This window comes from Saccharopolyspora phatthalungensis (assembly GCF_014203395.1).
Lineage (GTDB): Bacteria > Actinomycetota > Actinomycetes > Mycobacteriales > Pseudonocardiaceae > Saccharopolyspora > Saccharopolyspora phatthalungensis.
This window is the reverse complement of record NZ_JACHIW010000004.1, coordinates 1-115,343: the sequence shown is the minus strand read 5'-3', so window position 1 is coordinate 115,343 and position 115,343 is coordinate 1. Positions and strand designations below refer to the sequence as shown.

Genomic DNA, 115,343 nt, shown 5'->3' with positions numbered 1-115,343 from the left:
CCGTGGCACCGAGCGGACCGCACATCTTCGGTCGGCTGATGGCCGAACTACCCAGAATGCGCGGCGGCATCGGCTTCACGGTCGACCTGGATCCGCGTTGGGTCCGAAAGTGCCTGAGCGAGGGCCGCGCCCAGGAAGCGGAGCGCTATGCCGAGCACGTTGTGGACCAGGTGGCGTCCATTTTGATTCAGCAGGACATCGGCGTGCTCGTGGCGACGCCGCCGTTGCTGGAGCGCATGACCGCTCGCGATGAGCTCATCGACGCGATCAACACAAAGGTGAAGGTGATCATGTGGGGCGGCGCGCACATGGACCCGGATACCAGGTACATCCTGCAGCACGAGATCTTCCCGAACGTCGCACTTCGCGGCCAGTACGGCAGCACCATGATCCTGGGCGGCAGCATGGAACGGGCCACGAGTGAGCCGGGCGACCGGTCGTGCGTGTTCGATTCCTTCTCGCCGTACACGACGTTCTCGGTCGTAGACCCGGTTTCACACCTCGACGTGGCCGAAGGCGCGCGCGGTCAGGTCGTGATGCATCACCTGAGCAAGTCCCTGCTGTTGCCCAACAACCTGGAACGCGACATGGCTACGCGGGTGGCCGCACCGCCCGGAGCGCTCGGAGTGTCCGTCGCGGACGTGGCCCCGGTGTCGATGTTCGAGGACTCCACTGTGATCGAGGGAGTCTACTGATGACGAGTCTGCTGTGGACGGATACCCGTCAGCTCGATGCACTCGGCGCTTCGGGCCCGTTCCGGGCCTCGCGATCCGTTCCCGTGGTCGGCGTGGACGGTACCACGCTGGCGCACTTGAGCCTGGTCCCCAAGCTGTACATCAAGCGGAACCTCGACGCGCTGCGCCGAGCGCACCCCATGCCGGCCCAGGAGCGCGCACAATGCCTGGCCGCCGCCGGTGAGCTGTTCTTAGGCGAAGTGGACGGCGTATCGCTGCGCGAGCACGAACTCGCGGTGTGCCGCGCATCGGGTGTCGCCATGCCGGTCGTCCGCAGGGCATCGCTGTCGATAGCCGAAAGCGCGCGGGTGGCGGAAGAATCCGTGCAACAGGCGCGACCGGCCGGCGCTGTCAACGACTGGCGCTCCGGAGCGGCGGCCGGGACGGTGTGGGTGCGCAAGGGAGAGGTCTTCGCCGTCCTCGCCCCCGGTAACCACCCGGCAACGCACACGATATGGCTCGAAGCGCTGGCGATGGGATATCGCGTGGCGGTGCGACCGTCGAGGCGTGAGCCATTCACGCCGCACCGCCTGGTCAGCGCGTTGCGGCAGAGCGGGTTCGGCACCGACCAGGTCGTCCTGCTGCCCACCGATCACGACGTGGCCGACGTCTTCGTCCGGGAGGCGGACCTGGCGATGGTCTACGGCGGTGACGAGGTCGCGGCCAGATACGGGGCGCGAGCGGACACCCTCGTGCAGGGGCCTGGCCGGTCCAAAGTGCTCCTCGCCGACGGCAACCACGAGCAACACATCGGGACGGTGGTCGACTCCGTCATCGGCCATGGCGCAACGGCCTGCGTCAACGCCTCGGCGGTGTTCGTCAACGGCGACGCCGCGGGTGTCGCGGCCGAGATCGCCCGCTCGTTGTCGAAGATCCCCGTTCGCCCACCCGAAGCCGACGACGCCGTCCTGCCCGCATTCGGCATCGACCAGGCGAGGGCGCTCGAAAAGCACCTCCGGAGCAGGCTCGGCGATGCCAAACTGGTCTCGGGCCCGGACCTCGTCGCGGAACTACCCGGTGGCGGCGCCGTGCTTCGGCCGGCGGTCGTGCTGCTGGATCGGGCCGACGCGCCTCAGGTCAACATCGAACTGCCGTTTCCGTGCGTGTGGGTCGCTCCTTGGTCACTTGATGTCGGAGTCGATCCGTTGCGCAACACCCTGACGCTCACCGCGATCACACCCGACGAAGCACTTCTGTCCCGGCTGATCGAGGAGCCCTCGATCAGAAACCTGCACATCGGTGACCAGCCCACGTATCTGATGCGTCCAGGACTCCCGCATGACGGCCACTTGGCGGAGTTCCTGATGCGCAGCAAGACCGTCATGCGTGATCTCCCTGTCGTTCCCGAGCAGCTTCGACCGAAGGACATGCCTTGCTTGATAGCCAAGACGAACAACGGCTGAAGACCGCCATCGACCAGACGACCAAACTCGCTGGGCAAGACTCGTTCGCAAGCGTGGCCGGCGCGTTCGCCAACGAGGAGGACATCCGGGACCTCCCGGCGGAAATGGTCTTCGACCATGTCGCGGCGCTGATTTTCCCGGACACCGTCGAGGATGTCCAGGACTTCCTCGCCGAGCGGGGATTCGACGTCTGTGCGCCGGTTTCCAGCGCGGTCGTGCGTGGCCGCCTGGCGCGCCGCTACGGCGTTGCCGAAGAGGACCTTGAAGTTTCGATCATTCGCGCGTTCTCGCGGCACGAGGGGCAGGGGGGACTTGAGGTGTTCGCCGTGCCCCGCTCCTGCGCGGATCGGGTCGCGCCCGGCATGGTGGCCTACGAACGCACGAACAACCCGGAGTCGCACCTGGCATGGGTGGTGACCGGGGATCTCGACAAAATGCGGCGAATCTGCAAGGAACGGCTGCTGATGCGTCCGGACGGAGGCGGCCACAACCCGTACCAGGACATCGAGTCCGGCGGGCGTTCGGTGCTGTATTTCCGCTTACCGGCACCTCTGGCGCAGTCGGACCTCCCCGTCCGCTTGGAGCTGACTTGCACCGGGCACTACCCCGACGTCCTCGCCGCGCACATCGGCAGCAGCGCGGAAACCTCCGACGAGCATACGAAGTTGTTGTCGATCCTCTCCGGTCACTGGGCTGCCCGAGCGGTCCACGTGGCGGCGGAGATCGGACTCGCCGACGTGCTGCGGCGGGAACCGCTGACCGCGCGGGAAGTGGCGCAGCAGACCAGTTGCGACCCCGGCGCGGTCGACCGGCTGCTCCGCTACCTCACGCATCTCGGCGTGGTCCGGCAGGTTGGCCAGAGCGCATATTCGAACACGGCCCTCGGTGAACTGCTGCGAGCCGACAATCCGTTCAGCGATCTGACCCGCATGTACGGTGGCGAGTTCTACGGCGCTTGGGACGAGTTCGCATCGGCCGTGCGGACGGGGCGTACCGCGTTCAGCCACCGGTACGGAGCCGAGCACTTCGACTACTTCGCGGACCACCCGACGGCGGCACGCACGTTCGACCGCTCGATGCAGGCGGTCGCGAATCTGGTTGCCGACGGGCTCTGCCGGGCGTTCACCTTCCCGGCCGAGACAACCGTGATCGACATCGGCGGGGGAAACGGAACGCTGCTAGGCGCGATCCTGCGCGACAACCCCGACGTGTCCGGAATCGTGTTCGATCGCGACCACGTTTCCCAGCATGCCGCGATCGAACACGGTCGTTTAGGCTCGGCGTCCGGCGACTTTTTCACCGAGGTTCCGGGCGGCGGCGACATCTACCTGCTGTCGCGGGTTCTGCACGACTGGAACGACGAGGACTGCGTCCGAGTCCTGGAAACTTGCCGGCGCGCGTGCCATCCCAACGCCACGCTGCTGGTGCTCGAACGGCTCTTGTCGGACAAGGTGGGGGACGCGCCGGAGGATTCGCTGGCCGCACCCTGGGACATGCAAATGCTCGCTATCACCGGGGGCCGGGAACGGAGCAAGTCGGAGTACGAAACGCTGCTGATGCGTGGGGGATTCGTGCTCGACGAGGTCAGGCCGCTTCCCGTGGACCTGAACCTGCTGGTGGCCAAGCCGGTGTGAACTCATCGGCGATTTCAATGGAAATCGGCGCGCCGATTTCCATTGAAATCGGCTCACTCCCCCGGCCGGACCTGGATCTTGCGGCCCGAGCCGTCCCGGAACGCCTGTAATGCCTGGGTGAACTCGTCGAGGCCGAAGCTGTGCGTGATCATCGTCTCGGCGTCGATGACTCCCTTGGCCATCAGGTCGACGGCGCGACCGAAGCTGTGCAGGACGGCCATCGAGCCGAGAATGGTGATCTCGTCGTTGTAGACGCGGAACGGCGAGAAACTCGCCTTGGCCTCGCTGGGTGCGACCCCGAACTGCAGGAACACCCCGCCGCGGCGGACCCGGGTCAGCCCGTCCTCGATTACGGGGATGACACCGGTGCAATCGATGACCGTTTCCCACCCCTGGGGACGATCGAGGCCGTCGGCGTGGGTGGCGACGGCATCGGCGCCAAGGCGCTCGGCGATCTTCAGACGGTCGTCGTTGATGTCCACAACGGACAGTGAAGCCGCCCCGGCGGTCTTGGCGAGCTGGAGCATCAGCAGGCCCATGGTGCCCGCCCCGTAGATCAGGTAATGGTCGCCCAGGCGGCGCGGCAGCACGTCGAACCCGCGCACCGCGCAGGACAGCGGCTCGATCAAGGTCCCCTGCGCGATGTCGACACCGGCCGGCAGCCGGTGGCAGTTGCCGACCGGCACCTTGACGTACTCGGCCATCGCACCGTCCACAGTGTCCCCGATCGCGCCCCACCGTTCGCACAGGTTGCCGCGTCCGATGGCGCAGTAGTGGCAGGACCCGCAGAACAGCGACGGATCGACGGCCACCTGGTCACCGGCCGAGATGCCGGTGACCCCGGGGCCGAGTGCGACCACCTCGCCGGTGAACTCGTGGCCGGGGATGATCGGGTACGGAGTCGGGGCGAACTCGCCCTCCACGATGTGCACATCGGTGCCGCAGATACCGACCGCGGCAGGCGCGACGACGACTTCGCCGGGGGCCGGGGTGGGGTCGGCGACCGTGGTGACGGAGTAGCGTCCGGGAGTTTCGATGACGACGGCTCGCATGGGTGGATCTCTTCCTCGGGCGGTCAGGCTTGGATATCGACGGCTCGGACCTCAACGCCGAGGTCCCGGGCGGTCTGCAACTCGTCTTCGGGCGCTGCGGCGTCGGTGACCAGCAGCCCGTAGCCGCTCAGATCGCCGTACGCGTAGCTGGCGGTACGGCCGAACTTGGTGTGGTTCAACGGTAAGTGTGGCACGGTCGGCGATGCGCGGGTAAGCCTCTTTGTTGTTCGCGTACTGGCATCTCCTTCCCCCGCGCACTACTCCGACTTCCCCAGCGCTCTACTGCGACGGGGAACTTATCACATATTATCTGTGAACCTATTGAAATTCTCTGAGATCTGTTTCAGGCTGTGCGCCGACGCCCGCCCGGACAACGTCCCGGATCCGGGCGTCGCCGCTGCGGCATCCTCGCCGCGATAAGCGGCTTTCCCAGATCGGACAATTCCCGGTCGCATCCGGTGCGGCTGGCACCGAGCATCGTGGCCCGGCCTGTCAGGAGGTCCTTAACCATCGTGTCCACTACGCACGCGCCGCCCACCCCAGCACCACTACTCGACCGCATTGGCATCCCCCACACCCTGGTCTGGGGCTACCTGGGGCTATTGCTGTTCATGGTCGGCGACGGTGTGGAAACCAGCTATCTGTCGACCTACTTCAAAGCCGATCTCGGCTTCAGCGAAACCAGTGTCGGTGTCGTGTTCACCGCCTACGGCATCACCGCCGCGATCGGCGCGTTCCTCTCCGGTGGTCTGTCCGACCTATGGGGCCCGCGCCGCGTGATGATGATCGGCGCCACCTGCTGGGCCACCTGTCACGCCGTCATGCTCGCGGTCGCCGTCCCCACCGGCAGCTATCTGCTGATCCTGCTCAGCTACGGGGCCCGGGGCTTCGGCTACCCCCTGTTCGCCTACGGCTTCCTGGTCTGGATCATGGCCGGCGCACCGGAAAAGCAACTGGGCAAGGCCCTGGGCTGGTTCTGGTTCAGCTTCACCATGGGTTACCCGGTGCTCGGCGCCGCGCTGGTTTCCGGCCTGAAGCCGGCGATCGGGTTCTACCCGACCCTGTGGGTCTCGCTGGTACTGATCGTCGCGGGCGCCGGGATCGCCTTCACCCTGCTCCGGGAACGCTCCGGCTACCAGGGCCTGGCCGCCGAAACCGAGCGGACGAGCCTGGTAAGCACGCTCGTGGGCTGCCTCACGATCATGCTCAACCAGCCCAAGGTCGGCATGGGTGCGTTGGTCCGGCTCATCAACACCACCTCCCAGTTCGGTGTGTGGGTCTTCACCCCGCTGTACCTCATTGAGCAGGTGGGCTTCACCGCCGAGGAATGGGCCTCGATTCTGGTCGTCATGATGGTCAGCAACCTGGCCTGCGTGGTGCTTTTCGGCGCGCTCGGCGACCGCTGGAGCCGCCGCAAGACGGTCGCCTGGCTCGGCGGCGTCGTCTCGGCATTCGCGTGTCTCGCGCTCTATTACGTACCGGCGTTGGCCGGCCACGATTACCTTCTCGTCGCCATCGCCGCGGGAGCGCTGGGAGTGGGGATGGCCGGGTACGTGCCGCTGCCGCCCCTGATGACAATGCTGGCGCCCGAACGCAAGGGTCAGGTGATGTCGTCTTACACGCTCGGCGCGGGGGCCAGCATGGCCTTCGGACCGCTGATCGGGACGGTGTTCATCGGGTCACTCGGTATCCAGGGCGTCATGTGGATCTACGCGGCGCTGCACCTGCTGAGCACCGTACTGGTCCTTGCCATGAAGCCGTCGGATGGATAAGCCGTGCGGCGCCGCTGAACTGGCCGGATCTCGCGCACCGCACTGCTCTGCGGATTGTGCTGTTCGTATCGCCCAGGCCAGCGGAGAACCTTGTGCCGACGGGCATATCCGCCGGTGACAAAATGCATTTTCTCCGCGTTCCCCGTTGTCCGCGGGAAGCAGCGGCGGTGTGCTTAGGAGCGGCGCTTTTCGACAGGTCATCACGGCCGACTTGGCGAAATAGCGCCGCTCGACTCCGCAATGGTGATGACAACAGAACTGGCGCGCGGGTGAGGCGACGCGCGCCCCGTTGCCCTGGAGGACCGCACTCATGGAACAGGCCAAGGTCGAATTGCGATCAGTGCACGGTCTGCGCCGGAAGCTGGTGGCCGATTTCTGCATGGCCGCGGCGAAATGCCGCTTCCCGATCACGATCGGCAAGCGCAACGGCCAGCGGGTGGATGCCACCAGCATCCTGGATGTGCTGGCGCTCGATGTGGACCAGGGCACCGAGGTGGTGCTCTACGCTCACGGTTCTCGCGCGAAGTCCGCGTTGCAGGACCTGGTCAACCTGCTCGGGCGAGACGTCGGCGCGTTCGACTGACGGGAAACACCGCGATGGCGTCAGGCCAGTTTGCGCAGACCTTCGTGGACTTGGCGCAGCAGCTCCAGCGACGGCTGGCTGCCGCGGGTCAGCCGGCCTTCGTGGACAACGACCAGCCCGGCGTTGATCGCGTCGCTGATGAGGATGCGCGCGACCGTCAGCGGGACCCCCAGGTGTGCGGAGATCTCGGCAACCGACTGCGGTGCCGCGCAAAGCGCGTGGATTCGTTGCAGGTCCACGTTCATCGGCGAGTGCGGGCGGTCGGGCGCCTCGGGCAACTGGGCCGACGACAGCAAGGTCTCCACTAAAAGCTCGTATTCGGGCCTGGCGCGTCCGCCGGTCCGGACGTAGGGGCGCAGCAACTCAACGGAGTCCGGTTCCGCTGCATCGTTCTCACCGTCTGCGGAGTCGGTGTCCCCGGGCTGACCGGGCTCGGCCGGGTCTTCCGCTTCCTGGGTCGGGTCGGCGGCCCGGTCATCGGTGAGCCGTGCTTCCTCGTCAGGTTCCTCGGCGGTTTCATCGGAGCTAGGCGGAGCGGGCCGCGGCCGGAACTCGTTATCCGCCCACTCCTGGTAGTCGCGCCAGCCGCCGAAGGAAAGCGGGTGGAATTCGGCCCGGCTGTCTCTCCTATGCGAGCTCATGACGGCTCCGGATCACGAGGCTCGAAGATCGAATCGAGCTGAGCGGATGTTGACGCACCGGTCGAATGTGCGGCGACAAGAGACCAATCCGCAGCGGCGCAATCCTTCGACTTTGTCGGCCCCCACAAACGTCTGATGCCGCGCACAACGGTAGGTGCGTGGTCGGTCCACCACAAGGCGATCGCTCAACACCGTGGCCGAATTGTTCCTTTTTCGCAGAGCGTTCGGGCATCGGCAAAGATGACCCCATCGCCGATCTTTCCCGGCGAGTGGGAACTGCCTGAAATTCCCGCGTAGCGTGCCGGAAAAGGCACATTCATCGGGCGCTTCCGCGACCCGTCAGATGACTGAACTGCGTGGTGTCGGTGAGGATGTTGGTGATGATCGGGCCCGCCCAGCGGGTGAGGTCTTCATGTCCCATTTCGGCGATACCGGGTGTGCGCAGGATGTAGCGGGACGTGGCCAGCCCGACCATGAAGGCGCCCATGAGCGCCGCGCGCTGGCCGGGGTGGTCGGGCGTGGCTGCGGCGAGCGCGGGTGCTACCTGGGTGGCGAACACCTCCCGCATCCTCTCCGCGGCGGTGGGACTACTGGCGGCCGCGCGCAGAAGCGCGACGAAGGTACTGTCGCGCTCCCAGACGGCCAGGAAGCGGTTCAAAAGCACCGCGGCCAGGTCCGGTGGCGCGATGTCGGCCAGGTCGGGGAAATCCAGGGTGAAATCCGCGGCGGCGGCGAACAGGTCTTCCTTGCTGCCGAAGTAGCGGATCACCAGCGCCGGGTTAACACCCACATCGGCGGCGATCGCACGCAACGTCGTCCGCTCATAGCCGTCGGCGCCGAAGCGGACACGCGCGGCCGAAAGAATGTCCGCGCGTGTCGCTTCGGCGTTGCGAGGTCGTGAGATGGCCACGCCCCCAAACCTATGTCACCGGTTGTTGACTTGTCCAGCGCCCTCGCGGTCTTTCATCAGCGGTCGTCGGGGGTGGGGAACCAGCGCCGGATGTCGTCGGGGCTGGTCTCGGCGCGCTGGTTGAACACGAACCGGGCGTTGGGCAGGTGGACGTGGACGAGATTGACCAGTGCCTCGAATAAGAGCGTGTTGCTCGCGACCAGGCGCACGCCGGCACCGATGAGGACCGCGTCGTAGGTCTTCTCGGTGATCTTCTGCTTGACGACATCCAGCGCGGTCTCACCGAAATCGATGGGGCAGCCATCGACCGCGTAGCCCGCTTCGCGCAGCTGCTCGATGTTCTTGTCATGGGCTTCCCGCAAGGTTTCGGCGTTCAGGCCGGGGAAACGCGCGAAGTCGGGTGAGTCGTAGTCGATGACGTCGGGGTCGAGTCCGATCTGAATTGCCCGAACGGTCACAGTAGTTCCTTTCGTTAGATGCATGCCACGCGGTGGTCGCATGATTGTTGCCGGATGATCTGTCGAAGTCGCTGAGGCAGCGACAGTTTGCGGTCGCGGGAAGGTCGCGACTCAGGAAGCAGTCGTGGCCGTCCCGACTTCGCCGCCGGTCCAGCCGGCGAGCGCGTCCCGCCAACCGTGTTCGCGGGCATCGGTCGCTCCTGCCCACGCGACGTACCCGTCGGGACGCACGAGCAGCGCGGGTCCGCCGTCGGTGCGTTCGGCTTGGATCAGGTCCGTGTCGAGCCGGGGAGTCCCTTTCTCGCGGATCAGGACGAAGCCGGGGTGGCGTTGCAGTTCGGTCAGCCTGCCCTCGACCAAGGGCACCTCGGTGGCCCGCGTTCCGACGAGTTTGTCTTGGTGTCTACCGGATTTGTAGCGCAGGCCCACCCCGGAGAAGCTGCCGGCGATCGCGTTCGACAGCGGGCGGGCCCGCATCAGCCGTGGAAAGAACTGGTCGCGCAGCCACCGTAGCGCCGCCGATTCGGAGGTGACCATGCGCATCATGACGCCGCTCTGCATCACCACTCGGCGTCCGATCGGGTGCCGTTCGGCCTGGTAGGTGTCCAGGATGGCGTCGTCGGCTCCGTCGAGGGCCAGTGCGAGCTTCCACGCGAGGTTGGCGGCGTCCTGGATGCCGGTGTTCATCCCCTGCCCGCCCATCGGCGAGTGCACGTGCGCCGCGTCGCCGGCGAGGAACACCCGGCCATCGCGATAGTTGGCGACTTGGCGCTCGTCGGCATGGAAGCGCGACTTCCAACTGATCTCGGCGAGCCCGACGTCGTGTTTCATGGCGCGGTTGAGCACGTCACGAATCTCGTTCTCGGTCACCGGGGCGTCGTCGGGGAGTTGACGATGGCGATCCCAGGTCATCGAGCGGTACCAGCCGCCATGTCCGTAGGACACAAGGAAACCGATCACCTCGGGCGTACTGCCCAGCGTCAGACCGCCACCTGCCGGACCGTTGGTGAGACGGACGTCGGCGAGGACCATCGAGTGCAACACCGACTTACCCGGGAATTCCTTGCCGATCAGGTCACGCACCGTGCTGTGCGCACCGTCGGCCCCCACCACGTAGGACGCTCGCCACGAAGTCGGCGCACCGCCGCCCTTGGGGCGAGCGGTCACGGTGACCCCGTCGGCATCCTGATCAAGTCCGACGACCTCGACGCCCCGCAGGACCTGCGCGCCCTGCGCCACGGCGTACTCACCGAGCGCCTGATCAACGTTGGTCTGCGGGGTGACCAGCACGCATTGGTAGCGCGAGGGAAGGCGGGTGAGATCCATCTTGGCGCCCTTGAACAGCGACACCGCCGGAGTCGCGTTCCCCTTCGCCAGCAAATCCTCGGCCAGCCCCCGGCTGTCAAGCACCTCCAGGGTCCGGGCCATCGTCGCGAACGCCCGGCTCGACGGATTGATCTGCGGCCACCGCTCCAACACCGTCACCGAATGGCCCATCCGAGCAAGATCGCCAGCGACCGTCATGCCCGTCGGTCCACCCCCTACAACAACCACCTCCACCTGCCCCATCGCTCCTCCTCGTCGCCTTGTAACCAACCGTTGACTTGCACGCTACGTCGCCCATTCGGCGTAAGTCAACACTCGGTTACCCCAAACTTGGTCACCGCGTCCGAAAAGGATCGGACCATTTCGGACAGCCGCAACGAGGTCCGACCGGCCCGCGTGCCCACTGTCGGCAGTTCGCCCAGCACCGGCGGCAAGACTCGGCCGCGCGCCGAAATCTCCACAACGGAAGCCATTCCACAACACTGCCCGCCTCCCCCGGAAAAAGTGCCCTAAAAGGCAGGCGCTCACCCGTCGGCGCCCCCCGTTCCCGGCGCCGACGGGCCGGGAAAACATTTCCCGCCCCGACTTGATGGCCAGAAGTACATAGATTCTTGCCTCTTTAACTCCCCCTCTGTGCCGTTGCCCACTCGCGACTCATAAGGTGACAACCGTGCCGAAGTCGGCGTTGTCCCAGCGCAACCGAACGGCTTGCTTGGGGGATTCACTCGGACTCGACCGGCTCGCGCACCGAACTGGGCTTCACTCCAACCGACGGAGACATAAATGACCTCGGCGCCGGTCCGCACAATTGCGGTGACTCCCGAATCTCCACTGACCATTGGCGACCTCGAACGCGCGCGCGGACACATCGATGTCACCGTGGACGCCGCGGCACGGGAGCGAATCGAGACCTGCCGGGCATTCGTCCTCCAGACCCTCGACAGCGGTCGATCGGTTTATGGGGCTACCACCGGCTTCGGTCCGCTGGTGGTCTTCGACGGGCGTGAAACCACCAGCGAGCAGTGCGACAACGCGCTGCTGCATCTGGGCGCCGGCCAGGGGCCCGATCTGGCACAGCCCGTGGTGCGGGCCGCGATGCTGATCCGGATGTGGTCGCTCGCACAGGGGCGTTCCGGGGTGTCGCTCGGCGTCGTCGACAGTCTCGCGAACGCCTTGCGCACGGATTTCACCCCGGCGGTACCGCGCTTGGGGTCGCTGGGAGCCAGTGGCGACCTGGTTCCGCTGTCCTACGTCGCCCGAGCGCTTCGAGGTGAGGGACATGCCTACGTCGGCCAAGAGCGGCTGCCGGCCGCCGAGGCGCTGCGGCGTGCCCACCTGGAACCGGTCGACCTCGACGGACGCGATGCCCTGGCGCTGGTGAACGGGACCTCCCTGACGGCTGCCGCGGCCGGACTCGCGGTGGCGTCCCTGTCTCGCTCCCGCCTCGCCGCGGTGTCATTGTCGGCGCTGCTCATCGATGTCCTCGGCTGCTCCCCCGCCTTCCTGGATTCGCGCTTGCTCGCGGCTTTCGGCCACCCGCATGCCGGCCAGGTTGGCAGCGAGCTGCGCGGACTGCTCGAAGGCCTGGTGCCCTCCGGAACCAGGGCGCTGCAAGAGCCCTACAGCATCCGCTGCACCCCGCAGCTCATCGGCGCCGCCACCTCCGCGCTCGACTACGCCGACGGCGTGGTGCGCGACGACATCAACAGCATCAGTGACAACCCGCTGTTCTTCCCCGAGGACGATTTCGTGGCGCACGGCGGGAACTTCTTCGGCCAGCCGGCGGCATTCTCCACCGACTTGCTGACGCTCGTCGCCACGCAACTGGGCAACCTCGCCGAACGGCAACTGGACCTGCTGATCGACCCGCATCGCAATGGCGGGATGCCACCGATGCTCGCCGCCAATCCCGGCGCCCAACACGCCGTGCAGGGTGTGCAACTCGCGGCCACCGCGATGGTGGCGTCAATGCGGCGGTCCGCGACTCCCGCATCGATCCAAAGCCTGCCCACGAACTGGCACAACCAGGACGTCATCCCCTTCGGAACCCAGGCCGCCCTGAACGCTTTGGACCAAGCGCAAACCCTGCGCCTGCTGCACGGCTCGCTTGCCGTCGCCCTGCGGCAGGCCGTTCACGTCGGCGGACGCCGCCCGACCGCACCCGGGTGTGTCGCTTTGTTCGACCGGCTCGCCGAGGTCGTCGCACCGGTCAATCCTGACCGTCCATTGGACGAGGACGTCCGCAAGGCGGCTGACGTTCTCGATGAGAGCTGCGCCGGCCAGCACTCGTTATGAGGGGAGCCTCTGATGAAACCTTCCGCGCCGGGCGATGTGTGTTTACGGGTTTCCGACCCGTCAACGTATGGTGAAGTCAGTCCACTTGTACTGGCCAATCCGGACGAAAGCCTATCGCCGTGCTCCCATCCGGCCGAGGACGCGCCGGGGTGCCCCCAACCGATCGAAGACGATGTGCGGACACTTACCCAGGCTGCCCACGGCGGACCCGCCGCCCAGCTGCGGGCGCCGCTGGACCTGGTGCAGCGGATCCGCTACCGCTGGATGGTCGGTCACCACGCCGCTTTCGGCGTCTGGCAGCTGAAGCAACGATGGCTGCGCGCGATCGCCGCCGATCCCGAACCCTCTGCCGATGCGATCGGCATGGCGGCGCGCCTGTATGAGGCGTACTCCCTGCTGTTCCTTTACACCGGAAGCTGCTCGGCCGAGCACTACGCGGCCACCGTGCGCGTTGACATGATGTCCTGCGACCCGGCTTTCAGCGGTCTGTGGGCCCGCGACTACGAGATGATTCCGGGACTCCTGCGGCACATCCGAAACACCCACCCCGCCGCGGCCATCGCACCGCTCAGAGAGGCCGCCAAGGCCAATCACCGGGTGCACATGGCCGTCGCCAAGAAACTCGTGCCGGACGGCGGCTCCCTCCTCCGGGATGCCGGGCGCCGCCCGCAGGGACCGACCGAGGCCGAACGTGTCGCCTACGACGCCTTCTTCCAGGTCGAGCGACGCCCGCTGTGCCGGCGAGCGTTCACCGCGCAGCTCGTCCGGCGCTTCGCCCAGGTCATGTCCGACATCGCCGTCCACGGCTTGAGCGGGCCCGATTCTCCGCCGGCGCTGCTGGACGCCACGCTCCGCGACGCATTCGCGGAATTCGAGGAAAAGGCCGGGGACCTTCTGCTGGGGATCGCCGAGGCCGTCGCGTCCCAAGACTCAGTCGCCGAAAAGATCGTGGCGCAGCGTGCCGGCGGCGCCCCATCGTTTGCCCTACCTATGAAGGGACGTCCATGAACACCACCGCGGGCGACATCAAGACGCTGCAGATCACTCCCGCCCTGTACGAGTACCTGCTGGACCAGGCCAAGCCGCCCACCCCGGTGCAGCGGGACCTGATCAACCGGACGCACACTCTCGGTGGGTGTGCCGAGATGCAGGTCCCGCACGAACAGGCGGCGTTCCTGACCCTGCTCACTCGCCTGGTCAATGCCAGGTGGATCGTCGAAGTGGGGACCTTCACCGGGTATTCCACCCTCGCGTTCGCGCTGGGCCTGCCGCCGGATGGCCGGGTGACCACCTGCGACCTGTCCGAGGAATGGATGAGCATCGCGCGGGACGCCTGGAAGCGAGCCGGCGTCGACGACCGCATCGAACCGCGCATCGGGCCCGCGGCGGACACCCTCCGGTCGTTGCCCGAAGAGCCGCTGATCGACCTGGTGTTCCTCGATGCCGACAAGCCCGGATACGAGACCTACTGGGAAGAGCTCGTGCCCCGGGTACGCCCCGGCGGACTGCTGCTCGCCGACAACGTCCTGTACGGAGGCGAGGCGGCCGATCCGGACGCCACCGGCAATGCCAGCGCCATTCGGGCCTTCAACGACCGGGTCCGAGCCGACGAGCGCGTCGAATCGGTCATGCTCCCGATCGCCGACGGGCTAACCATGGCACGCAAGCGCTAGACCGCCGAGAAACCGAGCGATGTTTGACAGGGGAGCGGAATGCTTAATCAGGGATTGGGTTCCTGGCCTGCTCGCCGCGCACGCAGGACACCCGAGTCCGTGGCCGTGATCTACGGCGACGACTCCTACACCTACGCACAGTTGGCGGCGCACAGCCACGGGGTTGCGCGTTTCCTTGTCGAACAAGGAATTCACCACGGGGACCGGGTGGCGTTCCTGGGCCCCAACCAGCCGGGTTTCCTGACGACCCTGTTCGGCGCCGGACAGGTGGGCGCGGTATTCGTGCCGCTGAACACCCGCCTGGCCGACGCCGAACTGGGCTTCCTGCTCGATGACTCGGGCGCGACGCTGCTGGTGTACGACTCGCGGTACGGCGAGAACGCCCACGCACTCGCCGCCGATCGCCCGGGTCTGCGCACGGTCGACGTCGCCGACTTCGACGCACTCACAGCTAGCGAACCGGTGCGCAAGCCCGTTGTGCTCGATGACGTGGCCCTGATTCTCTACACCTCGGGCACCACCGGTCGTCCCAAAGGCGCTCTGCTCACCCACGGGAACCTCACCTGGAACTCGGTCAATGTCGTCATTGACATAGACCTGTGCGGAACCGACGTCGCGTTGCTGTCCGCGCCCCTGTTCCACACCGCCGCGCTCGGGATGGCTTGCCTGCCAACGCTGCTCAAGGGCGGCACTGTCGTGCTGGAGAATAAGTTCGACGTCGAGCGCAGCTTCGACCTGATCGAACGGCACCGAATCACGTTCTTAGCCGGCGTTCCCACGATGTTCGAGGCGCTGGCCCGCTCGCCGCGCTGGCCCGGGGCCAACCTGTCCAGCCTGCGGTTCCTGCTTTGCGGCGGCGCACCGCTGACGGCCGAGCTCATCGAGCGCTACCAGGCACGAAACCTGCCGCTGATGCAGGGTTATGGCTTGACCGAGGCCGCGCCCAGTGTGCTGATGCAATCCCCCGGCGACGGAGTCGAGCACGCCGGGGCGGCGGGCGCGCCCGCCTTCTTCACCGATGTCCGGCTGCGAACCCCGGACGGGCGCCCTGCGGCGGTCGACGAACCCGGCGAGCTGGAGGTGTTCGGTCCCAACGTCGTCTCGGAATACTGGCGGCGCCCCGATGTCAGTCCCCTCAACGAGGACGGCTGGCTGTGCACGGGCGATGTCGCCGTCGTCGATGAGATCGGCGACTACCGCATCATCGACCGGCTCAAGGACATGTTCATCTCCGGCGGGGAGAACGTCTACCCCGCCGAGGTCGAAGCGGCCCTGCGCGACCACCCCGGTGTGGTCGACGTCGCCGTCATCGGCATGCCGGATCCGGTGTGGGGCGAGGTCGGCAAGGCCCTGGTCGTTGCCGAACCGGGCCTGACCGCCGACGAACTCCGGAACTTCGCGCGAGCACATCTCGGCAAGTACAAGATCCCGAAGGTCGTCGTGTTCGTGGACGGCCTGCCACGAAACCCGACGGGCAAAGTCGACAAACAAGCGCTACGGCGCCGCGAAGGTGCACCAGATCGCACTCCGGAAGTACCGGCGGCACGGACGTAAGTCCCTCCAACGTGCGGTGGTGAGCCAGAGCGAACGGACGTTCACACCGATCGACCGCAACGAACAGTCCGTTCCACCACTGAACCACTCCCCGACCAGCGCGGGGCGAACAGCACAACACGGAGGGCAGCAGAATGCGCGCCATAGTTCGTGAATCCGGGAATGTCCGCGTTTCCGATCTCCCAGACCCCGAGATCAAGGAGCCGACCGACGCAGTCGTGCGCGTCGTGCTCGCCGCCGTGTGCGGGACCGATTTGTGGGGATATCGCAGCGGCGAGGCGATCCTGCCCGGGCCGCGAGCCGGGCATGAATTCCTCGGCGTGATCGAAGATATCGGCAAGGACGTCGCGGGATTGCGCCGCGGCGACGTGGTCTTGGCGCCGTTTTGGTATTCCGACGGCACGTGCGACGCATGTCAGGACGGGCTTTCGACTTCCTGCCGCAGCGGCGGCATGTGGGGAGGCGAAAACGACGGTGGGCAGGGCGAGGCCGTCCGGGTGCCGTTCGCCGACGCCAACCTGACGCGGTTGCCGCTCACCGTCGGGGACGAACGCCTGCCCGCCTTGCTGACCTTGACGGATGTGATGGCGACCGGAACGCACGGCGTGCGGGCAGCGGCGGTGCGGCAGGGGTCCACAGTGGCCGTTGTCGGGGACGGCGCGGTTGGGCTATGCGCTGTGCTCGCTGCTCGTCGTGCGGGCGCAGAGCAGATCATTCTGCTCGGTTCGCACCAATCGCGCCTTTCGGTCGGTGCGGGATTCGGAGCCACGTCCATCGTTTCGGAGCGCGGCGCCGAGGCCGGCGCTCGCGTCCGCGAACTGACCAATGGGCGAGGAGCGCACTGCGTCGTGGAATGCGTCGGCGTCCAGTCCTCCATCGACACCGCGCTGGACGTGGTGCGCGATGGCGGATCGATCGCGATGATCGGCGCTCCCCACTTCACGATCAACGACGTATCGCCCATCTTCCTTCGCAACCTCACCCTGAGCGGCGGACTGACACCGGTCCGCGAGGTGGCCCCGACGCTCCTCGCCGACGTGCTGTCCGGTGACCTGGACCCGTCGCCGGTGTTCGACATGACCGTCGACCTCGACGGCATCCCGGACGCCTACCAAGCCATGGCCGACCGCACCGCGATCAAGGCCCTGGCCCGCCTCTGAGCAACGTCCATAGTGGGCGATAAGCGATACAGCCGATAATCAGGAGATCACCACAATGGTCGTTCCGGAACCGAGAGATCGCACAAGCAACGCGAAACCGTTGTCGGGTCGAACCGTGTTGCTCACCGGCGGGGCACGAGGGCTCGGCCGTCTCTTCGCCGACGCCCTCGCCAGTGCGGGTGCCAATCTGGTGATCACCGCTCGGGACCGGGAGAGTCTTAGCGTGGTGGCCAAGGAGTTAGCCGACCGCACCGATCAAGTGCTGGCCTGCCAGGCCGACCTGACCGACCCGGACGCGATGACCCGGGTCGTCAGCGACGCCACGGCCGCCTTCGGCGCGGTCGACATCCTGGTCAACAACGCGGGCGTGCCCGGCCCGCACGGGCCGCTGTGGGAAACGGATACCGACCAGTGGTGGCACACCCTCGAAGTCAATCTGCGCGGAACCACGCGCGCCTGCCGAGCGGTGCTCCCGGCAATGACCGAACGGGGTTTCGGACGCATCATCAACATCGTCAGCGCCGCCGGCAAGTACCGCTGGCCGCATGCCTCCGCGTATTCGGTCTCCAAGGCGGCCGTCATCAAGCTCACCGAGAACCTAGCGCCGGAAACCCGGGACTACGGGGTGGTGGTCCTCAGCTACCACCCCGGTCTGCTCGACATCGGCCTGACCGGCGACCACCTGCGTCAGGGACCGACCGGAGACGTCTGGACCGATCGCATCGGCGACTGGCTTCAAGAACAACGGGACAGCGGTAACTTCACGACGCCGGAACGTGCCAACGAGGTGCTGATCCAACTTGCCGCGGGCCAGGCCGACGCGCTCTCCGGAAGATACCTGACCGTGGAGGACGATCTCGCCGCGTTGTCGAAGCATGCCGCCACCAAGAGCAGCCGCGAACAGGTCCTCAGCTGACCGTCGGACCATGGCGCTGGAGTTCAAAGTCGGTTTTTCGGGGTGTGCTCAGTCCATAATGAGCTCCGCGGGACCCTCGGCCGGTACGGTGTTGTTTTCCACGACGCTGGAGTAGAAGCGGGCGCTGTCCTTGATGGTGCGTTGCTGGGTGTCGAAGTCGACGTGGATCAGGCCGAAACGCTGGGTATAACCCATCGCCCACTCGAAGTTGTCCAGCAAGGACCACGCCAAATAACCACGGACATCGGCACCACGCTCGATAGCGGCATGCACGGCCCGCAGATGGTCCGCGATATAACGGACCCGCTGGGAATCACGAACCCGGCCATTGTCCAGCGTGTCCGGGAAAGCAGCCCCGTTCTCCGCCACCACGATCGGCAACTCCGGACAGTGCTCGTGCAGCCAGACCAGCAAATCGGTCAGCGAACCCGGAGTCTGCTCCCACCCGAACGACGTCAACGGACCCCGAGGCGGCAACACATCGAAACCGCGCATACCGGGCAACCCGCAATTGCTGGGCGCGGACACATCAGGCAACGGCGCCACCCGTGTCGGCGCGTAATAGTTGACCCCAAGCCAGTCCAGCGGCGTGGTGATCAACTCCATATCACCCTCCCGGATCGCCGGCTCCAGAGCGTTCAGGTGCTCAAGATCAGCCAGCACGTCCTGCGGATAACCACGCCCCAGCACCGGGTCAAGAAACATCCTGTTATGCATGCCATCGAACTTGCGCGCCGCCTCACGATGAGCCGCATCATCGGCATCGGTGAGCACCGGCGAAAAGTTCAGCACCAGCGAAAACCGCTGATCCGGACGAGCGAGGGCCCGCAACGCGGCCATCCCCTGCCCATGAGCCAGCAGATGATGATGCGCGGCCACCAACGCGGTCCCAGGCTCGGCGATACCCGGCGCGTGCACCCCGTTGCCATAACCCAGAAACGCCGAACAGAACGGCTCGTTCAACGTCGTCCAGTCCCGCACCCGGTCACCCAGCACACCGTGCACCGCCACGGCATAATCGGCGAACCGCGCGGCGGTATCCCGCACCCGCCAGCCACCCTGGTCCTCCAGCGCCTGCGGCAAATCCCAGTGGTACAGCGTGACCATCGGCGAGATACCCCGAGCCAGCAACTCATCCACCAGCCGGTCATAGAACGCGACCCCGGAAGGATTGAGCGTCCGACCATCAGGCATCACCCTGGGCCAGGACACCGAGAACCGGTACGACGGCAGGCCCAGCTCGGCCATCAACGCCACGTCCTCGGCATAACGATGGAAATGATCACACGCCACCTCACCGGTATCACCGCCCAGGACCTTGCCTTCCTGGGCGGCGAAGGTGTCCCAGATCGACGGGCCGCGGCCATCTTCCTTAGCCCCGCCTTCGATCTGGTAAGAGGCCGTCGCCGCCCCCCATATGAAACCCTGCGGGAAACCGAGTACCTGTTCGTTGGTCATAACCACCTCATCCGTTAACCGACACGCGTGCGATTCCGTTGACGATCTGCCTCGCCAACACGATGAAAACGATGATCACATCCAGGAAATACCCACTGGCCAACCGCGATAACGCCACATAAGCCCGATCACTATTGATCAAATGCCAGTCATGCAACGACACCCACGCGGTACACAGCGAGAACACCACCGACGACACAAAAAGGGGAGCGATGAACAACAACGGCGTCACCCGCCCATCGATCGGTGCCAGCGCCCGCCCCCGACACGCCCCGTCAGCCCGCCCACGACCAACGCGGGCCGGCTGGCGGAAAGGCGCCATCAGCACCCGAAGCGGCACGTACTGCTCCTTCACCGCAACGACATCAGCGGCCGCATGCCAACCCGCTTGATCACGGTCTCGCCGTCCGCGCCGACGCTTCCCACGCACCCCGTAATGGCGACCGACAAGACCGTGGCCACCGCGGGAGCGGCTCACAACGAACGGCTTCCTGTCATTGCATTGCCTCGTCTTCGAATTGCGGCCACCGTTGCACGAAGCGCCCGTTGATGTACAGGCAATTCGGCGGGCGCTTCCGCCGTAGGCACTCAAACTTGCCTTTTCGGGCACCGCGCAGGTAACCCGATCGGGTGGTCGGCGATCTCCGCAGGTCCCGACCTTGACACCACCGCGATTTCCTAAGTGGACCGCCCGCGGCTCGCGTTGGCGGCGGCTGGCGGCGGATGTCCGGTCACCGGCGGTAGCGGGATCAGCGGCCGTGGCCAGCGGAACAGAAAGTGCGCGCGAGCCGCGCTCGACTCCAGACCGCCCGACTCGATCCGGCGCCATTCACACCCTCCCGTGGGGGCGGGCCGTGGATCGGTCCTGGGCGTTCGCGGCAGCGACGAATCGCTCGGTCATCTCTAGCCCCGGCATTCCGTCGAGCCGCCGAGCCCGGCGTAAGAGCGACCACCGATTCGGCCGGCTTTTTGTAGCCGAGCCAACTGAGTCGGGGCGTGCGTGCCGGGTCACCACCGGAAATGGTTTTCATGATTTCCTGGTTCTGCTTCGACGAATTCCCGGACATTCCCAGGGCCTCGGCGTCGCCAACGATGTCCGGATCGAGCGGACAGATTGGCCGATATGCGGTTCTCGTCAACACCTGCCCAAGACCTGGAGCGGCGCATCACCATTTACCGTGACCCTCACTTTGCGGACGTGCACAAGGGCACCACACGTCGTCGCTGATCCGATGGGTACGCGACGTTGCCACCCGCATTGTGGTCGTGGTCAGCGACTTCTAGGTACATCCCGCGCCGGTAGCAGGTCAACGCGCGTTGCTTGATTTTTATCGCCTTGCCCCCGGCATAAACAAGTCCAGCGTACAGGTTTGCCTGGTCGAACACGCAGGAGTGTGCGAAAGACCCGAAACGCCACCCGCACGGCTACGGCCGGACGCCTCGCTCCGGGACACCATCGAGCAAGGCGAGGTGACGCAACCGGCTTCGCAAACCCCGCCGCATGGCCCAGCAACGCCAGCCGCGGTATTCCTTCGTCGTCTCCAGGTCAGGTCCACTTGCCGGGCTGCCACTGCACGCACGTAGGCCGCACCCCGGTCCGGCAGTACTCGGCAATGGCCTCGCGCACCTGGTCGAGCGGCAGCGCGGCGGATGCCGGGAAGTCGGCCCCGTCGGTGTCCAACGGCAGGACGGGCGCCTGCTCGTCGCCGTCGGGGTTGAACGAATCGACTACACGGCCGTCCGGTGTGCCGTGGTCCCAGTAGTTGATTGCGCCCCAACCGGTGGCGGGCGACGTGGAGACCCGCAGCCGACCGGTCGGGTACGCCGGACCACCCGCCTCCCGGAACGAAAGGCATGGGCGGTCCCACGCATATACCGTGCAGACCCGCCCCGGTGGCTCCTCGACGATCATCCGCACGAGGCCAGCGACGTCGGCTGCGCTGCGTGCGTAGTAGAAATCGGCGTTGAACACGACCGTGATCACGGTCGTGGTATCCGTAGCGGTCATGGTCTCGCTGCACCTTTCAAGATGTGCGGCTGCGCCGCGCCCGGTTCCCACACTGCCAGTACCGACCCTTGCGGCAGGATCTCGGGCACTGCGTCGCGGCACCCGTCGCACATCAGTTTGTTGATGATCACGACGCCGTAAGTCTGTCCGGCCCGTCGCATCATCTGGGCGTATTTAACCTCAACGTGCAACGTCACCGTAGGCGCTCCGCGATCGTCGGTCGGAAACGTCTCGGAATTGTGCAAGGCGAGCCGCGCTGGTTCAGACAGGGACAGGTCATATCCGCTGGTGATGCGATGTTCGGTTCCGTCGCAGTCATAGCCGAATCCGGTGGTCTGGTGTCCGTCCATCCATTTGGGTAACCGCTTTCGCACCTGGTTGGCCCAGTCGCGATCGTGGGCGGCGTCGGTGGGTATCCGGCCCGCGGTTGAGGGGTGCGCCGCGCTGGGCGGGGTGGAGTCGACGGCCGACTGCACTTCCAGACCTCGGCGGTAGGTCGTGATCAGCTCGATCACACGGCTTCCCGACTGGTAGGCGTGGATCAACTCGTCGCTAGTCGGCTCCACTATGGCGAGGACTTCCAACGCTTCCGGGGAGGCGGTGCCTTCCAGTGCAAACCCCAGGACTTCACCGGCTTCGTCGCAGGCGTCCTGTGCGGTGGTCAGAAGGCCGAGGGCGGCAGTGATTCGATCAACCACCTGTGCCAATGTCTGATCGAGATCACCGACCGCCGACACGCCACCCCCTCTTAAAGTTCGCCGCGCCGGATAGCGTGGCAGGTCCCCCGGCGCGGTGGGGCCGGTTGCAGCGAATTCCGCTCGGCCCCACGACGTTCATCGAGTCGAGCCGTGTCACGCCCCGGCGCAATGGGGCTTCGACTCCGACTGACCAACGCAGGGTCCCGGCCGAGTCGTAGACGGGCTGCTCACCCTCGCCGCCTGCCGGTTCCGGCTTTGGCTCTGGCTCGGTTTCAGGGTTGTTGGACATGTGCACCTCCTTTCCATTGCTGTGCTGGTCGGTTGACGTGCTGGTCGGCGTGCAAGGGGCGCACGCCGACCAGCACCCGACGCGGTGGGCCGGTTGCGGCGAATGCCGCTCGTCGACCCCATGCCGCGCCGGAGATCAAGGGATGACCGGACCTTTCCTGATCCGGTCCGGTCATCCCGTGCCCGCGCGCCGCTGGGGACGGCAGCACGGGCACATATTGGTGAGAGCACGCGCCAGGGAGAGTGAGGGAGTCGGCAGCAGCGCTCCCACCAGGTCTATTTCTCATCGGGCAGCAACCCGGCCAGAATTTTCCGCAGCATCCCCAATTCCGGGCCAGCGCGTCACGGTCCCGGGCCGGGGTCCTACGTGGACACTGGTCGAGGGTTCATGCCCCGTCGGAAGGCCAAATTGGGGTGCCGGAGGTAAAGGGAATACGGGCTGATTCTCGTCAGCCGCGTTCGGCTCCCTGCGGCTCATCCTCAGGGGCTATCTGTCATATTCGTCTCCTTTCGAATCGTGTGGGGTATTAGGGGGCGGCCGGGCCGTCTGCCCCAGCCCGGCCGCACCGTGCCCTGCGCGCTGCGCTCGTCTCGCGCGCTGCAAGGGCGTAGATGGTGCAGGCCCTACGCCGGACGGACGGGGGAAGCATCCGGCGTAGGGCCTGCACCGGGCCTATTTGCCGTTCGTCATAATGATCACGGTCGGCCCTTCCGCCATCCACGCAGGGCCGTGCGCTTGATATTCGTGCTGCCCCACGACATCAGGGTCTTCGTCAGTAAAAAGACACTTATCCGCGTCGCACTTCCACAATACGGGTTCGTCGGAGTTAAACGTTTCTGTAGGCAACTGGGGCCTCCATTCATCGTCACACGGGTACGTGCGGTAGAGTCTTTGGCGGTCCCCGGTAGGTAGCTGCTACCGGGGACCTTTCGACTCTCGGGATTGCTTCATGCTTATCGTCGTGGCGAGACAGCCACGGCAGATCATCCTGCCGTCTTGGTAGTTAGGCAAGTTCTCGGTAATCCGCCTATGGACTTCGCCCTTAATCCTATGGCCACAGTAGGCTAGGGGCCGAGGCCCCGCCTTCTCGATCTGATGCCACCTCGCCTCGTTCTCACCAGCCATCCAGTTAGCAAATTCAGGGACCGGCATCACCGGTCTCTCTTTGTAGCCCAGAGGATAGACAAAAGGGGTAGTCCTATAATCAGCACCTGAGCCCACGTCTGTGAGTACATCAGCGTAAGTTCTCCTTTCCGCAGTCCTCCTTTCCTCGAACGGTGCCGATGCAACCGGCAAGAGGATTATCAGGGCTATCGCAAGGCACAGAAGTAATCGCCTAAACCCAGTCAACAAAGGTCCTCCTTTCGGAGGAGTTCCACTAGCTCAGTGAGAGTGTCAGCGAGCTGATCCAAGTCGGATTTAGATACGTCACGACGAGGCAGCTTAAACGCCATCTGATCTAGATTCCAAGAGACTTTACGCAGGACTACATCTAGCGTCGGTGCCGGGCTAGAGAAGCTGTCGACGAGCTCCGGCTCGGATGGCTCGGTCACAGGTACACCCGCACTCGCCTGCGGATCATGTCTCGCCGAGCTCGGTTCCTGCGCCTACGTTCTAGGCAGGCTTTGAACGGATTTCTCAATGGGTCACCCTCCATCCGTTGGAAGGACGGCCCCCGCCGACCGGTCGGGGATCGGATAACGATCGACGGGGGCTGTCCAAGGAGTAGTCTCCCGATCACATACGGCGACTGGAAGCGTGTGGGGGTCTACATGGCGTCTACAAACGATCTAGACATAGGTCTGCTGCTCCGGGAGGTGCGGAGGTCTGTCGGCCTGAGCCTCGACGCGATGTCGAGAGAGACTCACTACAGCAAGTCAACGCTTGGGCACGTTGAGACTGGACGGCGGAGGGCTACGCCGGAGATCATCGAGGCATACGAACGAGTGATCGGGTCGGTTGAGATCGAGGTAGGAGACACCGTGTTTTGGCGACGAGACATAACGCACCCTGCACTAGCCAAGGTTCGCGGCGCGGCGAAGCTCGCCCAGCTGACGAAGGGGATAGCGGAGGGCAACCCCGGCGTTCTAGCGGAGGCACCCACGGCCCACGCCACGGACCTCGCGATCATCCACCGGGTGACTCCGGACGGAATCGGGGAAATCCGGCGGTGGATGGTCGAGGGGAAAACCTCGACCCTCCGCACCAACGCGCTAGCCGTTATCGCCAAGACTCCGGGTGTAGAAAACGCCCAGCTTGTGGCCGATGTTCTTGAGAACGATCCAGCTGTCAGAAGGCTCTGCATTACGTCGGAGATCTCGCGCATTCTCCAGCTGGATTGGGAGACGTGCAAGGTGATCGCGCGGGACATCCCCAGCTGCCCGAACCCGAAGCGGTTCGCACGCAAGCTAGTCAAGGAAGTGACGGACCCGAACGACACCGAGAGCCGTTGGTGCGGGGCCTACATGCTCAAGAAGCTCGCGCCAGTCCTCGGCAGATGACGGTGAGCTGGTCGGCGTGCAAGGGGCGCACGCCGACCAGCGCCCGACGCGTGGGCCGGTTGCGGCGAATGCCGCTTGTCGACCCCGTGCCGCGCGCCGCGCAGCTGGATTGTGCAGGACAATGCGCGCATGAACGCGGATGCGGGAGCAGGAGCCCGGATTGCCAGGCTCCGCAAGCTGGCCGGGTGGACGCAGCCGCAGTTGGCGGCGCGCATCTTCGTGTCGACCAGCTTGGTCAAGAAAGTTGAGCAGGGAAGGACACCGCCGAGCCCTGCATTCGTCACCTCGTGCGCGGCGGCGCTCGGCGTCGAGGTCCGCGAGCTCTATGGCGTGCGAGTTGCCGACAACATCTCCGAGTTCCACAGCGAAAGCGCAGGAATCTCCGAGCTACGTGAAGCACTTCAGTGCTTCGATGATCCGCAACCCGCGGAGCCCGCCCTGCGCCCCGACCACATCCGGGCTCACCTCAACCGAGCTGAGTCCTTCCGGAGGGGCCAGAAATACGCGGATCTGGCGCTAATTCTCCCCCAGGTGCTGCACCACCTCTTCGTGCAAGTCGCGGAGACGTCCCCGACGACCTGGCAAGGCGAACAGAACCGCGGCATGCTGCACGACGCCTACCGACTCGCCGCGACCGTAGGAGGCCGGTTCGGACATCCTGACATCGCCGCAACCGCCTCCGAGCGACACGTGACGCTCGCCCCCGCGACCGGCGATCCGCTACGCAGCGCAGTATCCGACTGGCACAGGTCAACGCACTTCCTGCAGAACGGCCATTACGCAGGCGGGCTACGGCTTCTCAACCGCGCTCTGCAACACGTCGAGGACCAACCCGGGAGCCATGCCGCTCATGGCGTGGCCGCGCAACTGCAACTCCGAGCGGCGGTCTTGGCCGCGCGCAACGACGACGCCGAACGCGCCGACGACCACATCCGGGAAGCACGCACGCGGGTTTCACTCGGCGCCTCGCCATCCCCCTACTACAACACCGACGCCAGCGAGCTCAACGTCTTGATCCACTGGTGCGCGGTGCCCGTCGAGCGCTACGACGGAACCGAAGCCGTCGCCCGTGCCAGCCGCATCACCGTCGCGGACCCGACACGGCCGGAGCGCGTCGGGCACCACCACATCGACCAAGCACGCGCCTGGATGCTGCACGGCGACAGAGAACGAGCACTGGCAGAACTCAACCTGGCACGAAGGTTCTCGCCCCATCACACCCGCACTCACCCCTCCGTACGCGAGACCGTCCGCGCACTCGCGACCGCCGACCGCCGCGCCACCACTTCCCTGGCAGGATTTGCACGCTGGGCCGGGATCCAAATGTGAGTAGCCAAACTCGACGCTTCTTACACCACCACGCTGCCGAGCCGCAACGACACTTCAGACCTCCCACGACGGATGCCCCTGCATGATCGGGTGATCATGCAGGGGCATCCCGCCTTGATCAATTCGCCAACAGCGTCCCGGCGCAGGGTGTGGGGCGCTTCATCACTCAATCGGAAGACGCGGCACCAAGATCATCTGCGGAGACTGCTTGCCGGAGGTGATCACATGGCGGGCGTTCAGGATGTGCGGCGGGGCAGCCGACCGCGACGGAGACTTGTGCGAAGGTTGCCAGTCGGCGGTGGACCCAGGCGACTAGATACCGGCCCGGCGGCGCAGATGGGCGTTTAGCGTAGCTACTGCATCCCACGCGCGGCGGAGAAGCCAGTTGCGCCATGCTTCGCCCTGCCCAATGGTGTCCCGCTCGATCGAGGCGTCCGGCCAGAATCCGTGCGGGTAGTTCAGGTACCCGCGCCACTCTTGTTTGAGGATGTCGCGGCGCCGGATGGTGTCCTTGACGTCCTCATCGGACAGATCGAGCAGATGCTCGGGCGGGTCTTCGGGCAAGGTGTCCCACATGCCGAACTCAGCAGGGGATGGCATTGGCCGCAGCATCGTTATCCTTCCCGTCGTAGTGCTGGACCACAGTACGACGAGAGCGCCCCGCACCCGGGACCACTTCCACTTCAGGGTTGAAGTGGTGCCGGGGGCGCTTCTGTTGCCGGCGATTTCAACGGAAATCAGCGCGCCCGATCTCCATTGAAATCGGCGCGATCACGTGCCGACGATCTCATCCGGTCCTGGGATGTCTTCCGGCAGCTGGTCCGTGTGCGTCACGAGAACGGGCCGTGCTGGGCCGAAGGTCGGGGATGACCGGGCCGCGTCGAGAGGTTTCCGCGGCCCGGCCATCCCGGTGCCCCGCGCGCCGCTGGGGATCGGCAGTACAGGGCACTGTCGGTGAGAGCACTTGCCGAGGGGGGAGGAGTGTCGGCAGCGAAGCTTTCACCGGGTCTACTCCTCGGCGGTCGGCAATCCGGCTAGTACCCCGACTGCTAGCGCGTCGGCTTCTGCCTTATGTCGCAGGAGATCCCGTCCAATGTCACTGCCCACTTCGAGGTGCGCCAGCAGGGAATGTCCTGCCACACTGTTCGCAGTGGGCTCGTCGCGCATCACGAGTTTGCTCGTACGCCGGTGCAGTTGTTCGGCGTGCTCCAAAGGCTCCCTCAAGGTCAACGCCACCGACCCGATCTGCTCCCCCGGTGTCTTGCCCCTGGGCTTGCTCATCGATTCACGTCTATCCGGTCAAGTCTGGCCAGAATTCGCCGCAGCATCCCCCGATGCCGTGCGAACGCGTCACGGTTGTTGACTGGTCGGCCGGTGTCGACGAGCGGCAGGATTCGGGTTTCCTCGTCGGCAAGGGCATCGGCGAGATCGCCGCGCAGCTGCACGATGCGGGGCTCCCGCAGCCGATGTCGGCCGCCGGTGGTCTCGGCCTCCACCCGCGCGATCAGGTAGGAGACCGTCAACGCGCCTTCACCACCTCCGGCGTGCCGGGCCGGGGCGTAGTAGAACGTCGCCCACATTGCGAGCGCGCTGACAACCAGCAGGCCAGTGGAGACGAACGCGGTCGTCACTGCTCGACCTGCTTCGGGCCAACCGCGCGCGGCGGCACGTAGCCCGTACATCGATCTCTTAGTAGCGCAGCCAGTTCGGACAACAGCCGTGACATGTCGAGGTAATCGCCATTAGTCGTCCGTCCACTACGGACGGATTCGGCGAGGTCTTCGAGCTTGACGGCTGTTTTGACCGACAGCGCGGCGAGAACGGCCGACCGCCCGGCATCGGCAGCGCTCATCAAGCACCCCCCACGGGTGGCGTCGGGGTCTTAGCGAGGTCGCGGGCCTTGACGTCGCAGGCGGCGCACATTTCCCAAAACCACGCCGGTTCGGAGTTGTCGGCGGCCAACTGGTGACCGCACAGGGTGGCCACCACGAAACCGGTCGGGTAGCCCTTGAAAGGTTTGGGGTCGGTGCTGGCGTGCCGCTTGCCTTCGGCAGGCACCCAATGGAACGGATGTGGCCTGAACATTAGGACACCATCCGGTGTGAGGGGCTGGACTTAGAACCGGCGAAGTAACGCATACAGCCTCCGGTCTCTCGGTCTCGAAACTTTCGAGACCAATATTGATGGTCTCGACACCAGTTGATCAATCACCTAAACGACTGATCCACGGCGGCTGCGGTGTGCATTAGGGTTCGGTGCATGAGCGAGACCACGCCAGCGCCACTTGCCTACGTTCTCGGTGCGGAGCTACGCGACGCACGAGAGAAAACTGGTCGTTCGCTGCGGCAGCTAGCGACCAATTTGGACGTCTCGCACTCGGTTCTCGTGCGCTGGGAACGCGGCGAACGAGTACCTTCAACCGAATCCGTCGCCACGGTGTGCGCCGTGCTCAGGCTAAGCACGGCTGCCCGCGAGCGGTTGATGCGGCTGGCGCGTGACGCGGTCTCGGAACCACCGAACACCGTGTCGGTCGGCCCAGGCGGTGAGGCGGACCAGCTTGCCGCACTGCTGAAGTTCGAACGCATCGCAACATCCATCACTGACGTTTCGCCAATCGTCGTACCAGGGCTGTTGCAGACCTCCGACTACGCGCGGGCGATCATGAGTGCCGGGATTCCTTGCGATGAGACGGATAAACGGGTGATGATGCGGCTTGGTCGCCGCGACCTGATTACCCGTCGGCGATCGCCAGTGCGGTTCGCGGCGTTCTTGTTGGAGGCCGCGTTGCACCAGTCGATCGGTGGCCCCGTGGTGATGACGGACCAACTACATTTCCTGCTGGAGATGACCGACCGCGACAACGTCGAGATTCGAGTCATCCCGCAGTCCGCAGGATGGACACCGGCGCACGCAGGTCCGTTCGTGCTGCTGGAGTTCCTGAAAGCCGCGCCCGTGGTGCATCTGGAGCACCACAGGTCAAGCGCGTTTCTTCGTGATGAGGGCGATGTGCGGGCGTTCGTCTCCGCGCGAGAAGATATCGATCGGGTGGCGATGAGCCCGGACGAGTCGCGCGAGCTCATCGCCGGTGCCATCAACGGTGAGGAGACGACGACATGACGTTATCGAAGCACCCTGCCAACTGGCGGAAGTCCAGCCGATCCAACCAGGAAACCAACTGCGTAGAGGTTGGCCGGATCGACAACGGCGCCGCTGTCCGCGACACGAAGGACAGGGCCGCCGGGTACTTCACTACAACCGCCGCGCAGTGGTCGGCGTTCATCGACGCCGTGAAGTCCGGCCGGTTCTGACCGTGCACAGCGAAGCGCCCCCGGCATCCCAACCACGTGCCGGGGGCGCTTCTGTTGCCGGCGATTTCAATGAGGTGATCTCAGTGGATTTTGCCGTGTTCGTGGCGGGTGAGGGTGAGCGCGGCTTGGACGATGGTGGTGATCTTGCGGGGGCTGGCGGTGATGTGTTGGAGGGTGCGCCAGCGTTGGGTGAGCAGGGCGAAGCCGCGTTCGCAGAGTGCGCGTAGGCCTCTGAGCAGGGCGTTGTAGGTTTTGTTGTCGATATCCAGTGGGCAGCCCTTGGGGGCGCTTTTGCTGTGTTTGATCGGGGTGAACACCCCGATGCCGGAGCCCTGGAATCCGCCGTCGCCCAGGGTCGGTAGGTCGAGTTCGGAATAGGCCCAGTACAGGGCGCCCAGGACGTGCTCTTGGGCGCTGGTGCTGTCGTGGACGCTGCCGGGTTCCACCGGTGAGGTCCACAGTGGGAATCCGGTGGGGTCGGTGATCATCAGGACGTTGCCGCCCTGGGTGTGGTGTTTGCCGGAAAACCACCGGTCGATGAGGGTGCCGTTTTTGTTCTCGGTGGTTTCGCCGAGGCGGTCGGTGCTGAACAGTTTGCCGTCCACCATGACGTAGGCCGCCCCCTGTGCGGCGGCGTCTTCGAGTGCTTCGTGCAGATCAGGGGCCTGATCGGCGAGGACGTCGATGACCTCGTCGATATAGCGGTACCCGGTGGCGCGGCCGATGTTGTTGTCCCTGGCCAGTTTCGGGATCGGGGTGCGGTCGAGGAACCACCGCAGCCCCAGAACCGCTTGTTTGAACGGGGTCAACGCCCGTCGCCCGCGCGGGGTGAGGCGCCGGCGGCGTTCGGCGGCCAGCAGCCGCGACAGGTAGTGGGTGAGTTCGTCGTCGACATCGAGCGTGGCAGTATAGGTAATCACGTGGGGTCCTTGGTAACGAAGACGATCTTGTAGCGAGACCTTCTTCTACCAGGACCCCACGTCCTGTCTCCACAACCCCCTGCTCACAAGCCTCCCGCACCCCGCCCCCATTTCTCTGAGATCACCTCAATGGAAATCAGCGCGCCGATCTCCATTGAAATCGGCGCGATCACGTGCCGACGATCTCATCCGGTCCTGGGATGTCTTCCGGCAGCAGCACGCACAAATCCTCCAGCGTCGGCGAAGCCGTGAGCCGTAGGCGTTTGGCGTGGCGGGTCACCGCCGCGTCCATGACCTGACGGGCGTACCGGCCGTTGCCGAACGACACCCCGCGCGGCACGGCCACGAAGTGCGCGCGCAGCGCCGCGACCGTCGGGCCGGTGCATTCGTAACCGGCCGACGCGGCGTGCTGGGTGACGATGGTGACCAGCTCGTCGTTGCTGTAGTTGGCGAACCGGACCCGGTGGGAGAACCGCGACGACAACCCGGGGTTGGCCGCCAGGAAGTCCTCCATCTGCTCCTCGTACCCGGCCGCCACCACCACGACCTCGTCGCGGTGGTCCTCCATCAACTTCACCAGCGTGTCGATGGCTTCCCGACCGAAATCGGTCCCGGACCCCCGCTGCGACGACAGCGTGTACGCCTCGTCGATGAACAGTAGGCCGCCGCGGGCGCGGTCGAACGCCTCGGTCGTGCGCTGCGCGGTGTGGCCGACGTACTCCCCGACCAGGTTGGCGCGGCCGACCTCGATCACCTGCCCGCGGGCGAGCACCCCGAGCGCGGTGAGGATCTCGCCGTAGAGCCTGGCCACGGTCGTTTTACCGGTACCGGGCGGGCCACCGAAGATCAGGTGTCGGCTCAGCGACGGCACCGGGAGCCCGGCGGCCTGCCGCTGCCGAGCCGAGGCCAGCAGGTCCACCATGTTGCTGACCTCGTGCTTCACCTCGGCCAGCCCCACCATCTGCTGCAGCTTGTTCAGCAGCGACTCCACCTTGTCGGTGTCCACGTTCGCCGCGCCCGCACCGATCCCGCTGCCGGGCAGCGCGCCGATGTCCTCGGGCAGCAGGCGAGTCATCTCGACCGCATTGGCCTCCGGGGAATCGGCGAGCCGGTACGCCTGGCGTCCGATCATTTCCTCGAACACCTTCCGCGCGGTACGACCGTTGCCGAAGGACTCGTCGCGCGGCAGCTTCTCGAAGTAGCTCAGGACCGCTTCGCGGGTCTCGAACTCCAGCCGGTAGTCGTTGGACCGGCACAGTCCCTCGATGATCGTGACCAGGTCGGACGACGAGTAATCGGCGAATTCGATCGTGCGGGAGAACCGGGAGCCGAGACCGGGGTTGGAGGCCAGGAACTTGCGCATCTCCAGGGTGTACCCGGCCACGATCACCACGACGTCCTCGCGGTGGTCCTCCATCAGCTTCACCAGGGTGTCGATCGCCTCGCGACCGAAGTCCGCGCCGCCGCCGCTGGTGGCCGACAGCGTGTATGCCTCGTCGATGAACAGCACGCCGCCCAGTGCGCGCTCGAAGCACTCGGTGGTCTTCATGGCCGTCCCACCGACGATGCTGGCGACCAGATCGGCCCGGCCCACCTCGACGAGTTGCCCGCTGCGCAGCACTCCCAGTTCCGCGAGGATCTTGCCGTAAAGCCGCGCCACGGTCGTCTTACCGGTACCGGGCGAGCCGGTGAAGACGAGGTGCCTGCTCATCGGGGGCATCGGAAGGCCAGCCGCCGCGCGCCGTTCGGCCATCTGCTCCAACCGGGTCAGGATCTCCACTTCCCGCTTGACATCGGCCAAGCCCACGAGCGAATTGAGCTCGTCGAGCAGCTCGCCCAGCGGTCCTTCGCGCTTCGGTGAAGTGGTCTGCTTGGGGGCCTCGTCCTCGGAGTCTTTGGCGAACCGGCGGGTGTTACCGGTGCTCCCGGTCCGCTTCAGTTGCTGGGACACCTGCGGGTTGCTGCCGGAGTTGTCGCTTTCCGGGTCCTTGTTGCGCTTGCTCTCGATTCCGCTGAGCTGCAGGTTGTCCCGCCGCACCGTGATGCGCATCCCGGCGCCGCCGTTGGCTTCGAGCAGGCAGTCCCGGATCGTGAGCGGCGCGGTGGAAGCGACCACGAGGCCGTCACCACCGTTGTTGGATGCCTCGCACTGCGACATGGTTCCCGTGGTACCGGCGGCCCATTCGATGCCGGAGCCTTCCGAAGTGCTGGCCCGGATCTGGGTCAGCTCCACCGACGACCCGCCGGAGACGAGCATGCCTTGCTGGCCGGCGCCGGACAGGTCGCATCCGTGCAGCGCCGCCTCGCTGTCCGCGACGAGCACGTTGATTTCGCCGCTGTCGGACACCGTGACGCCGTTCAGATCGAGATAGCCGCCATCGACGGCCCGCACACCCGCGGCCTCCGAGCCCGTGACGGACAGGTCCTCGACGCTCAGGCGACCCTGCTCGGTCACCAGGACACCGTCCGAGGCAGCCGCGTTGATCAGCGCGCCCGCCAGCTTGGGCGAGCCGCCCGCGCGGACCTCCAGGCCGTAGCCGCCGGCGCGCTGCACCTGAACGTCCGAAAAGGACGGAGTGGCCGAGTCGCGGACCAGGATCCCCGTTCCCGCGCTGTCTTCGATCCGAAGACCGTTGAACACCGTGCTGGACTCGGAGATCCACACGCCGACGTCGCCGGCACCGCTGATCTCGCAGTCGGTGACGGTCCCGGCCGCCCCTTCCAGCACGTGGATGCCGTATCCGGCCGGACGGCGGACCCGGATTCGACGCATCTCCGCCGCGGCCTGCTGCATCAGCACGATGCCCTGCGCGGCGGAGTCATCGATCTGGCAGTCTTCCAGCACCGGCGCCGCGGTGGCCGCCACGAGCACACCCGCGCCGTTGCCTTCCGAAATGGTCGTGCCGGACACGTGCAAGGTGCTGCCGCTCTCGATGACCAACGCGGGGTTTCCGGCACGCGCGATGCGGCAGTTGCGCACCGTCCCCCGCGACCGCTGGGCAGCCAGCACCGCACTGCCCGAGACGTCGGTGATCGTGCAGCCCACGAATTGCGGGTCGGCGCCGGTGCGGACCACCACGGCCGAGTTCTTCATCTCGCGCAGCGTGCACTGGTCGAAATTGCCGCCGCCGCGGTCCACGACGATTATCCCGGCACCCGCGGGGTTGATGAAGGTGCAGGCATGCGCCAGCAGCTCGGCCTGGCCGCGCACGAACAACGCGGCGGCCGACTGAGCCTCTACAGTGCACTCGTCCAACCGAAGACGACCGATGGGCACGTCGATCGCCGACGTTTCCGACCCCTCGTGCACCACGACGATGCCGGACAGTGCGGCCGATTCAGTGGTCATGCGGATCGTCGGGTCGCCGCCGGATTCGATGCGCACGGCCCCCGGTGGCCCGGCCGCCGACAACGTCACGTCGCGGTGCAGTACCACCGATTCCCGGTATGTGCCGGGCTGAATGGAAATGACGTCGCCGGCACTGGCCGCCGCCACTGCATCGCCGATGGTGCGGTAGCAATCGGCCTCGGTAGCGGAAACGGTCAGCATCGACCTGGAATTGCCTGTAGTGATCAGCTTGCCTGCCACATCGGCTCCTGCGGTGCGGGCGCGAACAATTCGGCGAGGACCTGGTGGAAAGCGATCCGGCTCAGCGGGGGCGTTGGTCCGGTCGCGGCCAACGCGTGTTCGACCAGGTCGGGTTCCGGGGAAAGGTGATATCGATCGAGGTAGTAGGTTATCGAGTCGGTCCAGATCCACGTGCCGTCGGAACGGAAGTTGACCGGCACGGTGCCAACCTGATCGGATCGCACCACGTCGTCCATCATTCCGTCGTTGCTGAGCACGACCTCTCCGGACCGCAGAAATGCCAGGACTCTTTCGGAATCAGCACCGCGCAGTCGCGGATGATCCGGCTCGAAATACGGGCCCTGCGCCGGATCCGCACCGTCGAAGACGCGAGCCAGGTGGATGCGTGGCGGCGGCTCGGCCGTCCACACGAGCTCGGCCGTCTCCAGCGCGGCTTCGTGGTAGGGCGCCAACTCCGTGCCTTCGGCGAACATCTCGATGCGGGGCTCGGTACCCGCCTCGGCCAGACTGTGCTGCACCTCGGCGACCAGCTCGACCACGTCCGCGGTCTGCTCGGTCTCCCCGAGATAGACCCGCACATCCCGGGCCGCGGAGCTGCGAATGACCCGCCACAGACCACGGAGCCCGCCGACCCGGCTTGCCGCTTCGACCACGGTCGCGTCCTGGTGGTCCATCGCTTCCTGGTCGAGCGCGGTGAACTCGAAAGCCGACGGCGGCAGTTCGGCGAGGCGTGGCGCCTTGTCCAGCCCGCTGATGTTCTCGCCCTGCTCGACGGCCACCGCTTCGATCAGGTCCGCTTCGTCCTGGGTCAACGCGAGCCGCCCGGTCCCGACGGCGGCGGCGAGAAAACCGGCCACCTGGTCCTGCTCACCGTCGGCCAGACAGGTACGCACGGCCGCCAAGCCGTCGTCCGGTACCCGACCGGCGAGGTGCAGCAAGAGCTGGTGGAGGTCGTCGCGCTCCACGACCGACGTTTCAGGACTCAAGACGTGCCCCCGGTGCTCACCGCTACGGGACTCGCGGGCATACCGGGCAGCGCGGCGAACCTCTCCTCATCGTCGGCGGCCGATTCGTCGGTTCGCAGGTCTTCGCGTGCGGCGGCGGCATCCTCCAGCTTCTTCCGGATGCGCGCGGCCCGACGCTCGGCGTTGTCGCCGGTTCCGTTCCAGCCGGGTGGCACCTCGGTCAGCAGCACCCGGCTGCGGGTGGAGCCGCGGTCGACGGCCACCACCTCGAAGGTCGTGCTCGGCGCGAACGCGACGTCGGCCTGGCGCTCCCCTTCGACCAGTCCCGCCAGCCGACGGGCCGTGATCGACCAGATGAGCACCTCGACCGCGCCCGGGACGACCGTTTCCGCATCGGCTTTTGCCACGACCGGGGCCGGTTCGAGCAGCTTGGCACCCACCACGTAGTCGTCCACCTCGGCGGGGTCGGACGGACCGCCGCGGACGACGACGCCCTGCAACGATGGCAACCACCGCAGACCGCTGGCGATGCAGGACAGGTAGGCCCGGTCCGCCAGGTCATTGCCGGTGCGGAACGCTTCCACCACGTCGACCTGCCCGGACGAGGCGAACACCTGGACGGCCGCCAACTCCGTCATCAGCACGTCGCCCTTCGGCGCCGCCGATCGCATGCCGGGACGCTCGGCCAGCATCCGGGACACCATCTGCGTCGCCGCGTCGTACCGCCAGCCGAGCGAGGAGCGGAAACTCCTGCGGTCCTCGTCCGTGCTGGAGTGGTCGGCCAGCAGCAGCGGAGTGGCCTTCGGCTCGGGTTCCTGCTGCTCGTGCTCCGCCTCCGGTGGGGCCGATGGCTCCGGCTCGGCCGCCACCGGATCCGTCTGGTCGGCCGCCGGGCCGCTACCGATGGCGTCGCTTTCGGCATCCTCGGGTCGCATCGGTTGCTGCGGCGTGGACGGCACGGCCCATGCCTCGGTCGCGGTCGACACCGGCGGAATCGGCGATTCGGCGGCACCCGGCGTCGTTTGCATCATGGGCACGATCGGCAGGACCAAGGTTGGCCCGTCATCGAAATCATGGACGGGGGCCGGCTTGGGCTCGGGCGCTCCAGCAGGAGCCGGCTTGGCGTCGGCCGCTCCGGCAGGACCGGGCTTGGGCTCGGGCGCTCCGGCAGGACCGGGCTTGGGCTCGGGCGCTCCGGCGGGACCCGGCTTGTGCTCGGGCATTCCCGCAGGAGCCGGCATGGGCTCGTGACCCATTCCGGCAGGACCCGGCTTGGCCTCGGGCATTCCCGCAGGACCCGGCTTGGGCTCATGACCCGCGTCCGGCCGCGGCAAGCGTTCCGGCGGCTCCGGCGGACCGGCCGGAGCTGACGATTCCCCTGCTGCGCTGGCCGAAACCGATGCTCTCGGCGCCTGATGCGAGTGCGGTCGCACGGCCGGTGCGCTCGGGACGGTCCGGTCCGAAAGCGCCAGGCTCGACACCAACGACGTGGTCGGAGGGAGTGACGTGGTCGGAGGGAGTTCGGTCGACGGCGCGGGCGGATTTTCGGTCGGCTGCTCGGATGGTGGTGGGGTCACGGGACCCGGCGTGCTTGGGCCGGGTTGACTTTTCCGCCTCCACGTCGTCCCGATCGGTCGCACCCGGCCGTCCTGGTCCACCGCGGTCGGTGCGACTGGCGTGGCACGACGCGTCCGGATCGGTCGAATCCGGCCGTCCTGGTCCACCGCGGTCGGTGCGACCGGCGCGGCACGACGCGCGGGCGGATGCGCCGCGGACGGGGTCACGGTGTTCGAGGAAACCGTTGGCCGGGTGGCCGTTACGTCCACCCGGCCGGCCGCCTCGGACGGCACCGGTTCGTTGGCCTGAGGACGCTCGGCCGGAACCCGCTCGACTTCACCCGGCCGCACGGGCGGAGCGCTGACGTTTCGCTCCGCGTTGCCGAGCGGCTGACCGGGCACCGATTCCGGCGCCTGCGGCCCGTTGGCCACACCGGCAAGGCCAACGGCGGCCTCGGCCGACGCGGATCGGCTCCATTCGGGCTCGCGCTCAACTGCGGGCGCGGGCGCGGCCTCTATCGCGTTGTCGGTCCCGAAGACCTGCTCCGGGCTGGACCGGTCGATTCGAGCGGGAGCCTCCTGCGGCGCGGGCCCGGCGGGGACGATGCCGGTCGGGGTCAGGACGGTGACGGGCGCCTGCAGGGCCGCGCCCACACCCGCGAGTGCCGCGGGATCAACCCAAGGACCGGCCACCAAACGCAGCCGAGCCCGGGCATCCGGCGACAGCGAGCGGCAGAGCTTGTCGATTGCGGCGAGGACCGATGCGGGCACCGCGTCGGAGGTCCGCGTGACCGCGGTGACCACGAGGCTGACGTGCTCCGGGTCGATGGGCAGCCGAGTGGCGACCGACTCCGGCGGGGTGGCGGCCGGGCGCACCTGCAATCCGCACGGAATCGTGTCGACCAGCCAGCCGTCGGTGAGCCAGTAACGACCCGGGCCAGCGCTGTGCAGACCGGGCGCCGGAGCCACTCCGCTGCACGGTGTCGGTGCACCGTGGGGAAGGTAGATGCTCTCGTGCAGGAACGGCCGCCAGGTCGGGTGGCCGGTCCGGTTGATCACGATCATGCTGCGCGCACCGGTCTCGGCGTAATGCGGCACGGCATGGCTCGCCCGCACCGGAACGCCAAGGCAGTCGGCGAGACGCTGCGCGAACGGCACCGGCCCGACAGGCTCGGGCCCGTACACGGTAAGCACGAAGTTGTGCCGGATCGGCTCCGGAAGAGACTGAGCGATTCTGGCGATCTCAGTCACGTCGGGCAGGCCCTCGCCAGGGGCGCCCGCCACGATGCGAAGCCGGTCCTCCGGTGGAATGCCGAAACCGCTGTCGAACAGCGGCGCCGGGCGAGCGTTCGCGGTCCGCACCCACAGGCCGGCCGGGATCGCGACCACGCTGGCCCGGCCCGCGACCTGCGCCGCGAAGTCCCCCGGCAAGTCCGATTCCCAGGGCGGTGCGGGGAACCGGGGCCCGTCGCGCTTGGTCTTGCGGCCGCGCCGGAAGCGCAGCCAGCCCGCGCCCGGGCCCACCGAGAAAAGCTCGCCGCCACTGAGGATGACCAGTTCACCGTCGGGGGCGATCACTTCGACACCCAACTGGTGTGCCAAGCGCGCCGCGAGCGGTGGCGTGCCGTCCGGGTTCGTTCGACCGGAGCCGCTGGCCACCAGCCGCACGTTGTCCGGCCGACGGCCAAGACCGCGCGACAGCACACCGCCGAGGTCGGTCAGCACACGGGAGTCAAGTCCGTGCAAGGCCGTATATCCCGCCTGGTCCACCACAACTGCCCTGCGGTGATCCTCGGCGGCAACCTTTTCCGCGAACGCGAGGCCAGGATTCCGGGCCCCGCCGGCGCGAACCAGCACCGACGCGCCCGCCCGCTCTACCACGATCGCAGTCATCCGCAACACACCTCCGCGCCAACACCGTCACTTGTTCCACGGCTGCCAAGCCCGGGGAGTTCACCCATTCGGCAAGGCCTGCCCCTTCGGGAAAGACGACCAGTCGGGTTCCGTGACCGCCCTCCGGTGCACCCTAATCGCAGCGGTGCACCCGCAAGTTCGGCACCACCGGAGCGAGGTCGCGGAGCTTTTCCGCCCGGGCGCTGCGGTAGCGAGACGGGCCGCGCGAAAGCGACCATCCGGTCCGGATTTCGAATGCGGATCTGCCGCTCCCACTAAGGCCCGAGCAAGTGCGGCAGGGGCGCCCTTTACCCGGGGCGACACCGACTCCGCCGAGAACCACACCGCGCACCGTCACACCTAGTGGTCGGGATTCGCAAAGATTTCGGTAATTCGCGGTAGCAGACGAAGATGTATCCGGGCCAGCGCAGTGATGTATCCGGGCCAGCGAGTGCAAGGCAGCCTTCGGCGCGAGTGTCGCCCATCACGTGTCCGGAGGTCTTTGCTGGTCCAGCAGCCGCCACCCACCCCGGAGACCCCCGGCCACTTCCAAGCGGACCTGCCTCAGTGATCCATTCATTGCGCACGAACCGATTTCGGCCGGCGATCCAATCACCGGCCACGAGGGTACGACGACAACACTTCCGCCGCATTCTGCGACTGCTCGGGCACGAGCGCCTCGATCACACCGCAATCGTCACGGTTTATTTGGAGACCGTTCATCTGAACGAGTTTTCCCGACCGGCGCCGACCTCGCGAACGATCTCGGCCAACCTGGTGCGGATACCAGCGATTCCGGGCGCTATTCCGCGGAATCTGAATCCTTCCCGCACCACCTCAGACCACGCATCTTGCCCTTTCGTACTTCGGCAACTCGCGTAAAAGGGCAGCAAAAGGCGTTCACCTGGCGCTCGTCGACTAGCTTGCGACGGGGACATCCGACCCAGGAGGTTGAAATGACCACGCTGCGGGTGGCATTGGCGCAGATCAACCCGGTTCTAGGGGATATACAGGGAAATTCGGCCGAAGTTCTTCGCTGGTCTCGGAAGGCGGCGGAGCTGGGCGCCGACCTGGTCGCATTCCCGGAACTCGCGCTGACCGGCTGCCCGGTGCAGGACCTGGGGGCCCGCCCGGAGTTCGTGGCCGCGTCCGTGGCCGGCTTATCGCAGGTGGCGGCCGACCTTAAGGCGGATGGGTTTGGCGAGCTGACGGTGGCCGTCGGCTACCTCGATGACGGTGCGGCGGCAGGCGGGGACGGCGGCCCTTGCCGCGAGCCGCGCAACGCAGTGGCCTTGCTCCGCAATGGCGAGGTGGTGGCCCGCTCCTTCAAACACAGGCTGCCCAACCACGGCGTTTTCGACGAGAAACGAGTGTTCGCGTCGGGGCAGGAACTCGTGGTCGCCCAGGTCAACGGCGTGGACGTTGCCTTGGTCATCGGCGATGACATGAATGAGGACGCGGCGCCGTTCGCCACGGCGGCGCAGGCGCAGGTGGGTCTGGTCTTACATTTATGCGCCGCACCGTACTGGCGCGGGCACCGGCGGGCTCGCATGGACCGGTTGACGCGGCTGACCGGCGCAGTCGGGGCCCCGATCGCCTCGGTGAACGTGGTAGGCGGGCAAGACGAGCTGGTCTTCGATGGCGGTTCGGCGATCATCGAGCCCAGCGGTCAGGTGCTCGCCGAGGGCGCCAGTTTTGCCGAGGACCTGCTGGTCACCGAGTTGGAGCTCGCCAAGGCGAGCAACCCGCAGGGGCAGCATTTGCGAGAAGTGCCGCTGGGCGTGGCGGATCGCGTCGAACCGACGTGGCCGCAACTGTCGCTCGCCGACCTGGTACCGGAACAGCAAGCCTCGCGGCCGGACGACCTGCGCGAGGTGTGGCAGGCACTCGTCACCGGCACCCGTGACTATGCGCGCAAAAACGGGTTCGAATCGGCCGTGGTGGCGTTGTCCGGGGGCATCGACTCAGCGGTGGTCACCGTGCTCGCCGCCGACGCGCTCGGCGCGGGCAACGTCACCGCGATCTCGATGCCCAGCTTGTTCTCCAGCGACCACTCCAAATCCGACGCCGCCGAACTGACTCGACGGACCGGGGTGGACTTCCGGATTGTGCCGATCCAGCCCATCGTGGACGCGGTGCTGTCGCTGCTGCCCGTGGACAACGTGGCGCTGGAAAACGTACAGGCCCGCGCGCGCGGCCTGCTCTTGATGGGGGTGGCGAACCAGGAAGACCGGCTGCCGTTGAACACCGGCAACAAAACCGAGTACGGCTGCGGTCACAACACCCTTTATGGCGACCAAGTGGGGGGCTACGCGCCGCTGATCGACGTGCCCAAGACGTTGGTGTGGGCCTTGGCGCGCTGGCGCAACGACCAGGCCCGCAGGCAAGAGCAGCCGGAGCCGGTGCCGGTCAACATCATCACCAAGGAGCCCAGCCCGGAACTGCAGCCCGGTCAGGTCGACTCGCAGCTCCTGCCCGCCTCGTACGAGGTGATGGACCAGATCATCACCGGCTACATCGAGAACGACCTCGGTCGCGACGACCTGATCCGCACCGGGATCGAGGCCATCGTGGTAGACAGGGTGATCGAGATGATCGAACGGAGCGAGTTCAAACGGCGTCAGGCCCCGCCCGGGCCGAAGATCTCGATCAAGGCGTTCGGCCGGGACCGCCGGATGCCGATCACCAACCAGTTCGTCCCGCACGGACGCTCCGCGGTCTATTTCCCCCAGCACGACCTGGCGTTGGGATAAGCGGCCATGACCACTGCACCGCTGATCATCGACACCGACATCGGCGGCGAGCCGGACGACGCGATGACGCTGGCCATCGCCGCGCGGAGCTGCCCGGAGCTCGCATTGGTGCTCACCACCGACGAGGCCGGCGGGCAACGTGCCCGCTTCGCCCGCGCGTTCCTGGACCTGCTGGGCAGGCCCGACGTTCCGGTGGTGGCCGGGGCCCGGCTGTCCGACTCGCCTTACTTCTGGATCGCTGATCTGATACCGACCGACATCCCGGCGCAGCCGACGGACCCGGTGGCCGCCGTGGCCGCGCTGTGCGATCGGGAGCCGGGTCCGGTGCGGTGGCTGGGGCTGGGCCCGATGTCCAACCTCGCCGCCGTGCTCGCGAGCCGACCGGGGCTGGCCAACCGACTGGAACTGACCCAGATGGGCGGGGCCCTGGCCTACCGCGACCCGACCACGGCCCAGTACAACTTCCGGCTCGACCCGGCCGCCGCCCGTGCCGCCCTGACCGCCCTGACCCACCCGAGGCTGGTGACCTACGACGTCACCTTCGCCCCGGACATCGCCATCTCCGCGGAATCCCAGCTGTACCAAGTACTCGCGGATTCCCCGGCGGAATGGGCCACGGCACTGGTCGCCCAATGCGACCTGTACTACGCCGGCTACTACCCCAGCACCATCCCGCACACGCCACTGACCCTGTCCGCGGCGTTGGGCGAGCCGTTCGTCCAGTTCGAGTCCGACCGCGTCGCGGTCGACGAGATCGGACGCACCCGACTGGCCGACAACGGCGAACAGATCACGATCAGCACCGCTGCCGACCACGCGGGTTTCGCCACCTGGCTGAGCCAACAACTCGACCCCGCGGGCGCACATCCGGCCGCACAACCAGGCTGACCATACGCCAATCAGAGACACCAGGCGCTGATGCATCTCACGCACGTTCTCCCACATTCCGGCCACAGCCTGATCCCACTCCTCCTGCGCGGCCTGGTAGCACGCAGTGTGGGCCTGCGAGTCGCTTCGGTCATAGCACGTGGTGCATGAAGCGCCGTTAAACGCGCAGTGAAGCATTCGACGCGGGCGCTATCGATTTCTCATGGTTGACGGGCGCCATCGCAGTTCGGGCAGTAGGACGGCGGGCGTTGCTGGGGCAGGTTGACCGTTCAGACGGTCTAGCAGTAGGTCGACTGCCAGGAGGGCGAGTTCTTCCTGCGCGGGGCTCGCATAATCGTGTGCGCCTCGGCCTTCCTCAGCCCTCGACTGGACCACTGGGAGTTCTTCATCCGGGCTCGGGCAGCCGAGAACCAGGTCTTCGTCGTCGCCTCCGGACAAGTGGGCACCGAACCTGTCAGCGGGATCGGTTTCGTCGGACGCTCCATGATCGCCGACCCTGGGGCACCGTCGTCGCCACAGCCTCGGACGTCGAGGGAGTCGTCACCACACACCTCGACCTAGGGTTCATCGACGTGATTCGCGCCCGGTATCCCCTGCTCGAGCAACGACGACCTGAGCTCTACACGGACATCGCGACGCACATCGACTGAGGGCACGTTCCTCGGCGGCTGCCCGTTCTGATCGCGACTGCCGGTGTCCACATGGGACAGTTGCCGTATCCGTGGGTGGCGCATACCCGGCCGGGCGGGGTGATCCTCGCGCCGATGCGGGCTGCTCTCGCATCCGGTCCGCTGGTGCGGTTCGTCGTCGGCGAGGACGGAACCGCGACGGGGCACGCGGCGGCCATGCAGGTGGGATTCATGGAGCTGCGTTCGCATCGGGTGGCGTCCGATCCTGTTGGGGCGCAACGGTTTGACGATCCGGGGGCCGAGATTAGCTATACCGATCTTGCCCCGTGGGTGCCGTTGCTGGCCGATATGGTCGGCCGACGACCTGCGGCCGTGCCGCGAGAAGTTCCTGCCCGCCACCCTGTCCGCTCTGCTCGACGACCTGCTCGCGGATCGATTGAGCCACACACCCCTGACGCTCACCGATTGATCAGCTCCGCCGGTGCAGGAGCCGAACAGCACGTGGCGACACATTCCGAAGATGATGGGAGGTCCGAACCGTTTTCGTCCCAAGGGCCCCGTCGCCGGGAGTGGCGCGGCCGAATCCGGACCGTGATCCACCCGATACGCTGGCCGCATGACTGACTACGTGCAGGTTGTGACGACCACGGATTCGGAGGAGGCAGCAGCGACGCTGGCGCGGAGCATCGTTGCGGCTCGTCGCGGTGCCTGCGTGCAGGTGGTACCGATCCGTAGTTTCTACCGCTGGGAAAGCGCTGTTCAGGACGACCCCGAATGGCAGCTACAGATCAAGACTTCGGTGGGTGCCCTCGACGGGCTCATTGAGCACATCAAGGCGAACCACACCTACGACGTTCCCGAGATCATCGCCACGCCGATCGTCGGCGGCCACGATGCCTACCTGTCGTGGGTTGACGACGAGACTCGGGCCTGACGCTAGGACTTCGGTGCTCGGTGTGGCGATTTCAATGGAAATCACAACCGGTTTCCATTGAAATCGCACCGCACGACCGCCTCAGCCGTTTCTGGTGTTCCAGACCGGCTCGCTTTCCGGTGGCCGGCGCAGCACCTCCATCGCGCGGTGCAGCGCCACCGCGTCGAGCTCCGGCGGGCGCGGGCCGGAGTCACGAATGTGCGCCAGCAGTTCCGGATCCGGCTCCAGGTGGTGGTGTTCCAGGTAGTACGTGACCGTATCCGGCCAGATCCAGGTGCCGTCGGTGCGGAAGCTCATCGGCACGACGCCCTTGCGGGCCGGGTCGACGACGTCGTCCAGCGTGGCGGTCGTGATCATCAGCGCGGTGCCGGCCCGCAGGTAGTCAAGCACCTGATCGCGCTCGGCCTCGCTGGTCATCCGGGGGTGGTCCGGGGCAAAGCTCGGACCGGAAGCCGGGTCGACCGCGTCGAAAACCCGCGCCACCTTGATGTCCGGGGCCTCGGTCGCGGCCCAGCGGAGCGCGCCGTAAGCGCGGGCCGCGCGCTGGTACAGGGGCACGTAGCCATTGACCGAGGTGACCTCCACCTGCGGCGCGGCTTCACCGGCGGCGGTCAGCGCCTGCTGAAGCCGGGCGGTGAGCGCCGGCAGATCACCGTCGTCAGCCTCGACGACGTAGACCGGCCGCGGCGGCGGGTACGGCGCGCCGTCCGCGGGCATCCGCCACGCACGCCACAGCCCATGCGCGGTCGGCTCACCATTGACGATATCGATCACTGCCGCCAACGCGGGATCGTCCTCGGCGACCGGAGCATCCGGCCGGTCGACGCTGAACTGCCACGCCAGCGGCGGATCGTCGACGGCCGGGTCAATGCCTTCCAGCGCGTCGAGCGGTGCACCTTCCGCCTGAAGAACGGCCGCGAGCACGCTTAAGTCCGCCTCGGTGAGCGGCAGGCCGTATCGCGCGGCGGCGGACGCCATCGCGCGGGCGACCTCGCCCAACCGGTCTTCGGCGAGCCAGCCACGAGCCTCCGCCACCAACTCGTCGGGCGCGAGACCGGCCTGCCGCAGAAGCACGCCGTGCATCGCCGCCTTGACGGCCGCTTGCTGCTCAGGGGAAGTCATGTTCAGCTCCTCAACGGTTTGTGATCGTCAAAGCTCGTGGGCCCGCCTGCTGGGTTCGCGGCGGGTGCCGGCCCGGGCTCGTCTCTCATGGATCTCACTTGCACACAGGTGCGGAATCGGGGCTCCGCGGGGCCGGTTCGGGGCCCATTCTCCCAGCCTGCCGGCCCCTCCCCGTGGTGGGGTTGGGAAAATCGCTCGCCCACCTGATCACCGGCTCCGGGTGCGCGTTCGGCGCGTACTGCGGCGCGGCCGAGCCGGTCACTGCGGCCCGCAACTCCGAACCGCGCGGCGAACCCACCTCCCACCCGTTTCGATCGAGCAGCGACCACTGGCCGGTTCCCCTGCCGTCGGCGAACACCGGCAGCATCCGTCCCTCGCCGGTGACCAATGTGTCCGTGGCATGAACCGCACCGTCCTGCGTCTGCCACACACCGCTGGCATCCGTCGCCCACACATACTGCCGCAGCGCCCTCGCAAACCGCTGCGCGAAGGGCGCTTCGTCCGACTCCGACCGCTGTCCCGCACCGCATCCGAACAACGCCACCGGCAGCCCCGGAACGTAATCCTTGTTCCGCCAAATTCGTTCGGCGGACTCCGCCGGTCCCACCAGTCCATCCGGCCACTGCGCCTGCCCGTCCGGCGTCACGTGCAAACCGACCACCTGCACACCGTCCAGGCCCGTCGCCAACGCCGCCGCCGCGACAGCCGTCGCACCGTCATCAGGACCGAAGAACATCAACGGCTTCGCACGCGGCGCACGGGCTACCTCGATCGGCGGCTCCACCCGCCGCGGCTCGCTCCCATCCGACGGGCACAAAATCCACTGTGGCGCATTGTCGATACTGGTTCGCGCCAGCACATTCACACCGGCCTGCCGCGTATTGCGGATCAGTTCCCCGTGCGTGAGCACGCTGTCATGGCCCAGGACGAACAACAGCCGGCCTCGATCCGGCGCGACCTCCGCGAACCCCCACGACCTCGTCCACTCCGGATAGCTGATCGTTTCGCCCGACCCCAGTACCGTCAATACGACCGGCGGAGGCATGACGGCTGCCACCATCGCAGAGGCCGTCGCCCACGCGTCCGTCTCCGACCGGGCATCGCCGTGCAGCCGGAAAGCAACTCGCTGCGCCATCCGGTCCCACAGGCTCTGCAACTCCATCTGCGCGGGAGCGTGCCCCTGCTCGGGACGTTCCCACAAACTGCCGAGGATCATCCTGGCCCGTGCCTGCAGGTCCGCCAGCCAGTCAGCGGGCAGCGCGCCCAGTGTGCGTTCGGCTTCCCAGAAGTCCTCGTTCCATCGTTGGTAGGCCTCGCCGATCTCGACCTCAGTGATCGCGGCGGGCCGGGTCCCGCCCGCCGCGACCGACTCGCGCTGCCCGTCAACCGCCGCGATCCCGGCCGCAACCGCTCCGGCGTCGTCATATTTCGGCACCGGGTCGTGTTCGTAGCGCGGCACGGTTTCGCCGGGATCGTCCACGTCGCGGATCGCCCCGTCCAGCCGCCAGTTCAGCTCGGGTGTCACGTTTCGCAGGCGGTCCAACGCTATGTCGGTCCGGCTGGCCTCGATGTGGTAACCGTCGTAGACGAACACACTTCGCGGCGGCCCACCGAGCCCGCGCAAGCCTTCGGCGAGTGCCGCGGCGTACCAGTCCTGGAGTGGCGTGTGGTCCTTCGACACCGCCACGATCACCACCGTTCGTCCAGGGGCCGCGCCATCCACCGCTTGGAAGGCCGGGGAACGCGAGATCTCGATGCCCAGCGCAACGGGATCCGAGGGCATCGGCCGATCGTGCAGGTTCAACGCTTCCATCACTCCTGCCCGCACCGACGCGAAAATGAACACCGGGTCCGGATCGAACTCGGCCACCGTGCGCCGCAGCATCGGCCCGCACCAGTCGTAGTCCGCCGAGCTCCATTGCTCCCAGTCTGCCTCGTCGTACTCGTCCACCGGGAAACCCACGGCGTTGTCGGTCGACGCCTCACCAATCCGCAAGGTATGCGCCGATAAGGGCTGGTGCGGAAAGTGACTTTGCATCCGGTTGGGCGTCAACGCCCGCAGCCCGCCGGAGAAAACGAGGCGGCCGCCGATCGAACTCGACACGTTGCGGCGCGAGATGTAAAGGGGCCGAACGGCATCGGGCCCGCCGAGCAAGTTCACGGTGAGCGCGTTCAGGTTTCTCGTCAGATCGGCGTCGTTCGGCGACCCCGTGGTGAGGATCACGACCGGCCTGCGCCAGTCCCCTCGGGTCGCCTCCAGGTAATTCGGGTCTCGCGCCAGCTTCCGGCCCAGGGCTTCGGAACGCAATTCGTTGCCCCGCTCCGGGTCGATGAGGACGTCGCCCACTCTGCTTGCCAGAACGACGATCGGCTGTTGCCGGTCGCGATACCCCAACTCCGACAACAGCCGGGAAACCCCGAAGGAACGAAGCCGTCCGACAACGTGCGCGTCCCCCGGCATCAGATAGGAGATGAGCTGCGGCTGCCGCGCATCGGCGGCGCCGGCAGGCTGCGCGAGGACCCCAGACTGTACCGACGGCGCCTCGACCAGGGCGTATGACCGCCAGCCCGCGGAGTGCGCGGTGAAATGGCCGATGGACAGGAAGACAGGCCGCCGGTTCCCATCGCTGCGCAAACCCTGCGCCAGCGACCTCGCATCCTGCTCGGTCAGGCCGTACGGCCACTTGTCGAACAACACCACAACCGGCCGGTCCGGATCAGCGTCGAGGAACTGCCGTACGTCCGGGTCGCTGACCGCGCTCGTACCGAAATCCGAAGCACCGAGCACTCGCGTCTCGCCGGTCGACGGATCAACCGCGCGGATGCGTCCGCGCACTGCATGCACCACGAGCACGACGGGGGCCGGATGGCCGGCCTCCGAGGCAATCCAGTCCCTATCCAGGGTGATGCGTGGCAGCCATCCGACTAAAGATGGATATCGCAGCACTGGCCCGCTGTGGGCGTCGACGTTCGAGGCCGACCCCACCCACGGGGCCCAGTCCTGCGGCGGCACGAACCTCGGGGGATCTACGTCGAAGTCCAGAACGCCGACGCCCCTGGTATCCGACCGCAACCTGAAATCCCGGTCCGTGACGAAGACCGCACGGTCCGGGGCATCGCTGCGCAAGCCGCGGGCGAACTCGCGCGCGGCTTGCTCGCTGAGTCCGGTCTCCGCTCCCACGGTCGCCAACAGGACAGGATCGGCCGGATTCAGCATGATCGGCTCTTGGAATGACTCGCTGAACGCCAACTGGCGGCCGAATTCGAACGCCGGCATGGTGCCTGAAGGCGTGACGAACTCGTCTCCCCAAAGGCGAGCGAGCACCACGGTAGCCGACTTCAGCCCGGTCGAGCGCTCGACGTTGAGGCGGAAACCGCCCGACGACCACTCGCTCCACCATTCCAGTTCCGCGTTGGATCCAGCTACGCCGAGCAGGCGGTGTGGCACGTTGGTGGATGTCAGCTGCTGCACCGGCAGTCCGGCGGCGTGCGGAGCACCGCCGGCATGGGTTAAATCCCGAACTTCCATCCGGGACTGGTTTCCTTCGACGTTTTCCATGACGGACGCAACGTAAACCGGCCCCTCGTGGCCGGATCGGACTACTCCCCTGGCGAATTCCTGGCGCGCTACGTCGTCCATGACACTATGCTCGTCCGGCACCGCGGCAAGCAGCACGACGGCATTGCCGGGATTCGTCATCTCGCGGAACGCCGCGCTTCCCGCCATTCTCCGACCGAACAGGCCGGGAGTCAGGCGACCGAGGCGCAAGGTCGCCGGGTTGACGTATCCGAAGGTTCCATCGTTGTTCCAGAACGCCAACACAAGAGTCGGTGACTGATCGTGCACCGCCGCGCGTAGCCAGCCCAGGTCGACTCCCGACTCCGCCCATTCGCGGCACGCGGTTTCCTCTCCGCTGTTCTGCGGGTATGCGACCAGGTTCTCGACGGCCGAATCCACCGCAAGCCGCATCAGCGGCGATCTCGGGACCACACGGTGGAATTGCTGAACCATGATCGGACCGTCCGCGGAAAAGAGGTTGGGTCCGTGCGTCCGGCTGTCCGCCACGGTCACGAAAATCGGTCCGTGATGTCCTGCCTCATGGAAGGCCGCGGCCAGCTCCTGCCGACCTACCTCTGCCATCGCCCCCGCGTCCTGCCGGAAGTATGTGAAGACGACGATCGGGCGGTCGTCTGTGCGAGACAACCGGTGGTTTCTCGCGTCCTCGATCACCTGACGAGCGAACTCACGCGGTGCCAGGTCTTCTCGCACCCAGGTGTCTCCGCCGGCGACGGTGAACCTGCCATTCGGTGCCAGCCACGCCAACACGTAGAGGGGCGAATTACTGCCAACAACCCGTCGCACGCTCTGCATCCGAATGCTCGACGCGGCAATGTTCTGGAATTCGCGCGCGTTGGCCGCATCAATGGGGTAGGCGAGCGTGTTCGCACGGGTGGAATCCAACCGGAGCGACGCCATGTTCGGCCGCGCACCGGACCTCAGCACGACTCCACTGTCCCGCGGGTCAGCTGGTTCTCGCGCGGCCACCAGCCCGAGGCCGGAAGGATTCCGTGCTATGTAGCCGTACGCCAGCAGGGCATCCCGCGTTCGGGTACCTTCCCCGCCCTCGGTCAATCCCGTGACGAATCCGCGAATGAGCTGCTCGCGCCTGAGGTCCTGCCCGAGTCCCGCATTCCCGCCCAGGGTCACCAGGACGACCGGGCCTGCGTCGTTGGTGCCGGTTATCCGTTGGTACTGCGCGGTCCCGGCCACCCACCGCCCGAGCTCTTGCGGCGTTTCGAGCTGAAAGGTCGTCCCGCGAACCGCATCGCTGATCAGGAAGAGCCGATCGGTGCCATTCGGGGAACGCCGCCGCGTCTGCACCACCACGATGATCGGATCCTGGTCCGCGGCGATGCCCATCTCGCGCCGCACCTGGTCCAGATCGACCCGGCTACCTGGAAAACCTTGCCACCACCGCGCTGATTCCTCGTCCGCCGCATAGGCCACGGCGTTCTCCCGCCGTCCGCCCATGCTCAGCGTGACGGCCTGGGTGGCTCCACGCCGCCACTCCGCCCGCAGGGCCGCCAAGGTCGCCGGTTGTTCTCCGAACCGCCGAAGCACGTCGGCCAGGTATCGCACTTCGTGCAGGCGAACGCCCGTAGCATCGTCGGACACGTCCTGGACGGCTCGATGCACGTCCCCGGCGGTCACCGTCGTGCCGTCCATCCGGTCGGCATCCCGGATCCAGTCCGCCAGCAGCCGGGTTGCCTTCGCGTCCTCGACCGTGGGTCGTTCACCGAGCGCCGCGGTCAATTCGAGGACGTTGAAAACCCGGTGCCGCAACAGGTTCCAGGAGCGCGTGCCGGGTCCACCAATGCGATCCGCGTAAGGTAAGCCCAATTCTTCTACCAGCCGCCACAATTCCCGATCGGTGGGCGTGGTTCCCCAGCTGGCCAACAGGTCTTGGACAGCTCGCGGGGCCGGTTCGGCGTCGGTGTTCGCCTGCCCGGACCACCGCATGCCGGCCTCCGGCTGCGCACCGAGCGGATACCGCTGCGGGGCGGAATTGGTCGCCGCCGCCCGCAATTCCGGACCGGATGAATCCAGCAATTCGCCCCGGGTACCCAGCAACGACCAGCGTCCGGTACCCAGCCCGTCGACGAACTTCGGCAACAGCCTGCCGTCCGCGGTGGCCGAGACCTCCGTCGCATGGACGAAGCCGTCCTCGGTTTGGCACACATCTTTATCCGCCGCCCAAATTTGCGTCCGGAGGGACAGGGCGAGACGCTGTGCGAACGACAACTTGTTCGGCGCCGATCGCCGGTGTGCGGCGCAGCCCAGCAACGCGACTTTCAGCCCCGGGACGAAACGCCGGTTCTGCCGCAGCTCCGCGGCGAATTCCTCCGGCCCGACCTTCCGGCCGCCCTTGAGCCTGGCAAGTCCGTCCGCGGTGACATGCACACCGACGATCAGGGTGTCCGGCAGTTCTGGCGCCAGCTTCGCGGCATGTTCGATCATCTCGCCGGAATCACCGGGTCCGCCGAACAGCAGCGGTTCCGGTCGCGGCGGCTGGGTCAGCTCGGCGGGCGGCGCCACCGGCCGCGGTCGGCTCCCGTCGGCGCGGTGCAGCATCCACTTCGGCCCCCGGCCCCGGTTGACCCGTGCCAGCACGTCCGCACCGGTACCTCGCGCCTCGGCAGCGGCAGCGGCGGAGACCACGGTGTTGTCGTGCCCGAGCACCAGCAGTGGCCGAGTGCCTTCCGGGGCAGCGGCGGCATAGTACGGTGACCGGGTCCACGTCTGGTACTCGGCGTTTTCGTCGCGTCCGTGGATCGGAAGGCTCACCGGAGCGCTACGCACGCCCCACCGGAAGTCGAATCGTGGGGCGTTGCCCGGCGATGCCTGGAGACCGGAACTTGCCAGCGCCGGTACCAGGTCCGCACCGGGGAGCTGCCGCATGCCTCCGCTGGACGACAACAGGTACCAGTGCCCGGCTTTCGCGGCTGACTCCTCGCCCCCGACGACGGATTCGGCCCACTCGCGCCAGGTCGGCAACCCGCTGCGCAGGAAGGTCAAATTGCCGGCGAGGATGCGGCCGTCGGTGCCGTGCCAGACCTGCTGGTCGGCCGTGACGATGTCGACGCCGAGGGTGTCGCGCAGCGCGCCCGCATCGGCCAGGCCGACGTCGCCGACCAGCACGAGCGGCCGCCGGGCCCAGCCCCGCACGCCCTCGATTCGCGTGGCGAGCTCGGGCACGGTGAGTGTGCCACCGAATCCGTCGGAAATGGTGCCGGGTGTCTCGGCGGTCAGACCGATCACCAGATGCCCGGGGACGCGGGGCAGCAGTTCCGCGGCCGCCTGATCGTAGGCACCGGGCATCCAGACGTCCGGCAGCATGGCCGGGCCCGGATCCGGCGTGCTAGCGGGCTGGGACGGCTCGGGCGGCGGACCGGGGAGGTTCCTCGCCGCCGCCTGGTCGGCCGCCACGGCGAAGTATCCGCCGTTGTCGATGGTCACCTTGTATTCGGCTGGTTTTCCGGGCGACGCGAGGAAAAGTACGCGATTTCGGGTCTGGTCGGTGATCGTGTAGATCGCCTTGCCCGCCCGGTACACGTGGTACGTGCCCTTCTTCTCGCTGGTGAGCTCTCGGGCGGTGCTGCGGGTGGAGACTTGGCCGCTCGGAATTGACCTGCCGCCCGACGCGCCGCCCGACGGATTGGTCATGCTCGTCTCGCCAGGAAGGATCACGTCGCGCTGGTGGCCGGCATCGTTTCCCTTCAGCAGCGCCAGCGCGAGGACCGATCCGGTCGCGTTGCTGCTCGCTAATCGGGTGATTTCCTGCTCGGTCTTCCGCTCCTGGGTCAGCTCACCGGTCGCGGTGAAGGAGCCGGCGTACTCGACGTCGGCGAACCGCAGGGCCACGGACAGGCTGTGCTCTTCGTCCCAGAGCATCCCGCCGTTGACCAAGACCGGGAAGGAAACCGGGGCGTTGAGCAGCTCCGGCATCATCGCGGTCAAACCTTCTTCGCCGCCGAGCTGCCACAGCAGTTGCCCCGGCAGGGTGGCCGGGCGCACCCAGCCGTCGCCTGCGGGCGCCTGCATCGACGCTGCCGCGCTTGCCGGGTCGGCATCATTGTCCGGATGCCGGGTCGGATGTGCCAACGTTGCCGCCAGCCAAGGGAATAGCCGTTCGCTGCCGGGCAACGCCACCGGGAGGACGTCCACACCATGCAGGTCCTGCGGCATCGGTCCCAGCTCGGTTGGGCCTCCTGCGGGCACCGCCTTGCCGGTGATCCGCACCGGGCGCGGCACCGGCAGCTCTGTCGCGGTCAGGCCTCCCGGCATGGTGAAGACGGCCGTGCCTTCACCGGTCACGCGTCGTTGTTCCGGGGTCCGCGTGGCAGCCTGCATCGCCGACCACAGCTGGATGCCGCGTTGCGGCGCGTTCAGCAGCAGGTTGTTCAGTACCGCGTTCGGGGTCCACGAGCGATACATCTCCACCTGGAACCAGACCGGCCAGGTATAGGAGTAAGAGGTCTCCTCTTCCCCGGCGATGCGCCACTTGATCGCATCGGTGCTGGTTTCGCGTTGGCTGCGCACCAATTCCCTGCCATACGCCGCTTCCGGATTGGCGCCGACCCGACGCGCTTGGCCAGTGAGCCGGCGAGCCGCCAGCACGCTCCCGCTGATGCCGCCGCCGAGCGTCCGCGATGCGGAGCGGGCCCATTTCTCCGTGTGCTGGAAGTAGGTGTCGGCTTTGAGCTGCGTGTTCGGCGTCGCCTTCGCGTCCGGCGCGTATCGAGCGCGGACAACGAACTCGATCGTCTCGGTTCCGCCCAGATGCGTCCGGCCGGCGAGCAACGACAGTCCGGATGTCGCCGACTGGCCGAAACGAGCGCCCAGTGCGGTCGGCGACGCCATGGTGTCCACGGATCCCACGATTCCGCTCGGTCGCGCTACCCAACGGTCGGTCAGGAATCCGGGAGCATGCGCTGCGAGCAAGCTCTTGATCAGCGGGGCGACCTCGTGCGCGTTGGAGATCTCGGTGACGATGGTCGGGCCGAGCCCGGCGCCGGAGAGCACGAACTCCGGGGGGTAGCGCACCTCGGGCTCCGGGATCTCCTTCGGCTCCACCCCGGCGGGAAGGTCGAGGCGCCGGGTCCTGGGCGGCTGTCCCGGCTCAACCGGCTCCCGCAGCGGGTTGGTGTGCAGTCGTTGGGCAATGGCGTCCGCGAGCAGGAACTCGACGCCGCCGTTGACCGCGATGCGCTCGGTCCTCGTCGCCGAGCCGGACTCGTCGTAGGTCGTTTTCTCGAAGACCGCGTGCGCCCGGTAGAGATGGGTCGCGCCGCTGCTCTTGCCCATTCGTCGGCGTGCGGTGCTGACACCCTGCGAGATCCCGCTCTCCCGATTGAGGCTTGCCCGGCCGTTGACCGCCGGCATCACCTGGGCCCGGTGGTCGGAATGGCTTCCGAACTGCCACAACGTCGGCACCCGGAACCGCGCGTCCGCTCCTGTCCCGGACGTTTCCTGACCGTCCAGCTTCAGCCCGCCCTCGGCGATGCCTTCCAGGCTCAGCTTGTCCGGGGCGGTGCCGATCGGCTGGACATCGAACAGCCGCAGTCGCACCCGGCTACCGGCAACGAACAGGCCGTCGGGCGTCAGCAACTGGTCGAAATTCGCCGCCAGCACGTCTTCGCCGGACCGGACCGCACCGGATTCCGACGATCCCACCAGGTCCGACAGGTGCTCGCTGAGCACCGTGGACGGAACCGCCACCGCCTGCGGCAGGTGGAATTCCACGTTCACCTTGAACGGGTTGTGCTCCTGCTCGGCGTAATCGAAGTCGCGGATCGTCTGACCAAGCTGCTTCGGGTCGCGTTGCGGGGCGGTGGTGGGAGCCAGTGGCTCCGGGATGAGAACGCGCGTCCAGCCGGAGACCGTGGAGCCATTGGACGCGGTGCTGTTACTGGATGTGGTGACACCGCTGGCCAGCGGGACGAGCTCGATGTCGCCGTCGCGTGTCGCATCAGGCTGTTCGCCCCCCTGGCCTCGGAACAGGCCGAGGCGGCGATACCACGACTCGTGCGGCCGGGTCTCCTGCGCGCCGGACATCGTCGAGAGCGAGATCGACCAGGTGACCAACCTGTCGAAGGTGATTGCGGGCCCCTTGTACTTCGCCCGTCGGTTGATCCGGTAGCTCTGCGCGCTGACGTTGCCGTGCCCATGCGAGAACTGGACCGACCCCCCGAAAATGAAGCCCATGTTGCGCCAGAAGTCCTTGCGCTTGGTCCCGATCAAGGCGCCCGACTCGAAGCCGATCCGCTGCTGCGTGCCGCCCTTGGTCTTGATCTCCCCGCGGTTGGTGTTCTTCGCGGTCACGTCGACCACCGTCTTGGTGACCCGGCCCGTCCCGACCAGCGCCCCCAATTCCGGCTTGACCTTGATCGTCACCAACTGATCGCCGACCCGGATCGTCCTGGTGGCGCCGCGCAACTCGGCGCAGAACATGCCGAACAACGCGGGCATGCCGAAGGCGGAGGACAATTGCACCGCAAGAATCGCCTGCTCGTCTGGGCGCAACGCGGCGAGCTCGGCACCCACCGACTCCTCCAGCAGTCGCCGCACCTCCGGAAGCACCCGCTCGGCCCCTGGCAGCCGGTCCACCACGCCGCCGCCGGTGCTTCTGCCGGCCATCAGCATGTCCGGCTGCCGGGGCCGGCCTTCGGGAATCGTGATCTCCGGAGGGGTCGCGCGGCCGGCCAGCATTGTCAGCGCCGTTCGCTCCGCTGCTAGCTGGCCGCGCTCGGCGTACTCGGCGGCCGAAAGCGTGTGGCCGTGCCACGCCTTAGGCCGCGAAGGCGATTGCGGGCGTACGCGATCCACCAGATCGCGGAAGTTCTGGCTGTTCGCCAGCACATCCGGCAGCGGCGAACCGCCACCCAGATCACGTTCCTCCAGCGCGGTCCTGGCAGCGGAAATCTCTTCGAGCCGGGCGAAATCGTCGATAGGCATCCACAGGAACACCTTTTCCTTGACGTGTTCCGCGCCTTCCAGCGTCGAGTCCGTGGAGGTCCGCGCGACGCGAATGTCCAGCGTCCCCTCCACGAGCACGGCGTTGCCCTCGATGCTGGTCACGGTCTTCTTCCCGGCACTGGTGCCCGCACCGTGCACCTGCGAGGCCGATGCCCCTGCCGCACCGGTGACGGTGAAAGGCGTGATCGTGGTGTAGGACCCGACCCCGAGATGGTCTTCGTCCAGCCCGGCGATGAGTCCGGGACCCGCGCTCACCGACAGCTCGGTGAGCGCCGATTGCGCCGTGCCGGTCTCGATTTTCGTCTCGGCTCCGGCGTTCTGCCGCAAGTGCACTCCGGGGACGACACGGCCGTCGACGCGCCGCACCGTGCGCAGCTTCGCGGAAACTTCCAGCGACAGCGTGTTCGGCTTCGTTCCCGGCAACTGGAATGGACCGGTCCGGTAGCCCCCGGAGGTGATGTGTCCGAACCGCACGATCGCTCTGTCTTCGGACAGCTCCCGCGAAACCAACTCGCGAACATCGACACCCACCTTCTCCAGGGGCAGGCTGTCGAGGACCTGTTCGCGGATGCGCCGCATGGCGATGGCCTGCGGCAGGGCGAACACCTCCAGCAAGGCCGCCGGCGGAACGGAAAGCACCGGCTGGTCCTGGTCGGCATTGAGCGTGGCCGGCGGCACATCTTCGCCGTGGTACCGGACCAGCGCCACATCGGTGAGCGGTTCGGTTCGGTATGTCCGCGGCGGGCCCGTTCCCTCCCGCACGTCGATGACGAAGCGGCCGTCGACGACGAAATGGCTCTCGGGCATCCGGGTGGACAGCACCCGTGAATACTCCGCGGTCGCGACGAAACTGCGCAGCTCGCCGCTGCCCGTGTTGAATCGCAACGAGGGGTTCAGCAGCACGTTGCGAGCGACCCCGTCGGTCGAAACACCCAGCATGTTGGGCGCGGCAGAGGAGCCACCGAGCTGCCTGGATCGGTCCCGGTTGATACTGAGGCCCGCGTCGGCGTAGCGGATGCCCCACTCGGTGAGCCCTTCGAACGGGGACATCTGCACCGGGGTCGCCGCGGTGCGTTCGAACCTCAGGTGCAGCTCGCGGGAGCCGGCCACGAGCCGAATCCCTTCGTCCTCGACTCGCCGCAGCGTCTCCGGGAGGTTGTCCGCGGAGAACAGGTCCTTGATCGAGGCTGCGGCGGATCCCCAATACAGGTCTGCCGGTAGCGCGGCGAGAATGGTCTGGGCATCGATGCTGCCGGACTGCCAGATCTTCCCGCTGCCGAATGCGCCGCCGGCCGCGTAGGGCGGCAGGTCGACCTGCCGGACCGTCACGTCGGCCCGGTCGGCGGCCAAGCGGGCGTCAGCGAGGGCCTTGGCGGCATCCTCGGTCGCTTGCTCGGCGACTTCACGCGCGGCTTGAGCCCGCGTGCTCGCCTCGGCAGCGCGTGCGACCGCTGCTCGGTGTGCTCCCGTCAGTTCGCTCACCCGCTGTTGCTCAGCGGCGAACTCGGCGCCAAGGGATTCAGCGTGTGTCGCCGCGTCGGCGGCGATCCTGGCTAGCAGGGCATTCGGCAATCCGGACCGCGCTATCCGGTCGGCTTCCTCTCGCACCAGTCGCGCTTCTTGTTGGGCGCCCCAGGCAGCGGCCCGTTTCCGGACCAGCTGCTGACGGACCGCATCGAGTTCGGCGCGCAATTCGCCCTGCCGCTGCTCGGCCGCCGCCAGTTTTTGCTGCGCCACCGTCAAATCCTCGGCACTGCGCCGAGCGCTCTCGACACTCGTCGTGGCCGCGGCAGACGCCTCCGTCGCCGCCGTGAGCAGCGCGTCGGTCTCCTCGGGATCGGCGGCCGTGACGGCGATGCGCGGCGCGTCCGGCATTCGCGAATCCAGGATGCGGTAGATCTGGGTGAGCTTTTCGGACGCCGTCGTGATCTCGTCGCGTGCCGTGACCACTATCGCGGTCTGCTCCGGGTTTCGCAGCGATGCCAGGCTGGGCTGCGGCTCCGTCCGAAACCGCGTGGCATTTGCCCGTAGGTGAACCCAGTTGAGCCGCCCGGCATTCGCCGGCAAGGAAACGGTCTGCTCGGCGGGCCGGTCGCCGCCCGGACGGGTCGTCTGCCAGGAACCGGTCGGCGGCAAATCGGGACGCAGCCGACCGTCCGCGCCGATCGTCGCGCCGGTGACCACCGAGGCGAACCCGGAGACCTCCGAGGTCAACCACACCTTGTCGGCCGCCCAGCGGGCCTCGACACCCAGTTCGCGGTCCAGTTCCCGCGCGAACGATTCCCCGACGTCGCATGCGTACAGCCGGATGGGCTTCGCACCATCCCAGGCACCGGAGCGGCGAATAAGATCCGCCAACGTGCGAGGAGTCACCGACCTTCCAGCCACCCGCACGCCACCGCGACCATCACCATGCGCCACCACCGCGAACCGGCCGGGCTCGGCCGACATCTTCGTCGCGACGGTCCGGATGACGTCGTCGTCGCCAAGACCCGACCGCACCAGCAAACCGGCCGGAATGTCCTCAGTCACCACATGCGGGAACGCCGCGACGTCGGTCGCGCCGATAACGGTCTCCACCGGTTCGAAGCCATCGTCGCGGGCGTTGTCCGGGCTAACACGTCCATCCTCGACGGGTCGGCGGGCGTCCTGTGCCGGACTGTTCGCCCGCGACGATTCCTGGCCGTTGGTCGCGGTCGCGGTGGTTGTTGATCCCGCCGCGGTTGCCGTCGACTTCTCGGTTGTCGTCGGTGTGGCCTTGAGCTGCGTTGCCGGAGTGGATGCGGCGGGACTCGTGAGGTCCTTGACGCGCTGCGGCGAAGTGCCGGGTTGTCGCGAAGGGGATGTCCGGCCGGCACCGACTTCGGGCTTTGGCCGAGTCCCATCCGCGGGAAAAGTCGTCCAGCGCGGCCCTTGACCGCCCGGGGTCGGAGCCAACGCCACCACGTCCCGGCCCAAGCCCCGCGCCAGCGATCCGGCCTCGGCCGACGACATCACCATGCGAGTGCCAAAACCGCGTTCCGGGACCACCACGACCGGCCCCGAACCGGTCGCGCCGGTACCGACCCGCGCGCGCACCTCGTCCGCCGACACCCCGCCGGCACCGGACATCGCGTGATCCGGAACCCGGACGACCAAAGCCCCGTCGGCCGCCGCCGATGGCGGCAGGCCCACCGACACAGGACTGCCACCCGAAAGCCGGGTGGCAGCGGAAACGTGGTCGGCAGCAGGCAAACCCGTGGACGTCACACCATCGGGAACCGGCTTGTCACGAGAGGACTCGTCGAGCAGCCCCGTCTCCGGAGTTGCGGACACCGTCTGATGCGCGAACACACTGTCCACACTGGACATTTCACGCGTGGCGTGGTCATCCCCGGGAAGGGGGCTGGGTGCCGACGGCGGCGTACCGGCATTGGCAGGTTCGAACGCAGGCGACCCATGAGCCGACGGCGAGGTCGCACTCTTCGGTATCTCGATCACACCGGGCTTGGGGGCCGTACCGTCGTGCCTGACGGGGTCCGGCTGCCCGCCCTCGGCAGCAGAATGTGGTGAGCCGCCACGGTTGGACGTATCCGGCCCCGGCCCCGAGGACTGCGACTGGGACGGGGACGGGGACGGGGACGGGGACGGGGACGGGGACGGATGCTCAACCGACTCACCCCGGCTGTCCACATGAGACACTTCGTGGCCAACGTGGTCGCCGCCAGCGGCAACCGGGCCGTACGCCGGTGGCGGCGTACCGGCACGGGAGTCGCCCAGCGCGACCCGATCACCGGGAACCGGCGAGTCGCTGCGGACCACATCGTGCCCCTGAGGCGGGCTGTAGGGTGGCGGCGGCGTTGCCGGACTGTCCTGACCCCGTGGCGCACCTGGTGCCGCCGCATCGCCCTCATGTCGCGACACGGTGTTCGTCGGCGGCTCAAATACACCCGTCTTGGAGTCCTGGCCCTCGGCGGCAGCGGTATCCACATCCCTCGGCCCACCACCAGGTGTGACCACCACACCACCAGGCATGCCTTCCCCGCCACCCGGTGTCGCCGCCCCGCCACCCGATGTCGCCGCCCCGCCAGCGGACTGGCCTCCGGCAACGGGCGGGACAACACTGGGCTCCGGGACCGAGGGTCCCTGAACCGGGCCATCCGTCGACCGCGTACCAGAGGACGGCGACGGGCCAGCCGCGTCCGCTCTGGCCACTGTGCCGGTTCCGCTTTGCGGCACCCCAGACGGGTCACTCAACGGAGATTTTTCGGTGCCGGAGCCGACAGACCGGAGATTCGACGTCAGCGGAACACCCGAGCCGACCGACCCCGGTGTTAGGTCGCTGGCCGGTGTCCCGGAAGCGGGAACCGACACCCCGGAATCCACATAGGGAACATCACTAGACGTGCCCGGCTTCTCGCTGAAAGTATCCACGAAGCGAGGCTTCTCGCCGAGGCCGTCCGAGGAGCCGGGCTTCTCGTCCGGCTGCGCCCCAGACTCCGGCTTCACCTCCTCAACCGAGTCAGCATTCGAGTCGGTACCGGCGGAATCCTCGTTCGCGCTCTCCCGAGCCCGACCCGCCGGAGTCAACTCACCCCGCACCGCCAACCCCGCCAGATTCCCCACACCCGAACCCAACGACTCCGACAACCCCGCAGTAAACGAAAACGGATTCCACTGCGCTCCCTGACCACTGATCGCCCCATACCCCGCCTCACCCAACATCTCCGTCAAACCCTCTTCCAGCGACTCCCCCAGACCATGACCGAACCGCGCCGCCCACATCGCCCGCACCGACATCCCCGTGTAATCCTCCAGGTTTTTGGAGACGACGTCGGCGAACTTCGCCATTGCTGACACCGGATACTGCTCCGCATGCTCCTCCGCGACCTGCTTGGCCGCCGTGACCAGCACCTCCTTATCCACCTCATCACCCAGACCCCGCACCAATACCTTCGTCACCGCATTCCCCACCACATTCCCCAACGCCGACAACGGCAACGTCAACAACCCACTAAACGACCCCACCCCCACCGCCATCAACGACGTCTGCGCATCCCACTTATCCCGCGTCCCCAACGCAAACTGCAACCCCTGAGCACCCGCATCCATCAACACCTGCAACCCCACCCCCACCACCTGACCCATCGCCAAATGCATAAACAACTGACCCCACCACCGCGACAACAAAAACCGCATCACCGCAAACCGCGCCGCCAACCACGCCATACTCCCCCCCGCCGTCGGACCCGCCATCGCCACCGCCCACGCAATCTCCGCCAACAACAACACCAACCCACCCACCGTCACAAACTTCAAATACTGCACCTGCAACGCCAAATTCCGCACAAACCCCGCCAACTCCCGCAACCCCCCACCACCCGCATCCAACACCGGACCAAACGCCTCCAACCGCTCCGCGAACCGATCCGCCGCCTTCCCCGAAAACTCCCCCCGCACCCGCCCCACCACCTCCCGCACCACCGGACCCAACACCTCCACCACCGCCGCATCCGACTCCAACCGCTCCGCCACCGCAAACAACGCATCCTCATCCGCATCCGTCATGTCCTCACCGGTCAACACCTGAAAAAGCCGCCTCACCTCCTCCGGCACCATCAAGGACATGCAAACCACCCTTCCCGCCGGACGACGCCAAAACCCAATAGAACGATGAAGGATGCCGCCGGCATCTTCATCCGCCAATGCGGCAATGCGCCAGCAATCCGCGGCCGGGCGGCCTCAACCACCCGGCGCGCGTACTGGATCATTGTGCCCACAACAAAGACACGTCTCCTGGACGTAGCCACGTTCAAGCCGCCACGTTCGTTGCGGTGGAGTTCACCAAGATGACGCTTTCATGCGAAACACGGGACTTACGAGAGTCATCTTGCTCACAAAACGTCTCCGGAAAGTGGATTCACGTCGCCCGTCGCGTCCCCGTGCCGACCCGCAACGATCAAGTACGCCGTCTTGTCGCGCCGCGCCTGCCGACCGGTCGCCACCGCCGGTCGCCGCCACTATGCATAGCCCGCCGAAGCGAATACCGTCGCTTGCATCACAGCCGCCGCAGGATACGGCGGCCACCTCCAGCGGCGGCGTCCGCGCGGAATACGACCCCGCCCCCCTGAGCGAGGTGCGCGTACCCGCCAGGCTCTCCAAGAATCCTGAAACTTCGACAGGCAGGCCGTCCACTCGGGATTTGCCCGAGCGGGGCTTCGGGAGTCGCGGCCCGCTCCGCCGGACGACCCGCGGCCGCCCGCGCGAGTGCCCCATCATGCCGACCCGTGTCCGTGGTCGCGCACCGCCGCCCCCGGCTCAAGCCAGATCTGCACGCGGGTGGGTCCTTCGGCGTGCAGGAACTGCGGCGCCGAGATCAGCCCAACGTCGTCGGGCTCGAACCGCGAGTCCTCGGCGACGTTCCACTGGGCGATGCGGAGCTTGTCCTTGAGTTCTTTTGCGATGTAGGAGAAGTCTTGTTTGGCTTGCGATTCGCCATTGCCGTGCGCGTCGAGATCGCCGTGCACGACGTAGCGGACGCGAGGCCGACGTCCCTGCCGCCGAGCTTCGAGGACCTTATCCACCAGCGGGTACAAGGCATAACGTGCCCGCATCCGCGACAACGCGTTCCCGCGGACCGTGACGCTCGTGTCCGCCGGGGCACCCGCGAGAACGGGTTCGCTCCGGGCAACGGCAAGCTCCCGCTCGTAGTTCTGCTTGGCCTGCCACCACGCCCGCTGCGCGGCCTGCTCCCGCGCCACCGCCGCATGCCAGGCCTGCTCGGCTTCCGGCTTCCGTGTCGGCACCGCCAGTCGAACCGCTTCGTTTCTGCCTCGGTACGCCCGTTGTTCGGCTTGGGTGGTCTGGGTCAGGCTGTCGCGTGCGGCGCGTTCCTGGGCGATCGCGGCGGTCCACTTCGCATCAAGCTCGGCGAGCCGGTTGGTGGCGGACACCAATCCGGCGGGTAGCTCGGTGCCGCGGTCGCTGCGGCGGATCACGTAGCCCGCCTCGAAACGGGCGTCGACGACGGCCTTCTGCTTGCCGATGCTGTATTTGCCCGGGCTGGCGACGATGCGGAACTCCGCCGGGTGCATCCAGGTGCTCGTGACACCCTTCAGCGGTGCGTCCGCCCCGTCGGGCAGCGTCGCACCGGCGGTTCCGGCCATGGTTCCGTGCTCTGCCTCGGATTCGTGCGAGCCCCGCAGATGAAGCGGAAGGTTCCACCCGCCGGCCGACCCGAACTCGTCGCGCCCGGCCTGGTAGGTCTCGGAGCCCGGCGGCTGCGTGACGCCGCCGGCGATCAGCGATGTGGCGAAGACGGCATGCCCGTTACCCGAACCGACTTCCTCATGCTCGGTCCGTGGGCTGGCCGTGGACCCTTCCATGTTGATGCGCCCGCTGGTCGAGGTGAGCGTGCCCCGGTCGGGAAGCCGAAGGTGCACCGCCACATCCACCCCCAACCCAGGCGGCAGATCGACCAGCAGCGCCTGCGACCCGGGGTCGGCCAGCCTGCCCAGCAACGCCTCCAACCGGTGCGGGGAAAACCACGCCCGCAACATGCGGCGCACATCCGCATTCACCGTGCCCCCGGCCGCGGTGATGGCCCGCTCGGACGCGTTGATCAGATCATCGACCCGGCCGGCGAACTCCACCGCCCGGAACTGCCCGGGACCGGGCAGCACCTCGGTGTTGTCGGTTTGCCAGTGCCACACCGCGTCAGCCGCAGCCTCCGACACCGGGCGCTCGGTGATCGTGGCCGTGCGGGGTCGCTCGGCGACCTCGGCCGGCAGCGTGTCTTCGACTGCCGTGCGCACCCCGACACTGCGCGCGTCGGGGGCCGCCGCGATCCGCTCCCCATGCCGCTCGATACGCACATCGAACAACACCTCGCCACGATGCGCGGCCAACGCACCCGACACCCGCTCGGCACTGGTGTAGTTCTCCGACGAGGAACGCATCCGGGTACGGACCTGCTTCAACCACTCCCCGACATGCACCAGCCCCATGCCCGTGTTGCTGTAGGACGGACCGTGCTGCGGGGCCGACTCGCCACCCGTGGGCTTTGGCCCGTGCACGTAGATCGTGGGGGCTGCGATGCTGAAGAATTCCATGAGGACCCGGCTGGCGTGGCGCATGGTGCTGGCCACCACCGTCGCCGAACTCGCCTTGGCCGCCTCCCCGTGCGTGACCCCCTCGGCCACCGGCTCCCCCAGCAGCTCGGCCCCCACGTGAAGCTCATAGGTCTGCCCGCTGAACCTGTCTTCCAACCGCAGCGGCGTGCTGACCCCACCGTTGCCGGCGTCGCCGAGTTTGGCCTGCACAGTGGACAGGAAACGCTCCACCTCACGGTAGTTGTCATGCACGTTCTGCCCCGCCGAACGCGGCAGCAACCGATCCGCCTGCTCCGCCCCCAGCCGCTGCGAAAGCTGTTGGTGCAGCACGGGAATCCGATCGGTCAGATCCACCGTCTCGGTCACCCCGCCACGCCACGATGGGACTCCCAAGGCATGCCCGCTCGGCACCGGCACCACATCTCCCGACCGCCCCGGGGGCTCCGCCGAGCTCAGCTCCGGGCGTTCTTCCCCGAGCTCCTGCGATGACTGCGCGGTGTCGCGGGCGCGTTGGGCGTCGACCTCGGCCTGTTTGGTCCTGATCTCCTGCAACTGCTCGTCGGTGACCAGGAACGTCCCGGCCCGGGGCAGCGTGAACCGCTCCGCCGAGCGAGCCGCGGGTTTCGACGCGAACATGCCGAGCCGGTCAAGCTTGCCCACCGTGCGGACCTCGGCGGCGACCGTGGCCTCCACGTCCACCTCCACCAGGTGCAACTGGCGCGGCGGACCCGTCACCGAGTTCGTCTGGCTGCTGGTGACCGCTTGACCCTGCTCCCGCGAAGAGCTGCCCGCCCACACCGTGAGCTCCTCCAGCGCCAGCCCGCCCATTTTGATGGTGTTTTCTCCCTGGTGGGCGGCGAAATCGCTGGTGAGGATCATCGCCGGTTCGATGGCGTTGCCGAAGGTGATAGTGCTGGAGGTGCCGCTGTAGGTGGTGGTTCCGCCGGTTACCGACCGGGTCGGCTGCTGCCACACCTTGACCGGGTTCCCATCGGCGCCGATCACCGGCTCCGGATCCCGCAGCATCAACGAGTACTCCACCGCGCCGTGCTGGTCCTGCCTACGCCGCGGGGAGAACAACCCGTCCAGCCGGAACTTGCGGCTCAGACTCCGCGGATTACCCCGCAGCGCGCCCAACGATATGCCCCGCTCGACCAAGCGCCCGTTGTCGCCCAACTGCCAACTGGAATGCCCCGAAAGCGCCTTGAGCTGGGCGAACGCCGAATCCCGCAGATGCTTCAACCCATGCAACGACACCACCGGCACCCCATCCAGCGCCCGCGACAACCCCGCCCGCAACGACCCATCGGTCGCCGCGATCTCGGACCACCCGACCGGCTCGACCGCCGCGTTCTTCAGCACCTCCAGCTCGGTCTTGAGCTGATCGGCCTGCCACGCGGGCAACTCCACCACCACATCGGTCTCCACCACACCGGGTCGGCGGCCCTCCTCCTCGGCCGTGTAATCCACGATCGGCAGATCCCGCACCGCCGGGGTATGCAGGCCTGGCTTGCCGACGGTCACGCCCTTGACCAGGGTGTTCCACTCCTGCCAGTGCGACCCCGACGCGGTGTAGCGCACCCGATAGGCCAGCCGCTTGCGCGGCTCCTGCCCCACCGCACCCGCACCGGTCAACTCGGTACTGCGAGCCCCACCGAAGGAAACCTCGGTGGTCTCGCCCGTGGCCGAGGACTTGGTCCGGGAGAATCCGAGCTTGTGGTAGCTGGTGACCAGCGATGTCTTACCCGCCAGCACCGAATACACCCGCGCCACAATCCCCGCCCCGACCGACCAGGTCACCCCGCTGCTGTGCTGCACGGAGTCAGACTCGGTGCTGGTCTGGGTGGCCGCCACCGGCTCGACCGGCCCGAGATCGGCGACCTCGACCACGTCCGCCGCGACCTGCAGCGAGGCGTGGTAGTCGTGCCCCCGGCCGTGCTCGACCAGATCCACCACAGTGGCCTGATCGGTCAGCATTTCCTCCACTACCCGCGGCGCGGACAACCGCTCGCTAGCGGTCGCCGCGTCGATCTGCTCGCCCCGCGCCAACTGCCGGTCGGCCTTGCCCGAGATGCCGCCGGCCAGCTTCGGATCACCGAAATCGGTCACCAGCGCGGTATCCCGCCACGCCCACCGGTGATGCCCCGGAATCGTCCGCGCCGAATCCCGCAGGATCTGGGCGAGTTTCGCCCCCGCACCACTGGATTCCAACGCGGCGCGGGTGATGTCGGCCGCTCGGTCGGAGTGGGGTTGGCTGTCGGCGTCCAGCAGACCGGCCTGCTGGGCGAACTCCGATGCCGTCCAGTGCGCGGCGTCAATGGCGTCGGGGAACGTGATCGGCGACAGACCGGGTGCGCGGACTTGCAGGTCGTAAACGGTGCGGTAGCGCACCACCGCGACATTGCCCGCCGCGCCGTCGCTCTGCCCCGACGCTTGGGTGAACTGCTGGCCGCGCGTACGGCCCCGTCCGCCCGCGACGAAGGGGCCTGCCGCGACGGTGATCATTCCGATGTCCACGCCCGGCCCCGCGGAGACCGATCCGGCCACCTCTCGTCCCGCATTGTGCTGGCTCGTCACCGTGGTGCCGTCGCGACCGGAGGACACGAACGGCGCATTGTCGATCGTCTCCAGGTAGGCGACTTCCCGCGCCACCGCACGCATCTGCAGACGCCGCGTGCGGGTCGGCAACAGCCGGGTGAGCGGATTACCCGGCGACAGCAACGCCACCGAGGACACCCAGCCCCGACCCGCGGCCGCCGACTCGGGACTCACCGCCATCGTGGGCAGGTTCCCTTCGATGCCACGCTGGCCGAGGAAGTCGGCCAAGATCCCCTGTTCGTGGTCGCTGAGCGAACCAAGCTCCGCGGCCACCTGGTCATAGATGGTCGGTGACTTCCCGGGTTCGGTCCTGATCCGCAATGGCTTGCCGTGGTACTGCCCCTGGGTCGATTGCTTGACCTCGGCCCCCTCCAGCACCGACGACGGCAACTCGCGAGGCATCGGCACGGCACGACCTCGGTCAGTCGGCCGCAAGCCGGTGGGCACGCTCAACTCGACGCCGACCGAGCCGGCGTCGGGATGACCGTCCCCACCGACGATCGCGGTGCGAGCAGTGGCGGGTGCGTTTCCGTCCATCCGGGAAAGGTGGAAGGTCACGGGCACCCACACCGCTCGCGCCCCGGCGTACTCGGTGTCGCCGCCGGGGGTCGGCTTGTCCGGCAAGGCGATGGTGATCGACTCGCCGTGGGTGTCGGCGCGGTCGGTGCCCCGGTTCACCGCCAACCCGGTCGGCACGTCGATGGCGCCCAAAGCGTAGAGCCCCGGGACCGCGGGGATGAAGAAAAGCTGCTTGTAGTGCGGCTTGAACCCGGTGCCGGTCGCCATGTCCGTGGCGTAATCGCTACTCGTGGAGGCCGACTGGGCGGTGCCGGGTCCATCGGCGGCGGCCCGGCCCGCCCAGTCGAACTCGGCCTGTACCCGAATCACCGCGTCACCGACCCGGAAATCCCGGCCGTCGCCGAGCAAGGTGCCGACCTCGTTGCGCACCGCGTGCTCCACCGCGTCCATGCCGTCCGCCTTGGGCGCCAGGGCCTTGGCGGCCGCCACCACACGGTCCGCGCCCACCGTCGGGCTGACCTGCCGCGCCGGACCCAACGACACGCTGCGCCGCAAATACCCGGGCAACCGCAACCGTGGCCGGTCGACATCCCGGATCGCACGCCTATCAGGCCCGGCAAGAGCCCCGTCGGTGCGTGCCGATGCGTCACCGTCGTTGGCGGTAGCCTCCGCCGACACCTCCGAACGCTCGGTCGAGTCGGTCGGTCGCGCCGGGCCGGTCTCGCCCGCGGCCGTACCGGACTCCGAACCCGTCTGCACCCCATGTCCCGCGGCACTTCCATCCGCAGAGGTGTCGTTCCCGTTCGGCGACGTACCACCGGGCCAGGACCGACGCCGCTGCGCGCCAGTGCGCCCCGCATCGGCCGGTTCCTCGGCAACCGCGTCCAACTGGGACGGCGTAGCCGCGCGATCCCCGGCATCGGCACCGTTTGACCGATCGGCATCGCCCGAACTGGCCAACTGATAAAGCCGGTCCAACAGGTCAAGCTGCTCCCGCTCCATAGCGTCATCGGAATCCGGGCTGCTGGCATCGATCGGCGTTTCCGTCGCGGACTCCTCGCCGCCCGGCCGCAGAAGGAGCTCACCGTCTGCCTCCGGACCCGCGCCCGCACTCACATTCACACTCGCGCCCATGTACTCGTGCAGTTGCTGTCGCAGCGCCTCGGCCGCCGCCCGATCATCCGGTGCCCGCAACATCTGATGCGCCATCACCACCCGGAACGGCTCCGGGGCCGGACCACCCAGCGCCGCATCGGCGGCAGCGAACAACCCCGCCACCGCATCCGGCCCGTGCTGATCCATCACCTCCTGCAACGCCGCATCAGCCTCGACCATCAACGCATTCATCTCTCGCATCGCGGCATCACGCCGCGCCTGCCGCACCGTCCCCACCGCAGTCGCAGCGGCCTGCGCCGCATCCCGCAACGCCCCCACATCCCCGCCCTGGACCGAATGCTGCTGCGCGATGTCCGACCACCACTCCATCCGCGCGCGCAATTCAGGTCCATACGAGGTCGAACCATCAACCAACAACGGCCGCAACGACTCCACCGACGCCGTCAACTCAGAAACCAACCGCGACCGCTCATCGGTACCCGCCTCCGCCGACGACCCATCCACCGTCGGCACCTCACCAGAACCCAGCACATCACGAGAACCCAGCGCCTCGCCGACCGAACCTCCCACCTCATGCTGGATCTCACGAAGCCGCGCCAGACCCCAGTCCCTGCTCTTTCCGAACTTGGTCCCCAACGACGAACCGCTGTGGGGTATGCCCGCGTCACGGGCACGACGCGCCTCCGCACGCGCGGCCTCCCGGTTTGGCTCGTCCAAACCCACCAGCGACACACCAATCTCCACAATCCGCATCCGCCCCCACTCCTGGCTCTTTCCGAACTTCTTGCCCAACTCACCGCTGTGGAGATGCTCACCGGCCGCAAACGCACGACGCGCCTCCGCCCGCCCCGCCTCGCGCAGCGTCTCCCCCTCCGACGGCCGCAACGCCACCGCCTGGGCACCAACCTCATCCCTGATCTCCGCAAGCCGCGCCCGCCCCCAGAACTCTGTCTTCCCGAACTTCTTCCCCAAACTCGCGCCCGTGTGGGGCCTGCCCGCGTCGCGGGCACGACGCGCCTCCGCACGTGCTGCTTCCCACTCCTGCGCCCGCGATTCCGACTGGCTAACACCGCTGCCATCCCGGACCTCCCGAAGCCGCGCCCGGCCCCACTGCGAGCTCTTGTTGAACATGCTCCCCAGCGTCTCACCGCTGTGCGGCTCGCCCGCGTCACGAGCCCGAATTGCCTCGGCCTTCGCCGCCTCACGCTCCCGAGCCCGCAAGTCCGTTCTGCGAGCACTTGCCGCACCGCTGCTTTCCGCAACCGGCTGCGATCCTCCTTCCTCGGGCTCGTCCGCCAGATCAGCAGCCGCACCAACGACTTCCTGATCCGCCGCGCCGCCACCCTCGTCGGCTCGCGAGAGTTCCACAGCATTGGGATCGGCTGTGCTCTCCACCAATCCGTCGGTTCGCAACCGCTCCACCAACGCCGTGGCATCGCCGACCCGCTTCCGCAAATCCGCCACGTCCACACCGTCGAATCCGCCCTGAGCCAAGGTCTGCGACCAGTGCGCAACCCGCTCCCGCAACCCAGGCAGATAACCTTGCGGCGCACCAATCAAAAGCCGCCCCAACGAATCGACCAAGCCACCCAAATCAGCAACCAGCCGCGACCGCTCAGCCTCCTCAACACCCGATGCCGACACATCCTGTGTGGACTCCGCACCCGCCAAATCGGCGGCGCCCCACAGCAACCCCTCAACCGTCGGCGGAGCAAACGCGGGCTCGGCGAAGCCGGGAACGAATGCCGACTCGGCGAAGCCAGGATCGAAACCGGTCTCGACGACGGACGGATCGAACGCCCACGGCATCACGTCGTCCGCCGGCTCGGCGGCCATGCCACCAATCCCACCGGTGTCCGCGAGTTCATCGAACAGCGGGACATTCGCCTGCGGATCCAGCACCGCGCCAACCTGATCCGCCCACTCCTGTCCGGACGCGAGCTGCTGCGGCTCCTGATCCGCCACAGCACTCCCCACCGCCGGCGCATCGCCCGACGACCCCACGCCCGCGGCATCACCAACCGCCGCATCAGGACCCCACGACCAACCCGCATCCTCCATCGGCGCATCCGCCAAAGCTCCTGCCTCATCGGCAAAATCCGCACCGAACTCAGCAGCCGCTCGCGCATTCGCCTCATCCTCAGCCCTAATCTCCACTAGCCGCTCGCGACCCCATTCCCTGCCCTTCCCGAACCTCGCCCCCAAGGTCTCGCCGCTGTAGGGCTCACCCGCATCTCGGGCACGACGCGCCTCCGCCCGCGCCGTCTCCTTCAACGCCGCCCGTTCCCGGGCATTGCGCTCCGCCAGCGTGGTGCCACCCTCATCCCGGATCTCCTTAAGCCGCTCCCAACCCCACGCAGCGCCCTTCCCGAACATCGGCCCCAACGTCTCACCGCTGTGAGGCTCACCCGCATCACGAGCACGACGCGCCTCCGCCCGCGCCGACTCCCGCTCCCGCTCGTACTCCTGCCGCAGCGCATCCGCCCGGGTCATCCCGCCCTCGTTCCGGATCTCCTTAAGCCGCTCCCAACCCCATCCCGAGCTCTTCCCGAACACCTGCCCCAACGTCTCACCGTTGTGGGGCTCTCCGGCATCACGAGCACGACGCGCCTCCGCCCGCGCCGCCTCCCACTCCCGCTCGTACTCCTGCCGCAGCGCATCCCCCAAGGTCATCCCACCCTCATCCCGGATCTCCCCAAGCCGCTGCCAACCCCACGCCACGCCCTTCCCGAATATCCGCCCCAACGTCTCACCGTCGTAGGGCTCACCCGCATCACGAGCACGACGCGCCTCCACTCGCGCCGCCTCCCGCTCTCGCTCTGTCTCCTGATGCCGCACACCCGCCCAGGTCACCCCACCCTCATCCCGGATCTCCGCCAGCCGCGCCCAACCCCATCCCGAGCTCATCCCGAACGCCCGCCCCAACATCTCACCGTTGTGGGGCTCTCCGGCATCACGAGCACGACGCGCCTCCGCCCGCGCCGCCTCCCGCTGTTCCGCCCCCGGGTTCACCCGTGTCGTTCCCGTGTCTCTCCTGACTCCCCCAACCAGTCGTCTACCCCACCGCTCGCTCTTCCCGAACTTTTCCCCCAGCGCCTTACCGGAATAGGGCTGTCCCGCCTCAATCGCACGACGCGCCTCCTCTCGCGCCACCTCGTTGAACAACTCCGCGCTGTCAAGCCCTTCGCGGCCGCCCAACACCTCCGCGAAATCCACCCCCACCTCGCCGGCCGAATAACGCTGCAACCGATCCCGCAACACCCGGGCACCATCCCAATCACCCGGATGCGACAACAACCGATGCGCCATCACCTCGCGGAACTGATCAGCCCCCGGAAAATCGGGCGCCGGAAAATCGGGCGCCGGAAAATCGGGCCCCAGAACCGAATCCGCCTGCGCCAACAACACATCCACGACACCTTCGCCGTGCTGGCCGCCGAGATCCCGCAACACCCGACCCGCGGTCTCCACCGCGTCGCCCAATCCAACAGGGCCCCCAGCCCCAACGGGCTCCGACAACCCAGCGCTCCCCATCCCCAGCACATCACCCGACAACCCCACATCCGCCAACGAATCAAATGCCGGATCAACGGGAACAAACGCCGATTCGTCATTGGCCGGATCAAACGCCCACCGCATCACGTCATCCGCCGACCCTGCGGTCATCCCACCGGTGCCTGCCGACTCCCCGAACACGGGGACATTCGCCTGCGCATCCGACACCCGCGGGGGCAAACCATCCTCTTCTTCAACCTCCCTAAGCCGCGCCCGCGCCCACTCCCCGCTCGTGCCGAACTTCCCCGCCAACGCCTCACCGTGGTAGGGCTGGCCCGCGTCACGAGCACGCCGCACCTCCGCGCGCGCCTCCTCCCGCAGCATCTTCCAGCGGAGCTCGATCAAGTCCCGCCGGCTCGTACCACCCTCCCCCCTGATCTCCGCAAGCCGCTCGCTACCCCACGTCGAGCCCCTGCCGAACTTTCGTCCCAAGGTCTCACCGCTGTGCGCCTCACCCGCGTCGCGAGCACGCCGCGCCTCCGCACGAGCATCCTCCCGCAAGCGCTCCTGCTCCCGCTCGCTCAAGGTCGACACGGTCAAAGGAGCATCCTCGGCCCTGACCTCGGCAAGCCGCCGCCAACCCCACCCCGGGCCCTTTCCGAACTTCCTCCCCAACGACTCACCGCTGTGCGGATCGCCCACGTCACGAGCACGACGCGCCTCCTCCCGCGCCTGCGCACGCTCCCGCTCCCATTCCTGTTCCTGCAACGCCACCCGGGACATACCGCCCTCGTCCTTGATCTCCGCTAGCCGCTGCCGCCCCCACTCCTTGCCCATGCCGAACTTCTTCCCCAACGCCTCACCGGTGTAGGGCTCCCCGGCGTCACGAGCACGACGCGCTTCCGCCCTGCCCTCCTCCCGCAACCGCTCCTGTTCCTGCGCCCGCAAAGTCTGCCCGGTCTCTGCACCCTCCTCACCGATCGCCCGAAGCCGCGCCGTACCCCACGCCGTGCCCATGCCGAACTTCTTCCCCAACGCCTCACCGGTGTAAGGCTCACCCGCGGCAAGAGCACGCCGCGCCTCCTCCTGCGCCTCCTCCCGCACCCGCACCCGCTCCCACTCTCGCTCCCGCGCCGTGGCACTCTCCTCCGTTAGACCACCCTCATCCCTGATCTCCGTAAGCCGCTGCGCACCCCACCATTTACTCTTTCCGAACTTCTTCCCCAACGTCACACCGGTGTAGGGCTCACCGGCGTCACGAGCGCGACGGGCCTCCACCCGCGCTTCCTCCTGCAACCGTTCCGCATCACGAAGCCTGCCGGCCCCAGCGTCACCGGGCCCCGCCGGCCTGCGTGCGGCACCATCATCAACCGCATCACCGCCACGACGCCGCTTGCGGCCACCGCCCTCGCTAACCGTTTCACCAGCGCCACGACCAGCCTCCGCTGAGGACTCCGGAGTCCCAGCGCCACCCAGGCCCGGAAGGTCCTCGCCACCCAACCCGAAGTCGAAACCGTCACCCTGGCCCAACACCGGCGCCGAAGCAGACGCCGACTCGCCCTGCTCGGCCAACGCCCCAGCATCAGCCGCCCGCCCCCGCGAATCAGCGGCAAGCTCAACCGAATCCCACCCAGGTTCCAGCCCCTGCCCAGCCGTGCCCGGATCAAACGACCACGTCGCCAGATCCTCCGCCAACTCATTAGCAGGCGGATTAAGCCCCCACGTCGCCAGATCATTCGCCATCTCGGCGGAGTCCAGATCGAATCCCCACGTCATGGGAATATCGCCGGCCTCGGCGGTCATACCGCCGCCGTAACCACTGTTCGCGAACTCCTCAAACTCCTCAAACCCGGGGAGATCCGCCAACGGATCCGGCCCGGCCCCGGCCTGCACACCCAAAGAACCCCTAGTCCCCAGCTTCGCCGCCAACTCCTGGGAGAACCGCACCGCACCAGCGCTACCCAACCCACCGACCCGCGCCGCCACCAACGCCACCACATCATCCAACGACACACCCGCACCACCACGCGCCAACGCCACCACATCATGCGACCCCTGCACGATCCGCACCGCTACCTCACGCGGCCCGCCCACCGCCTTAGCCCGCTCAATCTCCCAACGCAGATCCAACTCCGTCCACCCCGCCACAGCAGCCGCCGCAGAACCCGATGCTGCCGTAGTGTCGACCAACCCGTCGCCGCGCAGCCGCTCCACCAACGTCGCGGCACCATTGACGCGCTTCCGCAAATCCGCCACGTCCACACCATCAAACCCGTGCCGCGCCAACGCCTGCGACCAATGCGCGACCCGCTCTCGCAACCCAGGTCGATAATCTTCCGGCGCGCCAACCAAAAGCCGCCCCAAGGAATCAACCAAGCCACCTAACTCGGCAACCAGCCGCGACCGCTCGGCGAAGCCCGGCGCAAACTCCGACTCGGCGACGGCGAGATCAAACGCCCCCGACATCACGTCATCCGCCGACTCAGTGGCCATGCCAGCAACCCCATGCCGCGGCGACTCCTGATCGCCCGGTTCCGAACTCCTGGCACCACCCTCAGCCCTGATCTCCGCCAGGCGCTGCCATCCCCACTTCTTGCCCCTTCCGAACTTCTGCCCCAACGCCTCACCGGTGTAGGGCTGGCCCGCGTCCCGAGCACGACGCGCCTCCACCCGCCCCGCCTCCCGCAAGGCTTCCGGCGCCCGCAAAGGCCGCCCGGTGGCATCACTGTCATCGGCGATCTCCGCCAGCCGCAGCCGCCCCCATTCCTTGCCCTTTCCGAACTTCTTCGCCAATGCCGTACCGGTGTAGGGCTCACCGGCGGCACGAGCACGCCGCGCCTCCTCCCGCGCCCGCTCCTGCTCCTGCTCAGCCAAATCCGACCGGTCCGCACCACCCTCATCCCTGATCTCCCCAAGCCGCTGCCACCCCCACTCCGCGCCCCTTCCGAACTTCGCCGCCAACGTCTCAACGGTGTAGGGCTGACCCGCGTCCCGAGCACGACGCGCCTCCACCCGCGCCTCCTCCCGCACCCGCTCCTGCTCCCGCGCAAGCAAGTCCTGCCGGTTCGTACCACCTTCAGCGTTGATCTCCGCCAGCCGCGCCGATGCCCACGACCTGCTCATTCCGACCTTGTTCGCCAAATCCTCGGCGGTGTAGGGCTCACCGGCATCGCGAGCACGCCGCGCCTGCTCCCGCGCCTCCTCCCGCACCCGTTCCTGGTCCTGTGCCCGCAAAGCCCACCCGGTGACGCCACTGTCATTCCTGATCTCCGCAAGCCGCCGCAGCCCCCACTCCTTGCCCTTTCCGAACTTCTGGCCCAGGGTCTCACCGGTGTAGGGCTCACCCGCATCACGAGCACGCCGCGCCTCCACCCGCGCCTGCTCGTGCTCCTGCTCAATCAAGTCCGCCCGGCTCGCGCCCTCATTCTTGATCTCCGCCAGCCGCTTGCGCCCCCATTCCCTGCCCTTTCCGAACTTCTTCCCCAACGTCTCACCGGTGTAGGGCTCACCCGCATCACGAGCACGCCGCGCCTCCACCCGCACCCGCTCGTGCTCCTGCTCGATCAGGTCCGACCGGCTGGCACCACCCTCATTCCTGATCTCCCCAAGCCGATTCAAACCCCAGGACGTGCTCTTTCCGAACTTCTTCCCCAACCCCTCACCGGTGTAGGGCTCACCGGCGTCACGAGCGCGACGGGCCTCCACCCGCGCTTCCTCCTGCAACCGCTCCGCATCACGAAGCCTGCTGGCCCCAGCGTCACCGGGCCCCGCCGGCCTGCGTGCGGCACCATCATCAACCGCATCACCGCCACGGCCCCGCTTGCGGCCACCGCCCTCGCTAACCGTTTCACCAGCGCCACGACCAGCCTCCGCTGAGGACTCCGGAGTCGCAGGCCCGCCCAGACCTGGAAGCTCGTCGCCACCCAACCCGAAGTCGAAGTCAAGACCGTCACCCCGCCCCACCCCTGCCGCCGAAGAAGACGCCAACCCGCCCTGCGCCGCCCCCGGGTCAAACGACCACGTCGCCAGATCGTCCGCCACATTATTGGGCGTTGGATCAAGCCCCCACGTCGCCAAATCATTCGCCAACTCGGCGGCGTCCAGATCCAAGCCCCACGTCATGGGAATATCGTCGGCCTCGGCGGACATACCACCGCTTCGACCGCTGTTCGCAAACTCCGCAAACTCGTCAAACCCCGGAAGATCCGCCAACGGATCCGGCCCCGCCCCGGCCTGCACACCCAAAGAACCCCTAGTCCCCAGCCTCGCCGCCAACTCCTGGGAGAACCGCACCGCATCAGCGCTACCCAACCCACCGACCCGCGCCGCCACCAACGCCACCACATCATCCAACGACACACCCGCACCACCACGCGCCAACGCCACCACATCATGCGACCCCTGCACGATCCGCACCGCCGCCTCACGCGGCCCGCCCACCGCCTTAGCCCGCTCAATCTCCCAGTGGAGATCCAAATCCGTCCACTCCGCCACGGCAGTTGTCCCGGAAACCGACTGCGGCGCCACGGCTCCAGCGGGCCCTGCTGACGGGCCGGCCGCCGCAGGCACCCCAGCCCCGGAACCCGATGCGTCGCCTACTGAATGATCAGGCTCGTTGTTGATCTCACGCAGCCGGGACAAGCCCCACTTCTTGCCCTTTCCGAACTTCGCCCCCAATGCCTCGCCGCTGTAAGGCTTACCGGCGGCACGAGCACGAAGCGCCTCCTCTCGCGCCGCCTGCTGGGCCTGCTCCTCCTGGCTCGGACCGCCCTCAGCCTTGACCTCCCGAAGCCTCGCCCAACCCCACCCTTCGCTCTTGCCGAACATCTCCCCCAATGTCTCACCGCTGTAGGGCTCACCCGCGTCACGGGCACGACGGGCCTCCTGCCGCGCCGCCTCCTGTACCGGCCCGGCCAGCTCGCGCTCGCTCCTTTCGTTGCCCTCCCTAATCTCGTTAAGCCGGGCCCGGCCCCACCTGCCGTCCATCCCGAACTGCTGACCCAACGACGTGGCGGTGTAGGGCTCACCCGCGTCACGGGCACGCCGAGCCTCCGCCTGCGCCGCCTCCCGCAACTGCTCCGAATCCGCCGATTGCCGCTGAGTCGCACCGCCGCCCTCCTTGATCTCCCGAAGCCGCGCCCAACCCCACGCTTCGCTCTTGCCGAACTTCTCTCCCAATGTCGTTCCGGTGTAGCGCTCACCGGCGTCACGGGCGCGACGTGCTTCCTGCCTGGCCGCCTCCCGTTCCGCACCCAATGCCGCATTGCTCGGACCCACCGCCGCAGTCCCGATCTCCGCAAGCCGCGCCCGGCCCCACTTCTCGCTCCTCCCGAACCTCTCCCCCAACGACGTTGAGGTGTAGGACTCACCCGCGTCACGGGCACGCCGAGCCTCCTGCCGCGCCGCCTCCCGTTCCCGCTCCAAGTCCGCCGATTGCTGCTGAGTCGCAACGCCCTCGTCCCTGATCTCCGCTAGCCGGTCAGCGCTCCACCTCTCGCTCTTTCCGAACTTCGCTCCCAACGACTTGCTGCTGTAGGGCTCACCGGCGTCACGAGCACGGCGCGCTTCCTGCCGCGCCGCCTCCCGTTCCTGTTCGTACAATGCCGCCCTTCTCGACCCCTCCGCATCCCTGATCTCCGCAAGCCGCTCCCGACCCCACTTCTCGCCCTTCCCGAATCTCTCCCCCAGCGACTTGCTGCTGTAGGACTCGCCCGCGTCACGAGCACGACGCGCCTCCTGCCGCGCCGCCTCCCGTTCCTGCTCCAGGTCCGCCCATCGCTGCTGATTCGCACGTCCGTCATTTCCGATCTCCGCAAGCCGCTCCCGACCCCACCTCTCGCCCTTCCTGAACTTCTGCCCCAATGTCGAGCCGTTGTAGGGTTCACCCGCCTCAAGAGCACGGCGTGCTTCCTGCCGCGCGTCCTCCCGCACCCGCTCCCGCTCCGCGGCACTCGCCTCGGTCACGCCACTCTCATCCCTGATCTCCGCAAGCCGCTCCCGACCCCACCCCTCACCCCTGCCAAACCTCTCCCCCAGCGACTTGCTGCTGTAGGGCTCACCAGCGTCACGAGCACGACGCGCCTCCTGCCGCGCCTCCTCCCGCACCCGCTCCCGCTCTGCGCGGCTCGCCTCGGTCACACCACTCTCATCCCTGATCTCCGCAAGCCGCTCCCGGCCCCACTCCTTGCCCTTTCCGAACTTCTCCCCCAATTTCGCGGCGGTGTAGGGCGCACCCGCGTCACGAGCACGCCGCGCCTCCACCCGCGCCTCCTGCCGCACCCGCTCTACCTGAGCGAGCCTCCTGTCGGCCGCGTTGCCGGGCCCAACTGGCCTGCGCGTGGCGCCTTCATCGGCCGCATCATCGGAACGGCCCCGCTTACGGGCACCGCCGTCCTCAAGCGAAACCCTTTCGCCCGCACCGTGCGAAGTGTCCGCACCGGCCACTGAAGGGCCGGCCGCAACCGGGCCCGGCGACTCGTCGTCAGACGATCCGAGATCGAGATCGTTGCCCTCGAACAACTCAGCCGCGATGTGCGCGCTCACGTCGCTCTCCACTCGCACGACCAAAGCCCGAGCATCGTTCACCCGCTTCCGCAAATCCGCCACGTCCACACCATCAAAGCCACCCCGCGCCAAGGTGTTCGACCACAGCTCAATCCGCTGCCGCAAGGCGGGCATATAACCGTCCGGCGCACCAAGCAAAATCCCTCGCAAGGTATTCACCGACATCGTCAACTCGGAGACCAACTGCGATCGCTCAGCCGCAACCACATCCACATCCGCCGGCGAGACACCCTCCATCGGGACCGCAGCGGCTCCCGCGCCGTCGTCGGCTGCATCCCACGCGGAGCCTGGAGACTGGTCGACCTCCATCTGCTCAACTGGTTCCCGATCGCGCATCGGCGATCCCGCATCCGCGGCGGATTCAGCAGTCGGCCTCGCAGCCGAATCCGCGACGGGTGGCGACACTGCCTGCATCGGCTCGCCGCCCCGGGCGCCCGCCGCCTGCCGGGCGGAACCTTCGCCCTCCATCCTGTTGAACTCGGCAAGCCGCTCCCCGCCCCACCCCCTGCTCCTTCCGAACTTCTTCGCCAACGAGCCACCGCTGTGGGGCTGGCCCGCGTCACGGGCACGACGCAGCTCCGCCCACGCCTCCGCCAGCTCCGTCTCCCGCCGCCTCGCGGCCAACTCCGCTCGGCTCGTACCCACTTCGTTCTTGTAGAACTCCGTAAGCTGGTGGTCAGCCCACTTCTGGCTCTTACTGAAGTGCTCCGCCAACGATCGGACGCTGTGGGGTTGACCGGCCTCAGCGGCACGACGCAACTCGGCCCGCACCGGGTCCGACTCCGCATGCTGTGCCCCCGCGGTTTTCCTGAAGTCCGCAAGCCGTTCGTTACCCCATGATTTTTTCTTCCCGAACGTCTCCGCCAACGTTTCACCGGTGTGGGGCTCGCCCGCGTCACGGGCACGACGCACCTCCGCCCACACCGCCTCCCGCTCCGCGGCCCGCCGCTGCGCATCCAACTGCTTCCAGGTCGTACCGCCCTCTCGCCTCCTGAACTCCGCAAGCCGCTCTCGGCCCCAGCCCCCGGTGCGTCCGAACTTGGCCCCCAACGTGTCACCGGTGTGGGGCTTACCGGCGTCACGTGCACGACGTGCTTCGGCCCAGACCTCCTCGAAATTCACCGGCTGCTTATCCGCGTTCGATCGAGGTGCCCGCTCCTGAGCCCCCCGCACGGCGGCCTCGCCGCCCGGAACACCCGCGGACGGACCGGCCTCGGCCCCTTGAGGACCCCACACATGCTCAGCGGTCTCCAGATCAAACGACCACGACCCCAGGTCGGCCGCCAGCTCGGCGGCGTCCGGATCAAATCCCCACGTCATGGGAATATCCGCCGACTCGGCGGTCATGCCACGGCCTTGACCGCCGCTCGTGTCTTCATCCGACCCCGGAAGAGCCGCCAACGGATCCGGCCCCGCCCCGGCATGCACGCCGAACCCGGTCCCCCTGGTACCAAGTTTGGGCGCCAATTCCCGGGAGAACCGCACCGCCTCATCGTGGCCGAACTCGCCGGCCCTCGCCGCGACCAAAGCCACCACGTCATCCAACGACACACCTACATCACCACGCGCCAACGCCATCACATCATGCGTGCCCTGCACGATCCGCGCCGCAAGCTCACGCGGCCCATCCACCAACCGAGCCCGCTCGATCTCTCGACGAAGATCCGCCTCCGTCCAGTTGGCCACGCCAGTTGCCCCTGGAACCGGCTGCGGCCCCACGACGCCAGCCGCACCCGCTGACGAGCTACCCGCCGCCGACACCCCAGCCCCAGAACCCGATGCCTCGCCTACCGAAGGATCAGGCTCGTTGTTGATCTCACGCAGCCGGGACAAGCCCCACTTCTTGCCCTTTCCGAACTTCGCCCCCAATGCCTCGCCGCTGTAAGGCTTACCGGCGGCACGAGCACGAAGCGCCTCCTCTCGCGCCGCCTGCTGGGCCTGCTCCTCCTGGCTCGGACCGCTATTCTTGACCTCCCGAAGCCTCAACGAGCCCCACGGTGCGCTCTTGCCGAACTTCGCCGCCAATGCCGGGGCGTTGTAGGGCGTACCCGCGGCAATAGCACGACGCGCCTCCAGCCGCGCCGCCTCCCGCAACTGCGCGTCCAGCTCGCGCTCGCCCCCTTCGCCGTCTTCCTTCCTAATCTCGTTAATCCGCCCCCGCCCCCACCTTCCGTCCATCCCGAACATCTCCCCCAACGACGCGGTGGTGTGGGGCTCACCCGCGTCACGCGCACGACGCGCCTCCTGCCTCGCCTCCTCCCGCAACTCCTCCGAATCCTCCGTTCGCCGCTGAATCGCACCACCGTCATCCCTGATCTCCCGAAGCCTCAAAAAACCCCACGGTCCGCTCATGCCGAACTTCGCCGCCAATGCATCCCCGGTGTAGGGCTCACCTGCGTCACGAGCACGACGCGCCTCCTGCCGCGCCGCCTCCCGCACCTGCTCCTGGTCCTCCGATGGCTGCTGAATCGCACCGCCCTCACCCCTGATCTCCACAAGCCGATCAGCACCCCACCGCTCGCTCTTTCCGAACTTCTCTCCCAATTCCTTGCTGCTGTAGGGCTCACCTGCGTCACGAGCACGACGCGCCTCCTGCCTCGCCTCCTCCCGCAGCTGCTCGACCAATGCCGCGTTTCTCGAACCCTCCTTATCCCCGATCTCCACAAGCCGCGCCCGCCCCCACGCATGGCCCTTCCCGAACCGCTCCCCCAGTGACCTGCTGCTGTAGGACTCACCCGCGTCACGAGCACGACGCGCCTCCTGCCGCGCCTCCTCCCGCAGCTGCTCCGGGTCCACCGATTGCTGCTGAATCGCACCGCCCTCATCCCTGATCTCCGCAAGCCGCTTCCGACCCCACCGCTCGCCCTTCCCGAACTTCGCCCCCAATGTCGGGCCGTTGTAGGGCGTGCCCGCGTCACGAGCACGACGCGCCTCCTGCCGCGCCTCCTCCCACAACCGCTCCGTGGCACTGACCTCGGTCACACCACTCCCATCCCCGATCTCCGCAAGCCGTTCCCAACCCCACTTCTCGCTCTTCCCGAACTTCTCCCCCAATGTCCTTCCGTTGTAGGGCGTACCCGCGGCAATAGCACGGCGCGCCTCCTGCCGCGCCTCCTCCCACAACGGCCCCGCCGACGCGAGCCTGCTGTTCGCCGCGTCGCCGGGCCCGACTGGCCTGCGGGCGGCGCCTTCATCGACCCCATCGTTGGAACGCCCCCGCTTACGGGCACCGCCGTCACCGAGCGAAACCCTTTCTCCCGCACCATGCGCAGTGCCCGCACCATGTGCAGTGTCCACACCAGACTCCGAAGGTCCGGCCTCAACCGGACCCGGCGACTCGTCGTCAGACGATCCGAGGTCGAGATCGTTGCCCTCGAAGATCTCAGCCGCGAGCAGCGAGCTCACATCGCTCTCCACCCGCACGACCAACGCCCGAGCATCGTTGACCCGCTTCCGCAAATCCGCCGGGTCCACACCATCAAAACCGCCCCGCGCCAACGTCTCCGTCCATAGCTCAACCCGCTGCCGCAACGCGGGCATGTAACCGTCTGGCGCGTTAGACAAAAGCGCTCGCACGGTACCCACCGACCGCGCCAACTCGGAAACCAACCGCGACCGCTCGGCCGCAACCGCATCCGCGCCCGGCGACATGCCACCTGGTTGACCGGCCTGGCCCGGCCCCTGTCCGGGGCCCCACGACTCGCCGACGCTGAGCGGATCAACCGCCTGGGCCCCCATCTCGCCAACCATGCCCGCGCTCGCGGCAGGCTCCGCAGCAACCGGAGTGCTCGTTTGCGAATCCGGCTCTTCGCCGATGTGGCGGGCCGAATCCGGTGCTCCGGTGCCGAGATCCCAATGCGAGGGCTCACCGGGCTCAGCCGCACTCGCCGGCGAGACACCCTCCATCAAGCCCGCTCCAGCCTCCGCGCCGTCATCCCACCCGGCGCCTAGAGACGGCTCAAACTCCATCTGATCATCAAGCCCCAAATCCGGGGTCGGCGCCCACGCACGCCTCGCCGGTTCAGCTGCCCACCCCGCGACCGCATCCGCAGCCGGTGCCGACACTGCCTGCATCGGCTCGCCACCCCGGGCACCCGCCGCCTGCCGGGCGGAAACTTCGCCCTCCGTCCTGTTGAACTCCGCAAGCCGCCGTTTACCCCACCCCTTGCTCTTTCCGAACTTCTCCCCCAACGTTCTACCGGTGTGGGGCTTGCCTGCGTCACGGGCACGACGCAGCTCGGCCCACGCCTCCTCGAGCTCCGCCTGCCGCCGCCTCTCGGCCAACTCCGCTCGGCTCGCACCCACTTCCTTCCGGTAGAACGCCGTAAGTTGCTCGTCAGCCCACGTCTGGCTCTTACCGAACTTCTCCGCCAACGATCGGATGCCGTGGGGTTGACCGGTCTCAGCAGCACGACGCAACTCGGCCCACACCGGGTCCGACTCCGCATTCTGTGCTCCCGCTGGGTTCCTGAACTCCGCAAGCCGTTTGGTACCCCATGATTTTTTCTTTCCGAACTTCTCCGCCAACGTTTCACCGGTGTGGGTCTCGCCCGCGTCACGGGCACGACGCAACTCCGCCCACACCGCCTCACGCTCCGCCTCCCGCTGCTGCGCGGCCAACTGCTTCCGGGTCGTACCGCCCTCTCGTCTCCTGAACTCCGCAAGCAGCTCTCGACCCCAGCCCGCACTACGCCCGAACTTGGGCCCCAACGTGTCACCGGTGTGGGGCTTACCGATGTCACGAGCACGACGTACTTCGGCCCAGACTTCCTCGAAATTCATCGGCTGCTTATCCGCATTCGATCGAGGCGCCCGCTCCCCAGCCCCTCGCACATCGGCCTCGCCACCCGGAACAGCCGCGGACGGGCCGGCCTCAGCGCCGCCAACACTCCACGACTGCTCAGCGGTCTCCGGATCAAACGACCACGACCCCAGATCGGCCGCCAGCTCGGCGGCGTCCAGATCGAATCCCCAAGTCATGGGAATATCCGGCGACTCGGCGGTCATGCCACGGCCTTGACCGCCGCTCGTGTCTTCATCGAACCCCGGGAGATCCGCCAACGGGTCGGGCCCCGCTCCGGCGTGGACGGCCATTCCCGAACCCGCCGACTCCAACCTGGCCGCCAAATCCCGGGAGAACTGCACCGCGTAGTCATGGCCATATTCACCAGCCCGGGCCGCAACCATGGCCACCACGTCATCCAGCGACACGCCCGCGTCGCCGCGCGCCAGCGTCATCACGTCATGCGTGCCCTGCACGATCCGCACCGCCGCATCACGCGGCGAATCCACCAACTGAGCCCACTCGGCCTCCCGGCGGAGATCCGACTCCGTCCACTCCGCCACGCTGACCGCTGCCGGTTGTGCTTCGGCATCGCTGTCGATGCCCGGTTCGGACATGATCGTGTCGGTAGCCGTGGGGTCAGCGGCGGCGCCGAGCGACACCGTTTCCGGTTGCCCCGCCGGGTCAAATCTCTCGGTCGCGTCGCCGGGCCCGACTGGCCTGCGTGCGGCCCCCTCATCAACCGCACTTTCGGCCCGGGCCCGCTTGCGGCCACCGCCCGCACCATGCGAGGCGGTTTCGTCCTGGGACTGCCCAGGCGCGAGTTGCGGCTGGAGCTCGCCGCGCACCCGCTCGACCAACGCCCGGGCGCTCTGCACCCGATTCCGCAAGTCCGCCAGCTCAGCACCATCGAACCCGCCCCGCTCCAACATCGTCGACCACATCTCAACCCGAGGCCGCAACGCGGGCATGTAACTCTCTGGCGCGTGGGCAAGAATCCCTCGCAAGGAATCCACCGACGTCGTCATCTCGGAAACCAACCGCGACCGCTCGGCCGCGATCACGTCGGCCGCCGTGCCACCAACGGCGTCGCTCTCCACGGACTGCTCAACTGCCGGCGCATCCGTTAGCTGCGCCGTCTCCGCCGACTCCGACTCCGACTCGGTCACCGGTGCCGGTTCTGAAACCCGCTGCGGCTCAACGACAACGGTGGCATCTGCTGAGGGACCGCCGGATGCCGGCACGCCATCCCCAGAATCCGCGGCATCGCCGGTGTCCTTGATTTCGGCGAGTCGTCGCCGACCCCACATCTGACTCTTCCCGAACTTCGCCCCCAATTTTCTGGCGTTGTAGGGTGTGCCCGCGTCCCGAGCGCGACGGGCCTCCACTCGCCCCGCTTCCCGTTGCTGCTCGTCCAAGTCCTGCCGGCTCGCACCGCCTTCGCCCCTGATCTCGGCAAGCCGCGTCGAACCCCACATCTCACTTTTCCCGAACTTATCCCCCAGTGTCGCTGCGTTGTAGGGTTCACCCGCATCACGAGCACGACGCGCTTCCGCACGCCCCGCCTCCCGTTCCTGCTCCTCCGCATCGTGTCGGCTTGCCGGAACCCCCGCACCCCGGAGCTCCGCAAGCCGTGCCAAACCCCACTCTTTGCTCCTCCCGAACTTCTCCCCCAATTCGAGGGCGCTATAGGGCGTGCCCGCATCCGCAGCACGCCGCGCCTCCACCCGTGCCGCCTCTCGTTCCTGCTTCTCCAACGCCTGCCTGCTCGCACCCTCAGCCTTGATTTCCCGAAGCCGCGCCTCGCCCCATTTCACGACCTTTTGGTACCTATCCGCCAACGTCCGTCCGGTGTAAGGCTCACCCTCGTCCCGAGCACGACGCGCCTCCACCCGCGCCTCTTCCCGCAGCGCCTCGTCCAAATCCCGCTGGCTTACCGCGCCCTCCGCCCGGATTTCCCGAAGCCGCGCCAAACCCCACTCTTCGCTCTTCCCGAACTTCTCCCCCAACCTCCTACCGCTGTAGGGCCTGCCGCTTTCCCGACCACGACGCGCCTCCTGTTGCGCCGCCTCCTTTTTCTGCGCTTCCAATGCCTTTTGGTCCGCACTATCCCCAACGCCGATCTCACGAAGCCGCGCCGAAGCCCACCCTTGACTCTTCCCGAACTTCGCCGCCAACGACCGGCGGCTGTGGGGTGTACCCGCGTCCAGAGCGCGCCGCGCCTCCACCCGCGCCGCCTCCTGGAGCTGCTGTGGATTCTCTTGGACCTGCCCCACCGCCTCCTGGGCCGTCTCCGATGCCTGCTCGCCCGCCTCGGGGCGCCCCTGCCCACTACCCGCAAGGTCACGCTTGATTTCCGTAAGCCGGTCCCGGCCCCACCGCGCGCTCATCCCATATTTCTTCGCCAACGTCGCACCGCTGTAGGGCGTGCCCGCGTCGCGAGCACGCCGCGCCTCCACCCGCGCCTCTTCCCTCAACCGCTCAGGGTTATGACGGCTTTCGGCCGCGGCGCCGGCCTCCGCTGCCGTGCGTTCACTACCTTCGTCGACCGCATCATCGATACGCCGCTGGTCGCGGCTACTGCCCTCACCTCGATCCGTTCCGCCAACACCACGGTCACTGGCCGCACCGGACACCGACGGCCCCGCCGCACCCGCTGCCGTGGATTCGTCGGCGCCCGGCCGGGAATCCAGACCGTCCTGGAACGACTGTGCGGCGGGACGAGCGTCCAACCCCCTTCGCACCTGCTCGACCAACGTCCGGGCGTTCGCCACCCGCGTCCGCAAGTCCGCCAGCTCGACACCATCGAACCCACCCCGCTCCAACATTTCCGACCACAGCTCAAGCGGCTGCCGCAACTTCGGCAGAAAGCCTTCTGGCGCACGGGAAAGAAGCCCTCGCAAGGAATCCGCCGAGCTGGCCATCTCAGAAATCAACTGCGACCGCTCGTCCACACCGGCCGCCGACTCACCTTCCGACGCCGCCACCGTGTCAGCAACAGCCGCCCCCGGCTCCGGCGTATCCCAGCCAGATCTCCAGGGCTGGTTAATGGTCTCCGGATCAATCGACCAGGTCCCCAGGTCTGCCACCAGTTCGGCGGCGTCTGGATCGAATCCCCACGTCATCGGAATATCCGGCGACTCGGCGGTCACGCCACCCCGCTGACCGCTGTCCCCGGATTCCTCGAACCCCGGCAGGTCCGCCAATGGATCCGCCCCCGCTCCGGCGTGGACGGCCAAGCCCGTCCCCCCGGTACCAAGTCTGGCCGCCAGCTCCCGGGAAAACCGCACCGCATCGGCACGACCGAACGCATCGGCACGCGCCGCGACCAAGGCCACCACGTCATCCAGCGACAGACCGGCGTCGCCGCGAGCCAGCGCCACCACATCATGCGTGCCCTGCACGACCCACTCCGCCAGGTTGCGGGGCCCAACCACCGCCTTGGCGTGCTCGACCTCCCTACTAAGATCCGCCTCCGTCCACTCCGCCACACTGGCCAAGGTCGGTTGTTCCTCGGCACGACTCTGCATCCCGACCTCGGGGGCAGCCGTGCCGGGTGCTGTGGAGTGAGCGTTCGCGCCCGCGGGAACAGCAGTGTGCCCGGCATCCGCAGCCGGTGTTTCCACACCCGACGAATCAAGTCCCCCGATGCCCGATGCATCGCGGGCCGAACCACTAGCCTCACCCCGGATCTCCGCAAGCCTCGCCCAACCCCACGGTTGGCTCTTTCCGAACTTGTCCCCCAACGCCTTGCTGGTGTAGGGCTCACCCGCATCACGAGCACGACGCGCCTCCGCACGCGCCGCCTCTTTCAGCTGCTCCACCGGATTCTGCTGGCTTGCACCACCCTCAGCCTGGATCTCCCGAAGCCGATGCTGCCCCCACTCCCGGCTCTTCCCGAACTTCTCCCCCAACCTTGCGCCGGTGTAGGGCTCACCCGCATCACGAGCACGACGAGCCTCCGCACGCGCTTCCAGCCGCTCCCGCTCCTTCTCAGCCGACGCAGTCGCATTACTCGCGTGGTCTGCCTCCACAAGCCGCGTCCGCGCCCACGCCTCACCTGTGTTGAACTTCGTCGCCAACGCCTTAGCGGTGTAGGTCTTGCCCTCGGCACGAGCACGGCGCACCTCCTCCCGCGCCGCTTCCCGCTTCCGTTCTTCCAAATCCAGCCGGTTCGCACCACCCTCATTGCCGATTTCCCCAAGCCGCGCCGAACCCCACACTTCGCTCTTCCCGAATTTCCTCCCCAACGCCGCGGCGTTGTAGGGCGTACCTGCGTCCCGAGCACGACGTGCCTCCGCACGTCCCGCTTCCCGCTCCTGCTCCGCCAAATCCTGCCTACTCGCACCACCCTCGCCGCTGATCTCCCGAAGCCGCTGCAGGCCCCACTCCCCGCTTCTCCCGAACTTCTTCCCCAACGCCGCGCCGTTGTAAGGCGAACCCGCGTCACGGGCACGACGGGCCTCCGCACGCGCCGCCTCTTTCAACTGCTCCACATCACGGAGCCATTCCGCCCTGGAGCGGGACGGCCCCGTGGGCCTGCGCTCGGCACCTTCATCGACCGGATCATCGGCATGCCGCCGCTTGCGTCCACCGCTTTCACCAACCGAAACCGTTCCCCCAACACCGCGTTCAGTGTCCTCACCAGACACCAACCCCGACTCACCCGGGCCCGAAGGTTCGTCACCACTTAGGTCGAGACCGACACCCTTGCTCTCCCCCGGCGAGGAGTGAGACTCACCCTCCCGGACTACTGCCTCCGCAGCGGTATCCGTGCCCGCCGTACCCAAATCCCATGCTGCCGTAGCCCACGACCGCGCCTCGGCCGCCGGATCCAACGACCACGTCCTCAGATCATGTGTCAGCTCGTCGGCGTTCTGATCGAATCCCCACGTCATGGGAATGTCCGTCGACTCGGTGGCCATGCCACCGCTCTGATCGCTGTTCGTGCCGTCCGCAAACCCCGGCAGGTCCGCCAATGGGTCTTTCCCGGCTCCAGCATGAACGGCTATTCCCGTTCCCCCGGTACCGAGTCTGGCCGCCAATTCCTGGGAGAACCGCCGGGCATCAGCATGGCCACGCTCGCCCGCCCGCGCGGCGACCAGGGCCACCACGTCATCCAGCGACACGCCCGCCTCGCCACGCGCCAGCGCCACCACATCATGAGTGCCCTGCACGATCCGCACCGCCGCATCACGCGGCCAATCCGCCAAATAAGCCCAGTCGACCTCCCGACGCAACTCCGACTCCGACCACCCGGCCACACCGGTCGACGTCGGTTGTTCCTCGGCATGGCCCGAGCCGGCCGTGTCGGTCGCGGCCGTGTCGGTCGCAGCCGTGTCGGTCGCGGTCGTGTCGCGTGCTGTGGAGGCGGCCTCGGCACCCACCGACACCGTCTCCGCACCCCCGGTCTCGGTCGGCCCCGGAACCACGGTCTCAGCCACGTCGCCAGGAACAGCCGTCGACGAACTCGCCAGCACATCCAGCCCGTCCTGTGCGCCACCGGTCTGCTGCGGCGCCTGAATCGGCCCCGGCTCCCCCACCGGCCGGGGACGAGTGCCATCCGGAGCAAACCGCATCCACCGCGGACCACGCCGACCACGCCCCGGCATCAACGCAACAACATCACGACCCAACCCCCGCGCCACCTCCGACGCCTGACCCGACGACACCACACCAGAACCCGACCCCTCCCCCGACACCAACACCACCGGACCCCCACCGGAATCACCCACATGACCACGCACAAACTCCGCAACCCCACCACCCGAAACCACATCCACCGGCACCGACACCCGCACCGCACCCACAGGCAACCCCACCGGGCCCACACCCGACACCGCACCACCCGAAGACACAACACCAGACAACCCCGGCACCACCGACGAACCCGGCACCACCGACGACCCCGGCGACTGCGGCCCACGATCACTTACGTTGGCCACACCCGCATTCCCCGCAACCGAACCCGCACCAGAACCCGCACCCGCAGAGGCAGCCGGAACGGCAGCTCCACCCACGGTCCCGTGCCCCGGCAACGTAGCCCCGCTGTCCGAACCCGGAACCACTCCCTCCGCCGGGGACGTCGACCCCGGCACCGCCGCATCCGAAGACGCAGCAGGAACATCAGTGGTGCCCATGCCCGTCAGCGGCTTGTCCACCAGCGAGCCTGGCACCTGGGCGGCGGGCTCTGCCGCCCGCGCACCGTCTAGCGGGGCATTCGACCTGTCCGCACCAAGGGGACCAGTGCCCGCGTGGTCGTTCGGCGAGTCGACGCGGGAATCGCCTACCGCCACATCACCGGTAGAGCCCACCGAACCACCCGGACCGGGCGAGCCCGGCCCCGCCGCCGGATGCCCGGTCCCCGCACCCGCACGATCCGCACCCGACGAGCCAACATCGGCATGGTCACTGCCAGCAACCGGGCCATACACCGGCGGTACACCGACTCGGGAACCCCCCGCCGTCACACCACCATCAGAAACCGACGAACCGCCCCGATAACCACCAGGGCTGTCCATAGGAGACGAACCGCGAGCGGCCTGCTCGTCACGCTGCGTCGAATCGGCACGAGAATCCCCTGCCGTCACACCACCATCGGAGACCGGCGTACCACCGTGGCTGACCGGACCCGACCCCGAATGCTCCGCCAAACCAGCAGGACTGTCCACAGCCGACGATCCTGGACCGGCGTGGCCGGCGGCAGCGGCCGGGCTGTATGCGGGCGGCGGCGAATCGGCACGAGAGCCGCCCGTCCGGACCGCATCGCCGGAGCCCGTCGAATCGCCGTGGAAAAGGTCGTCGCCCTGACGCGGGCTGTAGGGCGGCGGCGGCGTGCCCGGCCTGTCCTGGCCCTCCAGCGCACCCGGTGCCGCGGGGTCACCCTCATGCCGCGACACCGACCCGGTGTTCCCCGGCGTTCCCGGCACACCGGTCTGCGAGTCCTGGCCCACCGCGGCACCGGTCCCCACGTCCCTCGGCCCGCCACCAGGCGTGGTGATTCCGGCACCAGGCGTGGTGATTCCAGCACCAGGTGTGGTCATTCCGCCACGAGGCCCACCACCAAGCGTCGCCCCACCGCCACCAGGCGTGGTCACGCTAGCGGGCGGGGCTCCGGTGACGGGTGGAGTCACCCTGGTGTCCGGTACCCGGGGGTCATGAACGGGGCGACCCTCCGACGGCGCACCCGGGGACGGGGACAGGCCGGCCGCGCCTTCCCTGGCCACCGTGCCGTTTCCGCCTTGCGATGCACTGGACCCACCACCCAGCGGCGCTTTTTCGGTGTCGGAGCCGGCAGGCAGGAGGTTCGACGTCAGCGGAACACCCGAGCCGACCGACCCCGGTGTTAGGTCGCTTGCCGGTGTCCCGGAAGCGGGAACCGACACGCCAGAATCCACCTGGGACACCTCACTCGGAGCACCCGGCTTCTCGCTAAAAGTATCCACGGAGCCAGGCTTCTCGCCGAGGCTCTCCGAGGAGCCAGGCGTCTCGCCCGGCTGCGACTCGGACCCCGTCTTCACATCCCCGGATGTATCCGTGCCCGTGTCGGCACCGGCGGAATCCTCGTTCGCGCCCTCCCGAGCCCGACCCGCCGGAGTCAACTCACCCCGCACCGCCAACCCCGCCAAATTCCCCACACCCGAACCCAACGACTCCGACAACCCCGCAGTAAACGAAAACGGATTCCACTGCACCCCCTGACCACTGATCGCCCCATACCCCGCCTCACCCAACATCTCCGTCAAACCCTCCTCAATCGACTCCCCCAACCCCCCACCAAACCGCGCCGCCCACATCCCCCGCACCGACATCCCCGTGTAATCCTCCAGGTTTTTAGAGACCACATCAGCAAACTTCGCCATCGACCCCACCGGAAACTGCTCCGCATTCTCCTCCACCACATTCCGCACCGCCGCCTCCAACACCTCCTTATCGATCTTGTCCCCCAACCCCTGCACCAACACCCTCGTCACCGCATTCCCCACCACATTCCCCAACGCCGACAACGGCAACGTCAACAACCCACTAAACGACCCCACCCCCACCGCCATCAACGACGTCTGCGCATCCCACTTATCCCGCGTCCCCAACGCAAACTGCAACCCCTGCGCACCCGCATCCATCAACACCTGCAACCCCACCCCCACCACCTGACCCATCGCCAAATGCATAAACAACTGACCCCACCACCGCGACAACAAAAACCGCATCACCGCAAACCGCGCCGCCAACCACGCCATACTCCCCCCCGCCGTCGGCCCCGCCATCGCCACCGCCCACGCCACCTCCGCCAACAACAACACCAACCCACCCACCGTCACAAACTTCAAATACTGCACCTGCAACGCCAAATTCCGCACAAACCCCGCCAACTCCCGCAAACCCACACCACCCGACTCCAACACCGGACCAAACGCCCCCAACCGCTCCGCGAACCGATCCGCCGCCTTCCCCGAAAACTCCCCCCGCACCCGACCCACCACCTCCCGCACCGCCGGACCCAACACCTCCACCACCGCCGCATCCGACTCCAACCGCTCCGCCACCGCAAACAACGCATCCTCATCCGCATCCGTCATGTCCTCACCGGTCAACACCTGAAAAAGCCGCCTCACCCCCTCCGGCACCATCAAGGACATGCAAACCACCCAATCAGCTCATGCACTCGGACTAGGCCGAAACGACCATCGCGCCGGTAGTATGAGCCAACCATGCGGCCGTGCTAAACCGAGCACCCCTCAGGTACAGCGATTATGCTCTTTTTTCCTTTAAAAACCCGGAAATTCGGGCAACCTGCCCGCCTCCCGCCCCCCGCGCGCCCCCGCATCGAACGAACGTCGGCCAAGTGGGACGCGAGCTGGCGCCGCTGAGATCGCCGGAGCTCTCTCTCGGCCGCACAAACTTTCAGTAACGGCAACGCAACACTGCGATCAACGACGACTTTCCCGAATGGCGCCGCGCGCGTGCCCTGCCGTACCTTCCGCTGACTCGCCGTGGATTATCGGCGATTCTGACCAAAGATCACCGCCGTCGGCGAATCAGTGACGATTCCGCTGCGGTGCTCGCCCTGGCGGTAGCGGGTTGCAGGCGCGGTTGCGTCCGACTCAGGTCCGTCTGGCTCGGGCGCGGTCGGCTCGGCTATGCCGAACTCGGCCGTATTGAACTCGGCTGCGTCGAACTCGGCTGGGTCGGACTACGCCGGCTCGGACTGGGCGTGCTCGGACGCGTTCGTATCGTGAGCGGTCGGCTCGGATGCGGTCGTCTCGAACGCCGTCGGCTCGATCCACACCTCAACCCGAGTCGGCCCGTCGGCGTGCACGAACTGCGGCGGCACACCCAGCCCGACATCACGAGGCCCGAACCGCGCACCCTCAGACACGTTCCACTGCGCCATCCGCAGCTTGTCCTCCAACTCATTCGCAATGTAAGCGAAGTCCTGCCCCGCCTGCGACCCCCCATCGCCATGCGAATCCAGATCACCATGCACCACAAACCGAACACGAGGCTGCTGACCAAGCCGCGTCGCCTCAAGAAGATTACTCACCAACGGATACACCGCATAACGCGCACGCATCCGCGACGGCAGATCATCACCAACAACGAAACTCGCATCCGCCGGAACATCAGCGACAGCAGCCTCACCACCGACCGGCTCGGACTCAGCTAGCTGAGATGCGGCTGCGTCGGACCCAGCCTGCTCGGCCCCGGACAAGGCTGACTCGGGCGCGGCTGGCTCGGCTCTGGCTGGCTCGGGCGCGGTCGGCTCGGCTGCGTCGGCCTGGGCGGGCTCGGACTGGGCTGGCTCGGACGCGTTCGTATCGTGAGCGGTTGGCTCGGATGCGGTCGTCTCGAACGCCGTCGGCTCGATCCACACCTCAACCCGAGTCGGCCCGTCGGCGTGCACGAACTGCGGCGGCACACCCAGCCCGACATCACGAGGCCCGAACCGCGCACCCTCAGACACGTTCCACTGCGCCATCCGCAGCTTGTCCTCCAACTCATTCGCAATGTAAGCGAAGTCCTGCCCCGCCTGCGACCCCCCATCGCCATGCGAATCCAGATCACCATGCACCACAAACCGAACACGAGGCTGCTGACCAAGCCGCGTCGCCTCAAGAAGATTACTCACCAACGGATACACCGCATAACGCGCACGCATCCGCGACGGCAGATCATCACCAACAACGAAACTCGCATCCGCCGGAACATCAGCGACCGCAGCCTCACCACCGACCGGCTCGGCCACGGCCGGCCCAGCCACAACGCGCTCGGACCCAGCTGGCCCAACCACATCCGGCCCAGCCGCAACTGGCTCGGTCGCGGCTAGCTGAGGTGCGGTTGGCTGAGGTGCGGTTGGCTGAGATGCGGCTGCCTCGGCCCCGGCCGGCTCGACTCCGGACACGGCCGGCTCCCGCGTGCCTGACTCAGCCCCCTCCGGCCCGGAGACAGCCGGCTCGGACACGACCGGACCGGGCGCGGTCGGCTCGGGCGCGGTTGACTCGGGCGCGGTTGACTCGGGCGCGGTCGGCTCGATCCACACCTCAACCCGAGTCGGTCCCTCCGCTTGCACGAACTGCGGCGGCACACCCAGCCCGACATCACCGGGCTCGAACCGTGCACCCTCGGGCAGGTTCCACTGGGCGATCCGCAGCTTGTTCTCCAGCTCATTCGCAATGTAGGCGAAGTCCTGGCCCGCCTGCGACCCCTCATCGCCATGCGTGTCCAGATCACCATGCACCACGGCACGAACACGAGGCCGCTGACCAAGCCGCGTCGCCTCAAGAAGGTTGTTGACCAACGGATACACCGCATAGCGGGCACGCATCCGCGACGGCATGTCACTACCGAGAACGATGGTCGCATCCGCCGGAACACCAACGTCAGCGGACTTGGGTGGTGCGGCCGGCTCAGTTGCGGCTGCCTCGATCCACACTTCAACGCGGGTCGGCCCCTCGGCATGGAGGAAACGCGGCGTCGCCCCGAGCCCGACGTCACCTGGCCCGAATCGCTCATCCGCTGGAACATTCCATTGCGCTATGCGGAGTTTGTTGCTGAGTTCATTGGCGATGTAGGAGAAGTCTTGTTTCGCTTGTGATTCCTCGTTGCCGTGGGTGTCGAGGTCACCGTGCACGACGTAGCGGACGCGGGGCTGCTGGCCCTGCTGCTTGGCGTCGAGGACTTTGCCGACCAGCGGATAGAGGGCGTAGCGTGCGCGCATTCTGGATGGCGCGTCGTCACTGACGGTGAGGCTTGCGTCGGCGGGGGCGCCGCCGAGCGCTGGTTCGGTGCGAGCGCGGGCGAGTTCGAGCTCATAGGTCTGTTTCGCCTGCCACCACGCCTGCTGCGCGGCCTGCTCCCGGGCCGCCGCCGCACGCCAGGCCTGGTTCGCTTCCTGGTTCCGCGCGGCCGCCGCACGCTGGTCCCGTGGTCTTCCTTCGTGGTTAGCCTGGTTTTCGGCTTGCGTGGTCTGGGCGAGGGCGGCGCGGGCGGCGCGCTCTGCGTCGATCGCGGCGGCCCACTCGGTGTCGCGCTCGGCGAAGTCCTTCGTGGCGGTCACCAGACCGGCGGGCAGCTCGCCACCGCGGTCGCCGCGACGGACCACATAACCGGCGTCGAACCCGGCGTCGACGACGGCCTTCTGCTTGCCGATGCTGTATCTGCCCGGACTGGCGACGATGCGGAACTCCGCCCGGTGCATCCAGGTGCTGATAACGCCCTGCGGGGCATCCGTGGACGAGCTGGGCAGTGCTTTGCCTCCGGCGTGGGTCTCGGCCCCGTGCTCGGCCTCGGATTCGTGCGCGCCCTGGGCGAACAGGGGAATGTTCCACGCGCCGGCCGACCCGAACTCCTCACGACCGTCCCGGTAGGTCTCATGGCCGGGCGGCTGCGAAACCCCACCGGCGATCACCGGCGCGGTGAAAACGGCATGCCCGTTACCCGAACCGACTTCCTCATCCTCGGTCCGTGGGCTGGCCGTGGACCCTTCCATGTTGATGCGCCCGCTGGTCGAGGTGAGCGTGCCCCGGTCGGGAAGCCGAAGGTGCACCGCCACATCCACCCCCAACCCAGGCGGCAGATCGACCAGCAGCGCCTGCGCCCCGGGGTCGGCCAGCCTGCCCAGCAACGCCTCCAACCGGTGCGGGGAAAACCACGCCCGCAACATGCGGCGCACATCCGCATTCACCGTGCCCCCGGCCGCGGTGATGGCCCGCTCGGACGCGTTGATCAGATCATCGACCCGGCCGGCGAACTCCACCGCCCGGAACTGCCCGGGACCGGGCAGCACCTCGGTGTTGTCGGTTTGCCAGTGCCACACCGCGTCAGCCGCAGCCTCCGACACCGGGCGCTCGGTGATCGTGGCCGTGCGGGGTCGCTCGGCGACCTCGGCCGGCAGCGTGTCCTCCACTGCCGTGCGCACCCCGACACTGCGCGCGTCGGGGGCCGCCGCGATCCGCTCCCCATGCCGCTCGATACGCACATCGAACAACACCTCGGCACGATGCGCGGCCAACGCACCCGACACCCGCTCGGCACTGGTGTAGTTCTCCGACGAGGAACGCATCCGGGTACGGACCTGCTTCAACCACTCCCCGACATGCACCAGCCCCATGCCCGTGTTGCTGTAGGACGGACCGTGCTGCGGGGCCGACTCGCCACCCGTGGGCTTTGGCCCGTGCACGTAGATCGTGGGGGCTGCGATGCTGAAGAATTCCATGAGGACCCGGCTGGCGTGGCGCATGGTGCTGGCCACCACCGTCGCCGAACTCGCCTTGGCCGCCTCCCCGTGCGTGACCCCCTCGGCCACCGGCTCCCCCAGCAGCTCGGCCCCCACGTGAAGCTCATAGGTCTGCCCGCTGAACCTGTCTTCCAACCGCAGCGGCGTGCTGACCCCACCGTTGCCGGCGTCGCCGAGTTTGGCCTGCACAGTGGACAGGAAACGCTCCACCTCACGGTAGTTGTCATGCACGTTCTGCCCCGCCGAACGCGGCAGCAACCGATCCGCCTGCTCCGCCCCCAGCCGCTGCGAAAGCTGTTGGTGCAGCACGGGAATCCGATCGGTCAGGTCCACCGTCTCGGTCACCCCACCGCTCCAGGACGGCACGCCCAGCTTGTGCCCGGCAGGCACCGGCTTCACATTCCCTTCGTCGCTGGGCAACGTGAACTCGTCCATCGACTGTGGACCGGCGTCGGGTGCTTGTTCGGTGTCGCGAGCGCGCTGGGCGTCCACTTCGGCCTGTTTGGTCCTGATCTCCTGTAGCTGCTCGTCGGTGACCAGGACCGTTCCGGCCCGGGGCAGCGTGAACCGCTCCGCCGACTGAGCGGCGGGTTTCGACCCGAACAACCCGAACCGGTCGAGGTTGCCCACCGTGCGGACCTCGGCGGCGACCGTGGCCTCCACGTCCACCTCCACCAGGTGCAACTGGCGCGGCGCACCGGTCACCGAGTTCGTCTGGCTGCTGGTGACCGCATGGCCCTGCTTGCGCGACGAACTGACCGCCCACGGCGTGAGCTCTTCCAAGACCAGTCCGCCCGGCTTGATGGTGTTCTCGCCCTGCTGTGTGGACATGTCGCTGAGGACGATCATCGCCGGTTCGAGGGAGTTGGTGAAGCTCACGGTCGTGGTGGTGCCGCTGTAGGTGGTGCCGCCCCCGGTTACCGACCGGGTCGGCTGCTGCCACACCTTGACCGGGTTCCCATCGGCGCCGATCACCGGCTCCGGATCCCGCAGCATCAACGAGTACTCCACCGCGCCATGCTGGTCCCGGCGACGCCGCGGCGACAACAACCCATCCAACCGGAACTTGCGGCTCAGACTGCGCGGATTTCCCCGCAGCGCACCCAACGACATACCCCGCTCCACCATGCGGCCGTTATCGCCCAACTCCCAACTGGAATGCCCCGAAAGCGCCCTGAGCTGGGCGAACGCCGAATCCCGCAGATGCTTCAACCCATGCAACGACACCACCGGCACCCCATCCAGCGCCCGCGACAACCCCGCCCGCAACGACCCATCGGTCGCCGCAACCTGCGAGCGCCCAACCGGCTCCACCGCCGAATTCTTCAACAACTCCAACTCGGTCTTGAGCTGATCGGCCTGCCACGCGGGCAACTCCACCACCACATCGGTCTCCACCACACCGGGCCGACGACCCTCCTCCTCGGCCGTGGCATCCACGATCGGCAGATCCCGCACCGCGGGGGTATGCACCCCCGGCTTGCCGACAGTCACCCCCTTGACCAAGGTGTTCCACTCCTGCCAATGCGACCCCGACGCGGTATAGCGCACCCGGTAAGCCAGCCGCTTGCGCGGCTCCTGCCCCACCGCACCCGCATCGGTCAGCTCGGTGCTGCGGGGGCCGCCGAGGGACACTTCGGTGTTCTCTCCGGTGGCCGAGGACTTGGTCCGGTTGAACGTGAGCTTGTGGTACGCGGTGAGGATCGAGGTGTTGCCCGCCAGCACCGAATACACCCGGGCCACCAGTCCTGTCCCGGCCGTCCAGGTCACCGCCCGGCTGTGCTGCACACTGTCGGACTCGGTGCTGGTCTGCGTGGCCGCCACCGACGCGGCCGGCCCCAGATCCTCGACCTCCAACACCTGCGCGGCCACCTTCAGCGAGGCGTGATAATCATGCCCCCGCCCATGCTCGACCAACTCCACCATCGTGGCCTGATCAGTGAACATCTCCTCGGCCACCCGCGACGAAGACAACCGCTCGTCCGAAGTCGCCGCGTCGATCTGCTCGCCCCGCGCCAACTGCCGGTCGGCCTTACCCGAGATGCCGCCGGCCAGCTTCGGATCACCGAAATCGGTCACCAGCGTGGCATCCCGCCACGCCCACCGATGATGCCCCGGAATTGTCCGCGCCGAATCGCGCAGAATCCGCGCCAGCTTCGCCCCCGCACCGCTGGAGGCCAACGCCGCCCCGGTGATCCCGGCAGCCCGGTGCGAATGCGGCTGGTTGTCGCCATCGACCAGACCAGCCCTGCCCGCCAACTCCGACGGGGTCCAGTGGGCGGCGTCGATGGCCTCGGGGAACGTGATCGGCGACCGGCCGGGCGCCCGGACCTGCAGATCGTAAACGGTGCGGTACCGCACCACCGTGGCCTTGCCCGCCGCGGCTTCACCGCTGCTCGAGGCTTGGGTGAACTGCTGGTCACGACTACGCCCCCCGCCGGCGGCGGCCCACGGGCCGGTCGCGACGGTCAGCACGCCAAAATCCATACCCGGGCCCAACGCCACCGACCCGTTGACGTCCCGGGACGCACCGAACTGACTCGTCGTCGTCGTGCCCTCCTTACCGGAGGCAACCAGCGACGCATTCTCGATCGTCTCCAGGTAGGCGACCTGCCGCGCCACCGCGCGCATCTGCACGCGGCGGGTGCGGCTTGGCAGCAACCGGGTCAGCGGATTACCCGAGGGCAACAACGCCTCCGAGGACACCCAACCCCGGCCTGCCGCTGCCTCCTGCGGGCTCACCGCCATCTTCGGCAAATGCTGCTCAATGCCCCGCTGGCTGATGAAGTTCCGCAGGGCCTCCCGCGCGTGGCTGCCCAGCGAACCGAACTGCGCGGCCACCTGGTCATAAATGCTCGGCGACCGACCGGGGTTGGTCTTGAGCCTGACGGGCTTGCCCTGGTAGTGACCGCGCACCGTGTCGCGGACACGCGCCCCCTCCAGCACCGACGAAGGCAACTCCGACGGCACCGGCACCGCGCGACCATGCTTCACCGGCCGCAACCCGGTGGGCACACTCAACTCGACGCCGACCGGGCCGGCGCCGGGATGATCATGCCCACCAATGATCTCGGTTGGACCGGTGCCGCGTCCTTGTCCGTCCACTTGGGACACTCGGAACGTCACCGGCACCTGCACCGCGGTCGCCCCGGCGTACTCGGTGTCGCCGCCGGGGGCCGGGCTCTCCGGCAGGGCGATGCTTACCGACTCGCGCAGCGTCTCGGCACGGTCCGTGCCCCGGCTCACCGCCGTCCCCGTCGGCACATCCACCAGCCCCAAGCCGAAGAGACCCGGCACCGCGGGAATGAAGAACACCTGCTGGAAATGCGGTTTGAAGCCCGACCGAGTCCCCGCCCCCGACGCGTAATCATGGGTCACGGTAGCCGAGGAGGCACCGCCCGGCCCCTCCACGGCGGCCCGTCCCGCCCAGTCGAACTCGGCCTGCACCCGGATCGTCCGATCACCGACCCGGAACTCCCGGCCATCCCCGAGCAAAGTGCCGACCTCGTTGCGCACCGCATGCTCCACCGCGTCCATGCCCTCGCCCTTGGGCACCAGGGCCTTGGCCGCCGCCACCACACGGTCCGCGCCCACCGTCGCGCTGACCTGCCGCGCCGGGCCCAACGACGCACTCCGCCGCAAATACCCCGGCAACCGCAACCGAGGCTTGGCAGCGATGCGGGGCTCACCGCCACCGGCCTTGCCCCCGACACCCACCGGTCCCGCGAACGCATCACCACGACCGTTGACGATGTCGCTCTCGGGCATGTCCGACTGCTCGGTCAGCGCGGTTGACGCCGCCGACTCCGACCACGGGGCCGACTCCGCCGAGTTCGCCGAGTCCGCCGAATCCACCGTGTCGGTCCGCTCGACGGTCTTAGTCCCTGCCGAGTCGGTCTGATTTATCGTGCTGCTGGGCCAAGACTGACGACGCCGCGACCCACTTTCTTCAGCGGTCGTGTGCCCGGCGTCCTCTGCCGGATCCTCCGCAATCGTGGACAACCGAGACGGCGCATTCTCCCGATCCCGGGAACCAGCACCGGTTGACCGATCCGACCCACTTTCTTCAGCGGTCGTGTGCCCGGCGTCCTCTGCCGGATCCTCCGCAATCGCGGACAACCGGGACGGCGCATTCGCGCGATCCCGGGAACCAGCACCGGTCGTCCGATCCGACCCACTTTCTTCGGTGGTCGTGTGCCCGGCGTCCTCTGCGGGATCCTCCGCAATCGTGGATAACCGGGACGGCGCATTCGCGCGATCCCGGGCATCAGCACCGTTTGACCGAGCAGCATCGCCCGCATCGGCCAACTGATAGAGCCGATCCAACAGCTCAAGCCGCTCCCGCTCCATCGCGTCATCAGAATCCAGGCTGCTGGTATCGCTCGCGGTCTCCAACGCCGACACCTCGCCGCCCGGCTCCGCCTCAACGCCCGGCCGCGGAAGGAACGCACCACCACCCGGCTCCGGACCCGCGCCACCACTCACGCTCACGCTCGCGGCCATGTACTGGTGCAGTCGCTGCAACAACATCTCGGCAGCCGCCCGATCGTCCGGAGCCCGCAACAATTGGTGCGCCATCACCAACCGGAACGGCTCCGGTGCCAGACGACCACCCAGCACCGCATCGGCAGCGGCGAACAACCCCGCCACCGCATCCGGCCCGTGCTGATTCATCACCCCCTGCAGCGCCGCATCAGCCTCGCCCATCAACGCATTCATCTCCCGCATCGCGGCATCACGCCGCGCCTGCCGCACCGTCCCCACCGCAGCCGCGGCATCCTGCGCCGCATTGCGCAGCGCCCCCACATCCATACCGCCCAACGTCGCCTGCTGCGCGATGTCCGACCACCACTCCACCCGCGCGCGCAATTCAGGTCCATACGAGGTCGAAGCATCAACCAACAACGGCCGCAACGAGTCCACCGACGCCGTCAACTCGGAAACCAACTGCGACCGCTCAGCCGCACCGGCCTCCGCCGACGGCCCACCGGCCTCCGGCACACCGGCAGCAGAACCCGTTGCCACGCCGGCTGAACCATCAACTTCCGCCCTGGCCTCACGAAGCCGCGCCAGGCCCCAGTCCCTGCCCTTGCCGAACTTCTTCCCCAACGCCGTACCGGTGATGGGCTCCCCCTCGGCAAGAGCGCGACGCGCCTCCGCACGCGCCCCCTCCCGCGCCTGATTCTCCGCTGGCCATTGGCTGACGCCGGTGACCCTGCCGACTTCAGCGGGCCGCTCCCGCCCCTGCTCAGACACATCCCCAGCAATGGCCGGCGCATCCGCTGACGGCCCACCCACCGCCGGCACACCAGCACCAGAACCCGATGCCTCGCCGGCTAAACCACCAACCTCGTTTCGGGCCTCATCAAGCCGCGCCATTCCCCAGAACCTGCCCTTGCCGAACTTATTCCCCAACGCGGTACCGTTGATGGGCTCCCTCTCGGCAAGAGCGCGACGCGCCTCCGCACGCGCCGCCTCCCGCATTTGCTCCTCTGTTGCCGACCGGGTCATACCAGTCTGAGCGGCAACCTCATCAATCCGCGCCCGCGCCCACCACGTACTCTTCTGGAACTTCTTCGCCAACGCCCTACGGCTGTAAGGCTTATTGTCGGCAAGAGCGCGACTCACCTCCGCACGCGCCGCCTCCTGCACCTGCTCCTCTGTTGCCGATTGGCTCGTACCGGTCTCACCGGCAACCTCCTCACGCGCCGCCTCGTGCACCTGCTCCTCTGTTGCCGATCGGCTTCTACCAGTCTCACCGGCAACCTCCTCAATCCGCGCCCGGCCCCAATCCTTGCCCTTGCCAAACTTCTGCCCCAGCGCCCTCACGGTGTAAGGCTCATTGTCCGCAATAGCGCGACGCGCCTCCGCACGCGCCGCCTCCCGCACCTGTTCCTCCGCTGCCATTCGGCTCGTACCAGTCTCATTGGCGACTTCATTAAGCCGCGCCCTGGCCCAAAAATCACTTCTGTTGAACTTGTTCCCCAACGCCTCGGCGGTGTAGGGCTGACCGTCGGCAAGAGCGCGACGCGCCTCCGCACGCGCGGCCTCACGCACCTGCTCCCTCGTTGCCTCCGAGGTTGCAGACGACTCACTGGAGACCTCATCGGACCGCGCCGGCGACGTCTCAGCAGCACCCGCAGCTACCGAATCATCCGTGCGAACTGCCGGGCCGGCGAACTCGTCGCCACCAGTCCCGAGGTCAAAAGCCGCATCCTGAGGCCCAGGCGCGGAATAAGACTGCACCTGATTGCGCACCTGCTCGACCAACGCCTGCGCATCATCCGCCCGCTTGCGCAGATTCGCCAGTCCCACACCATCAAACCCGCCCCGCCCCAACGCCTCCGACCACAGCTCAACGCGCTCCCGCAACCCAGGCATATAACCTTCGGGCCCGTCGGCCAACAGCCCTCGCAACGCATCCACCGACGCCGTCAAATCAGAAACCAAGCCCGATCGCTCAGCCGCCTCGCCAGCAACCGCCGGCGCATCCTCCGACACGACGACCGCCGGAGCATCCTCCGACGCCGCTCCATCACCGGGCTCAACCGCAGACGGCGAAACCGACGACTCGCCCTCCGTCGACGCATCAACCCCGGAGGCCGCCACATCGCGCGTTGAACCACCATCCTGAAGCGCGATCTCCCGAAGGCGGTCCCGACCCCACTGCCTGCTCCTGTTGAACTTCTCCCCCAACGTCCTGGCGTTGTAGGGCTGGCGCGCGTCACGAGCACGACGCGCCTCCGCACGCCCCGCCGCACGCTCCTGTTCCTCCACATCCGGCCACGTCACACCATCCGCTTCCTGGACCTCCCGAAGCCGCATCAGCCCCCACTGCCGGCTCTTGCCGAACATGTCGCCCAGCGTCGAACCGGTGTGGAACTCGTTGGCTTCGTGAGCACGACGCACCTCGGCTCGCGCCGCCTCCCGATCGCGTTCGTCCAAGTCCTGCCTGCGCGCACCGATCTCGTCAAGCCGATCCCGGCCCCACCTTTCGGCCTTTCCGAACTTCTCCGCCAACTCCGCACCGGTGTAGGGTTCGCCCGCTTCAAGAGCACGACGCGCCTCCGCCCGCGCCTCCGCCCGCAGGCGCTCCGCCGGGTTGCTCCTCCCGGCCGCGCCATCGGCCGCCGCGGAGGTTCCAGCGGCACTCTCGTCGACCGAATCCTCGGTAAGGGCTCGAGTAAGGCCATCGCCTTCACCGGCCGGAACCGTTGCGCCAGGACCATGATCGGTGTGCTCACCCGACACCGGCATCCCCGGCTGACCGTCGCCGGTGAACTCGTCCCACCCAGAACCCAATGACTGCTCGACGAGCATCGGGTCGAACGCCCACGACCCCATGCCATCACCAGACCCGGCCGCCAACGGCGCGGCCGACGACTCCCCCTCCATCGGCACATCGAACCCAGCGTCCAATGCATCGCGCGGTGCAGCACCACCCTCAAGCCCCGGCGCATCCTGCGACGCTACTGCTCCATCACCGGCATTCGCCCCCATCTCTCCCGCGTCCCACCCAGAACCCAATGACTGCTCGGCGAGCATCGAGTCAAACGCCCACGAACCCGCACCCTCACCAGGCCCGGACGCCAACGGCGCAGCCGACGGCTCACCCTCCATCAACACATCGAAGCCAGCGCCCAATACATCGCCTGGTGCAGCACCACCGTCAAGCAGCTCGATCTCCCGAAGCCGTTGCCGACCCCACTCCCTGCTCCTCCCGAACCTTTCGCCCAGCTGCGCAGCGGTGTAGGGCCTGCCGGCATCACGAGCACGACGCGCCTCCGCCCGCCCACTCGCCAACAAGCGCTGCGTCGATACATCGAAACTCGGCGCCGGCGCATCCTCCGACGCTACTGCTCCATCACCGGCATCCGCCCCCCTCTCTCCCGCGTCCCACCCAGAACCCAATGACTGCTCGACGAGCATCGGGTCAAACGCCCACGAACCCGCACCCTCACCAGACCCAGCCGCCAACGGCGCGGCCGACGACTCCCCCTCCATCGGCACATCGAACCCAGCGCCCACTACATCGCGCGGTGCAGCACCATCCTCAAGTACCCCAGCCTCCAGGAGGCGCAGCCGCCCCCACTCCTTGCTCTTCCCGAACTGCTCCCCCAACCTGACGGCGTTGTAGGGATTGCCAGCATCACGAGCACGACGCACCTCCTCCCGTGCCTCCGCCCGCAACCGCTCCTCCACCATCGCACGGTTCTCGCCAACCTCCCTGTTGACTTCCGCAAGCCGCGCCAAACCCCACTTGTAGCCCCTGTCGAACTTGCCCCCCAGCCGCCTTGCGGAGTACGGCTTACCGTCTGCAAGTGCACGACGCGCCTCCGCACGCGCCTCCTCCTTCGTCTTCGCCTCCTCCAGTTCCCGCCGCCGATGCGCCTCGTCGTCGGCCCGGATCTCATTTAGCCGCTCTCGGGCCCAGGTTGTGCTCATGTCGAACTTCGCCGCCAACTGCGCAGTGTCGTAGGGCTCGCCCGCGGCGCGCGCACGACGCGCCTCCTCCCGTGCCTCCGCCCGCAACCGCGCAGCCCTATTGCCCGCATCGGACGCCGGCGTCCCCGCAGCATTCGCGTCGGCCGAATCATCCGTAAGACCGTGGGTGAGGCCGCCGTCTTCACCGGCCGGAGGCGTTGCGCCAACACCGCGATCAGTGTCCTCAACAGACGTCGACGGTCCCGCCTCAGCCGGGCCCGCGTGCTGGCCGCCAGACGGCTCAAGGCCGAGATCGTTACCCGGCAAGAATCCCGGCATGAATTGAGGCTCGACCGCACTTGCCGACCAGTCCGCAAACTGCGGATCCAGGAGCCCCTCAGCCGCCAACGGATCAAACTCCAACGGCCCCGCGCCACTACCAGACGCGACACCCGACTGTGCGGCCGACGACTCGCCCTCCGCCGGCACAGCACCTCGGAATCCCGATGCCTCACCGGCTGAACCAGCATCGACCTCATGAATCCGCGCCAAGCCCCAGTCCTTGCCCTTTCCGAACCTCTCCCCCAACATCTCACCGGTAAGGCGCCGACCGGCGGCACGAGCACTACGCACCTCCTCCCGGGCCGCCTCGTGCTCCGATTCCCGCTCCTGCACATGCACGTCCGTCAGGGTGGTTCCACCCTCACCCCTGATTTCCGCAAGCCGCTGCCAGCCCCACACCACGCCTTTGCCGAACTTCCTGCCCAGCGTCGGACCGTCATAGGGCTTGTTTTCGGCACGAGCACGACGTGCCTCCGCACGCGCCTCTTCCCGCAGGCGCTGCTGCTCCTCCGCCTTTTGAGCCGACCGCGTCAAACCACCCTCGCGCGCGATCTGCGAAAGGATCCTCCGTCCCCACCTGGCGTCTTTGCCGAACCTCTGGCCCAGCGACGTACCGTTGTGCGGCTCACCCGCGTCACGAGCGCGACGCGCCTCCGCAAAAGCCGCTTCTTTCAGTTCCGTGCGGTTAGTCGGCACGGTCGTGGCATCGGGCCGCTCAGGACTGCGCGCGGCGCCGTCGCCGCTCGGATCCATTCCTCCGGCATCGCGCTCAGCCGCGTTCGCACCGAGAGTAGGCGACCCCACTTCTTCCGGACCCGGCTGCCCGTGACCCTCCATCGGACCGGGGCCGGCATCCGGCATCTCCACATCGTCCGGCAAGCCGCTATGCGTCCCTGGCGCACCCTGCGACGAATCCCCGGCCAGCCCAGCACCCTCAACACCACTCGCCGCCCAGTCATCAAGGCCCAAAGAACCAAACCCGGCCCCCAGCAAACCGTCCTCCGGCTCACCAAACCCAGTCCCCAGCAGACCATCCCCTGCCTCACCAAACCCAGTCCCCAGCAGACCATCCCCTGCCTCATCAAACCCAGCCCCCAGCAGACCATCCTCCGCCGCACCAAGCCCCTGGCCCAACCCGAACACATTCTCCATCGGGTCATCCCCGAAGGCCGATGCATCGCTGGTTTCACCATCATCCCCGGACCTGACCTCCGCCATACGCTCCCAACCCCACGCCTGGCTCTTCCCGAACCGCTCCCCCAACATCTGGCTGGTCAGGTGCTCACCCGCCGCACGAGCACGACGTGCCTCGGCACGCGCCGCCTCCCGATCCCGCTGTTCCAAATCCTGGTGACTCGCACCACCCTCATCCCGGATCTCCCGAAGCCGCTGCTGCCCCCACTCATTGCTCATCTGGAACTTCTGCCCCAACTCCCGACCGTTGAGGGGCCTTCCCGCGTCACGAGCACGGCGCGCCTCCGCACGCGCCGCCTCCCGTTTCGCCTCCTGGCTTTCGAAGGCCGACCCCGTGGTCACGCCATCGTCGGCTTCCTGAATCCGCTGCTGACCCCACGTCCTGCCCATGCCGAACATCTCACCCAAAGCCTTGGCCGTGTAGACCTTGCCCTCGGCACGAGCACGACGCACCTCTTCCCGTGCGGCCTCCCGTTTCTGCTGATCCCCCAACGTCGACGTATTCAATTCATTCGCGTGGCCCGTCTCCACAAGTACGTTCCGTGCCCACGTCTTGCCCTTGCCGTACATGTCGGCCAAACCGTCAACGGTGTACGGGTTGCCCTCGGCATGAGCACGCCGCACCTCCGCCCGCGCCGCCTCCCGCGCCCGCTCAGCCGCATCCGACCGGGTCACGCCTCCTTCTCTCTCGACTTCCGCCAGACGCAGCGTGCCCCACTTCGGTCCCTTGCCAAACTTTTCCCCCAACGCCTTCGCGGTGTAGGTCTCGCCCTGGGCAAAAGCGCGACGCACCTCCGCCCGCGCCTCTTCCCGCTGCTGCTCATCCAAATCCTGCCTCCGCAAGCCACCCTCATGCCTGATTTCCCCAAGCCGCGTCGAAGCCCACACTTCGCTCCGGCCGAATTTCCTCGCCAACTCCGTAGCGTTGTAGGGCCTACCCGCGTCACGAGCACGTCGCGCCTCGGCACGCCCTCTTTCCCGCTCCTGCTCCGCCAAGTCCGCCCGACTCGCACCGTCCTCATTGCTGATTTCCCGGAGCCGCGCCCAACCCCATTGTTTGCTCTTTCCGAACTTGTCCCCCAACGACTCACCGGTGTGGGGCGTACCGGCATCACGAGCGCGACGTGCTTCCTGTCGCGCCTCGTCCCGCTGCATCTCAACCGCCAGCGACCCCGTTTCCTGAACATCTCCGATCTCTCGAAGCCGCGAAATACCCCATTCTTTGCTCTTTCCGTACCTGTCCGCCAATGCCGCGCCGCTGAAGGGCCTACCCTCATCACGCGCACGTCGCGCCTCCGCACGCGCTCTTTCCCGAGTTTGTTCCTCCAGATCCGTTTGGCTCCCAATACCACCCTCACGCCTGATCTCCGCAAGCCGCGACCGGCCCCACTTCTCGCTCCTGCCGAACTTTTTCGCCAGTTCCGCACCGGACTGGTAGGGCGTACCCGCGTCACGAGCACGACGCGCTTCCGCACGCGCCGCCTCTTGCACCTGCTCGGCGTTCTGGTCGCCCTGCGAGGGCCCCGGCTGTGGCGGCTCCGCACGCCTCATTTCCCGCCGCTGCGCCGCCACGTCCTCTTGGCTTACACCGATCTCATGCCTGACCTCCGCAAGGCGCGTCCGGCCCCACTTTTCGCTCTTGCCGAACTTCTTCGCCAATTCCGCACCGCTGTAGGGCTCACCCGCGCCAAAAGCACGACGCGCTTCCGCACGCGCCTCCTCTCGCACCTGCTCACCTTCGTGGTCGATCACCGAGCGCCCCGGGCCCGCGGGCCTGCGGGAAGCACCTTCATCGACCCCATCGTCGGCGCGCCGCCGCTTGCGACCACCGCGGCCACCAACCGAAACCGGTGCCCCAGCAGCAGGAGCATTGTCCGCACCAGACACCGGCATCGCCGACGCACCCGCGCCCGAAGGCTCGCCGCCAACCAAGTCCGGACCGGCATCCTGGGTCGCCCCTGGCACGAATGGGGACCCGCCCTGCGAAGTCACCGCACCCGGGGCCGAAGGCTCGTCGTCACCCAAGTCGAGAGCGGCACCCTGATCCGCCTCTGACACCGAACCCGACTCGCCCTCCGGAGTCAATGCTCCTTCAACCGTCATCTCCGCCGCAGGCATCTGCGCGTCGGCCCACTCCCGCAGAGCGCTCTCCGGATCGAACGACCAGGTGGCCAGATCGGCCGCCAGTTCCGCCGACTCCGGGTCGAATCCCCACGTCATCGGAATATCCGGCGACCCTGCGGTCCGATCGCCGGCCTGACCGCCGTCCCCGAAGTCCTCGAACCCCGGCAGATCCGCCAACGGATCCGGCCCCGCTCCGGCACGGATCCCCATTCCCGTCCCCCGGGTACGAAGCCTGTCCGCCAATCCGCGGGAAAACCGCACGGCGTCGTTACGGCCGAACTCGCCGACCCTGGCCGCGACCAAAGCCACCACATCATCGAGCGACATACCCGCATTCCCCCGCGCCAGCGCCACCACATCATGCGTGCCCTGCACGATCCGCTCCGCCACATCACGCGGCCAATCCGTCAAATGAGCCCACTCAACCTCCCGACTCAGGTCCGCGTCCGTCCACTCCCCCACTTCGCTCGGTGCTGATTGATCGTCGGCCCGGCTCCGGTCCGCCCCGGATGCAGTCGAGTCACCAGCACCCCTGTCGGTCGCAGCCGTGTCAGTCTCAGCCGTGTCAGTCTCAGCCGTATCGCGCGCGGTGGAACCATCCTCGGCTCCGACCGATGCTGTCTCCGCGCCTCCGGTCTCGGCCGGCCCCGGAACCACAGTCTCGGCCACGCCACCAGGAACAGCCGTCGACGAACTCGCCAAAGCATCCAGCCCGTCACGCCCCTCACCCGTCTCCTGCGGCACGCGAATCGGACCCGGACCACCCACCGGCCGAGGACGCGACCCATCCGGAGCAAACCGCATCCACCGCGGACCACGCCGACCACGCCCCGGCATCAACGCAACAACATCACGACCCAACCCCCGCGCCACCTCCGACGCCTGACCCGACGACACCACACCAGAACCCGACCCCTCCCCCGACACCAACACCACCGGACCCCCACCGGAATCACCCACATGACCACGCACAAACTCCGCAACCCCACCACCCGAAACCACATCCACCGGCACCGACACCCGCACCGCACCCACAGGCAACCCCACCGGGCCCACACCCGACACACCACCACCCGAAGACACAACACCAGACAACCCCGGCACCACCGACGAACCCGACACCACCGACGACCCCGACACCACCGACGACACCGGCGACTGCGGCCCACGATCACTTACGTTGGCCACACCCGCATTCCCCGCAACCGAACCCGCACCAGAACCCGCACCCGCATGAACGCCTGGAACAGCCGCTCCACCCCACGCCGAGTTCTGTCCCGGCGACGCGGTTCCGCTCTCGGTACCCGGAACCGCTCCCTCCGCCGGGGATGTCGTCCCCGGCGCCGCGCCGTGAGAGGACACGCCGGGCGAATCCGTGGCGCCCGCCAACGGCGTTTCGGAGTGGGACGTGTGGGGCGTGGCGCCCACAGCTGGCGCACTGTCCGCCGAAGCAGCCGGACTGTCCACACCAGACGGTGTGTTGCCCGCTGCCGGTGCACTGTCAGCCGCAGCATCCGGTCTGTCCACACCAGACGGAGTAATGCCCGTGTGGTGTGCCTGCGGTGAAGCGGACGGGGGACCCCCTGCCATCACACCACCATCAGAGACCGGCCCGCCGTGGTTGAGCGAACCCGATTCCGGCACCGGCGCCGAATTCCCCACCGGCACACCGTCGGCACCAGACGAACCAATACCAGCCTGATCGCCACCAGCAACAGGGCCAAATACCGGTGGCGCACCGGCACGCGAACCACCCGCCGTCACACCACCATCAGAAACCGACGAACCACCCCGGTAGCCACCAAGACCGTCCACATGAGACGAACCGGCTGCGGCGTGACCATCACCGGTACGCGGGCCCCCTGCCGTCACACCACCATCGGAGACCGACGAACCACCCTGGTTGGGCGAACCCGATCCCGGCACCGGCACCGAGTGCCCCGCCAAATCACCGGGACCGTCCACACCGGACGAACCAGGGGCGGCGTGGCCGGCACCAGCAGGCGGGCTATAGGCGGGAGGCGGAGTAGCGGGACGGCCACCCCCCATCCCGGTCGCACCCTCGGAACCCGGCGACTCGCCGTGAACCGGGCCATGCCCCAAAGGCGGGCTATACGCGGGCGGCGGAGCGGTGGCAGTGCCACCATCCACCCCGGTCATACCCTCGGAACCCGGCGACTCACCGTGAACCGGGCCATGCCCCAAAGGCGGGCTGTACGGCGGCGGCGCACCCAGGCTGTCCTGGCCCGCTAGCGCACCCGGCGCCGTGCCACCACCCTCATGCGGCGACACCGACCCGGTGTTCCCCGGCGTGCCCGACACACCGGTCTGGGAGTCCTGGCCCACAGGGGCACCGGTCCCCAGACCCCCTTGCCCGCCACCGGGTGTGGTCATTCCACCACCAGTCGTCGCCGCGCCACCACCAGGCGCGGCACCGCCACCAGGCACGGCCCCGCTAGCAGGCACGGCCCCGCTAGCAGACGGGGCTCCGGTGACGGGTGGGGTCACCCTCGTGTCCGGTACCCGGGGGTCATGAACGGGGCGACCCTCCGACGACGTACCCGAGGACGGGAACACACCAGCCCCGTCTTGCCCGGCCACCGTGCCGTTTCCGCCTTGCGATGCGCCAGAACCACCACCAAGCGGAGCCGGACCCACTGCCGGACCCACTGCCGGACCCGCTGCCGGAACCGAGCCGGCCGACTGGAAGCCCGACGTCAGCGCAACGCCCGACCCCATCGAATCCGGTGCCGAACCCGCACCCGGGTCACTGGCCGGTGTTCCGGAGCCGGGCACCGACACCCCGGAATCCACATTGGGCAGACCGTTCGAAGATCCGGGCCGTTCGCTGCCGGTGTCCGGAGAGCCAGACGTTTCGCCGGTCTGCGACTCAGACTCCGGCTTCACCTCCTCAACCGAGTCAGCATTCGAGTCGGTACCGGCGGAATCCTCGTTCGCGCCCTCCCGAGCCCGACCCGCCGGAGTCAACTCACCCCGCACCGCCAACCCCGCCAGATTCCCCACACCCGAACCCAACGACTCCGACAACCCCGCAGTAAACGAAAACGGATTCCACTGCACCCCCTGACCACTAATCGCCCCATACCCCGCCTCACCCAACATCTCCGTCAAACCCTCCTCAATCGACTCCCCCAACCCCCCACCAAACCGCGCCGCCCACATCCCCCGCACCGACATCCCCGTGTAATCCTCCAGGTTTTTAGAGACCACATCAGCAAACTTCGCCATCGACCCCACCGGAAACTGCTCCGCATTCTCCTCCACCACATTCCGCACCGCCGCCTCCAACACCTCCTTATCGATCTTGTCCCCCAACCCCTGCACCAACACCCTCGTCACCGCATTCCCCACCACATTCCCCAACGCCGACAACGGCAACGTCAACAACCCACTAAACGACCCCACCCCCACCGCCATCAACGACGTCTGCGCATCCCACTTATCCCGCGTCCCCAACGCAAACTGCAACCCCTGCGCACCCGCATCCATCAACACCTGCAACCCAACACCCACCACCTGACCCATCGCCAAATGCATAAACAACTGACCCCACCACCGCGACAACAAAAACCGCATCACCGCAAACCGCGCCGCCAACCACGCCATACTCCCCCCCGCCGTCGGCCCCGCCATCGCCACCGCCCACGCAATCTCCGCCAACAACAACACCAACCCACCCACCGTCACAAACTTCAAATACTGCACCTGCAACGCCAAATTCCGCACAAACCCCGCCAACTCCCGCAACCCCGCACCCCCCGCATCCAGCGCCGGACCAAACGCCTCCAACCGCTCCGCGAACCGATCCGCCGCCTTCCCCGAAAACTCCCCCCGCACCCGACCCACCACCTCCCGCACCACCGGACCCAACACCTCCACCACCGCCGCATCCGACTCCAACCGCTCCGCCACCGCAAACAACGCATCCTCATCCGCATCCGTCATGTCCTCACCGGTCAACACCTGAAAAAGCCGCCTCACCCCCTCCGGCACCATCAAGGACATGCAAAATCACCCATTCAGCTCACACTCGGACTAGGCCGAAACGACCATCGTGCCGGTAGTATGAGCCAGCCAAGCCCCTGCGCTAAACCGTTCCCCCGGACACGTGCAGCGATTATGCGTCTTCGGCCATAAAAAACCAGGAAATTCGGGCAATGGCGGCCCAGTTCCGGCCCGCCGTCGTACCGATTCAGACAGCCCCGTTACCGCCCCGCAACTTATTACCGCCCCGCAACGCTGGCAAGATCACGAACCGACTCCGCATCTCTCGCATCAGCTTGCGTCTAGGCATAGACCTTGCCGAGGCGGCCAAATCCTATCTCAACCCCCGCGACCCTCGGCAACCAGACCACGACAACCGGCGACCAACGGGCGCCCGGTCATGACCCACTCACCGCAGGCAGCGGCCCCTGCCACCGCACCCATGCCCGCGAACACCCGGGCATGGGGAAAATCGGGCAACTCCCCGGTCAGTTTTCGGCAGCGCCGTTAGGCCAAGACAAACGGCGTCGGGCCGCCCTGGCGCCGTCGCGGACGCCACTTTCGGACCCTTGACCGGTGGTTTCAATGGAAAGCGGCACGCTGGTTTCCCTTGACATCGCCGGTGCTCCCGCCTCATTCCTGATCTCCCGATTCCGCTGCCGAGCCCATTTCATGCTTCTTCCGAACTTCTTCGCCAACGCCTCAGCGGCGTAGGGGTGGCCCGCGTCGCGGGCACGGCGCGCCTCCACCCGCGCCTCCTCCCGCAACTGCGCCCCCATGTCGCGCCGGCTCAGACCACCCTCGGCCTTGATCTCGGCCAGTCGCGACCGCCCCCAGTCCCTGCTCCGTCCGAACTTTTCCGCCAAGCCCACAGCGGTGTAGGGCCTGCCCTCGTCGCGGGCACGACGCGCCTCCGCCCACGCCTCCTCCCACTGACGCCCTTGCCCCTGCGAAGCCGCCGAGGTCGTATCGTCCCCACCTCTGATCTCCCGAAGCCGCATACACCCCCATTCAGCGGTCTTGCCGAACGTCGCCGCCAGCGACGCGCCGGAGGGGGGCTTGCCCTCGGCAAGCGCACTACGCGCCGCCAGACGCGCCTGCTCCCGCACCTGCTCTTCCCAAGCCAACCGGCTCGTACCATCCGCTACCTGGATTTCCCGAAGTCGCGCCTGACCCCAATCCTCGCCCCTCCCGAACCTTGCCCCCAGCTCTATAGCCGAAATCGGCTTGCCCTCGGCAAGCGCACTACGCGCCGCCAGACGCGCCTGCTCCCGCATCTGCTCCTGCTGCTGCTCCGCCGTGGTCTGCCAGCGCACACCACCCTCAGCCCTGAGTTCCGCAAGCCGCGCCCGACCCCACCTATCGCTGAACCCGAACTTCTCCCCCAACGCCGCGCCGGTATAGGCCTGACCCGCATCATGAGCCCGACGCGCCTCCTGCCGCGCCTTCTCTTTCACCTGCTGACCATCATCAAATCGCTGGGCCCGGCCACCGGGCCCCGGATGCCTCCCCGCGACGCCTGCACTGATCGATTCGCTTTCTCCGGCACCACGACCGGACGCGTCCTCATCGGCGTTCGACAGCCCCACGTCATCCGGACTCGGGACTCCGGCACCCGCTCCAGCAGCTTGCACGTGCACACCTACGTCCGGCATCCGCTCCGGCAGCCCCGAAACATCGACCACCCCATCGCTGCGCAGCCGCTCCACCAACGCCCTGGCATCACTCACCCGCTTCCGCAACGCCGGCAGATCCACACCATCGAGCCCGTGCCGACCCAGCGTCGCCCACCAATGCTCGACCCGCCCCCGCAATCGAGGCAAATAATCGTCCGGCGCACGAACCAAAGACCGTCGCAACGAAGCGACCAAATCCCCCAGCTCGGCAATCAATTGCGCCCGCTCACCCCCATCAACGCCCCCCGCCGACGCGATCTCGGACGACCCCACGCCCGCCGGATCACCAGCACCCCGTCCCGCTCCCCACGGCCGCCCCTCGGCTGCCGACTCAAAGCGCATACCATCGGCATCGACACTGCACGGAGGCTCCGGAAGAGTAGGCAGATCCGCCTGCGGAACCGACTGCGTCCACGCCATCCCGGCAGCCAGCCAAGGATTCAGCTGCGACCGGTCAGCCGCCGCCACGTCCGCCGACGGGGCATCCGGCCTCGGCGCACCGCCCGCAGAACCCGATGCATCGTCGGCTGGACGACCGCCCTCATACCTGATCTCCCGAAGCCGCCGCTGACCCCATTCTTCGCTCCGCTGGAACTGCTCCCCCAACACCACAGCGGTGTAGGGCTTACCCGCGTCACGAGCACGACGCGCCTCCACCCGCGCCGCCTCCCGCACCTGCTCCTCCAGAACCTGCCGGGTCACACTGCCCTCGTCTTTGATTTCCGCAAGCCGTTGCCGACCCCACTCCTTGCCCCTTCCGAACTTCGCCCCCAACATTGCAGCGGTGTAGAGGTCGCCCGCATCACGAGCACGACGCGCCTCCGCACGCGCCTCCGCACGCAACTGTCCGTCCGCTTCCTGCCAGCTCAGACCACTGTCGACTTCCGCAAGCCGTTGCCGACCCCACCCTGCGCTCTTTCCGTACTTCTCCCCCAACGCCGTGCCGTTGTAGGGCTTACCCGCGTCACGAGCACGACGCGCCTGCACCCGCGCCGCCTCCCGCGCCCGCGCTTCCACATCCTGCCGGCTCAACCCATCGTCATCGTCGGCTTCCGCAAGCCGTAGCCGACCCCACCCTTCGCTCTTTCCGAATTGGTTCGCCAGCCCGGCAGCGGTGTAGGGCCCGCCCGCGTGGCGTGCACGCCGGGCCTCCGCACGCGCCGCCTCGCGCACCTGCTCGTCCATTGCCGACGGATTCACGCCAAGCTCGCTGCGGACCTCCGCCAGCCGCGCCGAAGCCCACCTCGGGCCCCTTCCGAACTTGTCCGCCAACCTCCTGGCGCTATAGGGCGTGCCGGTGACGAGAGCACGACGCGCCTCCGCACGCGCCGCGTCCCGTTCCCGCTCGGCCGACTCCGCCTGGCTCGGACCAACCTCTCTATTGACTTCGGCAGGCCGTAGCGGCTCGCCCGCGTCAGGGGCATGACGCGCCTCCGCACGCCCCGCCTCCGGCAGCCGCTCCGCCAATGCCGACCGCCGCACACGGTCCGCACTTTCTACCTCCGCAAGGCGCGTCGAGCCCCAAGACTTGCCCTTTCCGAACTTGTCCGCCAACGACTTGCCGGAGTGGGGCTCACCGGCATCACGAGCACGACGTGCTTCCGCCCGCGCCGCCTCCCGCAGATTCTCGCCGTCCTCCAATCCCGACTTGCCCGTGCCATCCTCTCTTCGGATCTCCGCAAGCCGTAGCCGACCCCACTCCTTGCCCTTACCGAACTTCCCGCCCAACGCCGCGCTGCTGTAGGGCTTACCCGCGTCACGGGCACGACGCGCCTCCGCCCGCGCCGCCTCATTGGCACTTCCCAGCCTTCTGGCCGCCTCCGCCGCCACGTGAGCGGGCCCCACCGGCCGACGCTGGGCACCCTCATCAACCGAATCATCCGCACGACCCCGCTTACGACTGCCGCGTTCACCAGCCGCCGGTCCCTCGCCACGATCACCCGCATCCACACCAAAAACCGACGCCCCGACACCTGGACCACCACCAACGCCACGCCCCTGCACACCGAACACCGACGCCCCACCACCCGAACCCACACCATCAACCGAACCACCACCAACACCACCCGCCGCCGCGACCAAACCCTCCCGGCGCAACCGCGCCACCAACGCCCACGCATCACCCACCCGCTTCCGCAACGCCACCACATCCACACCATCAAACCCACCCCGAGCCAACGTCTGCGACC

General features: G+C 67.5%; 43 protein-coding genes (1 of these 43 running past the window's edge). 19 read left to right on the top strand and 24 right to left on the bottom strand.

The window, feature by feature from the left end:
* The 3 genes in view from BJ970_RS36605 to BJ970_RS36595 are tightly spaced (each overlapping or abutting the next) and all read left to right on the top strand, a layout consistent with a single transcriptional unit that may run on beyond the window.
* On the top strand, positions 1-695 hold the 3' portion of the coding sequence (locus tag BJ970_RS36605; protein ID WP_184733151.1) for an acyl-CoA synthetase family protein. It extends 406 nt beyond the left edge of the window; 695 of the gene's 1,101 nt are visible here — the last part of the coding sequence; its start codon lies beyond the left edge, outside the window; its stop codon occupies positions 693-695.
* The gene (locus BJ970_RS36600) at positions 695-2,137 is read left to right on the top strand and encodes an aldehyde dehydrogenase family protein (protein ID WP_184733149.1); all 1,443 of its coding nucleotides are present in this window, start codon (positions 695-697) and stop codon (positions 2,135-2,137) included. The genes BJ970_RS36605 and BJ970_RS36600 overlap by 1 nt, the downstream gene beginning before the upstream one ends.
* The gene (locus BJ970_RS36595) at positions 2,107-3,771 is read left to right on the top strand and encodes a methyltransferase (RefSeq protein WP_246472289.1); all 1,665 of its coding nucleotides are present in this window, start codon (positions 2,107-2,109) and stop codon (positions 3,769-3,771) included. The genes BJ970_RS36600 and BJ970_RS36595 overlap by 31 nt, the downstream gene beginning before the upstream one ends.
* A 53-nt stretch (positions 3,772-3,824) precedes the next feature.
* Here the strand turns inward: BJ970_RS36595 and BJ970_RS36590 are convergent, their stop codons facing one another.
* Both BJ970_RS36590 and BJ970_RS36585 read right to left on the bottom strand, forming a co-directional pair.
* Positions 3,825-4,823: a zinc-dependent alcohol dehydrogenase family protein gene (locus tag BJ970_RS36590; RefSeq protein WP_184733147.1), complete on the bottom strand. Its 999-nt coding sequence runs from the start codon at positions 4,821-4,823 to the stop codon at positions 3,825-3,827.
* Between the two features lie 23 nt (positions 4,824-4,846).
* The gene (locus BJ970_RS36585) at positions 4,847-5,002 is read right to left on the bottom strand and encodes a hypothetical protein (RefSeq protein WP_184733145.1); all 156 of its coding nucleotides are present in this window, start codon (positions 5,000-5,002) and stop codon (positions 4,847-4,849) included.
* Between the two features lie 333 nt (positions 5,003-5,335).
* Here BJ970_RS36585 and BJ970_RS36580 point away from each other — a divergent pair, with 333 nt between their 5' ends.
* Positions 5,336-6,595, top strand: coding sequence for an MFS transporter (locus tag BJ970_RS36580; protein ID WP_221468616.1), 1,260 nt, complete (start codon positions 5,336-5,338; stop codon positions 6,593-6,595).
* A gap of 310 nt (positions 6,596-6,905) precedes the next feature.
* Positions 6,906-7,178, top strand: a complete 273-nt coding sequence (locus tag BJ970_RS36575; RefSeq protein WP_184733142.1) for an HPr family phosphocarrier protein — start codon at positions 6,906-6,908, stop codon at positions 7,176-7,178.
* 20 nt (positions 7,179-7,198) lie between these two features.
* Here the strand turns inward: BJ970_RS36575 and BJ970_RS36570 are convergent, their stop codons facing one another.
* The 4 genes from BJ970_RS36570 to BJ970_RS36555 all read right to left on the bottom strand — a co-directional run bounded on the left by BJ970_RS36570 (position 7,199) and on the right by BJ970_RS36555 (position 10,756).
* A complete protein-coding gene (locus BJ970_RS36570) occupies positions 7,199-7,819 on the bottom strand; it encodes a DUF742 domain-containing protein (RefSeq protein WP_184733140.1) in 621 nt (206 codons plus the stop codon).
* Between the two features lie 316 nt (positions 7,820-8,135).
* Positions 8,136-8,729 (bottom strand): TetR/AcrR family transcriptional regulator, encoded by a 594-nt coding sequence (locus tag BJ970_RS39805; protein ID WP_184733138.1) that lies wholly within the window; start codon positions 8,727-8,729, stop codon positions 8,136-8,138.
* Positions 8,730-8,785: 56 nt separating this feature from the next.
* Entirely contained in the window at positions 8,786-9,187 is a 402-nt protein-coding gene (locus BJ970_RS36560; protein WP_184733136.1) for a hypothetical protein, read from the bottom strand.
* Positions 9,188-9,298: 111 nt separating this feature from the next.
* The gene (locus BJ970_RS36555; RefSeq protein ID WP_184733134.1) at positions 9,299-10,756 is read right to left on the bottom strand and encodes an FAD-dependent oxidoreductase; all 1,458 of its coding nucleotides are present in this window, start codon (positions 10,754-10,756) and stop codon (positions 9,299-9,301) included.
* A 540-nt stretch (positions 10,757-11,296) separates the two neighbouring features.
* Here BJ970_RS36555 and BJ970_RS36550 point away from each other — a divergent pair.
* From BJ970_RS36550 to BJ970_RS36525, 6 genes are all read left to right on the top strand, one after another.
* The gene (locus BJ970_RS36550; RefSeq protein ID WP_184733132.1) at positions 11,297-12,808 is read left to right on the top strand and encodes an HAL/PAL/TAL family ammonia-lyase; all 1,512 of its coding nucleotides are present in this window, start codon (positions 11,297-11,299) and stop codon (positions 12,806-12,808) included.
* A gap of 240 nt (positions 12,809-13,048) precedes the next feature.
* Entirely contained in the window at positions 13,049-13,816 is a 768-nt protein-coding gene (locus BJ970_RS36545) for a 3-methyl-L-tyrosine peroxygenase-related protein (RefSeq protein WP_184733131.1), read from the top strand.
* Positions 13,813-14,481, top strand: coding sequence for an O-methyltransferase (locus BJ970_RS36540; RefSeq protein ID WP_184733129.1), 669 nt, complete (start codon positions 13,813-13,815; stop codon positions 14,479-14,481). Before BJ970_RS36545 ends, BJ970_RS36540 begins: the two co-directional genes overlap by 4 nt.
* Before the next feature lie 39 nt (positions 14,482-14,520).
* On the top strand, positions 14,521-16,035 hold the full coding sequence (locus tag BJ970_RS36535) for an acyl-CoA synthetase (protein ID WP_184733127.1): 1,515 nt from the start codon (positions 14,521-14,523) through the stop codon (positions 16,033-16,035).
* 134 nt (positions 16,036-16,169) lie between these two features.
* Positions 16,170-17,195: a zinc-binding dehydrogenase gene (locus BJ970_RS36530; RefSeq protein WP_184733125.1), complete on the top strand. Its 1,026-nt coding sequence runs from the start codon at positions 16,170-16,172 to the stop codon at positions 17,193-17,195.
* A gap of 100 nt (positions 17,196-17,295) precedes the next feature.
* Positions 17,296-18,111 carry an SDR family NAD(P)-dependent oxidoreductase gene (locus BJ970_RS36525; protein WP_184733122.1) on the top strand — a complete coding sequence of 272 codons (816 nt, stop codon included), beginning with the start codon at positions 17,296-17,298 and terminating at the stop codon, positions 18,109-18,111.
* A gap of 48 nt (positions 18,112-18,159) precedes the next feature.
* On the opposite strand, the gene BJ970_RS36520 is transcribed toward BJ970_RS36525, so the two are convergent.
* The 4 genes from BJ970_RS36520 to BJ970_RS39325 all read right to left on the bottom strand — a co-directional run bounded on the left by BJ970_RS36520 (position 18,160) and on the right by BJ970_RS39325 (position 22,314).
* Positions 18,160-19,569 (bottom strand): GH1 family beta-glucosidase, encoded by a 1,410-nt coding sequence (locus BJ970_RS36520; protein WP_184733120.1) that lies wholly within the window; start codon positions 19,567-19,569, stop codon positions 18,160-18,162.
* A gap of 7 nt (positions 19,570-19,576) precedes the next feature.
* Positions 19,577-19,924, bottom strand: a complete 348-nt coding sequence (locus BJ970_RS36515; protein WP_184733117.1) for a hypothetical protein — start codon at positions 19,922-19,924, stop codon at positions 19,577-19,579.
* A gap of 1,191 nt (positions 19,925-21,115) precedes the next feature.
* Positions 21,116-21,577, bottom strand: coding sequence for an Imm1 family immunity protein (locus BJ970_RS36510; protein ID WP_184733115.1), 462 nt, complete (start codon positions 21,575-21,577; stop codon positions 21,116-21,118).
* The gene (locus BJ970_RS39325) at positions 21,574-22,314 is read right to left on the bottom strand and encodes a DddA-like double-stranded DNA deaminase toxin (RefSeq protein ID WP_221468615.1); all 741 of its coding nucleotides are present in this window, start codon (positions 22,312-22,314) and stop codon (positions 21,574-21,576) included. Before BJ970_RS39325 ends, BJ970_RS36510 begins: the two co-directional genes overlap by 4 nt.
* A 2,010-nt stretch (positions 22,315-24,324) precedes the next feature.
* Here BJ970_RS39325 and BJ970_RS36500 point away from each other — a divergent pair.
* Both BJ970_RS36500 and BJ970_RS36495 read left to right on the top strand, forming a co-directional pair.
* Positions 24,325-25,065 (top strand): helix-turn-helix domain-containing protein, encoded by a 741-nt coding sequence (locus BJ970_RS36500; RefSeq protein WP_184733113.1) that lies wholly within the window; start codon positions 24,325-24,327, stop codon positions 25,063-25,065.
* A 129-nt stretch (positions 25,066-25,194) separates the two neighbouring features.
* On the top strand, positions 25,195-26,394 hold the full coding sequence (locus tag BJ970_RS36495; RefSeq protein ID WP_184733111.1) for a helix-turn-helix domain-containing protein: 1,200 nt from the start codon (positions 25,195-25,197) through the stop codon (positions 26,392-26,394).
* A gap of 312 nt (positions 26,395-26,706) precedes the next feature.
* Here BJ970_RS36495 and BJ970_RS36490 read toward each other — a convergent pair whose 3' ends face one another.
* The 5 genes from BJ970_RS36490 to BJ970_RS36470 all read right to left on the bottom strand — a co-directional run bounded on the left by BJ970_RS36490 (position 26,707) and on the right by BJ970_RS36470 (position 28,479).
* Positions 26,707-26,994: a hypothetical protein gene (locus BJ970_RS36490; RefSeq protein WP_221468614.1), complete on the bottom strand. Its 288-nt coding sequence runs from the start codon at positions 26,992-26,994 to the stop codon at positions 26,707-26,709.
* Positions 26,995-27,402: 408 nt separating this feature from the next.
* Positions 27,403-27,675: a hypothetical protein gene (locus tag BJ970_RS36485; protein WP_184733107.1), complete on the bottom strand. Its 273-nt coding sequence runs from the start codon at positions 27,673-27,675 to the stop codon at positions 27,403-27,405.
* Complete coding sequence (locus tag BJ970_RS36480; protein WP_184733104.1) at positions 27,672-28,025, bottom strand: hypothetical protein; 354 nt, start codon at positions 28,023-28,025, stop codon at positions 27,672-27,674. Before BJ970_RS36480 ends, BJ970_RS36485 begins: the two co-directional genes overlap by 4 nt.
* Entirely contained in the window at positions 28,022-28,246 is a 225-nt protein-coding gene (locus tag BJ970_RS36475; protein ID WP_184733102.1) for a hypothetical protein, read from the bottom strand. Before BJ970_RS36475 ends, BJ970_RS36480 begins: the two co-directional genes overlap by 4 nt.
* Positions 28,246-28,479 carry an HC3 family zinc finger protein gene (locus BJ970_RS36470; protein WP_184733100.1) on the bottom strand — a complete coding sequence of 78 codons (234 nt, stop codon included), beginning with the start codon at positions 28,477-28,479 and terminating at the stop codon, positions 28,246-28,248. The genes BJ970_RS36475 and BJ970_RS36470 overlap by 1 nt, the downstream gene beginning before the upstream one ends.
* Positions 28,480-28,653: 174 nt before the next feature.
* Between BJ970_RS36470 and BJ970_RS36465 the strand changes: the two genes are divergently transcribed.
* Entirely contained in the window at positions 28,654-29,511 is an 858-nt protein-coding gene (locus BJ970_RS36465; protein WP_184733097.1) for a helix-turn-helix domain-containing protein, read from the top strand.
* On the top strand, positions 29,508-29,702 hold the full coding sequence (locus tag BJ970_RS36460) for a DUF397 domain-containing protein (RefSeq protein ID WP_184733096.1): 195 nt from the start codon (positions 29,508-29,510) through the stop codon (positions 29,700-29,702). Before BJ970_RS36465 ends, BJ970_RS36460 begins: the two co-directional genes overlap by 4 nt.
* Before the next feature lie 80 nt (positions 29,703-29,782).
* On the opposite strand, the gene BJ970_RS36455 is transcribed toward BJ970_RS36460, so the two are convergent.
* The 4 genes from BJ970_RS36455 to BJ970_RS39320 all read right to left on the bottom strand — a co-directional run bounded on the left by BJ970_RS36455 (position 29,783) and on the right by BJ970_RS39320 (position 38,625).
* The gene (locus BJ970_RS36455; protein ID WP_184733094.1) at positions 29,783-30,622 is read right to left on the bottom strand and encodes a transposase family protein; all 840 of its coding nucleotides are present in this window, start codon (positions 30,620-30,622) and stop codon (positions 29,783-29,785) included.
* A gap of 169 nt (positions 30,623-30,791) precedes the next feature.
* Positions 30,792-34,211, bottom strand: coding sequence for a right-handed parallel beta-helix repeat-containing protein (locus BJ970_RS36450; protein ID WP_184733092.1), 3,420 nt, complete (start codon positions 34,209-34,211; stop codon positions 30,792-30,794).
* The gene (locus tag BJ970_RS36445) at positions 34,196-35,197 is read right to left on the bottom strand and encodes a hypothetical protein (RefSeq protein ID WP_184733090.1); all 1,002 of its coding nucleotides are present in this window, start codon (positions 35,195-35,197) and stop codon (positions 34,196-34,198) included. Before BJ970_RS36445 ends, BJ970_RS36450 begins: the two co-directional genes overlap by 16 nt.
* Positions 35,194-38,625 carry a hypothetical protein gene (locus BJ970_RS39320; RefSeq protein WP_184733088.1) on the bottom strand — a complete coding sequence of 1,144 codons (3,432 nt, stop codon included), beginning with the start codon at positions 38,623-38,625 and terminating at the stop codon, positions 35,194-35,196. The genes BJ970_RS36445 and BJ970_RS39320 overlap by 4 nt, the downstream gene beginning before the upstream one ends.
* A gap of 956 nt (positions 38,626-39,581) precedes the next feature.
* Between BJ970_RS39320 and BJ970_RS36435 the strand changes: the two genes are divergently transcribed.
* The 4 genes from BJ970_RS36435 (at position 39,582) to cutA (ending at position 43,829) form a co-directional block, all read left to right on the top strand.
* Positions 39,582-41,378 (top strand): NAD+ synthase, encoded by a 1,797-nt coding sequence (locus tag BJ970_RS36435; protein ID WP_184733085.1) that lies wholly within the window; start codon positions 39,582-39,584, stop codon positions 41,376-41,378.
* Positions 41,379-41,384: 6 nt separating this feature from the next.
* A complete protein-coding gene (locus BJ970_RS36430) occupies positions 41,385-42,266 on the top strand; it encodes a nucleoside hydrolase (RefSeq protein ID WP_184733083.1) in 882 nt (293 codons plus the stop codon).
* A 315-nt stretch (positions 42,267-42,581) separates the two neighbouring features.
* Positions 42,582-42,827, top strand: coding sequence for a carbon-nitrogen hydrolase family protein (locus BJ970_RS40335; RefSeq protein WP_376775192.1), 246 nt, complete (start codon positions 42,582-42,584; stop codon positions 42,825-42,827).
* Between the two features lie 684 nt (positions 42,828-43,511).
* Positions 43,512-43,829, top strand: coding sequence for a divalent-cation tolerance protein CutA (gene cutA / locus BJ970_RS36420; protein ID WP_184733079.1), 318 nt, complete (start codon positions 43,512-43,514; stop codon positions 43,827-43,829).
* Positions 43,830-43,910: 81 nt separating this feature from the next.
* Here the strand turns inward: cutA and BJ970_RS36415 are convergent, their stop codons facing one another.
* The 5 genes from BJ970_RS36415 to BJ970_RS36395 form a co-directional block, all read right to left on the bottom strand.
* A complete protein-coding gene (locus BJ970_RS36415) occupies positions 43,911-44,951 on the bottom strand; it encodes a hypothetical protein (RefSeq protein ID WP_246472287.1) in 1,041 nt (346 codons plus the stop codon).
* A gap of 94 nt (positions 44,952-45,045) precedes the next feature.
* Positions 45,046-61,095, bottom strand: coding sequence for a DUF8616 domain-containing protein (locus tag BJ970_RS36410; RefSeq protein WP_184733077.1), 16,050 nt, complete (start codon positions 61,093-61,095; stop codon positions 45,046-45,048).
* Positions 61,096-61,742: 647 nt separating this feature from the next.
* Positions 61,743-91,292, bottom strand: a complete 29,550-nt coding sequence (locus tag BJ970_RS36405) for a WXG100-like domain-containing protein (protein ID WP_184733075.1) — start codon at positions 91,290-91,292, stop codon at positions 61,743-61,745.
* A gap of 554 nt (positions 91,293-91,846) precedes the next feature.
* Positions 91,847-111,499: a hypothetical protein gene (locus tag BJ970_RS36400; protein WP_184733073.1), complete on the bottom strand. Its 19,653-nt coding sequence runs from the start codon at positions 111,497-111,499 to the stop codon at positions 91,847-91,849.
* Positions 111,500-111,966: 467 nt separating this feature from the next.
* The coding region (locus tag BJ970_RS36395) for a hypothetical protein (RefSeq protein WP_184733071.1) at positions 111,967-115,343 on the bottom strand (3,377 nt) is incomplete at its 5' end.

What these genes read in the sequence shown, in the direction of transcription:
- BJ970_RS36575 (WP_184733142.1), top strand. Translation starts at nt 6,906, where the DNA reads ATGGAACAGGCCAAGGTCGAATTGCGATCAGTGCACGGTCTGCGCCGG.
- BJ970_RS36495 (WP_184733111.1), top strand. Translation starts at nt 25,195, where the DNA reads ATGAACGCGGATGCGGGAGCAGGAGCCCGGATTGCCAGGCTCCGCAAG.
- BJ970_RS36530 (WP_184733125.1), top strand. Translation starts at nt 16,170, where the DNA reads ATGCGCGCCATAGTTCGTGAATCCGGGAATGTCCGCGTTTCCGATCTC.
- BJ970_RS36550 (WP_184733132.1), top strand. Translation starts at nt 11,297, where the DNA reads ATGACCTCGGCGCCGGTCCGCACAATTGCGGTGACTCCCGAATCTCCA.
- BJ970_RS36590 (WP_184733147.1), bottom strand. Translation starts at nt 4,823, where the DNA reads ATGCGAGCCGTCGTCATCGAAACTCCCGGACGCTACTCCGTCACCACG.
- BJ970_RS36400 (WP_184733073.1), bottom strand. Translation starts at nt 111,499, where the DNA reads ATGTCCTTGATGGTGCCGGAGGGGGTGAGGCGGCTTTTTCAGGTGTTG.
- BJ970_RS36430 (WP_184733083.1), top strand. Translation starts at nt 41,385, where the DNA reads ATGACCACTGCACCGCTGATCATCGACACCGACATCGGCGGCGAGCCG.
- cutA (WP_184733079.1), top strand. Translation starts at nt 43,512, where the DNA reads ATGACTGACTACGTGCAGGTTGTGACGACCACGGATTCGGAGGAGGCA.
- BJ970_RS36410 (WP_184733077.1), bottom strand. Translation starts at nt 61,095, where the DNA reads ATGTCCTTGATGGTGCCGGAGGAGGTGAGGCGGCTTTTTCAGGTGTTG.
- BJ970_RS36570 (WP_184733140.1), bottom strand. Translation starts at nt 7,819, where the DNA reads ATGAGCTCGCATAGGAGAGACAGCCGGGCCGAATTCCACCCGCTTTCC.
- BJ970_RS36475 (WP_184733102.1), bottom strand. Translation starts at nt 28,246, where the DNA reads ATGAGCGCTGCCGATGCCGGGCGGTCGGCCGTTCTCGCCGCGCTGTCG.
- BJ970_RS36510 (WP_184733115.1), bottom strand. Translation starts at nt 21,577, where the DNA reads ATGACCGCTACGGATACCACGACCGTGATCACGGTCGTGTTCAACGCC.
- BJ970_RS36485 (WP_184733107.1), bottom strand. Translation starts at nt 27,675, where the DNA reads ATGAGCAAGCCCAGGGGCAAGACACCGGGGGAGCAGATCGGGTCGGTG.
- BJ970_RS36470 (WP_184733100.1), bottom strand. Translation starts at nt 28,479, where the DNA reads ATGTTCAGGCCACATCCGTTCCATTGGGTGCCTGCCGAAGGCAAGCGG.
- BJ970_RS36460 (WP_184733096.1), top strand. Translation starts at nt 29,508, where the DNA reads ATGACGTTATCGAAGCACCCTGCCAACTGGCGGAAGTCCAGCCGATCC.
- BJ970_RS36435 (WP_184733085.1), top strand. Translation starts at nt 39,582, where the DNA reads ATGACCACGCTGCGGGTGGCATTGGCGCAGATCAACCCGGTTCTAGGG.
- BJ970_RS36535 (WP_184733127.1), top strand. Translation starts at nt 14,521, where the DNA reads ATGCTTAATCAGGGATTGGGTTCCTGGCCTGCTCGCCGCGCACGCAGG.
- BJ970_RS36555 (WP_184733134.1), bottom strand. Translation starts at nt 10,756, where the DNA reads ATGGGGCAGGTGGAGGTGGTTGTTGTAGGGGGTGGACCGACGGGCATG.
- BJ970_RS36540 (WP_184733129.1), top strand. Translation starts at nt 13,813, where the DNA reads ATGAACACCACCGCGGGCGACATCAAGACGCTGCAGATCACTCCCGCC.
- BJ970_RS36465 (WP_184733097.1), top strand. Translation starts at nt 28,654, where the DNA reads ATGAGCGAGACCACGCCAGCGCCACTTGCCTACGTTCTCGGTGCGGAG.
- BJ970_RS36520 (WP_184733120.1), bottom strand. Translation starts at nt 19,569, where the DNA reads ATGACCAACGAACAGGTACTCGGTTTCCCGCAGGGTTTCATATGGGGG.
- BJ970_RS36600 (WP_184733149.1), top strand. Translation starts at nt 695, where the DNA reads ATGACGAGTCTGCTGTGGACGGATACCCGTCAGCTCGATGCACTCGGC.
- BJ970_RS36415 (WP_246472287.1), bottom strand. Translation starts at nt 44,951, where the DNA reads ATGACTTCCCCTGAGCAGCAAGCGGCCGTCAAGGCGGCGATGCACGGC.
- BJ970_RS36490 (WP_221468614.1), bottom strand. Translation starts at nt 26,994, where the DNA reads ATGCCATCCCCTGCTGAGTTCGGCATGTGGGACACCTTGCCCGAAGAC.
- BJ970_RS36405 (WP_184733075.1), bottom strand. Translation starts at nt 91,292, where the DNA reads ATGTCCTTGATGGTGCCGGAGGGGGTGAGGCGGCTTTTTCAGGTGTTG.
- BJ970_RS39320 (WP_184733088.1), bottom strand. Translation starts at nt 38,625, where the DNA reads ATGACTGCGATCGTGGTAGAGCGGGCGGGCGCGTCGGTGCTGGTTCGC.